This is a genomic window from Microbacterium cremeum (assembly GCF_015277855.1).
Lineage (GTDB): Bacteria > Actinomycetota > Actinomycetes > Actinomycetales > Microbacteriaceae > Microbacterium > Microbacterium cremeum.
Genome location: NZ_CP063812.1, coordinates 913778 through 1028502, shown reverse-complemented (window position 1 = coordinate 1028502; position 114725 = coordinate 913778). Strand labels below are relative to the sequence as shown.

The window sequence follows — 114725 nt, the reverse complement described above, 5'->3', positions numbered from 1 at the left end:
CAGCAGCGAGCCGTCGAGGTGGTCGATGTGCGGATCCTCGCTCCTGCGCGCGGCGACGATCTCTGCCAGCTCGCGGCGGATCACCGCGAGACTGAGCTTGCCCTCCGCGAGCTGCTCGCGCGTGCCGGCGGTCGTGACCCACTTGTCGGTGCGGGTCGGGTCGAAGATCGTGGGTCCGGGGAGGTCCTCGACGGGCGGGCACGACACCGGCGAGACGACGAGCAGCGGGGTGTCGGGGTGCCCGTCGCGGATCGTGTCGAGAAAGCCGTGCACGGCGCTGCGGAAGACTCTCAGCCGCATCATGTCGCCGTTGACGATGTTGATGCCGAGCTTCACGCTCATCACGTCCCCCGGCGTGTCGCGCAGCGTGCGCGCGGTCGACTGGTCCAGCAGCGCGTTGCCCGAGTAGGCGAGGTTGACCAGTTCGAGCCCCATGCTCTGCGCCGCGATCACCGGCCACGTGCGCGTGGTGCGCGACGCGAGATAGCCGTGGCTGATCGAGCTGCCGTGATGCACCCAGCGCCGGCGCCCTCCGTCGGCGGGCGGCGCCAGCGCGGCGTCGGCGCTCAGCCCGAGGAGCTCGACCTCGTCGGTGTACGGAAGCCACAGCTCGTAGTCGCGCTCGACACCGTCGAGGTCGAACCGGAGCGTCGCATCGCCCCCCGGGACGACGCCGTGCACGGGCTCGTCGAACGAGAAGAGGAACCGCGAGCCGTCGTCCGACTCCGCCGTCGCGACGACTTCACCCCCGGCGCTCAGGTCGTAGACCGCCGCCGGCAGCGGCGCGTCCGCCGACTCCGCGAGCTTGGTCGCGTGCACCCGCAGCACCAGTCGCGTCGCGGCGGTGCGGAAGGCCAGGCGCACCCCGGCCGACTGCGTCAGCGACGCGCGCATGAAGTCGTCGACGATCCGGCGGGCTGCTTCCGGCGCGAACCGGCGCGGACGGATGCCTCGTGCCGTCGGCTCGATCCAGACCGCGCCGCGGACCTGCACCGCGCCGCCGGTGAGCGGGACCTCGATCACCCGATACCCTCCTCCACGCGGCCGTCCGCGTGGACATCGTAGGCGCGGCCTCGGAGGACGACGCCGCGCAACACGGCGTCGGGGTCGAGTGCGGCCAGCGCGCCGCCCGCCGTGGGATTCTCGCCGGTCGGCGCGTCGAGGCCGAAGAGCCCCTCGATCACGAACTGGACCCACGCGCCCGACGAGGAGCACGCCCAGTCGTTGATGTACGGCAGCTGAGGCGGCGCCTTGCGGGCACCGCCGTTGATGCCGGGCACCGCCTCCTCCACGAAGTGGGCCTGGCCCGTCGGCCCCTGGTTCGCCGAACGCGCGAGCCCCTCGACCCAGGCCGCCGCCACCTCGGGGGCGCCGAGCGCCGTGAGCGCGCGCCCCGCATCCGCGGGCCATGCCGGGTACGCGCCGTTCCACTGGTGGTCCGGCCGGACGCTGTAACTGGCATCGGGATCCCACGGCGACAGCGCCCGCATCCAGTTCTCGGTCTGCAGCTCGCGGACGAAGAACTCGACCATCTCGCGGCGGACGTGCTCGGGCAGGTCGCCGGCGATCGCCGTGCCGACGATGCTGAAGTCGTAGCAGTGCCTCACCGGCAGGCGCGTGCCGTCGGGCTGACCGGCGGCGAAGTGCCCGGCGCCGTCGACGTACAGCTCGAGCACCGCTGCGACGAGCTCGTCGGCCTCCGTCCGCAGTCGCGCGGCCGTGTCGTGGTCGCCGCGGCGGGAGATGATGCCGGCGACCGTGCGCAGGCACCAGATGTTGGCGGCATTGAGGCTGGCCACCTCGTGCGTATACGAGCTGACGCACTCGAGCAGGTTGTCGATCTCGCCGTAGTCGGCGAGCGCGCTCGAACGGCGAAGGCCGCGCCAGGCCTCTGCCCAGTGCACGAGGTGCTCCGCGACGGTGAGCTCTTCGCCGGTGCCGGCCGCGATCCGCTCGTCGAGGAAGCCGTCGTCGCCCGTGAAGCGCAGATAGTCGGCGACGAGACGCGTCATCGCGAAGTCGTTGACCGAGTACCATCGGCCGATCGACGAGCCGTCGACCGCCGACGTCGCGAACATCGTGTGGATGTCGCTGCTGATCCACACCCGCAGCTGCCGCTTCATCTCCTCCGGGTCGAGCATCGCGTGCACGATCGAGCTCAGGCTGTAGTCCCAGATGAAGGTGTTCGTCGCCCAGTAGTTCGGCATGAGCGTGTCGTACGTGCGCCCGAGCACGTTGCCCGGCCATTCGCGCCGGAACCAGATGACCCCGAACGCCCCCCACCAGTAGAGCCTGCGGAGCGCCTCGGAGGACGTCTCGAGCACCGGAAGCCGGCCGGCGTACTCGTCGCTGCCGCCGAACATCGCCTCGAGCCTGTGCGTCCAGAATCGCTCGGCGGATGCCACGGCCGCCGTGACGTCGCCGGTGACGCGGTCGAACACCGCCTCGGCCTCGGCCCGCGACCGCCCGATCGCGTGCACGTAGCCGACGTGCGCCGTCTCGCCCGGCAGGACCGCGAGCGTCACCGAGACATCGCCGCCGCGGCCCATCCCCCCGATGCCGACCTCGTACTCGTCGGTCGTCGGCGCCACCCCGCTCCCGCGCACGACGGCCGTCGTGTCGAGGCCCTGCACCGACCACGCGTCCGAGGCGTCGTCGGTGAACGCGATGCGGTTGCGCGCCGGGTCGAGGTGCACGGAGTTCAGCGCGTCGGGCAGCTCCGCGGCATCCCACCCCGTCGTCCGGCACGTCACGCGCGCCCCGAGGGAGAGCGAGAGCGCGACGTCCCGAGGCTCGGGCGACGATGTGCGCACGGCGATGTCGATGGCCACCGCAGTCTCTCCGGGGACGCAGACCGTCGTCGTCTCGATCTCGAGGTCGTCGATCAGCGCCCGGCGGACCACCCGGTCGGGCCGCCACTCGTGGGTGACGGGGATGCCGTACGACTCGAACAGCCGCCCGTCGACGAAGAGCGCCGCCGTCGCGGCGCCGCCCTGCGCGACCGGCGGGAAGGACACGCCCCGGATGCCGGTGAGGTCGTGACCGACGACGACGGTGCCGTGCATGTTGGTCAGGCCCGACGGCGCCACCATGTCTTCGAAGTGGTGCGTGATCGGATCGGCGGCCAGGTCGTCCACCGTGGGGATCATGGGCAGGGTCGCGCGCGTGGGCATGACGTCTCCGGATTTCAGTACTGGCCGAGGGCGAGGCCCCGGGCGAAGAAGCGCTGGGTGAACAGGAACAGGATCACCGTGGGCAGCGACACGATGATGCCGGCGGCGAGCACCGTCGGCAGCTGCGCGCCCCCGTACGTGTTCTGCATGCCGGCGAGGGTCGTCACGATCGGGCGCACCTCGTCGGACTGCGACAGCGTGAGCCCGAGGAGCAGGTCGTTCCAGATGAACGTCGCCTGCAGGATGAAGATCGCCACGAGCGCGCTCGCCGACATCGGCAGATACATGCGCGTGAAGATCCGCCACGTGTTCGCGCCGTCGATCACCGCCGCCTCGAACGTGTTGTACGAGACGCCCGTGAAGAAGTTGCGCATGACGAAGGCCGAGAACGGCACCGAGATCGCCGTGTAGATGAGGATCATGCCGATGCGCTCGTCGTACAGTCCGGTCCGCGAGTAGCCGTCGAACAGCGGCAGGATGATCATCTGCAGCGGGAAGATCGAGCCGCCGAAGAGGAACACGAACCACCAGAAGCCGTGCTTGAGGCGCAGGGCGACGATCGCGAAGCCCGCCGAGGCGCCGACGATCACGGCCACCCCCGGGGCCACGGTCGCGTAGATGAGGGTGCTCACGACGCTGTCGCCCAGCCCGGAGAGCCGGATCGCCTCCGCGAAGTTCTCGAGCAGCGCCCCTCCGTCGGGGACCCACGACTCGCGCGGATTGTAGGCGGAGGGCGCCTTGGCGGCGTTGACGATGAGGAGATAGACCGGCGCGAGCCAGACGATGCCGGCGATCGCCAGGACGATGGTGCGGATGATGCGGGAAACCATGGCGACCTCCTCAGAACTCGTGCTTCGCGGACAGCTGTCGGCGCAGGTACAGCAGCGACGCCAGGAGGGTGACGATCATGAGGAAGACCGCGATCGCCGAGCCCGAGCCGTAGTTGGCGTTGACGAACGCGTCGCGGTACATGGTGACCGCGAGCGTCTCGGACTGGCGGCCGGGCCCGCCCTTGGTCATGCCCATGACGATGTCGAAGGTCTTGAGGCTTCCCACGATGCTGAGCCCCACGACCACCGTGGTGAGCGGGGCGAGCATCGGCCACATGATGCTGCCGAACAGACGGAGGGGTCCTGCGCCGTCCAGGCGCGCGGCTTCGAGCGGCTCCTTGGGGATCGACTGCAGGCCGATGGTGAAAAGCAGCGCGTTCACGCCGACGCCCTGCCACGCGGCGGCGCAGATCATGACGAGCGTGTTCAGCGGGACGTCCAGCAGCCACCTCGGCGGGTCGGTGACGCCGAACACCGCGAGCGCCTGGTCGAGGGCTCCGTTGCTCTGCAGCACGAACGACCACACGAGGCCGACGCCGATGCCCGACACGGCGTACGGGATGAGGAAGGGCAGACGCAGCCACACGCCGCCCTTGAGATCGAACGTCAGCACCGCGAGCAGCAGCCCGAGGCCGACGGGGATGAGCAGCGTGCCGACCACCCACATCAGCGTGTTGAGGACCGAGCCGACCATGGCGGGGTCCCGCCACATGTCGATGTAGTTCGAGAACCCGACCCAGTCAGGATCACCGAGACCGTTGTACTCGGTGAAGCTGAGGTAGGTGGTCCACAGCAGCGGCAGGTACAGGAGCACGGCGACCAGGAGAACGCCCGGGGCGATGAAGCCCCGGGCGCTCCACCGGTACGTGTCCTTGCGGACAGTCGTCACGGTTCAGTTCACTCCTGCTCTGCCCAATAGGCGTCCGCGGCGTCCTGGATGGTCTGCAGGTACGGCAACGGGTCGCCGGGGTTGGCGATGAAGGCTCCGAGCTGCTCGAGCGCGACCGTCAGCACGGGCGGCGGGGCCGCTTCGAAGTAGCGCGTCACGAGCTCGTAGTCGCCGCTCGCGATCTCCTCGCCCAGCTCTGCCAGACCTTCGTCCGAGACCTCGGCCTGCGGGTTGAACGGGACGTCGCCGCGCGCGGAGTTCCACGCGCCCTGGGCCTCGGGACCCATCCACCAGCGGGCGTACTCGAGTCCGCGCTCGCGCTGCGGCGAGTTCTCGGCCGTGCACAGCGGACCGGTCTCGACGGGGACGGGCGTCTTGTCGAGGCCCGGATCGACGGCCGGGATGATGAAGGTGCCGTAGTCGACGCCCGGCTCCATTCCGACGCCCTTCAGCGAGCCGCTGAAGAACGTGCCGAAGTTGATCATCGCCATCTCGCCGTTGTTGAGCATCGTGGCAGGATCGGTCGTGCTGCCGGGGTCGGTGAACCAGCCGGCCTCCTCCTGTTCGAGCCACGTGTTCATGATCTCGACGATCCGCGGGTCGGTGTAGGACACCTCGCCGGTCTCGAGGCCCTGGTACAGCTCGGGATCGGTGCCGGCGACGAGCGTCTCGAACCACACGAAGGTGAACAGCGTCGAGGTCGTGTAGAACGGCGTGACGCCGTTGTCGCTGAAGGTGGCCGCGGCATCCATCAGTTCGTCCCACGTGGTGGGCACCTCGATGCCGTTCTCCTCGAAGATCGGGATGTTGTAGTACATCACCCAGTAGGCGATGTTGAGCGGGACGCAGTACTGCTTGTCGTCGTATGTGTAGTACTGCTTGAGGTCCTCGCTGACCCAGCCCTCTTCGATCGCCTCATCCCAGATGTCGGTCGTCTCGGCGATGAGCCCCTCGTCGACGAGCTCCTGCAGCTGCGGGCCGGTCGCCCAGGTGAACAGGCCCGGGCTCTCGTCGGTGCGGAAGGACTGCCGGATGAAGGCCTCGTACTGCGGCTGGTCGGAGTAGCTGGCGATGTCGAGGTCGATCCCGATGGCCTCCTCCGACAGCGGGTTCAGCGCCTCGAAGTCGGGCTCCCATGCGCCCTTGTTGGTGTAGAAGTCGAGCGTTCCCTCGACCTCTCCGGCCGAGGAGCCTCCGCCGCCACCCGAGCAGCTCACCAGGAGCGCGCCCGCGGCCAGGACGGAGCCGAGTGCGGCGAGTCTGCGTCCGAGTTTCATGTGAACCCCTTCGTTCTCTTGGTTGGTATCGTTACCAGGACGTGTGTCAATGTATCAGTGCTCGGTCGGAGCCGCAACGACTTCCGTACCCCGGACGCTCGCGACCACCACGCCGAGGGTGCCCTCGGCACCCGCGGCCGGGTGCAGCTCGTACGCCCCGACGGCGGCGGGCACGATGAACGTCTCGGCGTAGTGCACCTGGAACGGCGCGAACGCGCCATCGGGGCTCACCACCGTCGCCGCGGCACCCTCGACGAGGTTCAGCACGTTGACCGTGCCGCGCGTGTCGAGCCCGACAGGGCGGTCGAACCAGTGTCGCTGCACCTCGATGAACTCGAGCTCGTGCAGGCCCGTCCGTTCGATCCGGTGCCCTGGCTGGTCGTGCAGCACGTCCACGCGTCCGACGAGGTTCTCCTCGACCCACGCGGTGTCGCGCTCCCACTGGATGTTCGCGGCTCCGTGCTCCAGGTGGATCGGACGCGGGATGCCGTCGATGCCGACCCTCCCCCAGTCCCACAGCTTGAAGGTGAAGATGTACGGCGTCGCCGAGATCTCCAGCACCATCGAGTTCGCCCCCGAGCAGTGCACGGTCCCCGCCGGGATCGGGAAGTGGTCGTGCTTGCGCACCGGGAAGACGTTCACGAAGTCCTCCGCGGGGAACGGCTTCTCGCCCGTCTGGGCGACACGCAGCGCGTCGATCATCGCGTCGGGGTCGACGTCGTCCTTCGTGCCGAGGTACACGACCGCGTCGTCGTCGCAATCGAGCATGTAGTAGCTCTCGTCCTGCGTGTAGGGCATGCCGAACACCTGCTGGATGTAATCGGTGAGCGGATGCACCTGCAGCGACAGGTTGCCGCCGTCCATCGTGTCGAGGAAGTCGAAGCGGATCGGGAACTCCGCGCCGAACCGCGCATACGTCCGGTCGCCGAGCAGTCGCCGCGGCTCACGCAGCACGAGGTCCATCGCCGGCAGCTCGATGAGCGGCCCGTCCGCTCCCCGGAACAGGAGCGAGTTCTCTTCGGGCACGCAGTCGAAGCACCAGGCGTAATTGCGGCTCTGGGGCTCGAGGTCGAGCAGCTCCTGCATCCATCGCCCGCCCCACACCCCGGGGTCGAAGTACGGCACGACGCGGAAAGGACGACGGGATGCCGCCGCCAGCGCCCCTCGGAAGTCGTCGCCCGTGAGGGCCGTGGCATCGGCGAGGCCGCGGTTGGTGTCGAGCACGAAGTCGACGTCGTCGAACAGCTCGCGCTTGTGCCGGTCGGCCACGCGCCACTCCACGAAGAACGACCGCTTGTACTTGCGCAGCTGATCCTCGGAGCCGTTCTGCGCGCGCCAGTTCGGCTGCCCCTGCCGCTGACGCTGCTGGATCTCCCACCTCGCCAGGTCGGCCAGCACCAGCACGGCGTCTTCTTCGACGGCCAGCGCCGCTCCCCAGCCGATGACGAGCACGGGACCCGTGCGCGTCGAGATGTCGTGACGCATCGCGTCGAGCTTGTCGGCGTCGTAGAACTCGCCGAGGGCGAAGTGGCTCATGCGCCCGAAGACACGATCGTCGGTGAGGTTCGGCGCGATGAGCGCGTCGATCTCGGCGATCGGGAGCGCGGCGGCCTCGACGTCGACGATGCGGTGGTCCGGCAGGCGACGCGCGGCCTCGGCGCGGAGCTCGTCGAGCGCGATCCCGGGGTACGTGTCGATGGCGACGACGGGCGCCACACCGTCGGCCCCGGCGTCGCGCAGCGCCGCCCAGAACTGGTCCGCGTCGAGCACGGCGGCGCCCTCCGCGAGGCGGATCGTGGGCTGGTGGTCGTAGTTGTGCGGTGCGCGCGCACGCCGCTCCGCCCATCGGTCCACCGTCTGCTTCGTCATGCCAGCGCCTTTCTGCGTCGTTGGTATCGTTACCATAGCAGGAGGCGGCGACGGTGTGCGACCGAGACGGGGGTTACCGCACGGCGAGACCGCGCAGGACCGAGTTGGCAGGATCGTCGGCGACGACGAACCGCGGAACGTCGAGGACCCGCCAGATGTGCTCGCGCACGTACGCCCGCATCGCCGGGATCACCTCCGCAGCCGCGCGCGCCACGCCCCCGGAGATCACGATGACCTCCGGTGCGACGACGTGGGTGTAGGTCACGGCGACCACGCTCCACGCGCGGATCGCCTGGTCGCGGACCTGGACGGCGACGGGGTCCCCCGCCGCCGCACGTTCGAAGACCTCGGCGAACCCGATCGCGTCCGCAGCGTCGAGCCGCGCCCGCCAGTGCTCCGACTCCTCACCCGCGCCGGAGCCCACGACGTCGGCGATCCGGTCCGGCAGGGCCCAGCTGCCCCCGAACACTTCGGCGCAGCCGATGTTGCCGCAGTTGCAGACGGGCCCCCGCCAATCGATCGTCGTGTGGCCGGCGAGATTGCCGCCGGCCCCGCTCGGCCCGAGCAGCAGGCGCCCGTCGGCCATGACCGCGGTTCCGATGCCGGTTCCGAGGACGAGGATCGCCGCGTCGCGCGCACCGCGCGCCGCACCGGAGGCCGCCTCGCCGAGAAGCGCCGCACGGGCGTCGTTCTCGACGACCGCGCTCGCCCCGAACGCGTCGCGTGCCCACGCGGCGAGATCGACGCCCGTCATCCAGTCGTACTTGCCGTGGGCGAGCACCAGTCGCGAACGCCCGGGGTCGATCAGACCGGGCACCGCCATCGCGACGGCGTCCACCTCGGTCGCGTCGGCCCCGAGGCGCACGGCCGCCGCCATGATCGCGTCGAGATCGGCCGCACTGCCGCCGACGGGGAATTCCACGCTGCGCAGGACCTCGCCGCCGTCGGCGAGGCCCATCTTGATGTTCGTCCCGCCGAAGTCGACGCACAGGCGCGGCATCCGTCCCCTCCTCCCGCCCCGGCGTGCGGAGCGTCGATTGATATCGATACCAGATCGAGCGGTCGAGAGCGAGCCGAGCGACGTCCGCGTCAGCGCGACTCGTCGCGGATGACGTGGACGCGAACCGGCATCGTCTCGATGCGCGGCCCGGCCTCGTCGTCGCCGCGCTGCTCGTCGAAGAGCATCTCGGCCGCACGCTTGCCGAGCGTCCGCGCGTCGTGCTCGACGAGGGTGAGCGGCACCGGCGACAGCTCGGCGAGGTCGAAGCCGTCGAAGCCCACGATCGAAGGCCGTTGCGCCCCGCCGGCCGCGAGGTGCTCGGCGATCGCCGTCATGGCGCCGATCGCGTTCCGGTTGTTCGCCGCGAAGACGGCCGTCGGCGGGTCGGGCAGCGCCAGCATCGCCGTCATCGCGTCGCGGGCGGTCGCGACATCCTGCTGCTCCCGCTTGACGAGCGCCGGATCGACGACGAGGCCCGACTCGGCCATCGCCCGGGAGTAGCCGTCGAAACGACGCTGCCCGGTGAACACCGACGAGAGGTTGCCCAGGTACGCGATGCGCGTGTGTCCGGCGTCGATGAGCCGGCGGGTGCCGGACCACGCGCCGCCGTCATCGTCGAGCACGACGGCGCGGGCGTCGACGTCGGGCACCAGGCGCGACGCGAGGACGAGCGGGGTTCCTGCGAGCGCTTCGCGCCGCAGATGGGCCGATTCGCCCTCCCCGCCGCCGGCCGGCACCACGATGAGCCCCTCGACCTGACGACCGAGGAAGTCGGCGACGAGCTGGCGCTCACGCTCGGTGTCTTCGCCCGTGTTCCCGAGCAGGATCCGCCGCCCGTACCGGGCGGCCACCTCCTCGACCCCGATCGCGAACTCGCCGTAGTACGGGTTCCCGAGGTTCGTGATCGCGACACCGATGAGCCCGCTCGTCTGACGGCGGAGGCTGCGTGCGTTCTCGTTGCGCCGGTAGCCGAGCTCGGCGACCGCCTTCCAGACGAGTTCCTGCATCTCGGGCCGCACGTTGGTGCCGCCCGCGAGCGTCCGCGAGACGGTCATCGGACTCACGCCCGCCCGAGCGGCGACGTCGCGCACGGTGACCGGCGCGGCATCCGGGCTGCCGACCATTCCCATCCTTCCGACGCGTGCTCGGAGACTACCAGCGCGGCGGCGAAGGGTTGAGCGATGGCGGACGCCCGTGCAATTGTTAACGATACCAATCACGCGAAGGAGCGAGATATGCGTTCATCCATCCCTCAGCGGCGCGCAGCCGCACCCCTCGTCGTCGCCGCGGCGGTCGGCGCACTGCTCGTGGCATCCCCGGCGAATGCGAACGACGCCACCGCATCGGGCACCGGTGACTGCGAACTCGTCGACAGCACGATCACCGCGACCGCCGCCGTCGACCAGGCGCGCACGGCGGCGTTCACCGAATACGGCGACTCGGGCGCCGGGTGGACAGGGGGTGACAGCACGTACTCCCTCGAACTCGAGGACGGGAGGCAGGCCTGGTTCTTCTCCGACACCTTCCTCGGCCCGGTCGACGACGACCTCGGGCGCCCGCTGTCGACGCCGTTCCTCAACAACTCGATCGTCGTCGACGACGGCGCGGTACTGTCCACGGTCACCGGCGGGACCCCCGACGCCCCCGAGTCGATCGTGGGACCGACCCCCGAGGGCAACTGGCACTGGGTCGGCGACCCCGAGCTCACCAAGCACGGCGATGTGCAGATCCCGCTGCTGCAGTTCGAGAAGTTCGGGCCCGGCATGTGGGACTGGGGCTGGAAGAGCAACCGGCTCGCGACCCTCGACGGCTCGACCCTTGCGCTGAAGTCGATCACCGAGCTGCCGTCGAGCACCGGCGTCAACTGGGGCTCGTGGACTCTCGCCGAGGGCAACACCACGTACATCTACGGCATCGACGACATCGCGGGAGTGCGATCGGCGTTCCTCGCCCGCGTCGCCGGCGGCGACCTGTCGAAGCACTGGATGTACTGGAACGGCACCGACTGGTCGCCCCGGGAGGCCGATGCGGTGCCGGTGGCGTCGTACGTGGCGAACGAGTTCAGCGTCGCGCCGTACCGCGACGGCTACCTCATGGTGACGCAGGACACGAGCGAGGTCTTCAGCACCCGCATCGTGGCGCAGGTGTCGTGCTCGCCGATGGGTCCGTTCGAGGTCGCGGCGGAGCTCTACCGGACGCCCGAGACGGGTCTGTGGGGCTCGTACGGCAACGCGAACATCTTCACGTACAACGCGCACGAGCACCCCGAAGACCGCGACGGCGACTCGCTCCTCGTCACATACAACGTCAACAGCTTCGACAGTGACGAGCTCTACGACGACGTCTCGATCTACCGACCGCGATTCATCGACGTGCAGCTGACCGTGACGCCGTAGCGCGGGACGCGGTCGCGCGCCAGAGCGCGGCCCAGTGCTCCGGCGCGAGGTCGCGCGGCAGGCGGTGATCGGCGAGGCCCAGCTCGCCGATCACCGCTCGCGCCTGCGCGCGGGTCACGCCGCCGCTGCGCTGGACCAGCGCGGCGAGCCCGCTCCCCGTGCCGGTGAACACATCGCGCACGAAGCGCTCGTACGCCGCCCGCTCGCGCGGGTCGACGAGCGGCGCGCCGCGCCGCGTCACGCGCAGGATGCCGCCGTCGACGCTCGGCATCGGACGGAAGTGCTGTGCCGGCACGCGACTGTGCAACGCGAACTCGAACCACGGCGCGGCCTGCGCGCTCATCATGGTGCCGCCTCCGACGCCCGCACGCTTGCGCGCGACCTCCCACTGCGTGAGCAGGATCGCGTGATGCCAGCCCCGGCGCGACAGCATCCGTCGCAGGATCGGGGTGGTGAGGTGGAACGGCACATTGCCGACGACGACGGGGTGATCGAGCGGATGCTGCAGCGCATCGGCCTGCTGCACGCACACGCGGGGCAGCCTGCGCCGGAGCGCCTGCACCCGGTGCTCGTCGACGTCGATCGCGGTCAAGTCGCGGCCGAGCCGGGCGAGCGGGATCGTGAGTGCGCCGTCGCCGGCGCCGACCTCGAGGATCGGGCCGCGGGTGGCGGCGACGAGGTCGACGATCCCGCGGATCGTGGACCGGTGGATGAGGAAGTTCTGGCCGAGTTCGTGCCGGCCGCCGTGCACGGATCGGTGAGGGTGGTGGTTTCGCATGCGAGCGCTCCAGGGAACGAGGGTGTGGAGCACCCCGACGCAGGCGTCGATCGATGAAGCCGAGAACGGCAAAGACGGGACGCGCGGCCGGGGTGCGAGGACTCCCGGACGACGGCGCGGTTACGCGAAGACCAGCGAACGCGCCGTCAGGCGCGGCGGTCGCGAATGAAGAAGGCGCACGCCGTCATCGGCGCGCTGCAGATCGATCCCATCCCGCCATCGTACCCGGCCGGCCGGTGCGCCGGAGCGGATGCACGCTCGCGGGGCTTGGGTCAGCCCGCGGTGCGGGCGTGGTCGTCGAGGCCGAACGCCTGCCGCAGCACGCGTGCCCACTCGGCGTGGAAGGCGCGACTCACCCCCGCCCGCCGGAAGACCGCATCGAATCCGTGGAAGGCACCTGGCACGACGTTCAGTTCGCACGGGACCCCGGCCTCCTGCAGGCGGCGCGCGTACTCGACGTCCTCGTCGTGGAACAGGTCGAGCGTGCCGACCCCGATCCACGCCGGCGGCAGCCCGGTGAGGTCCTCCCTGCGCGCGGGGACGACGGACGACCGGATGCCGGAGGCATCGGCATCCGGTCCGAGGTATGCCGACCACGCGAAGCGGTTGCTCTCGGGCGACCACAGGCGCATGTGACGGGGGTCCACGTCGTCGCGCAGCGCGGTGCGATCATCGAGCATCGGGTACACGAGGAGCTGGAACACCGGCTGCGGGCCGCCCTCGTCGAGCAGGCGCTGAGCAAGGGCGGCCGCCAGTCCGCTGCCCGCACTCGCTCCGCCGACCGCGATCCGCTCCGGGTCGATGCCGAACTCGTCCGCGCGCGCGACGAGCTCGCGGAACCCCGCGACGAGGTCGTCGAGGGCGGCCGGCGCCGGGTGCTCCGGGGCGAGGCGGTACGAGGCCGAGAACACCGCGATCCCCAGTCCGCGGGAGAGCGCGAGGTTGCTCGCGTCATCCTGCTGCGGCGCACCGAGGATCAGGCCGCCGCCGTGGATCCACAGCAGTGCGGGGACCGGTGCGGTGCCGGCACTGCCGGGCGTCGGGCGGAACACCCGATACGGCATCGCGCCGCCCGGACCCGTGAAGGGCACCGTCGTCACATCGACGGCGGGGTCGGGTCGGATGCCGGGAGGAGAGAGGCGGAACATCCACAGCTTGCGCGGGCCGGCGCTCACGAGCGGCAGCCACCTCGCGGCCTTCAGGTCGGGGTGGAACGGCTCGGGCGGCGTGCTCCGCATCGGACGATGCTATCCGGTTTCGGTCACCCGGTTTCTCGGCGCCGGGTTCGTTCTAGTCTCGGAGACATGGCGGCTTCCACACCTCCTCCCCCGCCCGGGTGGTACGACGACGGCACCGGCAAGCAGCGCTGGTGGGACGGCACGCGATGGACCGAGGAGTTCATCGACCTGCGCGACCCCCGCACCGAGCTGCGGACGGATGCCGGACCCGCCGCCGCGGGCACGGCGGACGCCGGCTGGTACGACGACCAGCGGGGGCGGCAGCGCTGGTGGGACGGGCGGCGCTGGACGACGGCGGTGCGGTACAGCGGCGAGGAGCAGCAGCTCGCGGGAGTCGTGATCGACGGCCGCTGGATCCACTTCGGCGACCTGAGCCAGCCCGTCGGTCAGGTCTCGGCATCCGTCGACACCGGCGACGCGCTGCTGCGGCGACCGGACTTCACGCGGACCGCGGTCGAGCGGCGTCTGTTCGGCCCCGGCGGGCCGGTGACGCCGCGCGCGCTGAACCGCGCCGTCGACCGCTCGCGCCTGCACCTCGTCATCGCGGGCGCCCAGGTGTGGGTCGCGCCGGTGCCGCCGGGCGACGAGACCGAGGCGCGGCGCTTCACCGGATGGGTGAACGCGAGCGCCGAGCACTACCGGTACGGGTGAGGGCCGCTGCCGGGGCCGGCGGCTCACGCGGTCCGCGGGTGGCGGCGACGGTCAGTCCGGCAGCTCGAGCGGGAGCTCGCGATCGGCATCCCACGGCTCGGTCCAGCCGAGTCGGTCGAAGAGCCCGTCGAGAACCATGCCCGTGAAGCCCCACACCAGATGCTCGCCGGTCGCGTGATGCACCAGGAACCCGGGGCCGCGCCACTCCTGCCCGTCGCGGCGGATCACCGTCGAGCCGCGGTTCGCGGGGTCGAGGAGGTCGGCGACGGGGGCGCGGAACACCGCAGCGGACTCGGCCTCGTCGACGACGCGGACCGGTGACGGATGCCGCCACCACGCCAGGACCGGCGTCACCAGGTGATTCGAGTACAGGAGCGGGATGTTCTCGAGGCTGCCGAGGACTTCGACGCCGGCGGTGTCGAGTCCGGTCTCTTCCCGGGCCTCGCGCAGCGCCGCCGAGACGGGTCCGTCATCGCCGGGGTCGACCCGACCTCCCGGGAAGGCGACCTGCCCCGGGTGGGAGCGCAGGGTCGTGGCGCGAGCCAGGAGCAGCACGTCGAGGTCGCGTGAGACGGCACCGGACTGCGCGTCATGGTCGCTCGGCAGCGAATCCAGCGCTCCGAACAGGATGAGCACGGCCGCCGGGCGCGAGTCCGCGGGCGTCGGCAGGCCGACGAACGCCGCGAACCCGTCACGCCCCCGTGCCGCCGCGGCCGCCTCGGCGAGCGCGAGCAGCTGCGTGCGTGCGCTGAGCGCACGGCGTGTCGGCGAGGAGGGAGGCACCGGCATCCGTTCAGGTTACGCCCGCCTGCCGACACCGGGGGTCGCTGGGTGTCAGCCGGCCGGGCCCTGGTAGCCGAGGCCGGAGCTGATGCGGTCGGCGGTCTCGATCACGATGCGGCCGAGCTCGGCCTCGCGGGTCTCGAGGTCGATCGTGGTGCGCGGGCCGGAGATCGACACCGCCGCGGTGATCCTGCCGAACTGGTCGAGGATCGGCGCGGCGACGGAGGCACGGCCGAGCACGAACTCCTCGACCTCGGTCGCGTATCCGCGCCGCGAGATCAGCGCGACCTCGCGGTCGAGCGCCTCGTGCGACGTGATGGTCGCCTCGGTGAACCTCACCAGCTCGGGCATCAGCTTCGTCCGCTTCTCGCGCGAGGTGCCCACGAGCGTGGACTTGCCGATGCTCGTCGCGTGCAGCGGCACCCGCTGCCCCATGAGCGTGTGCGACTTGGGCGAGCGCGGCCCTTCGAAGTTGCAGAGATACACGAGCTCGGTGTCGCGCAGGAGCGCGATGTTCACGCCGAGGCCCAGCTGCCCGGCGAGATTCTGCGCGATCTGGCGGCCGACGCGATGCACCCGGTTCTGGTTGATCGCCACTCCGGCGAGGGTGAGCAGCTCGGACCCCAGGAAGTAGAGCGTGGTCTGCGGATCCCGCTCGACCAGACCGCCCGCCTCGAGCGTGGCCAGAAGACGGGATGCCGTCGACTGGCCGATCCCGGCGGCCCGGGCGACGTCGCCCACCCGCATCGGCTCGCCGCCTGCGAACGACTCCAGCACCGAGATCGCTTTCTCGACGCTCTGATTCGCACCCTTTTCCGCGGGCATCGTGCCTCCGTTCGCGCGACCCGTCGTTGGGCCTCTCCCAGTATGCACCACATTCTATGCACATAGTGCATAGCGCTTGCATGAAATGCGCAGGTCGTGCACTCTGTAGTCGGCACGGAACGATCGTGCCGTCGCCGCGGGTCGCTGCCGACCCCGGTTCCCGAATCCCGAAGGACGACGATGACCTCATCCAGCGTGGTGGCTCCCGACACCGCTGCTCGGCGAAAGCGCGGCGCGCCCCTCAGCGAGCGCACCTTCCTGACCTTCCTGCTGCTTCCGGGCGTCGTGCTGCTGTGCGCGATCGTGCTGTACCCGCTCATCCGGTCACTGGTCTCGGCGTTCTTCGACGAGAGCCTGCTGTACCCGGGCATGACCTTCGTCGGGCTCGACAACATCCTCGCCGTTCTCACCGACGACTTCGGCCGCCTGGTCCAGCAGACGCTCATCTTCACCGTCGGCGCGACGGTGGCGCCCTTCCTGATCGGCCTCGCGCTCGCGCTCGTGCTGAACCAGCGTTTCCCGGGCCAGCGATTCCTCCGCGGCGCGTTCCTCATCCCCTGGCTCATCCCGGGCGTCGTCGTCTCGTTCCTGTGGATGTGGATCTTCGACGCCAACTACGGCGTCCTCAACGGGATGCTGATCACTCTGGGAGCGATCGACAGCCCGGTGGCGTGGCTCTTCCAGACCGACACGGCACGAGCGGCACTGATCATCGCGAAGACGTGGAACACGTTCCCCTGGATCATGGTGATGATGCTCGCGGCGCTGCAGACCGTGCCGGGAGAGCTCCACGAGGCCGCCTCGATGGACGGCGCCGGCACCATCCGGCGGTTCTTCGCCGTCACCTGGCCGCACATCCGCGGCGTGGCGGGACTGGTCATCCTGCTGGAGTTCATCTGGAACTTCCAGCACTTCGACACCATCTTCGTGCTCACCGGCGGCGGCCCGGCCGGGACGACGAGCACGTTCGCCACCGAGGTGTACGACACCGCCTTCAAGGGCTACGACCTCGGCCACGCCGGCGCGCTCGGCATCCTCTGGATGGCGCTGCTCACGGTCCTCGTGGTGCTGTACGTCTGGCTCTCCGAGCGCGGCGAGAAGGGAGCCCGCCGATGAGCACCATCGCCCCCGCACCCCCGGTGCTCACCTCTGAGGACGCCGCACCGCCGATCACGCGCCGCCGCCGGGGCCGCATCCGCTGGGGCATGTGGATCTCGCTCGCGGTCATCGCGCTCTTCGGGTTCGCGCCGGTGTACTGGCTGCTGGTCACCTCGCTCACGCCCACGAACCTGGTGTTCACGTTCCCGCCGACGCTGTTCCCCCGCGAGATCAGCTTCGATCACTACGCCACGGTGCTCGGCAACCCACTGATCTTCGGCTACCTGCGCAACAGCGTGATCGTCTCGGTCATCACCGCGGTGCTGGCGGTCGCGGTGTCGATGTACATGGGCTACGCGTTCTCGAAGTACCGTTTCGCGGGCCGCAAGTCGCTCATGTACTTCGTGCTGTCGAGCCAGATGTTCCCCCAGGCCCTGCTGCTGGTGACCCTGTACCTGGTGTTCGCTCAGTTCGGACTGCTCAACACCTACCTCGCGCTCATCCTGTCGTTCACGACATTCACGCTGCCGCTGTGCGTGTGGATGCTGAAGGGCTTCTTCGACGCGCTGCCCGACGACCTCATCGAGGCCGCCCGGATCGACGGCGCCGGGCCATGGCGGATCTTCCACTCCATCGTGTTCCCCCTCGCCGCACCGGGCCTCGTCGCGGCCGGGCTCTTCGCCTTCGTCCGCGGCTGGAACGACTTCATCTTCGCGTTGACCCTCGCCGGCCCCGACCGGCAGACCCTTCCCCCCGGGCTCGTGAACACGTTCATCTCGGAGGCCAGCACCTCGTGGCCGGCGCTCATGGCGGCATCGCTCATCGTGTCGGTGCCGGTGTGCGTGGCCTTCATCCTCCTCCAGCGCTACCTCGTCGGCGGCATCACGGCCGGCGCGGTCAAAGGCTGACGTCCATCCCGCATCACCCTCATCCGATTCGAAGGAGAACTCATGGCAACGGAAATCTCGCGGCGCTCGATGCTGCGGTACTCGGTGCTCGGGCTCGGCGGCGCTGCCGTGCTCGGCCTGGCCGGCTGCGCCCCCGACGGCTCGTCCGGTCCGGCGGCCACGCCCGGGGGCGCCGGTACCCCGACGGACTTCGCGTTCGCGTCGTGGAGCCTGTCGGAGGAGGCGGCCAAGCCCGCCGTGCAGTCGGCGCTCGACGCCTTCGCCAAGTCCGACGGCATCGCGATCGACACCAGCACCTACCCGTACAACGAGTACCTGAACCAGCTCACCCTCCAGGTGCGGGGCGGCCAGTTCGCCGGCGCGGCTCAGCTCGACGTCGCGTGGCTGTCGGCTCTGGCCGCGCTCGGCAAGCTGACCGACCTCTCCGCCCTCGCCCAGGGGCGCGGCTACACCGACGCCGCGCTGGGCGCCGGGTCGCTCGACGGCAAGCAGCTGGGCCTGCCGTGGACCATCGGCGCGGTCGGCCTGATCGGCAACGCCGAGCTGTTCGACAAGGCCGGTGCCTCGCTGACCCCGAAGACGATCGAGGAGTTCGAGGACGGGCTTCGCGCTCTCAAGGGCATCGGCGTGATCCCCTACGCGGCCAGCACGAAGGCCGCTCAGCTCAAGGACATCGTCGTCTGGATGCAGACGTTCGGCTCGCCGATCATCGAGGACGGCGAGTCGACGATCGGGGACGAGGCATCCGTCAAAGCCGTCGAGTGGTACAAGAAGCTGTACGACGACGGACTCATCGCACCGGACGTCGACCGCGCCGCGGCCCGCACGCTCTTCGCGCAGGGTGCGACCGCGCTGTACGACGACGCCCCCGTGGGCAAGTCGTCGGTCGTCTCACAGTCACCCGACGCTTCCCTCGGCGACAAGATGACGCCCATCGCACGGCCCGTGCTGAAGTCCGGCGACACTCCGCAGCACGTGCTGTGGGGGCACCTCGTCGTCGTGGTGGACGGCGAAGGCGCCGCCACGGCCGCCGACTTCGCGCAGTGGCTCACCAGTGACCCGCAGCAGAGCGAGGCGTACTTCACCGAGCTCGGCCTGCCCCCGACGACCGAGGCGGCACTCGCCTCGGAGGCCGTCTCGCAGAACGCGTTCGTCGAGGCGTTCACCTCGACCGTCACGTCGACGGCGGCGCCCAGCCCGCTGTGGGCGTACCCGTCGTACGCGCAGATGGAGACCGCCATCGCCGAGCAGGTGCAGGCGGTCCTCATCGGCCAGTCGTCGGCATCGCAGGCGATGAAGACCGCCGGAAACGCCATCTCGGGCCTGCTCTGACCACGCTCCCCTGCCCGGCCCGGGCCGCACGTGTCCCGGGCTGGCGGCGCGACCACGCCCACCCTCCCCCCAGCCGATCCGCTCCGAAGGAATCATGCGCACTCAGAACGTCGAATCCGATATCACCGTCGTCGGCGGTGGCCTCGCCGGGGTCTGTGCCGCCATCAGTGCGGCGCGGCTCGGAAAGCGCGTCGCGCTCATCGGGAATCGGCCGGTGCTCGGCGGCAACTCGTCGTCGGAGGTGCGGGTGTGGGTCGTGGGCGCGACCGCGCACGGCGTGCAGCGCTTCGCACGTGAGAGCGGGGTGATCGGCGAGCTCTACGTCGAGAACCAGTACCGCAACCCCGAGGGCAACCCGATCATCTGGGACGAGGTCGTGCACGACGCGGTGCGCGCCGAGCCGAACATCACGGTGTTCCTGAACACCGACGTGCGCGAGGTCGACGCGGCCGACATCGCCGGCGAGCGCGTCGTGACCGCCGTGCGCGGCTGGACGATGGGCTCCGAGACGCTGACGACGTTCACGAGCCCGTACTTCGTGGACTGCACGGGCGACGGTCTCGTGGGTCACCTCGCCGGCGCGGAGTACCGCATCGGACGCGAGGCGTCCCGCGAATTCGGCGAGTCGTGGGCCCCCGAGGAGGCCGACGGCGAGCTGCTCGGCTCGACGATCCTCTTCTATACGAAGGACCTCGGCCACCCCGTCGACTTCGTGGCACCCGACTCGGCGAAGGACATCACGCAGACCCCCATCCCCACCTCCCGCATCCTGCGGTCGGGCGACAAGGGTGCGCACTACTGGTGGATCGAGTGGGGCGGCCACCTCGACACCGTGCACGAGAACGAGCTCATCCGCGACGAGCTGCGCTCGGTCATCTTCGGCATCTGGGACTACATCAAGAACTCCGGCCGCTTCGACGCGGCCACCCTCGACCTCGAGTGGGTGGGGGCGCTCCCCGGCAAGCGCGAGTACCGGCGCTTCCTCGGCGACCACGTGCTGACGCAGAACGACATCCTCGACCAGGTGGATCACCCCGACGCCGTCGCGTTCGGCGGGTGGTCGATCGATCTGCATCCCGTCGAGGGCATGTACGCCACCGAGGCCGGCGCGCACCAGCGCTATTCGAACGGCATCTACGGCATCCCGTTCCGCAGCTACTACTCGCGCAACGTGGCCAACCTGCTGCTGGCGGGCCGCGACATCTCGGCGACGCACGTCGCTTTCGGCTCGACGCGCGTTATGGCCACGTGCGGTGCCGGCGGCGAGGCGGCGGGCACGGGGGCGGCGCTCGCGCTCGACCTCGGCGTGCGTCCGCGCGAGCTCGCGACCGGCCACACCGAGGCCCTTCGGCAGACGATGCTGCGACAGGATGCCTCGGTCTTCGGCATCCGCAATTCCGATCCCGACGACCTCGCGCGCCGGGCCGTGGTCACGGCGTCGAGCACGGCTCGCACGCTCGACCCGGCGGAACTCGTGCCCGGAGCCGCGGAGGAGCCGTTCGCGCTCGAACGCGATCTCGGCATCCTGCTGCCCGTCGACCCGCGGCTCGACCACGTCGACGTGCTGCTGCACGTGGAGCGCGACACCACGCTCGGCGCGACGCTGTGGACGACGGGTCACCGTCAGAACGCGGTGCCCGTCGATCCGCGGTCACGCGTCGAGGTCGCGGTGCAGGCGGCCGCCGGACCGCAGTGGGTGCGGCTGCCGCTGTCGTGGACGCCGTCGGAGCCCGAGAGCGTGGTCGTCGTGCTCGAGGCGGCGGAGGGAGTGGCGGTCGTGCTGAGCCGGGCCCAGATCCCGGGCGTGCTGGCGCTCCCCCATCGTCCGCAGGCCGACGGCGACGCGAACGTCGCGGTCGAGGAGTCCGAGAGCGTCATCGCGTGGCCCGCGATCCCGCTTCGCGGGCGCACGCCGCGCCTGCGCGTGAGCCCCGCGACCGAGGCGTTCGGCGAGTCGAAGGCTGTCGGCGGGTACCAGCGCTACTACGGCGGGCCGAACCTGTGGATGTCGCAACCGCGGGGGACCGATTCGTCGGCGCCCGGCGAAGAGTCGCTCACGCTGGCGTGGTCCGAGCCGCAGCGGGTGCGCAGCATCCGTCTGGTCTTCGACGACGACACGGACGTCGAGCTCAACACGCTCCACCACCACCGCACGCCCGACCGCGTCTTCCCCGAGCTGCTGCGCGACTACGCGCTCGAGGTCGAGGAGAACGGTGCGTGGCGCGAGGTGGTGCGCGTGGAGGCCAACCGCCGCCGGCAGCGCGTGCACGAGACGGATGCCGCGGCCGTGACCGCGCTCCGGCTGCGGGCGCTCGCGACCAACGGCGCACCCCAAGTCCGCGTGGTGTCCATCCGCGTGTACTGACCGGCGCGGACCGCCGCGCGAGAACCGATCGAAGGAGATCCGGATGCCCCTGACAGCAGCTCGCCCGAGAACACCGATGACGAAGACCCGATGGCCGTCCTCGATCGCCGCGGGCCTGGTGCTCGCGCTCGTGGGGCTCGCCCCGCCGGCCGTCGCCGAGACCACCGGCGACACGACGTTCCGCGACGACTTCGACACGTTGTCGCGCGCGTGGGCGCAGGCCGCCGGGAGCTGGGAGGCGTCCGGCGGCACGGCACGCGTCGTGACCCCCGGGTCGACGCGCGGCTCGGTGCTGGCGCTCCTGGACTACGGGCTCGAGCCGACCAGCTCCGCGACCGCGACGTTCCGGACGGAGGGCGGCGGCGAGACGGCCTGGGCCGGCTTCACCGTCCACCGTGCGGGCCCCACCGACGACTACACGCAGTCGGGCTACACGATCCTCGTGCGAAACAACGGCGAGCTCGCCGTCATCGAAGCCGCCGGCAACGCGGCCGTCACCTATCACGCGCGCACCGCCACCGACGCACGGCCCGGCGCCAACTGGGTCACGGTGACGGCGCGGCTCGACGGGCCGCAGCTGAGCGTCACGCTCGGCGACGCCGCCGCACCTGCCCTCACCGTCGCGGACGGCACCTTCACGTCGGGCGGCTTCTCGCTCGCCGCGCACCGCGACCTGCGCATGGTCGTCGACAGCGTCGAGCTCACCGGCGTCAGCGAACGGACGGAGCCCGCACCGGCCGACTGCATCGCGTGGTCGGGCGAACCGGCGGCATCGAGCGCGCGCGGCACGGTGCTCAACGACGAGGAACGTCTGGACACCGTCGCCGAGCGCGTGCGCGACGGCGTGGAACCGCAGGTCTCGGCGTTCCCACGTCTGATCGACGACGCCGATGCCGGGCTGCAGCGTCAGCCGGCACCGCCCGAGAGGTTCTTCGTGCCGTTCTTCTACAACAACCCGACGGCGCACCGCGCCGCGCGCGACGGTCTGCAGAACGACGCGAACACCGCGTACCAGCTCGCGCTCGCCTACCGCCTCACCGGCGACACGGCGTATGGCGCCCACGCCGCCGCCTTCCTCGACGCGTGGACGGGCACGGTCGAGTGCGTCCGCACGAGTGAGGACTCGGCGCTGGCGTTCAGCTACCACTTCCCCGCATTCGTCCTCGCCGCCGAGCTGCTGCGCGGCACGGATGCCTGGCCGGCCGAGCGCGAGGCGGCGTTCGCCGGGTTCCTGCGTGAGACGGCGCTGCCGGTCGCCGACTCGATCATGCATCGCGACAACAACTGGGGCAGCTGGGCTCTCGAGCTCACGACCGCCGGGGTCGCCTACCTGGGCGACGCCGCGGGCCTGCAGGCGGCGCACGAGCGTGCCGTCGAGCTCGTCGAGCACCAGATCGACGCGAACGGCCACATGCCCGAAGAGGTCACGCGCAACAACGGCGTCGGCGACTACGGCATCTGGTACACCCACTTCTCGCTGCTGCCCCTGATGCTCGTCGCCGAGACGCTCGACCTGCACGGCTACGACCTGCATTCGTACGTCAACGCCAACGGCACCGGGCTCGGCGACGCGGTCGAGCAGGTGAGCGGCTGGGTCGCCGATCCCGAGTCCTTCCCGTATTACACGGGGGATGTCGCGAAGCTCGCGAACGTGCGCACCATCGACTACCTGCGAGCCACGGGAGTCATCGCGCACAGCATGAGCTATTTCGAGCTGGCGCAGAACCGCTACCCGTCCGAGGTGCTGGAGGGGCTGCTGGCCGACGAGGGGGCGATGACGACGATCCACTCGGCGCCCCACCTCAGCCTCACCCACGGCGGCATCGTCGAGACCGCCCATCCGGGCACGCCCGGACCGGGCGTTCCGAGCTGGGCCGGCGGCCCCGGCCGCCCCGAATGGGCGGGTGGGCCCGGCGCCCCGGCGTGGGCAGGCGGGCCCGGCGGCCCGCAATGGTCCGGTGCACCCGGTGGGCCCGGGCACGCTGTCGTGCTGCCGCGCTGACGACCCCGGAACCGTCCGCAGGGCGGACCCGGCCGGCACTCCCGCGTCACGCGGGGGTGCCGGCTTCTTCAGTCGCGGAAGTAGACCTCGGCGACGCGCGTGAGGTCCCACAGGTCGCTCACGCCCGCGAGCTCACGTGCCGAGTGCATGGACAGGATCGGGATGCCGACGTCCACCGTGCGGATGCCGAGCCGGGTCGCGGTGATCGGGCCGATCGTCGAACCGCACGGCACCGAGTTGTTCGAGACGAACTCCTGGCTGGTGACACCGGCCGCAGAGCACCAGGAGTTCCAGGCGGCGGCGCCCGCGGCATCCGTCGCGTAGCGCTGGTTCGCGTTGATCTTGAGGATCGGACCCGACCCGAGCACCGGTTGCACGACCGGATCGTGCTTCTCGGCGTAGTTCGGGTGCACCGAGTGGCCGACGTCGCTCGAGACGCACCACGACGCGGCGAGCGCGCGCAGCTGCTGCTCGCGGTCGGCCCCGAGCGAGATCCACAGCCGTTCGAGCACGTCGGAGAGGAACGGCCCGGCCGCGCCCGACCGGGTGCCCGAGCCCACCTCTTCGTGATCGAACACCGCGAGCATCGCGATGTGGTCGGTGTCGAGATCTCCGGCGGCGCGCTCGAGCGCGACCACGCCGGCGTGCACCGAGGCGAGATCGTCGAGGCGGCCGGACGCGAAGAAGACGTCGTCGAGCCCGAACGTCGCGCCGCGGGCGGCGTCGGCCGTGACGATGTCGTAGCCGCGGATGCGTGCGGCATCCACCCCCGCCTCGCGGGCGAGCTCGCCCAGGATGTCGGCGGACTCGGCCTGCCCGAGGCCCCACACCGGCTGCGTCTGCGACTGCTTGTCGAGTGCGAGGTGGTCGTTGGCCTCGCGGTCGAGGTGGATCGCCAGCTGCGGCAGTCGCAGCAGGGGTCCGGTCGAGGCGAGCACGGTCGTGCCGTCGTCGAGTGCGAGGCGCCCGGCGAGGCGCAGCTCGCGGTCGAGCCACGAGTTCAGGAGCGGGCCGCCGTAGATCTCGACACCCGCCTGCAGCCAGCCGAGGCGTCCTGTCGTCGGCTTGGGCTTGAGCTTGAAGCCGGGCGAATCGGTGTGCGCGCCGAAGATGCGCACCCCCGTCGCCGCGTCGGCGGCCGGGGGCACCACCCATGCGATCGCGGCGCCGTCGCGGACGACCACGAAGCGCCCACCCGCGGGGGCCGGCCACGACTCCGCTTCGTCGAGACGCGTGAACCCGGCCGCTTCGAGGCGCCGGGCGACCTCGGCCGCGGCGTGGAAGCTCGACGGCGATGCCTCGACGAACGCTGCGAGGTCGTCCGCGTGCGCACGCGCGACCGTGGTCGTGACATCGGCGGATGCTGCGGATACGGGCGCTTCGGGCACGGTCGAGTCTCCTCGGGCAGGGGTAGGCGGTGCTTCGATCGTAGTTCGCGGCGCTACGCGCTCCGGAGCACCTTCGCCATGGGCCTCCCCTTCGCGAGCTCGGCCCTCGTGCGCCCGTCGCCCTCCATCTTGGTGACAGCGCAACGCGCGGCGGTGGCACCCGATTCCGGGCATCGGCACGCCCGTGATCTGGCCTTTTCGCTCGACGTCCGGCACAGGTCGCATGCATGTAACGTTCAGGTAACGCACCGGAACCGTCCAGACAGGGCGGACAGACTCGGGGACTTGTGCCCGCCCGAACGGGCACAGCGCGCCGCACGACGGCGCTTCGTCGATACGGAACCCGGTCTTTCTTCATGCGTCACCAGTCGTCCTTCCTGCCTTCTCGCCGCACCCTCCGCCGGGCCGAGCGCCGCCTCCGCCGCCGCCCGGTCCTCATCGCCTCGACGCTCGCCGTCGGCCTCCTGGCTGCGGCGACCTTCACCACGGCGGCGCCGACGGCGCGGGCCGAGGCATCCGGCACCTCCGGCATCCCGCTGACGGGGTTCGCGCTCGCGTCGTACACGACGCCCGTGCCGACGGCGGCGGACCGCGCCGAGGTCGCCACGGACGCTCCGGTCACCGCTGACGACGCGCGCACGGCGGCGGATGCCGCGATCAGCGCCGCACAGACCGTCGCAGCCGACATCGCAGCGTCGGGCCTCGACATCGGGGCTCCCGTCACCACGGTCGACACGTCGGCTCTCGAAGCCGCCGTGCACCGGCTCGACCGCGCCGAGAGCCTGCCCGACGCCTACGTCGCGGACTACACCGACGCCGTGACGACCGAGACCGCCGCGGTCAGCGAGCAGGTCAACGGGCTGCGCGGCAAGCTCGACGCCGCGATCGCCCTGAAGGCGCAGCAGGAAGCCGAAGAGAAGGCCCGCCGCGAGGCCGAAGCGGCAGCGGCTGCCGCGGCTGCCGCGAAGAAGGCGAGCTCGGGGCCGGCCGCGCCGAACCCGGTGTACGCCTCGGGCGGTGCGGTGGGCGGCACGAGCCCTGCCGACGCGCAGGCGACGGCGCGCGCCATGATCGGCAACTACGGCTGGGGCGACGACCAGTTCGCATGCCTCGTGTCGCTGTGGAGCAAGGAGTCGGGCTGGCGCTATGACGCGTACAACTCCTCCAGCGGTGCGTACGGCATCCCCCAGGCGCTCCCCGGCAGCAAGATGTCGACGGCCGGCGCCGACTGGCAGACCAACCCCGCGACGCAGATCGCGTGGGGCCTGGGCTACATCTCGGGTCGCTATGGCACGCCGTGCGGGGCGTGGGGTCACTCGCAGTCGACGGGCTGGTACTGATCTTCCCGAGCGCGGTTCCCTCGGACGGACCGCGGACAGACCGCGGACGGACCGCGGACGGACCACGCTGACCGCACCGACCCAACCGCGCTGATCGCGCGCCAGGAACCGGCGTGTCCTGCGTCAGAAGGGCGCGTCGCTGTCTGACGACGGCCGGAACACCGGCACCCGTCGCTCCGGATGCACCACGTATCGTCTGCCTGCGGGGGACGCCCACTCGAGAGCGCCCCCGCCGCCGGGCACTTGTCTCACCTGCCACCCGCCGTGGTGTTTCACCCGGTGGTGGCCTCGGCAGATCGGTGCGAGGTTGTCGAGCGATGTCGTTCCGCCGTCCTCCCACGCGATCGTGTGATCGATCTCGCACCGCGACGCCGGCATGCCGCAACCCGGACCCATGCACCGGTCCGCACGCCACCTGACGATGCGTCGGAGCGACGCCGGGGGCCGGTAGTGGTCGCGGCCGACAGAGAGCACGGCCCCGGTCTCGGGGTGGGTGAGGACCCGCGTCCATCCTTCCGCGCCGCCGCACAGCTCACGCGCCCGCTCGAGCGGAATCGGCCCGATGCCTTCGACCACGGCCGGCTCCATTCCGGCGGACGCCCGCTCGACGTCGTCCTCGGCGAGCAGGGCGAGCGCCGGCACCGTGACGACCACTTCAGCACGGATGCCGCGCGCCTCAGCCGGGTGGAGGTCGGTGCGTCCTTCGATCAGAAGGTCGCACATCACGTCGGCGCGTGCCTGGTCGAGCGTGCGCGCCTCGCCGTCTTGCGCCACGATCGCCTTCGCCATGGCGGTGGCCCGGCCCTCGATGGCCCGCGCCTCGACCGCCGGAATGTAGAGGTACAGCCACGCCATCGCATCGTCGACGTGCTCGACCACCGACCGCCGCGTCGCGAGTGCTGTCTCGTGACGCTCGGCGACCGTCACCGCGCGCGCGGTGTCGATGAGCCTCCGCATCGAGCGCCGGAACGTCCCGACCTGCTGTGTCTCGGCCAGTTCGAGCGCGCGCGACAGCAGCTCGTCGCGCAACTCGGGCTCCACTTCGTCGAGGCCGCTCACGAGGATGTCGGCGTGTCGCTCGGTCATCGCGGCGCGCCCCAGGGACGCCAGGACAACTGGATAGCGGTGCACCAGCGCCTCGGCCCGGCGGATCAGCTCTCCGGCCGCGTGCTCGGTGATCCGCAACGCGGCTGCCAGCTCGAGCCGGACCCCTCGCTCGATCACGTCGGTCAGCTCACGGCCATGCCGTACGGCATCCTCCAGCGCCTGCCGCCGCATCGCATCGACGCGCGCCAGCCGCTGCGCCGCGAAGATCGACATCATGTCGGCCACCTCGACCACGAGGTCCAGCGCATCGGGCACCGGGATCTCGGGAACGGGATCTATCGACATGGGTCCAGAGTACGGCGGGTCTCCGACATTCATTCGAAGCTGCTCTCCGCTCAGGAGGGACCATGTCGAACGTTTCATCGACGCACAGCCGGCCCAGCACTGCTCCGCGTGATCGAGCTCGCGGGCACCGGTCCGGAAGGCGATGGTCCCGGCGGGTAGCCCTCCCACCGGGACCATCTCGCGATCACGGGAGTCTGTACGGCGACCCGACCGCCGATGCTCTACCGCTTCGCGTGTTGTGTTTCTTCCTGCCCTTTCAGAGTACGAAGCGTCACGGATTCCTGCTGACCCTTGACTTTTGGCGACTGCAAATGCTACCTCGATGACCTCGACCCGAGAGCGCCACCAGCGAGCGCATCTCGCCGATCAGCGAATGGTCAGCACAACGGTGGCGTGGGGCTCGAGACGCAACACCCCTCCGCTCCACTCGATCGGCTCGATGCCCGACGTCCCGACGTGCACCTGCTCACCGGCACCCGCTGCGCTGATGCTCGACAGGTCGACGTCGATGAACTCGTCCCACTTGTTGATCAGGAGTAGGGACTTCTCGGCATCGCGTCCGATGATCGCTTGCGCGTGCACTCGCATGTCGGGAAATCCCGGGTCGCCCGCGGAGGTCGCGACCAGCGAATCTCCTCGCGCGAAGTGACTCAGCAGGAGTTGCGTCACGTGATAGCGGGCGTTGGGCTCGCCAGTCTCCCAGTCGATCAGCGACGTACCGGGGATCATGCCGGGGTAGTCCATGAACTCCGCGACGCCGAAGAGATCGATCCCGAGCGGGAGCAGGCGAGCCCAGAGGTAAGCGTGCAAGGACCCGCTGAGGGTCCAGTAGAAATCCGGGATCTGCGGCGCTGGGTTCATGACGTCGGCCGGGTAGGTGCCGATCTCGTTGAGGAAGGTCTTCGCGTCAGGAGCGAGCCGCTGAGCGATCGAGCGGATGTATGCGACGTTCTCGACGAAGGCATCCGCCTGCGCGAAGAATGTGCTGCGCCACGTGAGCGGGTCTGCGTTGCCCTCGGTGCCGAACGGGTTGACGATCTCGGGCGAGGCGTAGAAGTGGTACGAGAAGGCGTCCACCCCGACACCGGGCTTGTGATTCGCCGCGTCGAGGAAGTGCCAGAAGTACTCCGGATCGTGGTGCACGTGACTGAGCGATAGTCCCACGAACTTCATGTCCGGATCGAGCGGCTGCAGGCGCTCCACGACCGCGTCGTACAGCCGTGTGTACACCTCGGGCGACATGCGACGATTGAGGTCGGGCTCGCAGAGCACCTCCCAGTATGCGAAGCGATAGTCGTGTCCCGACTCGTGCCACTGTCCGATCTCGTCGGTGAACCCGCCGGCGATGTACCAGCTGGCGACGCGGAAGAAGTAGTCGGCGACCTCCGCGAGCGACTCGTCACGGAAGTCCGCTCCCTGCTCGTACTCCCAGTGGATCTCATCGACGTCGTGTGACAGATGCACCTGATCCGCGTTCGTGAACATCCAGTGTGGGATGGTGGCGAAGTTCGCAACGATAGGCCGACCCTCCGCGGCCGCGACGAAGTCCTCCACGAACGGATCAAGCTTCGAGAAGTCCCACGAGGTCGTCCCTTCGGTCGGGGCCTCGAGTGCGGGGACCGAGAGGACCGGGTGCGAGAACCAGGGCAAGAACCTCGCATAGTCGACCTTCAAGTCGCGCAGCGCCGAGAACGCACGGTCGTGAATCGGCGACTCTCGTCGCAGCGGAGGCGCCGCCCAGAGATGCGTCGTCAAGGTGGTGCGGTTGGTGCCCGCCACTTCGCCCCAATCCACGCTGATGGGAACGGCGCGAACGTGGCTCGCGGGGGCGAGCAAAGACTGGTCCTGACCCATGAGCTATCTCTCCTTGCATAGGTGGATGTGTACGTACGTATTGTACATACGTACAGTACAAACGTATGAACATCCGGTAGACTCCCAGCATGGGACAGCGAGAAGACCTTCTCGAGGGCGCCAAGCAGTGCCTTGCGCGGCTCGGCTACGCCCACACGACAGCTCGCGACATCGTTGCGGTCACCGGGGCGAACCTTGCCTCGATCGGCTATCACTTCGGTTCGAAGGACGCCCTCCTGAACGCCGCGGTCATCGAAACCTTCGAGGAGTGGGGCGATGCGATCGCCCGTGCCGTCACGACTGACCTCCACGGCGGCCCCAGAGCGCGCCTGGAGCGATTCCTGGACGGACTTCTCACGGCGGCGCCCGAGCATCGCCACGTGCTCGTGGCGAGTGTGCAGGCCTACGCGCAAGCCGAGTTCTCCCCCGGCGTGCGAGAGCAGCTGGTGAGGATCTACGCGGACAGTCGCCGTGATCTGACAGCGCTCGTCCTCGCAGTAGACCCCGATGAGGTGTCACAAGATGACGCGCGCACCATCGGGTCGCTGGCACTCGCGATCATCAACGGCGTCATGCTCCAATGGATGCTGGAGCCTTCGTCGACGCCGTCATCTGAGGAGCTCGCACGCGCGATCCGAGCGCTCGCGGACTGATTGGCCGGGCAGGCGGATCTTCTCTTCGGCCTCGCTGCGCGGCTCAGGCGTCAGTCGCGCTCGTCGGCGGCGCGGTGGGGATGGTTCAGGCTCGCGGATCCTCGAGATTCGCCATTGCGTCCACGAGGGTCGAGTGGATGTATTCGAGCTCCGGGCTGGAGAACGACTCCCACACTCGTCGGCGCCGGAGTCGTCGGACGCGTCATCCTCTCCGCCCCGAGCCGAGCCGAGCCGATGCGGTCATATCCGGTCCGCAGAGCCGGAGAACTGCTGCACGCCGAGCACACCGAGCAGACGGATCCTCTCCTCGGCCTCGCTGCGAGGCTCGGGCGTCAGCACCAGAAGCGCCTGCGACCGGTCGTCGGTGAAGAGCACCTGGCAGTCGACCTCGATCGCGCCGACCTCGGGGTGGATCAGCACCTTGTGGTCGGCGAAGCGCTGCGCGACCTCCTGCCGCTCCCACAGCTCGCGGAACTCGCCACTGCGTCGAGTGAGCTCGGCGACCAGCTCGCCCGCCTGCGATGACGCCCCCATCGACCCGTATGCGGCGCGCAGCCCCGCGACCAGGGCGCGACTGTGGCGGGGGTGGTCGCTCTCGGGATAGTGGAGACGCTCGGTCTCGGGCCGCACGAACCAGCGCCACGGCTCGAAGCGGTCCCACCCGCTCGCGCCGACGTGGTCGCCCAGTAGGGCGACGGCGAGCGCGTTCTGCACGAGGGTCTCGCCGAGCGCCGAGATGACGAGGGCCGGCGTGTCGGAGAGCCGGTCGAACACGCGCTGCAGCGGCGGCGCCACGTGCCCGGTCGGGCCGAGGCGGTCGGGGACGGCGTGACCGGCCATGCGGTACAGGTAGTCGCGCTCGTCGGCCGTGAGGCGCAGGGCGCGCGCGAGCGACGCGAGAATCTGCGTGCTGGGCTGGGGCCCGCGCTGCTGCTCGAGTCGTGTGTAGTAGTCGGTCGACATCAGGGCGAGCTGCGCGACCTCCTCGCGCCGCAGCCCGGGTGCGCGGCGGCGCACGCCGGCGCTCAGCCCCACGTCGGCGGGCTGCAGCCTCTCGCGGCGGCTGCGGAGGAAGTCGGCGAGGGCTTCGCGATCCATGGGTCCATCATGCGCGCGCCGAGCCGAGGCATCCAGGGACTCCCGCTCCCCCGACACACGCTCTCTGCCACGCCCGTCGGAGGGCGCGAACACTCGAGACATGCGAATCAGCGGAAACACCATCTTCATCCCCGGCGCGACGAGCGGCATCGGCCTGGCCCTCGCCGAGCGTCTGCACGAGGCCGGCAACACCGTCATCGTCGGCGGGCGGCGCCGTGAGCTGCTCGACGACATCGCGGCGCGGCATCCGGGAATCGGCACCGTCGAGATCGACACGACGGATGCCGCGTCCATCGCCGCGGCCGCGTCACGGGTCATCGCCGGGCACCCGCAGTTGAACGTGCTCGTGACGATGGCGGGCATCATGCGCCTCGAAGACTGGACCACGCCCGAGGGGTTCGTCGAGACCGCCGAGGCGACCGTGACGACGAACCTGCTCGGACCGATCCGCCTCGTCGGCGCGTTCATCGAGCACCTGCGCGCGCAGCCGGACGCGACGATCATGACCGTGTCGTCGGGTCTTGCGTTCGCGCCGCTGCGCGCGACACCGACCTACAATGCCACGAAGGCCGCGATCCACATGCTGAGCGAGTCGATCCGGCTGCAGCTGGCCGCGACGCCGGTGCGCGTCATGGAGCTCGAGCCGCCGTCGGTGGCGACCGACCTCCTGGCGGGGCAGCGCGAGAGCGCGTTCGCGATGCCGCTGGACGACTTCGCCGACGAGGTCATGCGGATCCTGCGCGACGAGCCCGACGCGACCGAGGTGCAGGTCGAGCGCGTGAAGTTCCTGCGGTACGGCGAAGCGCGCGGCGACTACGCGAGCGTCGTCGAGACGCTCAACAGCCACGACCCGCACGCCGCGGCCGCACGCGCGACGGCGTAGCCTCAGATCGGTCGTCGAGCGCCCTTCAGTGCGGCGATTCGCGCCTACTCAGGAACCGCTCCCCGAAAGACGGAAGGACACATCATGACGGATGCCGAGACCCCCGCCCTGATCCAGCGATTCGTTGATGCCATCAACACGGCCGACACTGACGCCTTCGTCGACACGTTCACCGACGACGGCTTCGTCGACGACTGGGGCCGCGTGCTGCGCGGCCGCGCGGGCGTGCGCAGTTGGGCCGGCTCGGATGCGATCGGCGCGGGTGCGCGGATGACCCTGCTCTCGGCATCCGTCGACGGAGGCACCGTGCGCATCCACTTCGACTGGCGCAGCAGCGTCTTCAACGGCGAGTCGGATGCGATCGTCGAGCTCGACGGCGACCGCATCAAGGGCTTCACGATTCCCCCGGTGCACTGAACGGCAACCGGAATGGCATGATCTGGCTCGTGGTTGCTGATGATGCCGGACGCGCCACTGACGTGAGGGAGTTCTCGTGCCGCAGCAAGACTTCGATGCCATCTCGGATGCCGACCTCAGGGCGGCGGGAAGCGTCAAGTGGACGATGTTCCCCGACACGATCGGCGCGTTCGTCGCCGAGATGGACTTCGGCCTCGCTCCCGCGGTGAGCGACGCCCTGAAAGAGACGCTCGACCGCGGCCTGACCGGGTACCTGCCCTCGCACGTCGCGCGAGACATGTCGGAGGCGACAGCCGCCTGGTACGCCGACCACTACGGGTGGGCGGTGCCCGCCGACCGCGTGCACCCCGTACCCGACGTGATCGCCGCGTTCGAGCTTGCGATCGACAAGTTCACGGCGCCCGGCAGCGCCGTGATCGTGCCGACGCCCGCCTACATGCCGTTCCTGTTCGTGCCGCAGATGCACGGCCGCGAGGTGATCGAGGTTCCGAGCATCGAGGTCGACGGTCGCATGACCATGGATCTCGAGGCGATCGGTCGCGCCTTCGACGACGGAGCCGGTCTCGTCGTGCTGTGCAACCCGCACAACCCGCTCGGCACCGTGTTCCGCCGCGACGAGCTCGTCGCCCTCTCGGAGGTCGTCGCCGCGAAGGGCGGACGCGTGTTCTCGGACGAGATCCACGCGCCGATCGTGTACCGGCCGGCGCAGCACACTCCGTATGCGTCGGTGTCGGAGGCGGCCGCCTCGCACACGATCACGGCGGCATCCGCGTCGAAGGCGTGGAATCTCGCGGGCCTGAAGTGCGCCCAGGTGATCCTCTCGAACGAGGCCGATGCCGAGGCGTGGGAGTCCTTCGGGATGTGGGCCGGCCACGGCACCTCGACGCTCGGCGTCATCGCGAACACTGCCGCCTACTCGGCCGGTTCCGGCTGGCTCGATGACGTCGTGGAGTACCTCGACGGCAACCGCCGCCTCCTCGCCGACCTCGTGAGCGAGCAGCTGCCCCGCGCCCGCATGATCCTCCCCGAGGGGACGTACATCGCGCTCATCGACGTCCGCGACTACGGGCTGGAGGGGGATCTCGGCGAATGGTTCCGCGAGAACGCCGGCGTCGCCGTGACGGACGGCGCCGCCTGCGGTGAGGCGGCGATCGGGCACGCACGCTTCGTGTTCGCTCTCCCCCGCCCGCTGCTGCAGGAGGCCGTGCTGCGGATGGCCCGGGCGCTGGACGCGCACGTCCAGTCCGTCGAACCCGCCGCGTAGCCCCCTTCGTCGGCACCCCGCCGTACCCTCGACCCATGCGCTGCGTCGCGTTTCTGCGGAACGTCAACCAGGGTCAGCGCGGTCACCCCTCGACCGCCGACATCCTGGGTGGCTTCGCAGACGCCGGATGCCCCGACGCGGTGCCCTTCCAGAGCAACGGCACGATCGTCTTCGACTCCGACGATCCCGGGGCCGTGGTCGAGACGGTGCTGGTGTCGATCGCCGCGCGCTCCGGGCTCGAGCGCGACGCGTTCTGGATCGCGTTCGACGACCTCGTCACGGTCGTCGATCGGCACGGGGCCGTGCCGGACCCGCATCAGCACGAGTTCACGCTCCACGGCGGCGGCACGATCGATCCGCCCGACCCCGAGGTGGTGCGAGAGGCCGCCGTGCGCCGCTGCGAGGTTATCGACGCCGGACCGGGCTGGGCTCTGACCCGCAACCGGAACCCCGGCGAGGGCAACGCGACGCCCGTCATCGAACGGCTCACCGGCGGGCGGGCATCGTCCCGCGGCCTGCCGACGCTCGTGCGCCTTGTCGACCGCTTCGCCCGCTGAGCTCACCCCGGTCGCTGAGCCTGTCGACGCGCCGCGTGCCGACCGTCGCGATATGAATGATGTGCACCGAGGAGGCCCATGTCGATCTACGCCGCCCCACCCGCTCGTCCGGTCGTGAGCGTCGAGGAGGTGCGCGGCGTGCTCGAGCAGCACTGGGGCGCCCTGCGCATCGTCACCGAGCTCGGCAGCCAGCAGGACCGGAACTTCCTCGTCGAGGACGGCGACGGCCGGTACGTCTTCAAGCTCGCGAACAGCGCCACGACCACGGCCGAGCTCGAGGCACAGCACCTCGCGCTGCAGCGGCTCGCGGCTGCCGGGCTGCGGGTTCCGGCGCCCGTCCCGGCCCGCGACGGGCGCGAGGTGGCGCCCCTCACGATCCGCGGCGAGCAGTTGCCCGCCCGGCTCCTGACCTTCGTCGAGGGCACTCCCCTGCTCGCCCACGATGACCTCGGGCCCGAGCAGGCGCGCTGGCTGGGCGACACGGCCGGTCGCGTGGCTCGCGCGCTCGAGCATTTCGAGCACCCCGGCACCGACCGACTCTCGCAATGGGATGTGCGGACCGGGCTCGACGTCGTGGCCGCGCTCGCGGCATCCGTTCCCTCCCCTGTCCGTCGCGCACAGATCCTCGAGGCCGCCGAATGGATCGCCGCTCGGCTCGAGCCGCTGCGCGACGGGCTCGTCACGCAGGTGATCCACGCCGACATCACCGACGACAACGTCGTGCACGACGACGCTTCGGGCCTGGGCATCATCGACTTCGGCGATCTCATGCGCAGCTGGCGCATCGGCGAGCTCGTGCCCATGGCGGCCAGCTGCTACATGCGCGACGAGCCCGACGCCCTTCTCTTCGAGACCGTCGCCGCGTTCGCCGAGCACGTCGAGTCGACGGATGCCGAGCTCGCCGCACTCTGGCCTCTCACGGTGCTGCGGGCGGCCGTGCTGGTCGTCAGCGGTGAGCATCAGGTGATGGTCGACGGCGACAACGACTACGCCGATCTCCGGCGTACCGCGGAGTGGCGCGCGTTCGCGCAGGCGGTGGAACGCGACCCGGATGAGATGGACGTGCTCGTGCGCGCCGCCGCGCGCGGCGGCTTCGCGCCGCGCGAGCTGCCTGCCGGTCGGTTGATCGATGGACCCGTGGAGGTCGTCGACCTCTCTGTGCTGAGCGACGAGTACGACGCCGGCAGCTGGCTCGAGTCCGGTGCCGAAACGCGGATCCTGCTCCGCCGCGCGGCACCGGGTCGGCCCGCCGTCACCTGCTGGGGCGAGTACCGGCTGACCCGCACGCACCCCCGCGCGCCGCGCGGGGCGGCGGCGACCTTCGCCGTCGGCGTCGACGTCGCGGTCGCGGTCGACACCCCGCTCACGGCTCCTTTCGACGGCACACTCGCTGCGAGGCCCGGAGGATTCGTCCTCATGGGCGGCGGCTGGTCGCTGTGGGTGGGGGGAGAAGGGAGCGCGGTCGCCGTTGACGTCCCGGGCGCACTCCGGATCGCAGAACCGCGTTCGGTCCGCCGAGGCGAGCGTCTCGCGCTGGTTCGGGCCGGCACGGCGGCGACCGTGCAGCTCACCGCGGGTGACGGCATCCGTCCCCCGCACTGCGTGCGCCCGCTGCTCGCGGCGCACTGGCGGCGCGTGGCCCCTGACCCGTCGCCGCTCTTCGGCACCGACATCACCGCGCCCGAGGTCTCACCCGCGCAGACGCTGCAGCGCCGCGATGCCGCCTTTGCGTCGGCGCAGGAGCATTACTACGGGCAGCCGCCGCAGATCGAGCGCGGGTGGCGCGAGTTCCTGATCGACACCGAGGCGCAGACCTATGTCGACGTGGTCAACAACGTCACGATCGCCGGTCACGCCCACCCCGGTGTGGTCGCCGCGGCCTCGCGCCAGTGGTCGCTGCTCAACACGAACTCGCGCTTCCACTACGCCGCCGTCGCCGAGCTGTCCGAGCGCCTCGCGGCGCTCGCGCCGGAGGGACTCGACCGCGTGTTCTTGGTGAACAGCGGCAGCGAGGCGGTGGATCTCGCGCTGCGGCTGGCGTTCACCGCGACCGGTCGCTCGCGCATGCTCGCCGCGCGCGAGGCGTACCACGGGTGGACGCTGGGCGCCGACTCGGTGTCGACGTCACTCGGCGACAACCCGCGCGCGCTCACGACACGTCCGTCGTGGGTCGAGCTGATCGACGCCCCGAATCCCGTGCGCGGAACGCATCGCGGCCCCGACGCGGCGGCGGCATACCTCGCCGACCTCGACCGGCTGCTCGACGACCTCGAAGCCGAGGGCCGCGCCGAGCTCGCCGGCGTGATCATCGAGCCGATCTTCGGCAACGGCGGCGGCGTACTGCTGCCACAGGGGTACCTCGCCGGCGTGTACGAGCGCGTGCGTGCGCTCGGCGGCATCTGCATCTCTGACGAGGTGCAGGTCGGCTATGGCCGCCTCGGCGAGTTCTTCTGGGGATTCGAGCAGCAGGATGCCGTGCCCGACGTGATCGCCGTGGCCAAGGCGATGGGCAACGGGCAGCCCTTGGGCGCCGTCATCACGACCGCCGCGATCGCTGAGGCCTTCGAACAGGAGGGCAGCTTCTTCTCGTCCGCGGGCGGGAGCCCGGTGAGCTCGCGGGTCGGTCTCGCGGTGCTCGACGCGCTCGAGACCGAAGGCCTGCAGGCCAACGCCCGCGAGGTGGGCACGGAGTTCGCCGAAGCGCTGCGCGGCCTCGCTGAGCGGCATCCCGCCATCGGCGCCGTTCACGGCATGGGCCTCTATCTCGGAGTGGAGCTCGTGGCCGGCGCCGCCTTCACGCCGGATGCTGCCCTCGCCGGGCGCGTGTGCGACCTGCTGCTCGCGGAGGGATGCATCGTCCAGCCGACGGGCGACCACAAGAACGTGCTCAAGATCAAGCCGCCGCTGTGCATCGCGCGCGAGTCGGTGGAGTACGTAGTGGGCGCCCTCGACCGCTGCCTCTCGCGCGCCACCGCCTGAACGTACGCCGCAGGCCCGCCGAGGCGTACATCCAGGGCAACTGGACTGCGGGGACCGTCGCGTCCCGGGTCGCTGAGTCCGGCAGCGACGGTCACCGCGAGCAGTCACGCGAGGCCGAGTGCCGCAGGAGCGATCCACACGGTCGTCTCCGGCGCGACGGACCCGGCCGGGGTCTTGCCGCTGGCGAGCACGACGTCGCCGTCATCGAGCGCGTACGGCGCGGCGCCGAAGTTCGTCACCACCTGCCACCCGTTGGGGCGCGTGAACCGCAGCACGTCATCGCGTCCGGTCGGCAACCATTCCAGCCCCTCGGCCGTCTGCAGCATGTGCCGCAGTCGCAGGGCCTTGCGGTAGAGGTTGAGAGACGACGACGGGTCGGCCTCCTGGACGTCGACGGCGTGACGCGCGAACCACGCCGGCTGCGGCAGGTGCGCGCCGTCCTCGCCGAAGCCGAACGACCGCCCGTGGGCATGCCAGGGCAAGGGCACACGGCATCCGTCCCGCCCGATCTCGGCACCCGCCGTGCGGAAGAACGTCGGGTCTTGTCGATCGGATGCCGGAATATCGTGCACCTCGTGCAGCCCGAGCTCCTCGCCTTGATAGAGATAGGTCGACCCCGGGAGGCCCAGGATGAACAGCGTCGCGGCCATCGCCCGTCGTGCACCCTTGTCGCGGTCGAGTTCCGGTTCCGTGCCGTGCGACACCAGCCAGGCGTTGCCGGGACGCTCGTCGTCATGACGCCAGCCGTCACGGCCGGCGGCGTTCGGCAGGCCGTACCGCGTCGCGTGCCGGACGACGTCGTGGTTCGACAGCACCCACGTGCTCGACGATCCCGACTGCGCTGCGAGCGCCAGGTTGTCCGAGATGACGCGGCGGAACTGGTCGGCGTCGAAGTCTGCGACGAGCAGATCGAAGTTGAACGCCTGGCCGAGGCTTTCAGGCCGCGAGTAGAGGTGGATGCGGGCGGGGTGCACCCACGCCTCCGCCACCGCGGTGCGCGGCGGATCGTACGAGTCGAACACGGTGCGCCACTCGGCGTAGATGTCGTGCACGTCGTCGCGGTCGATCAGCGGGTGGTTGCCGTCCTGCGGGATGAGCGCCAGCTGGTCGCGCGAGGGAAGCGGCTCGGTGAGGTCCTTCGTGAGCATGTGCGCGACGTCGATGCGGAAGCCGTCGACACCCCGGTCCGACCAGAACCGCAGCGTCGTGAGGAAGTCCTCGTGAACGTCGGGGTGGTCCCAGTTGAGATCGGGTTGCTCCTTGGCGAAGTTGTGGAGATACCACTGACCGTCCTCGACGCGCTCCCACGCCGATCCGCCGAAGACCGAGAGCCAGTCCGTAGGCGGCTCTGCGCCGTCCGGGCCGTTGCCCTCGCGAAAGATGTAGCGCTCGCGGGCCGCGGATCCCCGGCCGGCGGCGAGTGCCTCCTGGAACCACGCGTGCTGATCGGAGGTGTGGTTCGGCACGATATCCACGACGATCTTGATGCCACGGGCATGCAGCGCGGCGAGCATCGCGTCGAAGTCGTCGAGCGTGCCCAGGCGCGGGTCGACGTTGCGGTAGTCGGCGACGTCGTAGCCGCCGTCGGCGAGCTCGGACGGATAGAACGGGCTCAGCCATACCGCGTCGACGCCGAGTTCGCCGAGGTAGTCGACGCGCGAAGTGATGCCGCGGATGTCACCCAGGCCGTCGCCGTTCGAGTCGACGAAGCTGCGGGGATAGATCTGGTAGACCACGGCCTGACGCCACCACGGTGCGAGGCCGGCGTCGAGTGCGTGGTCGAGGGTGAGTTCGAGATCTGCTGTCACAGCTGAGAGATCCTTTCGGGGGTGGTGACGGACGGGGTGCAGGAGGGCGACGGACGGGCCTCAGCCCTTGACGGCGCCCTGGGTGACGCCCTCCATGACCCAGCGCTGCGTGAACAGGTAGGCGATGATGGCGGGCGCCATGGCCATGAGGTAAGAGGCGAACGAGACGTTGTAGTTGTTGCTGAACTGCGTCTGGAACAGGTTCTGCCGCACCGGGAGCGTCTGCAGCGCCGGGTCGGAGATGATCAGCGACGGCATCATGAAGTCGTTCCAGGCGTACAGGAACGCGAAGATGCCGACCGTGGCGCTCATCGGAGCGAGGAGCGGGAAGATCATGTGCCAGAACGTCTGCCACGTGGAGGCGCCGTCGATGCGTGCGCTCTCCTCGAGCTCGAGCGGGATCGAGCGCAGGAATGCCGTGAACAGGAGCACGCTGAAGCTCAGCTGGAACATGGTCGCCAGCACGACGACTCCCACCGGGTTGTCGAGCCCGACTCGGCCGGTGAGCTGGATCTGCGGCAGCGCCACCACCGGGAACGGGATGAACATCGCGGCGAGCAGGTAGAAGAACGAGTACCGGAACAGCCGCCGGTCCCAATTGCGAACGATCGCGTAGGACGCGAACGCGGCGAGGACGATCGTCGCGATGACGGTGCCGGCGGTCACGAGCAACGAGATCGCCGCGCCCACCGGGAACTTCGTGAGGGTCCACGCCTCCACGAAGCCTTCGACGCTGAACGGCGCGGGAAGCGAGAAGGCGTTGCCGTCGACGGCCTGCCCGGTCGTCTTGAACGCCATGGAGATCGTCACGTAGAGGGGCAGCAGCACGGTGACGGCGCACAGGATGAGCACGATCGTGCCCGACACGTTCACACGCTCGGTGAGCTTGGGGCGCTTGTCCGGCGAGACGCGCTGCAGGCCGACGGAGACATCCGCCTGTTCGAAGGCGAGGGCGGGCTGACTGGTGGTCATGAGAGCTGGTTCCTTCCACGCGTGAGCGAGAGCTGGAGGAGGGAAATGACGACAGCGACGATGAAGAAGATGGTGGCGTTCGCCATCTGGTAGGCGTAGTCGCCGCCGTTGAATCCCGCGATGATCGTCATGGCGATGCTGCGGGTCGCCGTTCCGGGGCCGCCGTTGGTGAGGCCGACGATGATGTCGTAGGCGTTGAGGAAGCCCTTGAATCCGAGGATGACGTTGATCACGACGTACCCGGCGACCAGAGGCACGGTGATCCGGAACAGTTGCTGCGTCTTGGACGCGCCGTCGAGGTCGGCGGCCTCGTAGACATCGCCCGGCACCGAGAGGAGTCCAGCGATGTAGATGAGGAGAGTGCCGGGGATCGCCTGCCAGGCCGTGACGATCACGATCGCCACCCAGGCCAGGTCGGGGTTGGCCAGGAGGCTGGTCGCCAGCCACGGGATGCCGAGCGCACCGCCGGCCGCCGGGAGGGAGTTCGAGAACAGGAAGTTGAAGACGTAGGCGATGATGATGCCCGAGATCACCATGGGGATCACGAAGATCGTGCGCAAGCCCGTCTTGAGCCGGATGCGGGAGGTCAGTCCGACCGCCAGCAGGAACGCCACCACGTTGACGACGATCACGGTGGCGACCGCGAAGCCGAACGTGAACAGGTAGCTCTGCAGGATGGCCGGGTCGCTGAGGAGCGCGATGTAGTTCGTCAGGCCGACGAAGTTCCAGTCGCCGATGCCGATCGAGTCGGTGAAGCTGAAGAAGATGCCGATGACCCCGGGCACTGTGATCGCCAGCGTGAACAGCACGAGGCTGGGGAGCAGGAAGAGGTAGTAGATCGGCTCCACCCGGCGGCTGCTGCGCCTGGTCGTCGGATCGCCCTGGGTGACGATCGTCGTGGTCGTGCTCATTGCGCGGACTCCTTCGTCTCACTGGAGGGCGCAGGCTGACGGAACGCCAGACGCGCCCAGTCCTGATCCATCGTGCGCAGCACGGATGCCGGATCCGCCCCGAACACCATCGCCTGCGTGTAGTTGAAGACCGGGATCGTCTTGGGCACCAGTACGGAGGGACCCTGATAGACCTGACCGTCGTCGTAGTAGTCCTGCATGCCCTCGATCCGCGGGTCGTCGGGGGGTGCGGCATCCGTCGTCGGCGTGAATCCGAGCTGCGAGGCGTTGTAGGCCTCGATGCGCTCGGGTTCGTAGAGGTACTCGAGGAAGTCTCGCGCGGCGTCCTTGTGGCGTGACGCCTCGGGGATCATGGCCGCGAGGTCCATGTTGACGCGGACGGCAAGATCGCCCGGATCGTCGGTCACCGGCAGCGGGAACGTGCCGAGCTCGAGATCGGGCGCGGTCTTCGCGATCTCGCTGAATGCCCACGGCCCTTGCAGGTACATCGCGGCCTCGCCGTTCGCGAAGGCCAGGTTGCCGTCGCCGTATCCCCGGCTCGCGGCGTCGGCGTTGACGTACGTGCCGGTGAGCTGCAGCATCCTGTCCACCGGCTCGGCGAAGTCCTTCTGGAACGAGGCATCCGATTCGGGGCCGACCTGCGCCCCCTCGGCGGCGAGGCGATCGAAGAAGTCGACGACGTCGAGCGAGCCGCCGACGGAATAGTCGTACCAGCCCTGCCCGATCGTCCAGTCGTCCTTGAAGGTGGCGTAGAACGGAGTGACGCCCGCGGCCTGCAACGTCTCGCACACCTCGAGCAGCTCGCTCCACGTCTGCGGCACGTCCACGCCGTTCTCGGCGAAGATCTCCTTGTTGTAGATCACGGACGCCGCCATCACCGAGTACGGCAGCGCGCTGGTGCGGCCCTCGCATGCGCCGTACTGATCCATCAGCGGCTGCAGGTCGGCGCGAATGCGGGCGGCGGCATCCGTTCCGGACAGATCGCTCAGTGCGCACCGCTGCACGAATCGGGCGACCTCGTAGTTGTAGTTGGCGAGCATGAGGTCGGGCGGATTGCCGCGGACGAAGCTCGCCGACACCACGTCGACGCCCGAGGTGTCCATCTCGACGCGGACATCGTCCTGCGACGCGTTGTACTCGGCGACGACCTCGTTCATGAACTCGAGCGCCTCCCGCTTGCTGAAGGTGAACCGGATCGTCTCACGTCCGTCCGCCGAGCAACCGGCGAGCAGCGCGCCGCCGAGCGCGATCACCGCCCCTGCTGCCGCGACGCGTCGCGTCCGTCTTCCTCTTCCCGACATCCTCGTCCTCCGTCTCGCATCGTCGCGATGGAATAGCCAATGGATAAATCTACTCGCTAAATCAATCTATGCAGGGCAGTATTGCAGGGCGGGACAGAGAGGGTCAAGACCTGTGACGACATTGATTCCGACAGCGGCACCGCGGCCGGCGAGCCTCGATGCCGTGCTCGCCTACGCCTGGGATGCTGCCGACTTCACCGCCACCGACGCGATGGAGGCGACCGGCCTGACGCGAACGACCGCGATCGACGCGATGGATGCCCTCGTCGAGCTCGGCCTGCTGCGCGAGCTCCCCAACGCACGTGAGGCGGGCTCGTATCGCAAGGGCCGGCCCGCCCGTCGATTCGAACTGCGCGACGACGCCGCAGTCCTGGTGGGCGTCGACGCCGGCCACGTTCATGTCACGGTCGTCGTCACCGACCTTCGTTCACGGCCGCTCGCAACTCAGCGGCGGACTCTCGAACTCGACCGGGACGACGGGGCGACACGACGCGCGCTGATCCTCGCAGCCATCGACGATGCCCTCGGCACCGCTCACAAGGACCGCGCCGACGTCCTCGCCGTGTGCATCGGGGTGCCGGCTCCCGTGAACTCCCTCGGGCGTTCGCCGCGGCATCCCACGGGTTTCTGGGCGCGGATGAACCCGGATCTGATCGATGCCCTCGCATGGGCGCCGCTCGTGCGCGTCGACAACGACGCCTCGCTCGCCGCCGTGGCCGAAGGGACGATCGGCGCAGCCGCGGGATGCCGCGACTACATCGCGCTGCTCGCAGGGGCACGGCTCGGGGCCGGGGTCGTCGTCGATGGCAACGTGCTCCGTGGCGCCCACGGGGGCGTGGGCGAGATGGTGGCGTTCGACCACGTGGAAGGCGTGGGTTCGGCGGACGGCCTCGGCACGCGCGCAGCGGCGTGGGCCCTTGCCGCGGTGGCCGGCGGCGAACTGTCGCCCGGTGGCGCGCTCGCGGCTGTCCCACCGACAGAACTCGACGGCCGCGCCGTGCTGGAACTCGCCGCGCACGGTGACGCGGACGCCCGCGCGGTCGTGGAGCGGGTCGGCGGCGTGCTCGCGCGGATCGTGAGCGTGCTCGGAAGCATGTTCGATCCCGAGCGGGTCGTGGTCTCGGGCGCGATCTCGGCAGGTGTCGACGAGGTCGTGGCCGCCGCCCGGCGCTCATTGCCGACCGACCTGGATCTGCCCGCACCGGAGCTGGTCATCTCACGCCTCGGCGCCGACGTCGTGGTGACGGGCGCCATCGCTGCGGCGAGCGTCATGGCGCGCGACCGAGCCCTCGACTTCCGGACGGCGGCGGCGCGCGGCTGATGCGTGCCGGCGGCCACCCTCCGGCTGTCACGCCGGACCCGCAAGAAGTTCTCGACCCTCATGTCGATTTCCTCCGCGCCCGTTCGACGCGATAGTGAGAGGGACGAACGGTCACTCCGAGGAACTGGAACAAGGAGCGGGAAATGAAGCACATGCTGATCATGCGGGCCACCGAGCAGGCCGTCGAGGACTACGAGAACATGGACTTCGAGGCCATCATCAACGCGATGGGCGCCTACAACGAGTCGATGATCAAGGCCGGCGTCCTGGTCGCCGGCGAGGGCCTGGCGCAGGAGCCCGGCTATGTCGTGGACTTCGCCGGCGAGGCACCGATCGTGAGCGACGGTCCGTACGGCGAGGTGCACGAGCTGTTCAACGGCTTCTGGATCATCCAGACCGGCACGGCCGAGGAGGCCCTCGAATGGGCCAAGCGCGCACCGCTCACGCCCGGCAACAAGCTCGAGGTGCGCCGCGTGACCGACGAGACGGACTTCGCCGGCTTCGAGGGCAACGAGTACCTCGAGAAGGAGAAGGGCTGGCGGGCCGAGCTCGGCACCGAGTGATCCCGCGACCGAGAACGAACCGAGCATGAACGACACCCGGCGCACGGTCGAGGCCGTCTGGCGCATCGAAGGACTTCGGATCGTGGCATCCGTCGCCAAGATGACCGGCGACCTCGGCCTCGCCGAGGATGTCGCCCAGGAGGCGCTGCTCGAAGCCCTCGGCTCCTGGCCGAGGGACGGCATCCCGTCGAATCCCGGCGCGTGGCTGACCGCCGTCGCGAAGCGTCGTGCAATCGACGCGTGGCGCCGGCGCGAGCGCCTCGACGAGCGGTACGCGGCGATCGCGCACACGCTGGACGAGGCGACCGACGACCAGTGGCAGCCGATCGACGACGACGTGATGCGCCTCATCTTCACGGCATGCCACCCCGCGCTGTCGCGCGAATCGCAGGTGGCGCTGACACTGCGGGTGGTGGCGGGCCTGTCGACGGAAGAGATCGCCCGGATGCTGCTGACCACGGTCCCGACTGTGCAGGCGCGCATCACCCGGGCCAAGAAGTCGCTGGCGGCCGCGCGCGTGCCGTTCGAGACACCCGATCCGTCGGAGTGGAAGGCGCGCCTGTCGGCCGTGCTGGGCGTGGTCTACCTCGTGTTAACCGAAGGCTATGCCGCCACCTCCGGCGACCGCTGGGTGCGCCCCGACCTCGCCGACGAGGCGCTGCGGCTCGGCCGCATCGTGGCGGGCCTGCTGCCGCGTGAACCCGAGCCGCTCGCGCTGGTGGCGCTGATGGAGTTCCAGCGGTCACGGTTCGCGGCGCGCGAGTCGCGCACCGGCGAGCCCGTGCTGCTCGCCGACCAGGACCGCTCCCGCTGGGATCGCGGGCAGATCCTGCGCGGCGTGGAAGTCCTGAAGAAGGCGGATGCCTTGGCCGCCGCCCGCGGGATCGGCCGGGGTTCGTACGCACTGCAGGCCGCGATCGCGCAGTGCCATGCGACCGCGCCGAGCGTCGAGGAGACCGACTGGCCCCGCATCGTGCTGCACTACGAGGTGCTCGGGCGGATCGCCCCGAGCCCGATCGTCGAGCTCAATCGCGCGGTGGCGGTGTCGATGGCCTCCGGCCCCGCCGACGCGCTGCCGATCGTCGACCGCCTCGAGGCGTCGGGAGCGCTGCGCGGTTCGCACCTGGTGCCGAGCGTGCGGGGTGAGCTTTTGGCACAGCTCGGTCGCGCCGACGAGGCGCGGTCGGAGCTGCTGACTGCGGCCGGCCTGACGGCGAACGTCGCGCAGCAGAAGGTGCTGCGCGACAAGGCCGAGAAGCTCCGGTGAGGTCTCAGGCCGCGTCCTCCTCCGCCCGTCCACCCTCGAGCGCCGGGAATCACCGGTCCTGCGGCATCCGCCCGCTACGCGAACTCACGCCGCAGGACGCGCCCCAGCGCCTGAAGGGTCGCGTGATAGCGGTGATCTGCCGGGTGTGCGTAGCCGAGGAGCAGGCCCGGAGGGTGACTGCCGGGCGTGTGGGAGCTCGCGGCCAGCTCCTCCAGGGCGAGACCTTCGCTCGCGGCCGAAGCGACGATGTCTTGCTCGGACGGGCCGGCGGGCGGGAGGAGCAGCGGCGCCTGGCCGCCCGCGCGCACGCCGACCAGCCTCATCCCGGGAAAGCTCTCCGTCAGAGTGGACACGAGCGCCGACAGCTGCTGGTAGCGACGCCGGTACGCGACGCGAATCGCGCGGACGCGCTGGTCGTACGCGTGATGGGAGATCACGTGGGCGAGACCGAGTTGCGTGGTGATGTCGACGTTGTGCAGCAGGTGGCGCTGGGTCTGTCCGACTGTGTCGACGAGCGCCTCGGGGACGACGAGCCACCCGACACGGACGGCGGGGCTCAGGGCCTTCGACGCGGTGCCTGCGAAGATCACGCGGTCGGGGGCATCCGCCTGCAGGGCAGGCACTGGTCGTCGGTCGTGACGAAGCTCGCCGTCGTAGTCGTCCTCGATGATCAGGGCGTCGTTGCCGCGCGCCCACGCGACGAGGCTCCGGCGCCGTGCGGGACTCATCGTGACTCCCGTCGGGTACTGGTGCGCCGGGGTCACCAGCACGGCGGCGACGTCGAGGCCCTGCGGGTCAGCTCCTTCCTGATCCACGGGAAGCGGCACGATCGGGAGGCCCGAACGAGCGAGCGCATCGCGATGGAACCAGAACCCGGGGTCCTCCGTCGCGATCGTGCGGCCGGGGTGCGTCTGTCGGAGGACGGCTGCGAGAAGCGAGAGCGCCTGCGTGATCCCTGCCGTGATCACGATGGTCTCTGGGCTCGCGCGGATGCCACGGACCCGGCCGAGGTAGGCGGCGAGGGCGGTGCGAAGCTCGATGGTCCCCGCCGGGTCGCCGTAGCCGAACGCGGTCGGAGGGGCGTCGCGCAGGGCGGATCCCTGGTGCCGAAGCCATTCCTCCACGGGGAACGAGCCGATCGGGGTCGTTCCTGGGCGCAAGTCGTAGCGCCACGGGGTTCCGCTCGGTGTCGCCTCAGCCACGGTGTTCGAACGGTCGGGCCGGAAGCCGACGACGGTCGCCGAGCCCTGGCGGGCATGCAGATAGCCGTCTGAGATCAGTTGGTCGTAGGCCGCCGTCACGGTGCCACGGGACCAGCCCAGGTCGTCGGCGAGCGACCGGGACGATGGCAGTCGCGTGCCGTAGGCGAGCCGACCGCTCTCGATCGCCTGGCGCAGGCCGTCTTCGAGGCTCGCCCGTCGCCGGCTCCGTTGCGTCGCGACGAGCAGGTCCAGTCCCGAAGTGGTCCAAAACTCCGCCATCGGATTGGACCTTACTCGTTTCGACGACGGGTTCCTACGCTGAGACCGTTCACGCTCGAACGTCCGATTGAAGACCGAATGTGAGGGAAGACTCATGGCAGAGCTGATGATCGACATGATCACGTCACTCGACGGGTATGCGGCGGCCGAGGGGTGGCCAGGCTGGTGGGGGCTGGAAGGCCCGGAGTACTTCGCGTGGCTCGAGGAGGACGGCAAGATCGAGCGCACGTTGCTCATGGGCGCGACCACCTACCGACTCATGTACGGCTTCTCGGCGTCCACCGAGGGCGTCGATGAGCTGAACGCCGCCTCGAAGGTCGTGTTCTCGTCGACCCTCGACGAACCGCTGGAGTGGGAGAACACGACGCTGGTGCGCGGGGACGCCGTCGAGGCGGTTCGCGCGATGAAGGCAGAGAGCGACGTGAGGCTGTCGACGCTCGGGAGCCTCTCGCTCTGCCGGTCGTTGCTGACCGCGGGGCTGGTCGACAGGTACCGGGTCGTCGTGTTCCCCGTCGTCACCGGTGTCACAGGTCGCGAGCACGTCTACGACGGCTGGCCCGACGTCGCCCTCGACCTCATCGAGTCCCGCACGTTCGACGGGCGCAGTCAGCTGCTCGACTACCGACCGCGGCTGCTCGACGGCCCCCTCAGCAGCGGCAGCGCGTGACGAAAGTCCTCATCATCGCCGTCCGCGACCTGAATGCGCAGCCGAGAGGCGCAGCCGAGAGGCGGACGATCGCCTTCTTCACCTAGCTGTTGTCACCGGAGACGTCGATCAGCACCTTGCCCACCGCACCTTGCTCGACCGCGTCGTGGGCCGCTGCCGTCTGTTCGAGAGGGAACCACGTCAGCGGCAGCCCGGCCGCGTCTCCGACGGGGAGCGCGCCGTCGCGCAGCGCGGCCGTGATGTCGTCGGCAGCGGCCGAGAGCGCGGCATCCCCCACTGTGTACATGAGCAGTCCTTGGATCCGGACGTTCTTCGCGAAGGTCGGCCACACCGGGATCGCGGCCTCCGCGCCACCATCGGTGGCGTAGTACGCGATCGAACCGTGGTTGGCGACGACCTGCGCGTCGAGGGCGGCGTTCTGGGCGATCGACACCTCGACGATGTGGTCGACGCCCTCGGGCGCGAGCGCGGCGATCTGCTCGGCGGCGTCGCCGTCGCGGTAGTTCACGGCGTGGTGGGCGCCCGCCGCACGCGCGAGGGCGGCCTTCTCGCCGCTCGAGACGGTCGTGATCACGGTCGCACCGGCCCACCCCGCCAGCTGGATGGCGGCGTGCCCGACGGCACCCGCTCCTCCGGCGACCAGCACGACGCGTCCGTCGAGCGATCCCGGCGACAGCCGTGCAGGCCCGAACTCGTGCACCGTGAGAGCCCGGTGCGCCGTCATCGCGGGCACGCCGAGGCTCGCGGCGACGTCGAAGCCGATCCTGTCGGGCAGTTTCACGGCCCGCTCCGCCGGGACGACCGTGTACTCCTGCGCGGTGCCGGTGGGGCGCTGATGCTGCGCCAGGTAGAGCCACACGCGATCGCCGACAGCCAGCTCCGCCACACCCTCGCCGACCGCGTCGACCACGCCTGCACCGTCCTGATTCGGCACGATCTCGCCGAACTCCGGCATCGCTCCGCTGCCGGCGCGCGCCTTCCAGTCCGTCGGGTTGACGCCCGAGACGGTGACCTTCACCCGGACCTCGCCCGGCCCGGGAGGGGACGGCTCACGCTCCTCGAGCGAGAGGACGGACGAACTGCCGGTGCGGGAGTAGACGATCGAGCGCATGCCAGGGCCAACGCGTCGGTCGCGGCGGGCATTTCCGCGACGCGCGGGGTTCTCTCGGCGAGTTGTCCAAACGTCCTAGAATTTCTGTTCGAATGTCGGAAGCACTTGGCATCATAGAGATATGAACATCCTCACCGACATGCGGGAGCGGCTCGACCGTCTCTCGGAGTGTGAGGAGCTGGATGTCAACGCGGTGGAGCTGCTGCCGAGTGCGCTGCAGCTGAGCGATGCCTCTCTCATGGCCCTGCTGGCCGATGTCGCCGCGATCGCGAACGACGCGGAGCGACTGCAGACCGTGCTGGCCGGCGTCGCGGCGCAGCGGTCGCAGCGCGATCGCGGACACTCGGGACTCGCCGCCGTGCAGGGGCACGCGACGCCGGCATCGCTCATCCAGGCGATCACCGGCGGCACGAAGGCCGAGGCGAATCGGCACGTCCGCGTGGGAACCGCTCTGCTGGAAGACGCCGGGATGACGACGGATGCCGCACCCTCCGCGACCGAAGACGACGGGCCCGATGCCGGTGGCGGCGACGGAGGAGTCGCGACCGTCGCGCCGGCGTCGTGGCACGCGCCGCTGAGGGCGGCGCTGCTCGACGGACGGATCACCTCGGCGCAGCACGACGCGATCCGTCGGGGGCTCGGCGAGCCGCGTGTCGAGGGAACGACCGACCCGGCCGGGGCTGCGGTTCGCGAGGCGTGGTCGCTCGCCGCGGAGGGACTCATCGCCGAGTCATCGACGATGCCCGCCGAGGAGCTTCAGAAGCGAGCGCGGACGGTGCGCGATCTGCTCGACCCCGTCGGAGCCGAAGAGCGATACGCGCGCCGCTTCGAGAACCGCTCCTTCCGGATGTGGGTCGACGCCGACGGTCAGCACCGCGCCAGCATCGCGCTCGACGACGAGATGGGCCTGTGGGTGCAGGCGATGCTCGACGCAGCCCTCCGGCCGCGCCGCGGCGGACCGCGCTTCGTCACCGAACAGGAGCGTCAGCAGGCCGACGAGCTGATCGCCGACCCTCGCACCAACGACCAGCTCGCGTACGACCTGTTCGCCGACGTGCTCCGCGCCGGAGCTCTCGCCGACGCGGCCGAGGTCTTCGGCGCCCGGCAACCGGGTGTGCGCATGGTCGTCATCAAAGACGCCGGCGGCCCTCGCGACGCGTTCGGCCGCCTCGTCGCGACCGGCCACGCCGAGGACGGCGGCGCGCCGCTCCCGTGTTCGGTCGTCGACCGCAACAGCTGCGCGAACGGGTCCCTCGACGTGATCGTCGATGCGTACGGCAATCCGCTCGATCTGGGCCGCGAGGCTCGCCTGTACTCGTCACGCCAACGTCTCACGCTCGCCATTCGCGACGGCGGATGCCTCTGGCCCGGCTGCAACCGACCACCCTCGTACTGCGAGGCCCACCATTGCGACCACTACGCCGAACACGACGGCCGCACCGACATCGACCGCGGCGTGCTGCTCTGCAGATTCCACCACATGCTGCTCCACAACCGCGGCTGGCGGATCACCCGTGACGGCACGAGTCCATTCGTCCTCCACCCGCCACCCGGGGATGGCGCGCCCATCGTCCTCGAGTCCAAGTCGACCTGGAAGTGGGCGTGGGATCCCCCACCGCCTCCCGAACGTTCGACATGGCGCGCGGCCTGAGCGAGGCGCGCCGCTGCGCGCGCGTGTTCCCGATCTCGGGCGCCAACGATGGTGCGGGCTGTGGTGCGGCCAAGCGGTCGCTATGGCACGAGTCCCAGCGCTTCGGCTTCACGTGGACTATCGCGCCGGGCCTGCACTCGTCTCGCCGCCCAGGACACGCAACCGTGGCGAACAGAGCTCCACGATGTCGGAGCCACACGCCAGCATCGCTTCGACAGCCACGAGTGAAGGAGCACGGAATGGATTGGGTCGCCACGCTCGGCGCAGCGGCAATTACCGCAATCGGCACGTACGCCGGGGTACGCATCCAGCACGCGGGACCGCGCGAGCTCCGCCACGCACAGCAGCTCTCCGCTGAGATCGAGCGGATGGATGCCGCCTCACCAGTCGCGTCCTTCGCCACCGCCGCTCGAGACGACCTGGTGGTCAGCTGGGCCGTCCGAACCGCGGTCACGCCGTGGTCCGCGGCTCGAGCGCTGACGTTCTTGCTCCTCGGCGCCTCGATCGCGCTGTCGCTCATCGCCTTGGTGCCGACGCTTCTCGGCGTCATCGCCACGCTCCGAGAACAACCGGCACCAGCGGCGACGATGATGTCTCTGGCTATGACGGGGGTCGCGGCTGTGCTCCTGACTGCCGCGACAGTTCCGGCGCGGAGCTACAACCACAAGCTCCGGAGGCTTCGCCAACGGTTCCGGACGGAATGGGATCTCCCGCAGGAGCTGCAGCTGCGTACCTTCGCGCAGCCCATTCCCGGCCGCGCGCCCGCCCCGGCCGGACGCCGAGGCCAGCCTGACGATCACGTCGATCTACGGCGTGGGGCTTGAAGGGCCCGTTCGCATCCGTTCCTCCAACGGCGGCATGACATTGCCACGGGAATGGCATCGCACCATGGGGAACGCGCAAGTGAGCCTCAGCCTGACGGCGACATCGGTTCTCCCGACTCCGAGGCGCTGTCGCGGCAACCGCTGACGGTATCTCGGCCGCGTGACGAGGCGAGCCGTCGCCGTGGTGCCGATCACATCGAACACCCGGACCGTCCACGAGATCCAGGTGGTCCGGGGCGCCGCCGCGTCGGCCCGCCGCGCGACTCGAATGTGCGGGGCGAGCAGGTGCGGACGATCTCGGTTACACGGACCAGAGCCATCGCCGCCTGACTCGGCGCCGAGCACATGGTGGAGGTCGACGAATCCCTTCGGCTGCGCGTGGTGGCGCCGCCACGCGGTTCCTCCGCGCGGGAATCCGAGACCTCCCGCTGTCACGCCGTGGCATCCGCCTTCATCTCGGGGCACGCTCCGCCGGGCTCGGTGGCCAGCTCGAAGTGCCAGCGCTCGTTCGCGTAGGTCTGGCAGATGCCGTAGCGCGAGCCGTGCTCGATGAGCCACAGCTGCGCGTCGAGCGACCCGATGTCGACGGCGTCGCCCGTCACGTGCGGCGACTTCTCGGGCGTCGCCACGTACCGGCGCGCGACCTCCTCGCTCCCGTACCGCCCGATCGCGTCGTCGAACAGCCAGCGCTGGTAGGCCTCGTTGCGCCAGCCGCTCGTCACCGGGAAGAACGGGATGCCGTCGGCCGCGGCATCCGTCTGGGCCTCACGCAGCGCGTCTCGCAGTGCCGGATCCATGCGCGCGATCGCCGGGACATCCTCGTCGTCGGGTGTGACGACCGTGCCTTCGGAGATGAGGCCGTCCTCTGCGGTAGGGAGGAACGGCTGGTCGCCCGAGGGGGCGAGCCCCGAGCCCTGACCGTCGGGCTCCGCGCCCGTCGTCGCAGCGCCCGCCGGCGGCGGGGCCGGAAGCGCGAACGCCGCGAAGTTGGCCTGCACGGCGAAGACGGCGACGAGGGCGAGCAACGCGGCGATGCCGGCGGCGACGGCGAGCGCCACGAGCCGGCGCGTGCGCCCCTGCGCCGGGGTGACGGTGGTGGGAGAGAAGACGGAGTGCTGCATGCTCTCGATCTCACGCGGGCGCGTGTTGCGAGGGCGTACGGGAATCCGCATAGGTCGGCGATAGGTGCGGGCGTTTCGTCTCGTCGCCGGCGCTCCTCGCTCAACGACCGGAGGGAGCAGTCCGGCCGCGCTCAACGACCGGGGAGCCCCTCGCCCAGCGGCCGGAAGAGCAGTCCGGCCTCGCCCAGCGACTGGGGAGCATATGCCGGCGATATGTCGCCGCGCCTAGGCTGGGCGCATGCGCGTGCTGATCGTCGAGGACGAGCTCTACCTCGCCGAGGCCATCCGCGACGGGCTGCGCCTGGAGGCGATCGCGGCCGACATCGCCGGCGACGGCGACACCGCACTCGAGCAGCTCGCGGTCAACTCCTACGACGTCGTCGTGCTCGACCGCGACATCCCAGGACCCAACGGTGACGAGATCGCACGGCACCTCGCGGCCGAGCCGGAGAGTCCGCGCGTGCTCATGCTGACCGCGGCGGACCGCCTCGACGACAAGGCGAGCGGATTCGAGAGCGGCGCCGACGACTACCTCACCAAGCCCTTCGCCCTGCGCGAGCTCGTGCTGCGGCTGCGGGCCCTGGGTCGGCGGCCGTCCGCGGGCACTCCCCCGGTCGTCGAGGTCGCAGGCGTCCGGCTCGACCGCTTCCGGCGCGAGGTCTACCGCGACGGGCGCTACGTCGCGCTCACCCGCAAGCAGTTCGCGGTGCTCGACGTGCTGATGACGGCGGGCGGCGGGGTGGTCAGCGCCGAAGACCTGCTCGAACGCGCGTGGGACGAGAACGCCGACCCGTTCACCAACGCCGTCCGCATCACCATCTCGACGCTGCGCAAGCGCCTCGGCGAACCGTGGGTCATCGAGACCGTTCCCGGGGTCGGATACCGGATGTCGGCATGACCTCGCGCGCGCCCGAACGCCCGGCCGGGCTGTCGGTGCGGATCAAGCTCGCCGTCAGCTACGCCGGATTCCTCGTGGTCGCCGGCATCGCACTGTTCGTCGTCGGCTTTCTGCTGCTGCGTTTCGTGCCGACCGGCGCGCTCTTCGTCGAGGGCGGCGGGTGGGCGCCGAACCGCAACGATCTCATCGAGGTCTTCGTGCGGTACGCGTGGTGGGCGATGGCCGGTCTCGTCGTATTCGGGCTCGTCGGGGGGTGGCTGCTCGCCGGTGTCATGCTCCGCCCCCTCGGCCGCATCACCGAGGTCGCCCGCCGCGCCCGGGATGGGCAGCTCTCGCAGCGCGTCGCCCTGCCCGGGCCCCGCGACGAGCTCACCGACCTCTCCGACACGCTCGACGCCATGCTCGACCGCGTCCAGCGCACGATCGACGAGGAGCGCCGCTTCGCCGCGAACGCCTCGCATGAGCTGCGCACGCCGCACGCGATCATCCGCACGATGGTCGAGGTCGCGCAGGCCGATCCCGCCGGACGCGACATCGACGTCCTGCTCCAGCGCATCGGCACGACGAACGAACGTGCCATCGCGACGACCGAGGCGCTGCTCTCCCTCGCCCGCGCCGGGCGCGGCACCGAGCTCGAACGGGTCCCGGTCGACCTCGCCTCTCTCGTCGGCGATGCGGTCGACGAGGAGCGGGCGGATGCCGAGGCCCGCGGCATCCGTTTCGAAACCGCCCTCTCGCCCGCAGTCGTGAACGGCAATCGCGCGTTGCTCGCTCAGCTGGCGACCAACCTCGTGCACAACGCGGTGGTGCACAACGTCGATGGCGGCTGGGTGCAGGCGTCGGTGACGACGCCTCCCGCCGAGCTGGTGATCTCGAACGGCGGCCCCCAGATCGATCCGATGATGGTCGCGACGCTCACCGAGCCCTTCGTGCGCGCGGCCGGGCGCACGCGTCCCGCCGACGGCGGCGCGGGCCTGGGCCTCGCGATCGTCGCCTCGATCGTGCGTGCCCACGGCGGTGCGCTCGACGTCACCGCGCTGCGCGAGGGCGGGCTGCAGGTGCGGGTGACGCTGCCGGGCGAGTTCTCGCGCGTCACCCTCGGACGCTGACCCGCTCGGCTGGGGCCGCGGCCCGCTGCCCGGCCCGGCGCACCACGGCCACGAGCGCGCGCGGAAGCGTGACCAGCAGCACGCCGATCGCGGCGCCGACCGTGTTCCACAGCACGTCCGCCGGATCGGGAACGCGCCCCGGGATCGAGTCCTGCACGAACTCGACCGTCGCCGACAACGCGAACCCGGCGAAGATCGCGACAGGCCACCGGCGCCGGCTCAGCAGCAGTGCGACGGTCGCGCCGAGCGGAACGAACAGCAGCGTGTTGAGCGAGCGCTCGGTGAGTCCGCCGGGGATCCACAGCACGAGCGGCTCGGCGAGCGCCGTCATGGCCTGCACGAACAGCCGCCGCACGGGCGCGGCGATCCACGGCGGCGCGAGGGTCAGCCCGACGACGACGGCGAGCACGATCGCGGCGGCGAAGACACGGATGCCGCTGCCGCGCGGGGTCGAGAGGTCGGTCATGGGTCGCCCTTCCGCCGGCCCTCGGGTGAGCCGGCACGCCCCAGTCCACGTCGGCCGATGTTGCGCGAGCGTATGCGACCGCCGGCCGTTCGGCGCGGGGTCGGTCCCTCGGCACGGTCTCGATCCCTCGGCGCGGGGTCGGTCCCTCGGCGCGGGGTCGGTCCCTCGGCACGGTGTCGGTCCCTCGGCGCGGGGTCGCGGCATCCGTCACCGTCGTCCCGTGCGAAAACACCAGTCCGCAACGACGACACGCCGATGACGGATGCCGCACCCCGGCGTGTCGCGTCACCGACCGGTGTTTTCGCATCGGCCTCAGCCTCGGCACCGGTCTCGGGCTCGGCCTCGGGCGAGGGGCCGCGAGCGACGAGCACGAGGGCCCCGCGGCGGGCCGGGACGGATCGGCGACCGCGCCGGGTTCAGCCGGCCGGGTCGGCGGCCGGGTCGGCGGGCGGGAGGAGCGGCCGCAGGCGTTCGCTCAGCACGCTCGTGAGGTCGGCGCTGATCTCGGCGGTCAGGTGATGCGAGTCGCGATACACCAGCGTGTTGCCGATGATCGGGGGGCACCACTCCTCATCGCACAGGTACTCGTTGAGGTCGATGAGCGGGATGCCGCGGTCCGCTGTCGCCGACACCTGGGCCTCGCGCGCAGCACCCTCGAGAGCAACGTCGCGCGGCTGCCCGCACGCCTCGGCCTGCGACAGGTTCGCCGACAGGCACGGCGCCGGATCCTCGCGCATGTCGGGGGTGTCCGCGAGCACCGCCACCGGCACGTCCACCGCGTCGAGGGTGCGGCCGAGCGCGGCGTCCCACATGTCGGGCGAGTCCTCGACGTCGGGGGCGAGCTCCGCGTCTGAGAAGCTCGCGAGCAGCACGAGCACCGGCTGCGACTCGTCGACCCGCTCGATCACGGCGTCGCGCCACTGCGGGCACTGCGGGTACGGGCTCCCCTGGCGCAGCGTCTCGATGTCGGCGGCCGGGCATGAGCTCTTGGTGTGCACCTCGACGGCGTACCCGGCCGAGGTCGCGAAGGCCTCGACTGCGGGGAACCAGTGCGCCGCGTGCGAGTCGCCGAAGAGCACGATGCGCGGGGCCTCGGGGTCGCCGTAGACGCAGCCGTCGGCATCCGTCACGCCCGTGCCGCGGTTGCAGCCGTCGTCGTAGATCTCGGGAAGGCTCCCACGCGCCTCGCGCAGCTCGGGAGCGAGGTTCGCCGGCACGAAGCCGGTGCCGCGCGGTGATTCGGTGACGACGGTCTCGGGTGCCGCGCGCTCGACGTTGAGCTCCCGCGTGTCGGCCAGGGCGAACGCCCCGGTCGCCACCGCCAGGCACGCGACCGAGCCCGCGGCCGCCCCGGTGAGGGTGAAACGCGCCCGCGCCCGCGTGAGCACCGGCGCCTTGCGCACGGGGTCTTCGACGTATCGGTACAGCAGCCACGCCACCGGCACGCACGCGACCGCGACGAGCAGCGTCGCCCACAACGGCAGGCGCCCCGGCATCCCGGCCTCCGGCAGCACGAGCGCCGGCCAGTGCACGAGGTACAGCGAGTACGAGATCAGCCCGAGGAACGTCATCGCGCGCAGCGAGAGCATCCGGGTGGGGCCGCCGCGGGTCTCCCCCGCAGCGATCACGGCGGCCGTGCCCAGCACCGGAAGCGCGGCGGCCGCGCCGGGGAAGAGCGTCTCGGACGAGAAGAAGACGACGGATGCCGCGACCGCCGCGATCCCGGCCCACCCCAGCATCGGGGCGAGGCGCTCCGGTATCGCGCGCGCCCGGTGCTGCAGCACCACCGCGACGAGGCCGCCGACGCCCAGCTCCCACGCACGCGACGGCAGCGAGAAGAAGGCCCACGGCTGCGACTGGAACGTCAGCCACACGCACAGCGCGAACGAGGTCGCCACCACCGTCGCCAGGACGACGACCACGGCGCGCCGCGTGCGCGCCAGCGCCCACGCGAGGGCGAGCAGCGCCGGCCAGAGCAGGTAGAACTGCTCCTCGACGCCGAGCGACCAGTAGTGCTGGAACAGCGACGGGGTCGAGGCCTCGGCGAGATAGTCCGCGTCGGCCGCGGCGAAGAAGTAGTTCGGCACGTACAGCGCGGTCGCGACGGCGCCCGCCCACACGTCGCGCATGAGCAGCGGCGGGTACCAGATGAGCGCGGCGATCACTGAGAGCACCAGCACCGCGAACGCGGCGGGAAGGATGCGGCGGGCTCGACGCGCGTAGAACTCGCCGAACCGCAGTCTTCCGTGGCGCTCGAGCTGATCGAGCAGGTGTGTCGTGATGAGGAAGCCCGAGATCACGAAGAAGACGTCGACGCCGACATACCCGCCCGGGAGGAACGGCAGTCCCGCATGGTAGAGCAGCACCGCGCCGACTGCGATCGCACGCAGCCCCTGGATGTCGGCACGAAAGCCCGTCGTCCGGTCGGCTTGCGCGCGGGCTCGGTCTACCACGGACGGAAGTCTAGGAGGCCACGGTGAACTGCGGCATGCCCTTGACTCCGGCGGCAGAACCACCCTGTTTTGCGGCGGGCGCGAGTGGATCCGCGCTGCGATCAGGCCTCCCGGACCGCGACGACGACCTTGCCGAGCGCCCGGCCTTCGCCATGCCACGCCAGGGCTTCAGGGACCTCGTCGAGCGCGAACACGCGGTCGATCCGCACCTCGATCTCTCCGCTCGCACATCGCTGCGCGACCTGCTCGAACTGCCTCGGGCCCTGGCGCACGAAGAGCACGCCGAGGCGCGCACCGGTCAGCAGACCGAGCAGCGGGCCGACCGTCGTCATCCGCAGCAGCGCCCGCGCGGTGCCGCCCACCACGACGCACCTCCCGCCTCGGGCGAGCGCACGCCGGTACGCGAAGATCGAGCGATGCGCCACGAGGTCGACGATGAGGTCGTACCGGCCGGTGCGGGTGAAGTCATCGCTCCGGTAGTCGATGGCCTCCTCGGCTCCGAGCGTCCGGAGGTAGTCGAGCTTGCGTTCGTTGTCGACCGCCGTGACGTGCACGCCCTCCGCCACGGCGAGCTGGATGGCGAGCGAGCCCGAGCCTCCGCCCGCGCCGTTGATCAGCATCCGTGATCCCGGCGCGGCGAGTGCGACCGCCTGCGCGGCGATCGCGCCCGCCTGGGGAAGGGCGGATGCCTCGACGAACGACAGCCGCGCAGGCTTCGGCGCCAGCGCCGACTCGGGCATGACGGCGAACTCCGCGAAGCCCCCGTTGCCGTGCGACAGGTTGTCGCCGAACACGGCGTCGCCCGCACCGAACCGCGTCGCACCGTCGCCGACCGCGGCGACCCGGCCGGCGATGTCGGACCCGAGGATGGTGTGGCGCGGGCGGCGCATACCGCCGACGCGGGCGTACGCGGGAGTGCCGCGGAGGTTCTCCCAGTCCGACAGGTTGATCGACGTCGCCACGACCTCGACGAGCACCTCACCCGGCCCCGGCACCGGCGTCGGCACCTCGCGCATCTCGAGCACGTCGGTCCCGCCGTACTCCTCGTACACCACAGCTCGCACGGCATCACCCTACGCAAGCCCCGGTTCGCTCGGGCGAGGCCCCGAGGCGCCCCCGGCTAGAGTCGAAGGGTCGCGCCGCGTGCCGCGGCATCCTTCCCTTCCACCGCCGGACCACCGGCGTGCAACGGCGCGCACCCACGACGACCGCACTGAGGAGCATGGTGACCACTGCAGACACCGCCGGCCGCTACCGCATCGAGCCCACCGTGCTGCAGGCCCTGCGATCGCCGCGCCTGCTCACCCGCGAGGTGCTCGCAGGACTCGTCGTCGCCATCGCGCTCATCCCCGAGGCGATCGCGTTCTCGATCATCGCCGGCGTCGACCCGCGCGTCGGGCTGTTCTCGTCGTTCGTGATGGCCGTCGTCATCGCGTTCACGGGCGGCCGCCCCGCCATGATCACCGCGGCGACCGGCGCGGTCGCCCTCGTCATCGCGCCCGTCGCTCGCGAGTACGGACTCGACTACTTCATCGCGACCGTGCTGCTGGCCGGCGTCATCCAGATCGTGCTCGCGGTGCTCGGCGTGGCGAAGCTCATGCGCTTCATCCCGCGCTCGGTGATGGTGGGGTTCGTGAACGCGCTGGCGATCCTCATCTTCGCCTCGCAGGTGCCGCAGCTGATCGGCGTGCCGTGGGCGGTGTACCCCCTGGTGGCCGTGGGGCTGGCGATCCTCTTCCTGTGGCCGAAGCTGACCCGCGCGGTGCCCGCGCCCCTCATCGCGATCGTGCTGCTCACCGGCGCGGTCGTCGTGTTCGGAATCTCGGTGCCGACCGTGGGCGACCAGGGTGAGCTGCCGCGCAGCCTGCCGGAGCTGTTCATCCCGAACGTCCCCTTCACGTGGGAGACGCTGCAGATCATCGCGCCGTTCGCGCTCGCGGTCGCCGTCGTCGGGCTGCTCGAGTCGCTCATGACCGCGAAGCTGGTCGACGACATCACCGACACCCATTCCCGCAAGACCCGCGAGGCGTGGGGGCAGGGCGTTGCGAACATCGCCTCGGGACTTTTCGGGGGCATGGGCGGCTGCGCGATGATCGGCCAGACGATGATCAACGTCAAAGCGTCCGGCGCCCGCACGCGCATCTCGACATTCCTCGCCGGGGTGTTCCTGCTGATCCTCGTCGTCGTGCTGGGCGACATCGTCGCGATCATCCCGATGGCGGCGCTCGTGGCCGTCATGATCCTGGTCTCGGTGGCGACGTTCGACTGGCACAGCATCCGTCCGTCGACATTGAAGCGGATGCCCTTGAGCGAGACCGTCGTGATGCTCATCACCGTCGCCGCCACCGTGTGGACCCACAACCTGGCCATCGGCGTGACCCTCGGCGTGCTCGCGGCGATGGTGCTGTTCGCTCGGCGGGTCGCGCACTTCACCACCGTCACCCGCACGGTCGACGGCGAGGTCGCGCGCTACCGCGTCGACGGCGAGCTGTTCTTCGCGTCGAGCAACGACCTCACAACCCAGTTCGAGTATGCGGCCGACCCCTCACGCGTTGTCATCGACCTCTCGCGCACGCACGTGTGGGATGCCTCGACGGTCGCCGCGCTCGACGCGATCGTCACGAAGTACGAGCAGCGCGGCACGAGCGTCGAGCTCGAGGGCATGACCGACGCCGCCGCCGAGTTCCACGGGCGGCTGAGCGGCGGGCTCGGCTCGGCCGGCTAGGACGTCAGTCCGGTTCACGAACTCAAAGCGCGCTCACAGGTTCGCGGGACCAAATGGGACGAGGCATCCGTTCTCTTGTATGACGCCGCAGCCAGCGACGTCGCCCGAGGAGGAACCACGTGAATCCCACCGACTACCGCAAGACCCCCGAGGCGCTCAGCCGCCTCACCGACGCGCAGTACCGCGTCACCCAGGAGGACGGCACCGAGCCCGCCTTCCGCAACGAGTACTGGAACACTCACGACCCCGGCATCTATGTCGACGTCGTCTCGGGGCAGCCCCTGTTCTCGTCAGCCGACAAGTACGACAGCGGCACCGGATGGCCGAGCTTCACCAAGCCCATCGATCCGGCTGCCGTGACGACGAAGAAGGACTGGAAGCTGATCCTCCCGCGCACCGAGGTGCGGTCATCGGGCGCCGACAGCCATCTGGGCCATGTCTTCCCCGACGGGCCACGGGATGCCGGAGGCCTGAGATACTGCATGAATTCGGCCGCGCTGCGCTTCGTGCCCGCCGCCTCGCTCGAGGCCGAGGGCTACGGCGAGTACCGGCACCGTTTCGACGAGCTCAACGACCGCGACGACACCCAGAACCAGGAGCACACCTCATGACCAGCGGACCCTTCGACACGGGTGAGATCACCCGCACCCCCGGCACCGAGACGGCCGTCCTCGCCGGCGGCTGCTTCTGGGGCATGGAAGACCTCATCCGCCGTCAGCCCGGCGTCCTGTCGACGCGCGTGGGCTACACCGGCGGCGAGAACGCCCACGCGACCTACCGCAAGCACCCGGGTCACGCCGAGGCGGTCGAGATCGTGTTCGACCCGACCCAGACGTCGTACCGCGACATCCTGGCGTTCTTCTTCCAGATCCACGACCCGTCGACCCTGAACCGGCAGGGCAACGACATCGGCTCCAGCTACCGCTCCGCGATCTTCCCGCTCACCCCCGAGCAGGAGCAGGTCGCACGCGACACCATCGCCGACGTCGACGCGTCGGGCCTGTGGCCGGGCGAGGCCGTCACCACGATCGAGCCCGCGGGTCCGTTCTGGGAGGCCGAGCCCGAGCATCAGGACTACCTGATCAAGTATCCCAACGGCTACACCTGCCACTTCCCGCGTGCGGGATGGGTGCTGCCCAAGCGCGCCGACGCCACCGCGTAGGAGCGAACGGCACGGATGCCGCGACCCCGCCGGGTCGCGGCATCCGTCGTCTCATCCCCGCGCCCCGCGAGCCAGCTCGTGGAAGACGTCGAACGCCTCGTTGCGCACGCGCTCGAGGCCCTGGTCACCGCCGCGGCGGAGGTCGACGAGACCGAACTCCATGAACCAGTCGTCGGGCGTCGTCTGATCGAACCGGTACAGCCAGTCGACCATGGTGAAGAACGGGAACCAGGTGTACCCGACGATGTCTCGCCCCTCCGCACGCATCGCCCCCAGTTCGGCCGCGGAGTCGCGCAGCCACGCGATCTTCTCCGCCGGAGTGCCGACCAGCGACGTCTCGGTGACGATGATGGGCGCGTCGTACCGGTCGGCATAGGCCTCCAGCAGGGCGCGCAGACCGCGGGTACCCGCGTCCACCGGCGTCCACACGCCGTCGTCGACCTGCCCCGTCGAGAAGTGGGGGTAGTAGTTCACGCCGACGACGTCAGGGGTGACGGCGTTCTCACGGAACCACTCCAGGTCCGCGTCGGTCACGCCGTGCTCCTCGAGGTACGGCCGGATCGGCGACTCCCCGCCGACACGGCCCGTGATGAGGTCGAGGGCGACGAACCGCCGTTCCTCGAGAAGGTCGCGCGGCAGCGGAGACGTGTCGCCGTCGAACAGGAATCCGGCGTCCACGTGCACGAAGGTCGCGCCGGGATGCACGGCCGCGATCTCCTGCTGCGTGCGCACCATGCCGCGTGCGAGCTGCAGCACCATCTTGACGAAGCCGTCCTGCCCGGTGAGGTAGGGAGGCCACGAGCCGTTCTGTCCGCACCACTCGGCATTCACGACGGGCTCGTTCAGCGGCGTGTAGTCCGTCCACACGTCCCGGTACCGCTCCGCCACGGCACGGCCGTACGAGGCGACGCGCTCGGGGTACGACGCGTTCAGGAACGAGTTCTCCAGCCACAACGGCGTGCCGTAGTGCATGAGGTCGACGACGCAGCGGATGCCGAGCTCGCGCATTCTCGCGGCGACCTGGTCGGTCCACGACCAGTCGAACTCGCCCGGTCGCGGCTCGACCAGGTACCACGGCACACCCCACCGCAGGAACTCCGCGCCGCTCTCGGCGACCAGTTCGAGGTCCTCGCGCCATCTCGCGTAGTGCTGGGTCAGCTCGTACTCGTCGAGCTTGCGATGCCCGGGCTTCTCCTGCGGGATGAAGGTGTCTTCGATGCCGACGCCGTAGAGGAGGCGGTCGTCACGGTACCAGGGGGTGTCGCTCACGCGGCATCCTTTCTCGTTCGGTGGAGGTTCACAGGCGTGCGGGTGGTCACTTCAGGCCGGTCGTCGCGATGCCCGCGACGAAGCTGCGCTGGATCAGCAGGAAGAAGATCACGACGGGCAGCAGCGCCAGCAGCGATCCCGCCATCAGCAGCCCGTACTCGACGACGTGCTGTCCCATGAACAGCGCGAGACCGGCGGGCAGCGTCGACGACTCGACCGACGACGACATGACGAGGGGCCACAGCAGGTCGTTCCAGTTGTACTGGAAGTGGAACAGGCCCAGCGTCAGCAGCGCCGGCCGCGCGAGCGGCATGATGATGCCCCAGTAGATCCGCCACTCCGACGCGCCGTCGACGCGCGCGGCCTCCTCGAGGTCCTTCGGGAGCGAGAGGAAGAACTGCGTCAGGAAGAAGATGCCGAACGCGTTCGTCATGCGCGGGATGATCATGCCGGGCAGCGTGTTCGTCAGCCCCATGCCGTTGAGCATGTCGTACAGCGGGATGAGCGTCACCTGGAACGGCAGCATCAGGAGCAGCAGGATGCCGACGAACACGAATCCGCGACCGCGGAACGGGATGCGGGCCAGCGCATAAGCCGCCATCGAGTCGAACAGCAGCGAGATGAGCGTCACGCCGCCGGCGAAGATGATCGTGTTGACGTACAGCTGCGCGAACGGGATGCGCTCCCACACGGCCACGAAGTGATCGAGGGTGAGTTCGCGCGGCCACAGCGTCGGCGGGTACGTCACGATGTCGGCTTCGGGCTTGAACGCGGTGAAGACCATCCAGATGATCGGCAGCAGCATCAGGAGACCCACGAGGATCGACGTGATCGCGAGCAGCCACGTGGCTGCGCGCGACGTGCTCGATCCGCGACGACGCGTGATCGTCGGGTCGGCGATCGCGGTCTCCGAGGTCGGAAGCGTGGTCACGGCCATCAGTAGGTCACCTGCTTACGGCGGAGATATCCGAACTGGATCATGGACAGGACGAAGACGAAGATGAGCAGCACGAACGAGATCGCCGATGCGTATCCGAAGCGCAGCTCCTGGAATCCTTCGCGGTAGATCAGCATCACGAGCGTCTCGGTGCGGAAGAACGGCCCTCCGCGCGTCATCACGTAGATCTGATCGAATGCCTGCAGGGTCGCGATCAGAGCGAGCACCGAGACGAGAAGCGTCTGGTTCGAAAGCAGCGGGAGGGTGATCCTCCGGAATCGCTGCCACGCGCCGGCACCGTCGAGCCGCGCGGCCTCATACATGTCCACCGGGATCGACTGGAGTCCGGCGAGGTAGATCACCATGTAGAACCCGACGTTCTTCCAGACGCCGACGATCATGACAGCCGCCATCGCGTACCGCGGATCGCTGAGCCAGCCCTGCTCGGGCACGATGCCGATGAAGCCCAGCCAGTACGACAGCAGGCCGATGTTCGGGTCGAGCAGGAACGCCCACGCGATCGCGATGATGCCGAGCGAGACGATGAACGGGAGGAAGATCGCGGTGCGGGAGAACGCCCGGCCCGCGAACCGCTGGTTGAGCATGACCGCGAACACGAGCGCGAGGATCACCGTGACGGGCGTCACCACGAGCGCGTACACGATCGTGTTGCCGAAGGCGTTCCAGAAGGCGCCGTCCTGCAGCAGCTCGATGTAGTTGTCGAGGCCGATCCACTCGGCCGCGCGGATGAGGTTGTACTCGGTGAACGAGAGGTACACCGCCTGCGCCATCGGGTACAGCGTGAACGCCGCGAGGATGATGATCGCAGGGGAGAGGAACAGCCACGCGGTGCGGGCGCGGCGGCCCTCGGCGCTGATGCGCCTCCGGCGCGGTTCGGGTGCCCGCTCGGCGGGCGGCGCCGGCGGGGCGACGGTCGTCGTCATGGGGAGCCTTCCGGAGGCGGGCGGCATCGCCGCCGCCCGCCTCTTCGTGGGGTTTACTTGTCGAGTTCGGCCTGCACCTGTGCAGAGGCGTCCGTGAAGATCTCCTGCACGGTGCCCTCGCCGTTCAGCGCTCGCTGCACCGAGGGATTGAAGATCGTCTCGATGATCGGGCCGCCGGCCGCGATGCCCGGCAGCAGCACGCGGGAGCTCTCGGCGACGTCCGGTGCGCCGAAGATCGCCGGGTAGGGGCTCTCGGTGATCTGGTCGGCGACGTCCGGCCGCGTGGGCGGGAAGCCCGATCCGTTGGCCCACGTGATCTGCCCCTCGGGCGAGTTCCAGTACGCGAAGAACTCGTACGCGGCCTGCTTCACTTCGTCGCTCGCGTTGGACGGGATGCCCATCGACACGACGTCCGCCAGGATGGCGTCACTCGAGGGGCCCGCGAACGGCTTGGCCAGACCGAAGTCGATCCCCGACTCCTCGAACCCCGTCGTCATCCAGGGGCCGACGATCTCGATCGCCGCCTTGCCGGTCTGGAACAGCTTGTCGGCGTCCGCGCCGGAGAGCCCGACGGGGCTCGCCTGCTGGTTGCGGACCAGATCGATCCAGAATTCGAGAGCCTCGAGCGACTCGGGGCTGTCGAGTTCCGAGGTCGTGCCATCGTCCGAGACGATCGCGCCGTCCGTGCCCCACAGCAGGGACGGGAAGATCGGCACCGTCTCGTGGTCTGCCAACGCGATCGCGTACTGCTCCGGCTTGCCGTCCCCGTTCTCGTCGACGGTCAGCTGGGGCACGATCGCGGCGAACTCGTCCCACGTGGTCGGCGGGGCCTCGGGATCGAGGCCCGCGGCCGTGAACAGCGCCTTGTTGTAGTACATCATCATGGGCGCGTAGTTCACCGGGACGCCGTAGTTGGCACCGTCGTAGATCGACGCCTCGACGGCCGCCGGAGTGATGGCATCCGTCTCATTCGCGGCATCCTCGTAGAAGTCGTCGACGGGCATGAACAGCCCTTCGTCCGCGAACTGCGGGATGCGCGACGCCGACATCGCGATGATGTCGGGGCCGCTGTTGCTCGCGACCGAGGTGAGCACCTTCTGGTACAAGGTGTCCCACGGCATGATGTTCGCCTTCACCTCGATCTCGTCCTGCGAGGCGTTGAAGTCGTCGATCACCTGCTCGAGTGCTGGGCCGTCGGGCCCGGTGAAGCCGTTCCAGAAGTCCAGAACGATCTTTCCGTCGGACGTGTTCTCATCGCCGCCGCCGGAACCCTGCCCGGCGCACCCGCTCAGGGCGAGGGCGAATGCTGACACTGCTGCGGTCGCGACGGCGACCCGTCGTGACCGGCCGCGCGAGATGCCGTGCTGTGTGTTCATCGGTCAATTTCCCCTTCGAGTACCGTTCAACGTTGAACGAACGGATCGAGAACTGTTATACATGACCGGTAATCGTTGAACAAGACTCGATGCTGTGCCAATGTGATCGACGCGACGACGCAGAAGGGATGGGGGACGGATGCCTCGCACAACACTCAAGGACGTCGCCGCACACGTCGGCGTGTCGGCCAAGACCGTTTCCAACGTCGTCAACGGCACGGGATGGGTCACCGAGGATCTCGCCGCCCGGGTCCGCGCGGCGCTCGTCGAACTCGGCTATCGCCCGAACACGGCGGCGCGCCAGTTGCGAAGCGGCCGCAGCGGCATGATCGCGCTCGCCCTGCCGGAACTCAGCCAGCCGTACTTCGCGGAACTGGCCGCGGAGCTGGTCCGGGCGGCGCAGGAGCGCTCCATCACGGTGCTCGTCAATCAGACCGACGGGCGCGCCGAATCCGAGCGACGGATCAGTGACGGCCTCGACGCCCCCGCGGTCGACGGGCTCATCCTGAGCCCGCTGGCGCTGGGAGCGAAGGATCTCGAGGGCCGGCTCGACACGACGCCGCTGGTGCTGCTGGGCGAGCACATCGGCGCGAGCACGTTCCCTCACGTGACGGTCGACAACACCGCTGCGGCGAAGGCGGCCACCGAGCACCTCCTCTCGCTCGGACGCCGCAGGATCGCGGCGATCGGCGTCCAGGACTCCGGTCCGAACGAGACGTCCGAGCTGCGCCTCGCCGGCTACCGCGAGGCGCTGCACGAGGCGGGAATCGACGTCGACGAACGGCTGATCCTGCCGGTGGACGAGTTCCACCGTGCCGATGGTGCGGCGGCCGCCCGGGCGATCCTCGACTCCGGGCTCGAACCCGACGGGGTGTTCGCGTTCAACGACCTCCTCGCCCTCGGCGCGCTCCACGTCTTCGTCACGGCAGGCGTCTCGGTTCCCGACGACCTCGCGATCATCGGCTTCGACGACATCGAGGAGTCGCGATACAGCACTCCGGCGCTGACGTCGGTGTCACCGGACACCGCTGCGCTCGCGCGCACGGCCATCGACCTGCTGTTCGAATCGCCCGGCAAGCCGGGCATCCACACCGTCGGGTTCACCATCGCGCACCGCGCGAGCACGAAAGGACCGATCGAATGACCGACTCCGCCGGACTGGATGCGACCGCGCTCGACGGATCGTACCCACGCCCGCAACTCGTGCGCCCCTCGTGGTGCGACCTGTCGGGCGAATGGGACTTCGCGCGCGACGACGATCTCACCGCGCGTGTCGGCGACGTCCGGTTCGACCGCACCATCATCGTTCCGTTCCCGCCCGAGTCGCCGGCATCCGGCATCCACGAGACGGGTTTCACACCGTGCGTGTGGTACCGCCGCCGAGTCGGCAGGCGGGAGCTCCTCGCCGCCGGACTCGGAGAAGAGGCGTCCCGGGTGCTCCTCCACTTCGGCGCTGTCGACCACACCGCGACCGTGTGGGTGAACGAGCGCCTCGTGGCCACCCACACCGGCGGGCAGTCGCCGTTCACGGCCGACATCACCGATGCCGTCGACGTCGACGGCGACAACGTCATCGTGGTGCGCGCCGTCGATCTGCCGGCGGACGTGTCGGTGCTGCGGGGCAAGCAGGACTGGCTCGAGGAGCCGCACTCGATCTGGTATCACCGCACGACGGGCATCTGGCAGCCCGTGTGGCTCGAGTGCGTCCCGGCCACCTCGATCGGCGCGATCTCGCTGCGCTCCGACCTCCCCAATGCGAGCATCGACGTCGAGGTGCAGCTCGCCGGTCCCACTCCGCCTGCCGACGCGTGGGTGCGGGTCGCCGTCTCGCACGAAGGGCAGACGATCGCGGAAGGCCGGGTGCGCACGCTCGGCCGCGACACGGCGAGCGTGCGGCTCGTCATCCCGCACCAGCTCAACGGCCAGCAGTACGAAGAGCTGCTGTGGACACCCGGCCGTCCGACCCTCCTGCCGGCATCGGTCGCACTCGAGACGGCGGACGGATCCGAGATCGACCGCGTCTCGAGCTACGTCGGGCTTCGCAGCGTCGCCGTGTCGCGCGACGCCTTCCTGCTCAACGACCGGCCCACGACGGTTCGTGCGGTGCTCGCCCAGAACTACTGGCCCGAGACCCACCTCGCCGCGACCGCGGATGCGCTGCGGCGCGAGGTGGAGCTCATCCTCGAACTGGGCTTCAACACCGCACGCGTGCATCAGAAGGCCGAAGACCCTCGATTCCTGTACTGGGCCGACCGGCTCGGGCTCATGGTGTGGGCCGAGACCGCGAGCGCCTACTCGTTCGACGAACGGGCGATGACGAGCCTCGTCGAAGAGTGGACCGCGATCGTCGCGCGCGACCAGTCCCACCCGTCGATCGTCGTGTGGGTGCCGCTCAACGAGAGCTGGGGCGTACAGCACATCTCGCACGACCCTCGCCAGCAGGCGTTCAGCCGTTCGATCGCCGACCTCACGCGGGCGCTCGACGGCACCCGGCCGGTCATCTCGAACGACGGCTGGGAGCACGCGGCGTCCGACATCCTGACCATCCACGACTACGAGTCCGACCCCGCCGTCCTCGCCGCGCGGTACGGCGACGACGAGCGGCTCCGCCGGATGACCGAGGGGTTCGGGCCTGCCGGCCGCCGCCTGTCGCTCGCCGACGGAGCGGGCGAGCTCCCGGTCATGGTCACGGAGTTCGGCGGTGTGAGCCTGCGTACCGGGAACGACGCCGACTGGGGATACTCGACCGCCAACGACCCTGCCGCCTTCGAGCGCAGCGTGACGGCGATCGTCCGGGCGATCGCGACCGCCGCGCCGCTCGCCGGATTCTGCTACACGCAACTCACCGACACCGGGCAGGAGACGAACGGACTCCTCGCCGCGAGCCGGACGCCCAAAATCCCCGTCGAGCGCATCCGCGCTGCCGTGCTCGGGCGGGAGTGAACGCCCGCTACTCCCCCACCGGCTCCACGGGTTGACGGAGGATCGTCCGCAGACGCTCGGGCGCGGACCGCCGCGGGTCGGTCAGGTAGATCTCGTGATGACGGCCGGTCATGCGCAGTCCCGCGTCGGGGAGGAACCGGTGGTGCATCTCCTCGAGCACAGGCGCCTCGTCGTCGTACGAGCCGACGTGCAGGGTCTGGACGCACCGGCCCTCGGCGAGCTCCTCGAACCGGAGCGCCGCGACGGCGGGCGATCCCCCCTTCTCGCTCACGGCCTCCCGCGCCCGCTCGACATGCGAGGGCTCGATCCAGTCGGGGACGAGGCTCATCATCGTCCAGCTCCACCGCGACTTGTCGCGCTGCGTCGTGAACGACGCCATGTCGTCCGACCACCACAGCCCCTCGAGCGGCATCACCACGTAGTCCCGGCCGAGGTCGACCTTGCTGAGGAACTTCAGCTTGTACGCGACGCCGAAGATCGCCGAGACCGCGTCTCGGTAGAGCTCTGACGTGTTGGGGTCGCCGTGACCGTCGACCATCAGATACCGCAGCGGCGGCACCTCGACGATCTCGAACGATCCGCGCGGCGCGGTGTAGGCGGCGATCTGCTTCTTCAGGTCGACTTTCATTGCTCGGTCTCCACGATCTGCGACTCGTCGGGGTGCCCGCCGGCGCGGTTGTCCAGGCGGGCGTGCTACAGTGACGATGCCCCATCGGGCTTTTCGTCGACCTCCTGCCTCAACGAGGATACGCAGAGCTTCCGACACCACCGCCACCTGCGGTCACACCATCCACTTCCCCGCGCCGCACACGACATCGCCTGCAGCGCATCCTCATAAGGCACTCTTGATTCTCTCTTCCGCCGCCGCACCTCGGCAGGCGCTCGGCTGGCGACAGGCCGACGACGACGTGTTCGTCGCGACCCTCGCCGGCGAGTACGCCGGATTCGTCGCGGTCACGTCCCACGGCTTCGAGGCGCACAGCGCCCACGGCGCCCACCTCGGCGACTACGCCACCCGCGACCTCGCATCGACCGCGGTGGCGGCATCCGTCGCCTCGCTCGCCCCCGCACCCGCGCACCACATGCGCCTCACACGTCCGCTCCGCACACTTCGGAGCGGCACCCACGGCCGTTCACACGGCCCACGAAGAAAAAGGAAAGACACGATGGCCACTGGCACCGTGAAATGGTTCAACTCCGAGAAGGGCTACGGCTTCATCGCCCCCGATGACGGCACCGCCGACCTCTTCGCGCACTTCAGCGCGATCTCGGGCGACGGGTTCAAGGAGCTCCGCGAGGACCAGAAGGTCGAGTTCGACACCGAGCGCGGCCCCAAGGGTCTGCAGGCGGCGAACATCCGCCCCCTCTGATCTCCCACAGTCAGCCGGGGGTGCCGAAAGGCGCCCCCGGCTGACTGATGTCTGGGAGTCCGGTCGTATACCGCCTGCGTCATACCGGTGCGCGTAGCCTGGCAGAAGCGATGGGCAACCGCCTCTGGCTCAACGGCCACAGCGGTCACGATCGAAACCGGGTGCTCCCATCTCTGCCACCGCCCTCGAGTCGCGTCTCGGTCCCATTCGACAGACCTACGCCGGCACCGACGAGTTCCCGCCCCTCACCCGCGCCTACACCGACATCGCCCAGGTCGTGCGCGAGACCGGCCTCATGCGCCGCGCGCCGTGGTTCTACGGCATGGTCGCCACAGCCATCGCCCTCGGCTTCGGCGGGGCCATCACGGGCTTCATCCTGCTGGGCGACTCCTGGTTCCAGCTCCTCATCGCAGCGGCGCTGGGCATCCTCTTCACGCAGGTCGCGTTCCTGGCGCACGAGGCCGGGCACCGGCAGATCCTCTCGTCCGGCCCCGCGAACGACCGGCTCGCCCGCATCCTCGCCGGCGGCATCGTCGGCATCAGCTTCTCGTGGTGGACCACCAAGCACACGCGCCACCACGGCAACCCCAACCGCGTCGGCAAGGATCCCGACATCGAGGTCGACACGGTCTCATTCCTCGAGACGGATGCCGCGGAGGCACGTGGTCTGCGACGGTTCATCACGCGCCGCCAGGGGTGGCTGTTCTTCCCGCTCCTGACTCTCGAGGGCGTGAACCTGCACTTCCTCGCGATCCGCCACCTCTTCGGACCCGACGGGGCGAAGGACCGCTACACCGAGCTGGGCCTGCTGGCGCTGCGGTTCGCCGTGGTGTGGACCCCGGTGTTCGTGTTCCTGCCGCTCGGCATGGCGTTCGCGTTCCTCGCCGTCCAGCTCGCGGTCTTCGGCGTGTACATGGGAGCCTCGTTCGCCCCCAACCACAAGGGCATGCCGGTGATCGCCAAGGACGCGAAGCTCGACTTCTTCAGCAAGCAGGTGCGCACCTCGCGCAACGTCTCGGGCGGCTGGTGGGCGACGAGCCTCATGGGCGGCCTCAACTACCAGATCGAGCACCACCTCTTCCCGAGCATGGCGCGCCCTCAGCTCGCGAAGGCACGCGCCATCGTCATCGACCACTGCCGCGCGCTCGGCGTCCCGTACACCGAGACGACGCTGCTGCAGTCCTACGGCATCGTGATCGCCTACCTCAACCGCGTCGGCCTCGCTGCCCGCGACCCGTTCGACTGCCCCACCGGCGCGACGCTGCGCAGGGCGTGACCCGACCGGCGGTGTGACCGCCGCGGCACCGTCCGATCAGGGCTACTCCGCACTCTCGGCGGTGCGGGACTGGCCGCCCGACGACGACTCCGACTTGCGCCCGCCCGCCTCGAGCACGTCGCCGGCGGGGAGCTCCTGGTGGCCGCCGAACTGCAGTCGCATCGCCGAGAGCACCTGGTTGGCGAACTGGTCCTCGCCGCGCGAGGCGAATCGCTCGAACAGGGATGCCGCCAGCACCGGCGCCGGGACGCCCGTGTCGACCGCGGCCTTGACCGTCCAGCGACCTTCGCCCGAGTCCGAGACGCGGCCGGCGAGCCCGTCCAGCGTGGGGTTCTGGTGCAGAGCCGCCGCGGTCAGGTCGAGGAGCCACGACGAGATCACGGATCCGCGCCGCCACAGCTCGGCGACCTTCGGGGTGTCGATCGTGAACTGGTAGAACTCCGGCTCCTCGAGCGGCGCGACCTCGGCCGAGTGCTCGGCCTCCACGACGCCCGCATCGGCGTGCTCGAGGATGTTGAGCCCCTCGGCGAGCGCGGCCATCACGCCGTACTCGATGCCGTTGTGGACCATCTTGACGAAGTGCCCGGCGCCGGACGGGCCGCAGTGCAGGTATCCGAGCTCCTCGGGCGCGAGATCGCCCGAGCGTCCCGGGGTGCGTGACGCCTCGCCGCTCCCGGGGGAGATGGTCGTGAGGATCGGCTCGAGGCGCCGGAACGCCTCGTCGGGTCCGCCGACCATGAGGCAGTACCCGCGCTCGAGCCCGAACACGCCGCCGCTCGTGCCGACGTCGACGTAGTGGATGCCGGTGCCCGCGAGCGCCGCGGCACGCCGCACGTCGTCTCGGTAGTTCGAGTTGCCGCCGTCGATGATGATGTCGCCCGGCTGGAGCAGCGGCGTCAGCTCGTCCACGACGGTGCCGGTGAGGCCCGCCGGGATCATCAGCCAGATCGCCCGCGGAGCCTCGAGCTTCGAGACGAGGTCGGCCAGGCTGCCGGCGCCGACCGCGCCTTCCGCGGCGAGGGCCGACACGGCATCCGCGTTCACGTCGAAGACGACGCATTCGTGGTCGTCCCGCATCAGGCGCCGGACGATGTTGCCGCCCATCCGGCCGAGGCCCACCATTCCCAGCTGCATCCTCGCTCCTTCGTTCGTCGGCGATCCTAAGAATTGATGATCGTGCTGAACGCCAGCACGATGATGAGCGCGTTCAGGAAGAAGCTCATCGTCGTGTGCCACACCACCGTCCACCGCATGCGCGTCGTCATCACCTGCACATCCGACACCGAGAACGTCGTGGCATTCGTGAACGAGAAGTACACGAAGTCCGCGAGGCGCGGACTCTCGGTGCCGGGGAACCGCAGCGGCGGGACGCTCGAGCGACGGTAGCGGCGGTCGTAGATGCGCGCGAAGCCCCAGTGGAACAGCGCCCACGACAGCAGCATCGCGGCGATCGCCACCGGCTCGACCCACCCCGCCCACTCGGGGTCGTGCCGCAGCAGCAGCATCGTCGTGGCGGCGACCACCCCCACGATGCTCGTGACGAAGGTCGCGATCGTCGTGACCGCGGCCACCGCGGGACTCCGGTCGAGGTCGTCCATCCGCGTCGGCGGGCGGCCGGCCGGCCGGCGCACCGCGATGCTCATGGCGATCACCGACGCGATCCAGTACACCGCGGCGACCACGCACCACAGCGCGAGGAGGGCGACCATCAGCGTGCCGTCGTCTTCTTCGTCGTCCTCGACGAAGATGAGGGACAGCCCCAGCCAGATCATCGCGAGCTGCACGAGCAGATCCGCGATCCGCACGATGACCGCTCCGACCACGTGCACCCCCTCGAGAGTTCGTCCGTCGATTGCCACCGTATCGGGTGCCGCCCGGTTCGCGGGCCGCGGCGGATGCGGCATCCCCCGCGATCGCGGGATCAGCTGCGCGGACCCCGGCGCCCGCCCAGGCCGGCGAACAGCGCGTGCAGCAGCGGAATCACCGACAGCGCCATGAGCACGGTGCCGAACATCGGCTCGTCGGGCCGGAGCACGGCACCGGCGACGAGCAGTCCCGCGAAGAGGACGGCCGACACCACGCGCCGGCCGAGCCGCTCGAGCACCCGCAGGCGCGCATCGACGCGCGGCGCCTCGACCGACACGCGCCCCTCCTCAATGCGCGTGGCCAGGTCGTCGAGCCGGCGCGGCAGCCGCGCGAGCACGCCGGCGGTCGACACCGCCTCGCGCGCGACGGCCTGCGTCAGGTTGCCGCGCTCGTCGCGGAGGAGCTGACCGGCATACGGCTCGACCGCGTTCCAGATGTTGAACTGGGGGTCCAGCGAACTGCACATGCCGGAGGTCAGCGAGATCGCCCGCACGATGAGCAGGAAGTTCTCGGGCAGCTGGAACGGCAGCGAGCGCACGACGTCGCCGAACTCCACCGCGAAGTCGCGGAACTCGCGCGGGTCGACCTGCTGCAGCTCGGCGAATCCCATGCCGCCGAATCGCGCGAACAGCGCGGTCATCGCCCGCTCGAGCTCTGCGGTGTCGGCGGAGGGCAGCAGCATCCCGACATCGCGGATGCTGTCGATCATCTGGCTGCTGTTGCGCGAGGCGACCGCGATGATCAGGCGCTGCAGCCCGTGACGCAGGCCGTCGGGGACCTCGCCCATCATCCCGAAGTCGACGAACGTCAGCCGCCACGCGCGCCCGCTGCCGTCCGGCTCGATCGGCGTGACGAAGATGTTCCCCGGGTGCGGGTCGGCGTGGAAGAACCCGTCGACGAAGAGCTGGTCGAACATGACGTTCGCGAACTCCTTCGCGACGGCCGCCGGGTCGATGCCGGCCGCGCGCAGCCCGTCGACGTCGTTGATCTTGATCGCGGTCACGTCGGCGAGCGTGAGGACGCGCCGGGTCGTCCGCTCCCAGGCGATGTCGGGCGCGGCGACGCGCGCATCGCCCTCGAAACCGGCCGCGAACCGTTCGGCGTTCTGCGCCTCGTGGAGGTAGTCGATCTCCTCCCTGCTGGTGTGCGCGAACTCCTCGATGAGCTCGGGCAGGTCGACGTGGTCGCGCACGACCCTGACGCGGCTGAGCCAGCCGGCGACGCGCCGGAGCGCCGCGAGGTCGGTGTCGACGATCGCGTCGATGCCGGGGCGCTGCACCTTGACGACGACGTCCGCGAACCCGGTGTCCGCCGCGTCGGCGGGCGTGAGCCGGGCGCGGTGCGCCTGGCCGAGGGATGCCGCAGCCACCGGCACCTCGTCGACCCATTCGTACGCGCGCTCGAGGGAGACGCCGAGCTCGGCCTCGGCGAGGGCGCGGATCGCCGGGAAGTCCACCGGCGGCACCTCGTCCTGCAGCCCTTCGAGCTCCTTCGTGATCTCGGGCGGCAGCACGTCGAGCCGAGACGACATGAACTGGCCGACCTTGATCATGAGTCCGCCCAGGCTCACGGCCAGCCCGTGGAAGTGGCGGGCGATGTTGCGCAGTCGCCGCGCGCGTCCGCGTGCGGCGAGCCGGCCGAGTCCCACGTGCGGCAGGACGAGCTCGTACCACCATGCCTGCACCATGTACCGCGCGGCGAATCGCAGGATGCGGCGATACCGGGCGCGCGAACCGGTGGCGTCGGCCATCGGATTCCCCCTTGACGGCGTGCTCGCGGCGCCGACGTTCGACGGCATCCGGACGGTCAGTCCTGGGCGAGGATGGAGTAGAGCCTACGCCGGGCCTCGTCGAGCACTTCGACCGCTTGAGCCACCTGCTCGGGCGTGCCGGTGCGGCCGACCTGCGCCGCGGCCTGGGCGAGCTTCATGCCGGCCTTGGGCAGCGCGGTGCCGCGCCCGGTGTCGCGGGCGCCGAAGGACTCCCACGGCGTCGATCGCTCGGTGCTCGCCTCGGCTTCGGCGCGACCCGCCTCGGTGAGCGAGTAGGTCTTCTTGCCGCCGGACTCCTCCGCCGTGATCAGCCCTTCGTCGGCGAGCATCTGCAGCGTGGGGTAGACCGAGCCCGGGCTGGGCTTCCACGCGCCGTCGCTGCGGGCTTCGATCTCCTGGATGATCTGGTACCCGTGCATGGGCTTCTCAGCGAGGATCGCGAGCACGGCGGCGCGCACGTCACCGCGTCCGACGCGGGGCGAGAAGCGCTGCTCGAACACGTCGCGCAGCTGGTCCATCGCGTCCCACAGCCCGCCCGGGAACCCGGGACCCTGTCCACGGTGCTTCGGACCGAAGCCCTCCCCCATGAATGAACCGCTCATGACGACCTCCTGACGATCGTTGCCGATATGCCGACGATACATAGCGATATATCGTTCGGCAAGGGCGACGCCGCGATACCCCGCCCACCCCGGCCGGGTCAAGGGGGTGGGCGCAGCGGATCCGCTGCGGTGACATGGAGGACATGACCCAGATCATCGAGAGCATCGACGTCGACGTCCCGGTGACGACGGCGTACAACCAGTGGACCCAGTTCGAGAGCTTCCCCAGCTTCCTCGACGAGGTCGAGTCGATCACGCAGCTCGACGACACGCACACGCACTGGAAGGTGCGGGTGGGCATGTTCACGCGCGAGTTCGACGCCGAGATCACCGAGCAGCACCCCGACGAGCGGGTGGCGTGGCGCAGCATCGGAGGCGACACCGCGCACGCGGGCGTGGTGACGTTCCACAAGCTCAGCGACACCAGCTCGCGGGTCACGGTGCAGATCGACTGGGAGCCGAGCGACGCGCTCGAGCATCTCGGGTCGCTGGTCGGCGCCGGCGGTCATGCCGTGAAGAAGGACCTCCAGAACTTCAAGGAGTTCATCGAGCGCAGCGGTCGCGAGACCGGTGCGTGGCGCGGCGACGTCGAGCGCTGAGGCCGCCGCGCCGGGCCCGCCCGTCAGCCGGCGCGCCGCGCCTCGCGGGCGGCCTCCCACTCCCGGGCGACGCGGCCGGCCGCGACGTGCTGCTCGGGCGTGACGACGATCACGAGCCGGTGGTCGTGATCGCTGTACTGGACGCTGATGCCGACGCCCGCGTCCGCCATCGCCCGCGCGAGGGTGCCGAGCTGACCGGGGATCTCCTGGTCGAGGCGCAGAGTCACCACCTCGCGCACGATCACCGGCCCGATGCCGCGCGCCTCGAGGGCGGCGCGGGCGCGGTCGGCATCGTCGACGAGGTAGTGCGCGACTCCGACGCCCCGATGGGTGAACACGCCGCCGCCCTCGAGGCTCACGCCGGCAGCGCCGAGCGTCTCGCCGAACTCGGCGAGCGCACCGGCCCGGTCCGGCAGCAGCACTTCGATGTCGTGCAGGCGACCGCCGCTCACGCTTCCACCACCGTCACCACGAGGCGGATCGTCGAACGCAGGGAGTTCGCGATGAAGCAGCCCTCGTGAGCGCGTTCCGCCGCTGCCACCACGGCTGCCCGGTCGACCCCCGGAGCCACGACGATCTCGGGCCGCAACGTGATGTGCGAGATGCTCGCGGGCCGTGCCGCGGCATCCATCACCCCGTCCGCCCGGTCCGAGTAGCCGCGCACGTCGAGGCCCTGCCGTGCCGCTTCGCCGAGGAACGACAGCAGCTGACACGAGCTCACGGCCATGACGAGCAGCTGCTCGGGGTTGGCACGCTCCGCGTCGCCGCGGAACGCCGCGTCGGCGCTCAGCGCCAGCTCCGCGGCGGCCGGCGGTGCCGCGGCGGTGTGCGCGCGCGAGTAGGCGCGGTAGCCGTCTCCCGTGGAACCCTCCCAGGCGAGGGTCGTCGTATACGTGTGGATCGTCATGCCGGTCAGAGTACGACGCAGACAGTTCGGCCCGCGCCGAAGCGTTGTCGCGTACCGTGGCCCCATGGCACGCGATCTGTCGATGGTGGGACATGCGCTCGCGGCACCCGTGCGCTCCGCCTTCCTCGGCATGCTGATGGACGGCTCCACCCGGCCCGCGAGCGAGCTGGCCGCAGCGGCGGGCGTGAGCGCATCGACCGCCAGCGAGCACCTCGGCATGCTGCTCGACGTCGGGCTCGTCACGTGCGTGCCGCGGGGGCGGCAGCGGTTCTACGCGATCGCCGACGAGGCGGTCGCGGCGGCCCTCGAACAGCTCGGCCACCTGTGCCCGCCGGCCCCGAGCGCGACGTACCGGCAGAGCGCCGCCGCGCGCGATCTGGTGCACGCCCGCCTGTGCTACGACCACCTCGCCGGGCGGCTCGGCATCGCCGTGACCGAGGCGATGGTCGCGGCGGGATGGATGGATGCCGCGCTCGCGGCGCCGACCTCGCTCGGCGAGACGCGGCTCGCGGAGCTCGGCATCGACGTCGCCGCACTGCGGTCGGGCCGCCGCCAGCTCGCGCGGCCGTGCCCGGACTGGACCGAACGGCGCCCACACCTGGCCGGTGCGCTGGGCGCGGCGATCGCGACGCGCTTTCTCGAGGCCGGATGGGTCGTCCGGCGCCCGCAGGACCGTGGCCTTCGCATCACGGATGCCGGCGCCGCCGCGCTGCGTGACGACTGGCATGCCGGAATCGAGCCCCCGCCCCGCTGACGATCTCCGTCTGAAGGCGGATTCACCGTGAGGGCCGCCGACCTACGATGAGAGCGTGGACGTCGAGGGCGTGATCGGAGCGGTGCTGGCGTGGGGGTTCCTCACGATGCTCGTCGCGCTGCCGATCTCGTTCCTGTGGATGGCGTGGGACACCCGCCGCCGGCGTGGGCGCGGCGAGAGCGTCGCACACTCGTCGGGCGGACTGCTCGGCATCGACATCCTCTACCAGCCGACGGCCGAAGAAGCCCGCGCCGTGTGGGAGGCCGAGCAGATCACGCCGGCCCCCGCACCCACGCCGGGCGACGGCCCGGGCGTGATCGACGGCAATCGCATCGTGATCGAGACCGGCCTGCGCAAGACCGTGCGCTGACCGTCCGCGCTCCCGCGGGAGTCAGCGCCGCGGCCGGCGCCGGCGCCGCAGGAGCGCGGCGACGATCCGCCAGCCCACCAGCAGCACCAGCAGCGTGACGGTCGCGACCACGATGAACGCGAACGCCGTGCCCTCACCGGTCGCCGCGCGCAGCAGCATCCCGCCCGCCACCGTCACGGCCCACACGCCGAGCCCCGTCCTCACCGGCGCGGCGGGCGCTCGCCACGCGAGCGTGACGAGCCAGCCGGCGGCGAGGCCCACGAGGAACGGCCACGCCGTCACCAGGATCCCCGACAGCTCCTCGCCGTGGCTCGCGCGTCCGATCGCGGCGAACACCAGCACGAGGAACACGTCGATCGCGAGCGCGACGGCGATCCGGACGTTCGTGTCGGGCCGGCGGCGCGCCGGGCTCATCGGTTCGCTCCCGCCGTCGGTACGAGATCGGGCGTCAGCGCCTCGCGCTCGTCGAAGACGAAGCACTCGCCCCGCCAGTGGGCGCCGCCGACCTGCTCGAAGTACCCGAGGATGCCGCCGTCCAGTTGGTACGCGTCCACCCCGACCTCGCGCAGGTGGATCGCGGCCTTCTCGCAGCGGATGCCACCGGTGCAGTAGCTCACGACGGTCTTGCCCCGCAGGCTCGCCGCGGCGGCGGCCGCGGCATCCGGGAACTGCGTGAACCGCTCGAGGCGCAGATCCCTGGCGCCCTCGAACGCGCCGTAGCCCACTTCGAAAGCGTTGCGCGTGTCGAGGAGCACGACCTCGCGGCCCGCGTCGTCACGGCCCGCGTCGAGCCAGCGACGCAGCGTCTCGGGGGCGACGGCGGGAGCGCGGCCCGCGTCGGGCCGGATCGTGGGGTGATCCATGCGGATGATCTCGCGCTTGACCTTCACCAGGAGGCGCCCGAACGGCTGGGCGGTCGACCAGCTCTCCTTCGTGGTCAGCGGCGCGAACCGGGGGTCGTCGCGCAGTGTCGCCACGAAGTCCCGCACGGCCTGCGCCTCGCCCGCGAGGAACATGTTGATGCCTTCCTCGGCGAGCAGGATCGTGCCCTTGATCCCCGCCGCGTGCGCCCGGTCGCGCAGCACAGGGCGGAGGTCATGGGCATCGGCGAGGCGCGTGAACAGGTACGCCGAGATGTTGAGAACGGATGCCACGCCCCTCAGCCTACGGACGCCCGGGCACGCCGCCGACCCGGCCCCGTCCGCTACTGCGCCCCACCGCGAGGGTCAAGGGGGTGTCCGGCGGTGCCGCGCGCGCGGAGGCTGGTCGTGCCGGTATGCGCCGGCGCTGCGGAAGGAGCAGCCATGACCGATCCCACCATGCCCGAGCCGGCACCCGGCCAGATGCCGCCGGGACCGGGCCAGCCCGGCCCGCAGGCCCCGGGCGAGATGCCGCCCGGCGACCCGGGCGCGCCGTCACCCGAGCGCCCGGGAGGCCCGGACGAGCCGATGGCGCCGTATCCCGACGAGCCGCTCGCACCGCATCCCGAGGAGCCGACATTCCCGCAACCGCCCGAGACGCCGTTGCCCTGACGCCGCGGCCGCGCTCCGCGGGTGGCGCGGCGGGGGCGATACCACGACCGCCGTCACACCGGCGGCGCCCCGGCCGCCGGCACCGCCGCCTCGATGTCGCGGCCCGCGGCGAGCAGCAGCTCGTCGCCGAGCAACGGCCCGATGAGCTGCACCCCCGTCGGCATCCCGTCCGCGCCCTGCCCCGCCGGAAGGGCGAGGGCCGGAAGCCCCAGGAAGTTGGCCGCGACCGTCAGGCGCAGGTCCCGCCATGCCCGGTCGGCCGGGGCGGCGCCGCCGAGGTCGTAGTCCGGCTCGCGCATGCGCGAGACCGAGACCGGCCCGAGCACCAGCGGCAATCGACCTGCAGTCGCCGCCACGCAGCCGCGATCACGGCGCGGCGCGCCCAGGCCGCGGCGTACTCGCCGGCCGACGCGTACGGCTGCGCGGCCGCCGTGCTGTCGCGCAGGAACGCCGTCGCCGACCGGCCGAGCGGCCGGCCGAGCTCGACGGGGTCGAGCGAGAGCAGCATGTCGGTGCACGACAGCCGGCGCCACAGCACGGCCGCGTCCTCGAGCATCGGCGCGTCGAGCTCGACCACGTCCCAGCCCGAGCGGCTCAGCGCAGCGGCAGCCCGGTCGATGCCGGCGGCGACGTCGGGATCCACGCCGTCGCCGACGGGGTCGCGCACGACGCCGACCCGGCGCGGCGCGTCCGCGAGGCGCCCCGCACCGGAGGCGCCGAGCGAGACCGGGTCGTCGGCATCCCACCCCTGCAACACCTCGAGGGCGACCGAGAGATCGTCGACGCTCCGTGCGAGCGGGCCGTTCACCGAGAACTGCTGCAGGGTGAGGGCGACAGGATGCCGCTGCACGGCCGCCCGCGGCACCCTGCCGTGCGACGGGCGCAGGCCGCACACACCCACGGCGTAGGCAGGGAGGCGGAGCGAGCCTCCGAAGTCGTTGCCGAGACCCAGCGCGCTCATCCCGGTCGCCACCGAGACCGCGTCGCCGCCGCTGGATCCGCCGGCGCTGCGAGCCGGGTCCCACGGGTTCAGGGTGCGTCCGAACAGATCGTTGTCGGTGTCCCAGCGCATGCCGAAGTCGGGCATGTTGCCGCGGCCCACGGGGATCGCCCCGGCTGCGCGGATGCGGCGCACCACGGTCGCGTCCCGTGCGGGGATCGCGTCGGCGAGCCCCGCCCAGCCGTTCGTCGTGGCAGACCACGTGAGATCGATGTTCTCCTTCACCGACACCGGGACGCCCGCGAGCGGGCCCGGATCGCGTCCGGCCGCGAGCGCTGCGTCCACCGCCGCCGCCTCGCGCCTGGCGCGTTCGGCGAACACGACGGTGAGGGCGTTCAGGCGGGGGTTCAGCCGCCCGATGCGCTCGAGGTGCGCCTCGGTCACGGCGACCGCCGTGATCTCGCGGCGGCGGACGGCGGTGGCGATGCCGACGGCGGTCGACGCTTCGGGCGAGGGGGTCATGGCGATCCCATCCCACCACGCGCGCCTTCGCCGCCGCATCCTCCGGCACCGCCGCCGGCGCTAGCACGACCGCCGCGGGAGGGCAATCCCCCGGCGAGGATCAGGCCTGCTCGCTAGCGTCTACTCGAACCCATCGAAGGAGCGGGAGTGGCCACCACGACGGCGAAGAAGACCAGTTCGCGAAGCAGTTCCACCTCGGCCGGCGCGGCCGGCGGCAAGCGGCGCGCCGCACGCGGCGGCACAGGTGCCGAACTCACCGCCGAGCAGAACGCGGAGAAGGGATTCACGGCGTCCGAGACACTCAGTGAGAACCTTCAGAAGGTGCTGATCGATCTCATCGAACTGTCGCTGCAGGGCAAGCAGGCGCACTGGAACGTCGTGGGCCGCAACTTCCGCGACACCCATCTGCAGCTCGACGAGATCATCGAGGCCGCGCGCGAGTTCGCCGACACGGTCGCCGAGCGCATGCGCTCGCTGCACGCCCTCCCGGACGGCCGCAGCGATGTCGTCGCCGACACGACGACCCTGCCGGAGTTCCCGCGGGGCGAGATCGCGACGACGGAAGTGGTCGACCTCATGACCGCACGACTGGACGCCGTCGCCGGCACGTGCCGAAAGGTGCACGACGCCGTCGACGAAGAAGACCCCACGAGCGCTGACATCCTGCACGCCGTCCTCGAACGGATGGAGCAGCTCTCGTGGATGGTGAGCGCGGAGAACCGTACCCCCAAGCGGTGATCCCAGGCGCCCTGACGCTGCCCGCCCCTTCCTCCCCGGACCGGCGGGCAGCGCCGCGTTCGGGTAGTGCCTGTTCGTCGCGGCCAAGGGGCCGGCGCGTGGCCCGAGGCTGGAGCACGAGGTGGTTGCCGGCAGCGGGAAGTGAGCGCTAACATCGCGGGAGCCCCCACCTCGGCCGTACCGAAGCGGCCCCCGAAGGAAGCGCAATGAAGCAGCCCCTCGTCCGGCGCACGCTCGCCGCACTCACCGCGATCGCCCTGGGCCTGGGCGGAGCCGTCGCCACCGCGCAGCCCGCCACCGCCGCCGCGCAGCTGGTCGCCCACTACCCCCTCGACGAGATCGCGGGCACCGTCGCGGTCGACGCCTCGGGTTCCGGACGCGACGGCGCCTACATCGGCTCGCCCGCGCTCACGGGATCAGAGGGCGTACGTCTCGACGGCACCGACGATCACGTCGACCTCCCCGACGACCTCCTTGCGGGACTGACCTCGATCACGGTCAGCGCCGAAGTGCTGGTGCGCAGCGCTCAGGGCACGCCGTACTTCATCTACGGCTTCGGCAACACCGACGCATCGGGCGTCGGCAACGGCTACCTGTACTCGACCGGCAACGCCTACAAGACCTCGATCGCCACCGGCAACTGGACCACCGAGCAGACAGCGAACAGCGGCGCGAACCTCGAGCGCGACGTGTGGAAGACGATCACATACACGCTCGACGACGCCACGGACACGGCGCGCGTCTACCTCGACGGCGTCCAGGTCGGCGAGAACACGAACGTGACGATCACGCCGGGAGCGATCGGCGGCGGGGCGACCACCGCGAACTACCTGGGCCGATCGGTGTACAACGCAGACAAGCGTCTCGCGGGGAGCCTGCGGAATGTGCGGATCTACGACAGCGCGCTGAGCGCCGCCGAGGTCACCGCTCTCGTCCCCGGGGACGACGCCCGCGTGCAGCGCGACGCCGCAGCCCTCGCGCTCGGCGACCTGTCGGCCGTGTCGTCTGACCTGACGCTCCCCTCGAAGGGTGCGAACGGATCGGCCATCACGTGGGCCTCCAGCGACGACACGGTCGTCTCGGGCACGGGAGCGGTGACGCGCCCCGCCGCGGGCGCCGACCCCGTCTCGGTCACCCTGACGGCCACCCTCACGCGGGGCTCGGCATCCGAGACCCGCTCGTTCCCCGCGACGGTGCTGCCGCTGCCGGGTTCCGCCGCGCTAGCCCAGCAGGACCTCGACGCGATCGCGATCCCGAACCCCGACGACATCCGCGGCAACATCACCCTCCCCGCCGAGGGGAGCGTCAACCTCAGCGACATCGCGTGGACGGCCTCACCCGAGGGCGTCATCACGACCGCCGCCCACGACGGGAAGGCGCCGGGCGTCGTGACGCGCGGGACGGCGGACACCGCCGTCACCCTGACCGCCACCGTGCCCGGCACGACCGCGACACGCGACATCGCGGTGACGGTGAAGGCGGCCCCCGCCGATCTCGACCGCGACTACACCGCGGGCTACCTGTGGACCCACTTCGCTGCCCACGGCGGCTACGAGAAGATCTTCTTCGGCCACAGCGACGACGGGCTCCACTGGTCGAAGCTCAACGAGAACGAGCCGATTCTCGCCAACCTCGGCGGCGACCTCGGCGTCCGCGACCCCCACCTGGTCCGCGCCCCCGAGGGCGACAAGTACTGGATCATCGGCACCGACCTGCACGCCGAGGGCGGCGGCGCCGGCGGCTCCGGCTGGGACCAGCTGAACGCCAGCCAGAACATCGTGGTGTGGGAGTCCACCGACCTCGTGACCTGGAGCGACCAACGCATCGTGTTCGCAGGGTTCGACCAGGCCGGCTGCGTGTGGGCCCCCGAGGCGATCTACAACGAAGCCACCGGCGAGTACTACGTGTACTGGGCCGCCCGCGACCGGACCGACAACGGCACCGAGGACTGGGCGCTGCGGATGTACCTCACCAAGACCCGCGACTTCGTGACCTTCACCGAGCCCGAGATCTGGACCTCGCTCAATGACAAGGGCGACGGTCAGGCCGGCCAGAACATCATCGACTCGACCATCGCGAAGGAGGGCGACACCTACTACCGGTTCTCGACGTCGGACTGGCACACCGTCGTCGACACGGCACCGAGCCTCGACGGGCCGTGGACGCGCGTGATCGGCCGGGGCGAGGCATCCGCCCACGGTCTTCGCGCCTCGATGGAGGGCCTCACCGTGTACGAGCTGCCGGACGGCAGGTGGGCGGCCATGGGCGACCAGAGCGGCTACTACGCCCACACCGCCGACACCCTCGCGAGCCTGCAGTTCACCCAGCTGAGCGTCGGCACGGGCGCGAACCAGTACTCGTTCGACCAGCGCTTCCGTCACGGCTCGGTGCTGCGCCTGTCGGCCGCCGAGGAGGAGCGCCTGCTCGCCGCGTACGGCGACACCGGCGAAGAGCCGGAAGAGCCTGAAGAGCCGCAGCAGGCGCCGATCGCCGAGTACACGTTCGACGACGGCACGCTCGCCGACTCGGCGGGCGACGCCGACCTCACCGCGAGCGGCACCGCGGCGGTGGCGACCGACGCGGTGCAGGGCAAGGCGCTGCGCCTGGACGGCTCGGCGAACGGGTTCGCCTCGTTCCCGGCCGGCTTCTTCGACGGCCGAAGCAGGATGACGGTCTCGATGGACGTGAAGTCCGAGAGGACCAGCGGCAACTTCTTCACGTTCGCCTTCGGCACCGACACGAACAAGTACTACTTCCTGCGACTGCGCGGCGGCGACGTGCGCAGCGCCATCACGCAGACCTCGTGGCAGAACGAGGCGGCGGTCACCGGCAGCGTCGCGCCAGGAGAGTGGCACCGCGTCGACGTGGTCTTCGACGGCAGCACGATGACGGTGTACTCCGACGGCGTGAAGCTCGACGAGAACGCCGCGCTCACCGCGACCGTGGCCGACCTCGGGTCGAACCTCGCCGGGTACCTCGGCAAGTCGTTCTACTCGGCCGACGGGTACTTCCAGGGCTGGTTCGACAACGTGCGCGTGTACAACCGGGCGCTGTCGGCGACCGAGGTGCTCGAGAACGCGGGCGCGACCGACCAGCTCATCGACGTGTCGCTGACGGATGCCTCGGCCTTGAAGATGGCGCCGATCGTCACCGGCTCGGCGCACTCCGTCGTGTTCCCGGTCGTCAAGGGCACCGACCTGACCCAGCTGGCGCCGACGTTCCAGGCTGCCGACGGCGTCAGCGTGTCGCCCGCCTCCGGCACGACGGTCGATCTCACCGAGCCTGTGACGTACACGCTCACGGCCCGCGACGGCACGACGACGACCTGGACGATGGAGGCCCGGCCGGTGAAGAGCCCGGTGCTGCCCGGGCTCTACGCCGATCCGAACATCGCGGTCTTCGGCGACACGTACTACATCTACGCCACCACCGACGGATACGCAGGCTGGGGCGGCAAGGACTTCTACGTCTGGAGCTCGAAGAACCTCGTGGACTGGGAGCGCTCGGCCGAGCCGTTCCTGACCCTCGACGGGGTGAACGGAGATGTGCCGTGGGCGACCGGCAACGCGTGGGCGCCCACCATCATCGAGCGGGACGGGAAGTACTACTTCTACTTCAGCGGCCACAACGCCGCCCTCAACCGCAAGACGATCGGCGTCGCGGTGGGCGAGACGCCCGTCGGGCCCTTCGTCGCCCAGCCGAACGCCATGATCCTCAACAACGAGGAGGTCACCTCCGGTCAGGCGATCGATCCGGCGGCGTTCCACGATCCGGTCTCGGGGAAGTGGTACCTCGGCTGGGGCAACGGCGGCAACGGCGCGGTGCTGGCGGAGCTGAATGACGACATGATCTCGCTCAGAGCGGGGACGTTCCAGCGGATCAGCGGCCTCACGAACTTCCGCGAGGGCGTGTTCTTCAACTACCGCGAGGGTCTGTACCACCTCACCTACGCGATCGACGACACCGGGTCGGAGAACTACCGTGTCGGCTACGCGACGGCGACGAGCATGAACGGGCCGTGGACCTACCGGGGCGTCATCCTGCAGAAGGACCTGTCGCTCGGCATCAAGGGCCCCGGCCACAGCTCGATCGTCAACGTGCCCGGCACCGACGACTGGTACATCGCGTACCACCGCTTCGCGATCCCCGGCGGCGACGGCACGCACCGCGAGACGACGATCGATCGGCTCGAGTTCGGCGCCGACGGGCTGATCAAGCCGGTCGTGCCGACGCTCGAGAGTGTGGCTGCGCACGAGATCGTGCTGCCGCAGACCGGTCCCGACATCGACGTGGCGGTGACGACGCGCTGCGTCGCGGGCAAGGTCACGCTCGTCGTGAGGACGTCGAACACCGACGACGTGGCGGTGGCGCTGGACGTGCAGACGCCGTACGGATCCAAGACGGTGGCGGTGCTGCAGCCCGGTCACGCCTCGTCGCACGCGTTCGCGACGCGCCTGGCGGGCATCGAAGGCGGCACGGTCGCCGTGACCGCGACCGCCACGATCGACGGGCAGCCCGTGACGTCGGAGACGCAGGCGCCCTACGCCGCGCACGCGTGCGGCTGACGCCCGTCCCTCCCGCGATCGGACGGCCGTGCTCCCCGGGGCGCGGCCGTCCGATCGTGGTGGCGCCCCCGCGGATCGGTTCATGCGGATCGCACGACGCGCGGGCCGTCCCCGGACCGCTAAGGTCTGGGCCATGGCATCACACAAGCAGCAGCGCCCAGAACCCGAGATGCACGGCGGAGTCCTCAGCGGCAACGGCAGCCCGGGACTGTGGGGAGCCCTCATCGGGCTCATCGTGTTCGCGTTCGTCGCCGTCCCGATCGGCGCCGCGCTGCGATTCGCGACGCATCCCGCCACACAGCAGCTGTTCGCGGGGCGCCTGTCGGACGCGACCACCGGAGGCTACGTCGCGTTCTGGTGGATCGTCGCGATCTTCCTGATCGCGCTGCCGTTCCTCGTCGGCTGGGGCGTCGCGAAGCTGTCGGGCAAGACCCTCGCGATCATCGCGGTGATCGTCGGCGTGTTCTTCGTCGTGACGATCGTGCTCGGACACCTCTACGTGTTCTGATCCACCACGGCCGTGCCGACCAGCACCCGCTCGGCGCGTGAGTACACGTTGAGCGAGGTGCCGCGCACGAATCCCGCGAGGGTGAGGCCGGATGCCGCGGCCAGCTCGACCGCGAGCGACGACGGCGCCGACACCGCCGACAGGATCGGGATGCCGGCCATCACGGCCTTCTGCACCAGCTCGAAGCTGGCTCGCCCCGACACCTGGAGCACGGTGCCGGTCAGCGGCAGCCGGTCTTCGAGCAGTGCCCAGCCGACGACCTTGTCGACGGCGTTGTGCCGCCCGACGTCCTCGCGCAGCACCAGCAGCTCACCGGTCGCCGCGTCGAACACGGCCGCCGCGTGCAGGCCGCCGGTCTTCTCGAACACCGTCTGCCCGGCGCGCAGCGCGTCGGGAAGCCCCGCGAGCAGCGTCGCGTCGACGGTCGCGGCATCCGTCACCACCTCGTAGCGCGACGCCTTCTCGATCGCGTCGATCGACGCCGTGCCGCACACGCCGCACGAGCTCGTCGTGTAGAAGTTACGCGTGATGTCGGTGAGCGGCATCTCGACGCCCGGGGCGAGCGAGACGTCGAGGATGTTGTACGTGTTCTCGGTCGCGCCGATGCCGAGCAGGCTCGGTCCGACGGTCGCGTCCCCTGCCGCCGCCGTGCCGGGGCCGCCGCAGTGGATCGCGGAGCGGAACTCGCCGCCACGGGCGATCACCCCTTCCGACACGAGGAATCCGGCGGCCAGCTCGATGTCGTGTCCGGGCGTGCGCATCGTCACGGTGAGCGGCTCGCCGCCGACGCGGATCTCGAGCGGCTCCTCGACCACGAGCGTGTCGGCGCGGCGGCGGGCCGTCTGCGCCCCGCCCTCGAGCGAGATGCGGGTGACGGGACTGCGCGCGGTGATGCGTCCCATGGCTCAGCCCCCGATCGCGTTCATGCCGCGCGCCGGCTGCAGGAACGCGGGGTCGTTGATGGCGTGACCGGGGAGCTTGCCGCGGACGCAGGCCCGCAGCATCCGGTCGACGCCCGCTTCGGGCGCTTCGTCTTGCCCGTTCCTCGCTCGCTCGAGGACCGCGGGGTCCTCGGTCCGCGAGCGAGCGTGCGAGTCGAGACGCGCGGTCGCAGCGCCCTCGCGGAGCACCGGCAGCAGGTCGTACTCGGTCGTCGAGAACAGGCAGTTGCGCAGCTGCCCGTCGGCGGTGAGCCGCAGCCGGTCGCAGTCGCCGCAGAACGGGGCCGTGACCGAGGCGATGACGCCGACGGAGTGCGGGCCGTCGTCGAGCATCCAGCGGGCGGCGGGCGCTCCCCCGCGGCCCGGCACGGGGGTGAGCCGCCATCGCCGGCCGAGCGCGGCGAGGATCTCGTCCTGCGTGACCATGCGGGCGCGGTCCCACGTGTGCCCGGCGTCGAGCGGCATCTGCTCGATGAACCGCATCTGCGCGTCGTGCGCGATGGCGAACTCGACGAGGTCCACCAGCTCGTCGTCGTTGACGTCGCGCATCGCGACCGCATTGAGCTTGAGCGGGCGCAGCGGGGATGCCGAGGCCGCCGCGATCGCGGCGAGCACGTCGTCGAGCCGATCGCGGCGGGTGAGTTCGCGGAAGCGGTCGCGGCGCAGCGTGTCGAGCGAGATGTTCAGCCGCGCGAGGCCCGCGTCGATCAGCGCGGGCAGCACCTCGGGCAGACGGATGCCGTTCGTCGTCATCGCGATCTCGACGGGCCGCCCGTCGGGGCCCGAGATCGCGGCGAGCCGGCGCACGACCTCGACGATGTCGGTGCGCAGCAGCGGTTCGCCGCCGGTGAGCCGGAACGTGGTGATGCCGTCGGCTGCGGCGACCCGCGCGACGCGCTCGATCTCGTCGAGGGTGAGGATGCTGGTCTTGGCGAGCCATTCGTTGCCCTGCTCGGGCATGCAGTAGGTGCAGCGCAGCGAGCAGCGGTCGGTGAGCGAGATGCGCAGGTCGCGGTGCACACGGCCGTGGGTGTCGACGAGCGGGGCGCCGACCGCCCCGGGCGCCGCGGGTGCCGCGGGCGCCGGCATCCGTCGCCCGATCGTGACCGGGATCGCGTTCACGCGGGCGTCCCCGATCGCCGTGCCCGGTTCGCCATGTTTCGAGGGTAGCCCCGCGCCGGGCGGGCGGACGCGGAACGAGCGCTTGACTGTGTGGTCTGACCACATGATATCGTGATCGCACCACGATCCCCCGGCAACGATCGGAAGCGCATGATGGATCTGCTGGACCCCCTGCTGCTCGCCCGCTGGCAGTTCGGCCTCACGACGCTGTACCACTTCCTGTTCGTTCCACTCACGCTCGGCATGGCGCTGACGGTGGCGATCTTCCAGACGGCGTGGTTCCGCACCGGCACGGTGAAGTGGCTGCATCTCACGCGGTTCTTCGGCAAGATCTTCCTGATCAACTTCGCGATGGGCGTCGTCACCGGCATCGTGCAGGAGTTCCAGTTCGGCATGAACTGGTCGGCGTACTCGCGCTTCGTCGGCGACGTGTTCGGCGCTCCCCTCGCCTTCGAAGGGCTCATGGCGTTCTTCTTCGAGGCGACGTTCATCGGCCTGTGGATCTTCGGGTGGGACAAGCTGCCCAGGGCCCTCCACCTCGCGAGCATCTGGATCGCGACGATCGGCGCGTGGTTCTCGGCCTATTTCATCCTCGCGGCGAACGCCTTCATGCAGAATCCGGTCGGCTTCCGGATGGCCGACGACGGCTCGCGCGCCGAGATGACCGACTTCTTCGCCGTGCTGTCGAACCCCGTCGCGCTGGCGGCACTCCCCCACACGCTCTTCGCGGCGTTCATGATGACCGCCGGCGTCATCATCTCGATCTCGGCCTGGCATCTGCTGCGCGGGCAGAACGTCGAGATGATGCGCTCATCGCTGAAGTACGGCCTGTGGGGCATGATCGTCGCGTTCGGCGGTGTCGCCCTGTCGGGCGACCAGCTCAGCCTCGTCATGGTCGCGACGCAGCCGATGAAGATGGCGGCGGCCGAGGCCATGTTCGACAGCGCATGCGGGGCGGATGCCTCGTTCTCGCTGTTCACGCTCGGCACGCCCGACGGCTCGAGCGAGCTGTTCTCGATCCGCGTGCCGTATCTGCTGGCGCTCCTGTCGACCCATTCGATCGACGGATGCGTCGAAGGCATCAACGACCTCAACCTGGCGTACACGACCGAGATGTTCCCCGAGTTCGCCGACCGCGTCGACGGCAACTTCGCGCCCATCCTCTGGGTCACCTACTGGTCGTTCCGCTGGATGATCGGCCTGGGCGGGGTCGCCGCGCTCACCGCGGTGGCGGGCCTGTGGCTGACCCGGCGCAAGGCCCGGCGCGAGGTTCCCGCGTGGGCGTGGAAGCTGGCGATCTGGGCGTGGCCCGCGTCGCTGTTCGCGATCCTCGTCGGATGGATCTTCACCGAGATGGGCCGGCAGCCGTGGATCGTCTTCGGGCTGATGCTCACCGAGGACGGCGTCTCGCCCAACGTGCCGGGCTGGACGGTGCTGATCTCGCTGACGGCGTTCACCCTCATCTACGCGGCACTGGCCGTCGTGGAGTTCGGTCTCATCGTGAAGACCGCCAAGAAGGGTCCTGACCCGCTGCCGGGGCCCGACGAGCCCGATCCGCGCGACCTCGCCGTCGCCGACACCCCGACCACGATCTACTAGGAGCACCGGAGAAACGTCATGGATCTCGCCTACCTCTGGTTCTGGATCGTCGGATTCCTGTTCGTCGGCTACTTCGTGCTGGACGGCTTCGATTTCGGCGTCGGCATGTCGCTGCCGTTCCTCGGCAAGGACGACGTCAGCCGGCGTCAGGTGATCAACACCATCGGTCCCGTGTGGGATCTCAACGAGACGTGGATCATCGTCGCCGGTGCGTGCTTGTTCGCGGCCTTTCCGCACTGGTACGCGACCCTGTTCAGCGGGTTCTACCTGGCGCTGCTGGTGATCCTGCTGGCGCTCATCGCCCGCGGGGTGTCGTTCGAGTACCGGCACCAGCGCGAGGGCCTCCGGTGGAAGAAGTCCTTCGACCGCATGATCGTGATCGGCTCGGCGGTGCCCGCGTTCCTGTGGGGCGTCGCGGTCGCGAACATCGTGCAGGGCGTGCCGATCGACCAGAGCATGGAGTTCACCGGGTCGCTCCTGACGCTGCTGAACCCGTACGGCCTGCTCGGCGGCGCGACGACGCTGCTGCTGTTCTTCACCCACGGCGTGTACTTCGTGGCGCTCAAGACCGACGGGCAGGTGGCGGCCGACGCCCGCCGGCTGGCCGCGCGGGCGGGAGCGCTGACGATCCTCGTCGCCGCCTCGTTCCTCGTGTGGACGGTCGTCATGGCGTTCGGGCAGGGCCGTGAGTTCGCGGCGATCACGATGGTGCTCTCGGTCGTCGCGGCCGTGCTGCTCCTCGGCTCGTGGATCGCGAACGCACGCGGACGCGAGGGCTGGGCCTTCGGTCTGGGCGCGTTCACCATCGTGTCGGCGGTGCTCGCGGTGTGGTTCGCGCTGTTCCCGTTCGTCATGCCCTCGACGACCGACCCGGCCTACAGCCTCACGATCGAGAACGCCTCGAGCACCGACTACACGCTGACGATCATGTCGTGGGCGGCGCTCATCTTCCTGCCCCTGGTGCTCGCCTACCAGGGCTGGACGTACTGGGTCTTCCGCAAGCGCATCACCCGCTCGCACATCGAGGCGGCCGCGACGGTCGCGCACTGAGCGGATGCGTTTCGCTTCGCTTCGCCCGCGGAAGAGGGAGACGGAACGGCCCGAGCGACGGGATCGGTAGGGTCGGACACGCCATGGATGAGACGCAGGACGACGGGCCCGAGCGCATGCCGGGCAAGCCCGTCGATCCGCGGCTGCTGCGCTATGCGACCGCGTCGCGCGGCTTCTTCGTCGCGATCGGCGCGATCTCGGTCGCGCAGACGCTCGTCATCGTCGCGTTCGCATGGCTGCTGACGACCGCCGTCACCGACGCGATCGACGGGATGCCTCTCACCTCGCTTGCGCCGACCCTCGGGGCGCTCGCGGCGGTGGTCGCGCTGCGTGCCGTGCTGCTGTGGGCGCGCGATGCCGTCGCCGCGCGGGCGGCCGCACGCGTGCAGACGCAGCTGCGCGAGGGCCTGTTCGACGCGCTCGGGACTCTCGGACCCGAGTGGCTCGGCGCGCGCAACTCGGCGGGGCTGGCGGTGACGGCGGGGCGCGGGCTCGACGCGCTCGAGGCGTACTTCGGCCGGTACCTGCCCCAGCTCGTGCAGACGGTGATCGCGACGCCGATCATCGTCGCGGTGATGTGGTGGCAGGACTGGATCTCGGGGCTCACGGTGCTTCTCACCCTCCCCCTCATCCCGATCTTCATGGTGCTGATCGGTCTCGCCACGCGCACCGTCCAGCGGCGCCAGTGGACCACCCTGCAACGCCTCGCCGCGCGCTTCGCCGACACCGTGCAGGGGCTCGCCACGCTCAAGGTGTTCGGCCGTCAGCATCGGGCCGCGGCATCCATCGAGCACGTCACCGACGACTACCGGCGCGAGACGATGCGCGTGCTGCGGGTGTCGTTCCTGTCGGGGTTCGCGCTGGAGTTCCTCGCGAGCATCTCGGTCGCGATCGTCGCCGTGTCGATCGGGTTCCGCCTGATCGACGGGTCGTTGGCGCTCGCCGTCGGGCTGTTCGTGCTGCTGCTCGCCCCCGAGGCCTACCTGCCGCTCCGCCAGGTCGGCGTGCAGTTCCACGCCGCCGCGGAGGGCGTGGCCGCGACCGACGACGTCTTCGCAGTGCTCGACGCCGCCGCGGCGCTCCCCCCGGTCGCTGAGCGAGACGAAACGCCCCCACCCCGCCACGCCCTCGCACACCCCCCGGTCGTTGAGCGAGCGAGCGCCAGCGAGCGAGACGAAACGCCCCGAGCCGACCACGCCCTGGCACACCCCCCGGTCGTTGAGCGAGCGAGCGCCAGCGAGCGAGACGAAACGCCCCGAGCCGACCACGCCCTGGCACACCCCCCGGTCGTTGAGCGAGCGAGCGCCAGCGAGCGAGACGAAACGCCCCCAGCCGACGACGCCCTCGTGCTGCGGCGAGTGCGGGTGCACCGCGGCGACCGGCGCCTGCCCCCCGTCGACCTCGCCGCGCCCCCGCGCACCCTCACGCTCATCGAGGGCCCGAGCGGCGCCGGCAAATCGAGCCTGTTCGCGGCACTGCGCGGAGCCGCTGCCTTCGAGGGCACCGCGACCTGGTGCGGCGCCGACGTGCGCGGGCTCGCCCCGTCGGAGTGGCTCGCGTGGGCCGGGCAGCGGCCCGGACTCGTCGCCGGCACGATCGCGGCCAACGTGTCGCTCGGCGATGCGGACCCCGCTCCGGCCGTCGTGCGACGGGCTCTCGACCTCGCGTGCGCCGGCATGCTCGACCCGGCGCTGGAGCTCGGCGTGCAGGGCGCCGGGCTGTCGGGCGGCCAGGCGCAGCGCGTCGCCGTCGCGCGGGCGTTCTACCGGCACCTGCGCGGGCGCGCCGCCGTGATCGCACTCGACGAGCCCAGCTCGGCGCTCGACCCCGACACGGAGGCGCGCCTGTGGCGCGGCATCCGTCGCCTCGCCGACGACGGCGCGACGGTGCTGCTGGTCTCTCACCGCACGTCGGCCCGGGACGTCGCCGACGCCGTGCTCCGCCTGGATACGGCCGAGGTCCCGGCATGACCCCCGCATCCCCGCCGGGGACCGCGAAAGGTCAGGTCGCCGTACGACCGGACCACGCCGGAGCGACGGGCACCGAGGGGAGACCTCCCCTCTCGGCGAACCACGTGCTGCGGGGGGCGCTGCCGCCGGCGCGACGGCTCTGGTGGTCGCTCGCAGCCGGGTTCGCGTCGGAGGCGTCCGCCGTCGCGCTGCTCGCCGTGAGCGCGTGGCTCATCGTGCGGGCGAGCGAGCAGCCGCCCGTGCTCTACCTGTCGGCTGCCGTCGTGGGCGTGCGGTTCTTCGCCATCTCCCGGGCGGTGTTCCGCTACCTCGAACGGCTCACCGGTCACGACGCGGCCCTGCGGCAGCTCGCGGCCACGCGCGCCGACCTGGTGCGGCGCCTCGTGCCGCTCGCCCCCGACGGACTCGCGCGGACGCGCCGGGGATCCGTGCTCGGCGCGCTCGTCGACGACGTCGATGACCTGCAGAACCTGCCCCTGCGCGTGGTCCAGCCGCTGGTGTCGTCGGCGCTCGTGGCCCTCGCCGCCGTCGTGCTCGTCGCGATCGTGTGGTGGCCGGCCGCGCTCGCCCTGCTCGCGTGCCTCCTCGTCGCTGCAGCGGTCGCGGCGCTGTGGGGCTGGGCGTCGGGTGCCCGTGCCGAGCGCGACATCGCGCCGCTGCGCGGCCGCCTCGCCGACGCGATCCTCGACCATCTCGGCAGCCTCGACGTGCTCGCGGCGTTCGGCGCCGAGGCCGAGAGCCGTGCGCGCATCGCGGCCGCGGACGCCGCCCTGCGTCGCGCGGTCGTGCGTCGCGCCGGCGCGCAGGCCGGAACCACCGCGCTCGTCTCGCTGCTGGCCGGCGCGGCATCCGTCTTCGCGATCGCGGCCGCCGCTCCGGGTCTGGCTTCTGGTGCGCTCGGCGGGCCGGAGTTCGCGGTCGCCGTGCTTGTGCCGATGGCGGTGTTCGACGTGTTCGCGACTGTGCCGCTGGCCGCAGCCTCGTGGCGTCAGGTGCGCGCGTCGGCCCAGCGCATCGCCGATGCGCTCCCCGCGGAGGCGCCCCGCGAGCTCGTCCGCGAGCGGATCGCCCCGACCGGAGAAGCCCCGCCGCTCGGCGACGGCGTGCGCGTCCGGGGGGCGTCCGTCCGGTGGCCGGGTGCGACGGCCGACGCCCTGCGCGATGTCGACCTCGATGTCCTTCCGGGCGAGCGCCTGCTGGTCATCGGGCCGAGCGGAGCGGGCAAGTCCACGCTCGCGCACGCGCTCGTGCGGTTCCTCGAGACCGACGGCGGCTACGACATCGGCGGCCGCTCGGTGCACGCCCTCGCCCCCGACGACGTGCGCCTCACCGTGGGTCTGTGCGAGCAGCATCCGATGCTCTTCGACGAGGACGTGCGCCAGAACCTGCTGTTCGCCCGCGACACGGCGACGGATGCCGAGCTCGAGGCGGTGCTCGAGCGGGTCGGGCTCGGCCGATGGCTGCGGGAGCGCGGCGGGCTCGACGCGCGGGTCGGCGAGCGCGGCGCCCTCGTCTCAGGCGGACAGGCGCAGCGCATCGCCCTCGCGCGGGCGCTGCTGCGCGGCTTCCCCGTGCTCGTGCTCGACGAGCCGACGGCGGGCGTCGATCCCGCGGCATCCGATCGCCTGCTCGTCGATCTGCTGGGCGCGGTGCGCGACGACCAGGCGGTCGTGCTGATCTCGCACGTCGCCGTGCCGGACGGGCTCGTCGACCGCACCGTGCGGATCGACGACGGCCGCATCGTCGGCACCGGCCGGCGCGACGCCTCGTGACCTCGCCCGCGGCCCGCTAACGTCGGGAGCGTGGCGCTCACGATCCGGCAGGCGACGCGGGAGGATGCCGCGGCCATCACCCGCATCCGCATCGAGACGTGGCGCGCCGCCTACGCCGGGCTGATCGACGGCAAGGTGCTCGCCCAGTTCGACCCCGTCACCGAGAGCCGACGACGCGCCGAGCGGTGGGACCACATGCACGCCGACCCGCGCACGCGCGACGTGCTCGCCGAGCGCGACGGCGCCGCCGTCGGGTGGGCGGCGTTCGGCCCGTCGATCGATCGCGAGCTGCCGCGGAACGGACAGTTGTTCGCGCTGTATGCGGTCCCTTCGGAGTGGTCGCGCGGCGTCGGTCACGCGCTCATCACCGCCGTCGAGGAGCGGCTGCGCGCCTCGGGCTTCCGCCACGCGCACCTCTGGGTGCTCGAGGGCAACGATCGCGCCGCCGCCTTCTACGAGCGTCACGGCTGGCGCGAGGACGGCGCCGTGATGGTCGACGAGCGCGTCATCGGCGGCCATACGCCGTACACGCTGCACGAGCGGCGCCGCGTGCGCGACCTGTCGGCGGCCGCCGCCGACGAGCGAGACTCCACCGGCGGGCAGGACTGATCCGGCCTGCGCGTCAGAGGCGCTTGCCGAACGCCTGGGTGCCGCGCGGCGAGGGAAGGGGCGCGAACCCCACGCGCGGATAGAAGGCGATCGCGCCGGCGTTCCCGGCCGTCGCCACGAGGTGCAGACCGGGCACTCCCGCCTCGCGGAGAGCGTGTTCGAGCGTCTCGATGAGGCGGCGCCCGAGTCCCTGGCCCTGTGCCTCGGGGAGCAGGTCGATGTGCAGGTGGGCGGGATACTCGTCCCCGAACGGCTGGGGGCCGCTCCGGCGCCCGTACGCGTAGCGGACGATGCCGTCCTGCCGCGTCTCGCCCTCGGCCTCGGGACCCGGCTCTGGCCACCGCTCGGCGTGGCGCGGCCACCACTGGGTCGCGAACCAGTCCTCGAACGCCGCCGTGTCGGGGGCGCCCACGATGTACCCGACCACCCGTTCGTCGTCGGACTCGACGACGAACGCGAACTCCGGGTGCCGTGCCGCGTACGGCAGCACGAAGATCTCGGCCCACAGATCGTCGTCCCGGAGGATTCCGGTGGCGTCGGCTCCGGCATCCGCCGTCTTCAGGCAGATGTCGGCGAGGGCGGGCTCGTCCCCCGGTCGGAAGGCTCGGATGCGTGACACCGGGCGAGTCTAGTGCGGCATGCTCATGCGAACCGCACGTCGCCGGGCGAGATCCGCAGGCCCACCTCGACTCCGGGGGCGAGGCCGAGCGCCGCCGCCCGATCGGCCGCGATGTCGACGGCCACGTCGGGATCGGCGGTGCGCACCCGCACGCCAGCGGGCGTCTGCTCGAGCCGCGTGATGCGGGCGGTCCAGGCGCCGTCCCCCGACACCGCCCCCGCCGGGCCGAGGTGCACGGCAGACGGCGCGAACACGGCCGCGCGCTCCTCCGTGCCGGCCGTGCCTGCGGCTCCCGTGCCGGCCGTGCCTGCCGCGCCACCCGCGCCACCCGGATCTGCTGCGCCTTCCGCGCCATCGACCGCGAAAATGAGGCCGCCGCTGCGCCAGTGCCCGTCGCGCACCACGCCCGGAACGCGGTTGAGGCCGGCCACGGCCGCGGCGAAGCGCGTCGCCGGTGCGGCGAGCACGTCGCGCACGGGTCCGGACTGGGTAACGCGCCCGGCTTCGAGCACGACGAGCTCGCTCGCGAGGGCGACGGCGTCGACGGCATCGTGCGTCGCGACGATCGCGGTCGTGCGCGTCGCCGACAGCTGTTCGTGCACGAGGGCACGCACGTCGCCCGCCGTCTCGGCGTCGAGCGACGTCAGCGGTTCGTCCAGGAGCAGTACGTCGGGCGTCGTCGCGAGCGCCCGTGCGAGCGCGACGCGCTGCTGCTGACCGCCCGACAGCTGCGCCGGACGACGCTCGGCGAACGCGGCGAGTCCGACGCGGCGCAGCCAGTCGGCCGCGGCGGACGCGGCATCCGTCTTCGTCATCCCGTGCGCCCGCAGTCCGAATGCGACGTTCGCGAGCGCGCTGAGGTGCGGGAACAGCCGCGGATCCTGACCGAGCAGGACGATGCCGCGCCGCGCCGGCGCGACGCTCGGCCCGCCCGGAGCGCTGAGCGTGCGTCCGCCGAAGCGCACGTGCCCGCCGCCCGGGCGCAGCAGTCCCGCGAGCACCGCCAGCAGTGTCGACTTGCCCGCGCCGCTCGGCCCCATCAGGGCCAGGACGTCGCCGGCATCCGCCCGCAGCGAGGCCTCGAGGCGGAACCCCGGGCGATCGACCGCCACGCGGGCGTCGAGCCCTGCCCCGGTGCCCTCACGAGCCACCGCCGCACGCGCCGCCGAACGCGCGCTCACCGCGGCGCCTCCGCCCGCCACGCGCGCACGAGCAGCAGCACGCCGATCGCGGTGACCAGCAGCAGCAGTGACAGTGCGACGGCCGTGCCCTGCGAGACGCCGGCGCCGTTGAACGCGGTGTAGATCGCGAGCGGCATCGTCTGCGTGACCCCCGGCGCGTTGCCGGCGAACAGCGCCGTCGCCCCGAACTCGCCGATCGCGCGTGCGAAGCACAGCACGATGCCGGCGATCAGCCCGGGCGCCGCGAGCGGCAGCGTGACGCGCAGGAGGATCGTCCAGCGACCGGCGCCGAGGCCCGCGGCCGCCTGCTCGTAGCCCACGCCGGTCGCGCGCAGCGAGCCCTCGAGCGCGAGCACGAGGAACGGCAGGGCGACGAAGGTCTGCGCCAGCACCACGGCGGTCGTGGTGAAGGGGATGCGGATGCCCCATTCGGCGAGCGCGCCGCCGAGCGGGCTCGTGCGTCCGAAGAGGAACAGCATCGCCACGCCCCCGACCATCGGCGGCAGCACCAGCGGAACGGTGACGGCGGCACGCAGCACCGCGGCCGTGCGCACGCGGCTGCGGGCGATCAGGAGCGCCAGCGGAACTCCCAGCGCGATGCACGCGAGCGTCGCGACGGCGCCGGTCGCCAGTGAGAGACTGAGTGCCGACAGCGCCTCGGGCGAGGTGATGTCGCTCCACAGCGTCGCCCATTCCACGCGCGCGACGAGCGCGCCGAGCGGAAGGATCAGGAGCGCCAGCCCGACGATCGCCGGCACGGCGAGCACCCGCGGCACGAACCCCTCGCGGGCACCGGCATCGCTTCGGTCGCCGACGCGCTCCGCCGACGGCATGCTCATGGCGCCCCGAACCCCAGCTCCGTCAGGACCGCGCGCGCGTCCGGCGAGGTCACGAATGCGACGAACGCCGCGGCCGCGTCGGGGTTGGACGCCTCCTCGAGCGCCGCGATGGGGTACCGGTTCACGACGCGCTCCGAGCCGGCAGCGGCGACGGCGGCGACCGCGTCGGCGCCCCGCACGTCCGTGGCGTAGACGAGCCCCGCGTCGGCCTCGCCCGCGGCGACCTTGGTGAGCACGGCGGTCACGTTCTGCTCGAGGCTCGCGGGCGCGACCGTGACCGCGTTGTCGGCGAGGAGGGCGACGGATGCCGCACCGCACGGCACCTCGGGAGCGCAGAGGACGACGGTGAGCGCGGGGTCGGCCAGGTCCTCGATCGTCTTGACGCCGCCCGGGTTGCCGCGCGGGACGGCGATCACGAGCGTGTTGGCGGCGAAGTCGCGCGGTTCGGTCGCGAGCCCGGCGTCGACGACGCGCTCCATGGTGCTCTCGTCGGCCGACGCGAACACGTCGGCCGGTGCGCCCTCGACGAGCTGCGTGGCCAGCGTCGCCGAGCCGTCGTACGAGACCGGCAGCACGTCGACCGACGGATGCCTCTGCTCGAACCGCGTCGCCAGCTCGTCGAACGCCGCCCGCAGCGACGCGGCCGCGAAGATCCTCAGTTCGCCGGTGAGCTCGGTGGCCGCGCCGGTGCCCGGCTCTGCGGTGCCGGGTCCGGCGGTGCCGGGTTGCGTGGCCCCGGGCGCGCGGTCGGCGGCCCCGCACGCGGAGACGAGGAGCGCGGCGGCGAGCAGCACGGCGAGGACCGGCGCGGTGCGGCGAGGACGAGGCATCCGGATCGCGTGCCGGCGCAGGAGGCGTGTCGAGGTCATGCGTCAGCCCTTCGGCGCTTCGACGATGACGTGCGTCGCCTTCACGACCGCCGACGCGAGCGACCCGACCTCGAGCCCGAGGTCGTCGGCGGCTTCGGCCGACATGAGCGAGACGACGCGGTGCGGGCCGGACTGGATGTCGATCTGCGCCATGAGCCCGTCGCGCTGGATGCGGGTGACCAGCCCGACGAAGCGGTTGCGGGCGCTCGAGAGCACGTCGGAGGGATCGGCCGGCGCGGAGGCCAGCTCGACGGCGCGGGCGGCGAGGGCGGTACCGGGGATCCGCGCGGGCGACGAGTCCGTCGTGGGAAGCGCACCGGCGTCGACCCAGCGGCGGACGGTGTCGTCGCTCACGCCGAGGAGGCGCGCGGCCTCCGAGATGCGATAGCTGGGCATGACAGCACGGTATCACCGCAGATGCGGGTTGAGAGCCGCATTTTCGGCGCAGATGCGGGGTCGACGGTGCGCCGTCGATCGTCCGCGGCAGGGCAAGAGGGGTCTGCCGGCGCGGGGGCGGAGCCGAGGGAGACCGGTGGACTGCTCCTGCGGACTCGGCGTCCGTGAGACGATGCCCGGGATGGACACCGCAGCCCTCGAGGAACTGCGCGCGCTGCGAGCACGCGCGTACGGCCCGCATGCCGACATCGATCAGGATCCCCGGGCGCTGCGGCGGCTCCGCGAGCTCGAAGCCCAGACCAGCGGATCGACCACCCGCTCCTCGGCCGCCGCGGCGACAGGCGTCACCAGCACGCTGCCGGCGGGATCGCAGCCGCAGCCCGAGTCGGCGGCGCGGGCGGACGTCGCGGTGGATGCAGCTACGGCGGGGATGGCCCCGGGCACGGGGACGGAGGCGGCGCCGGCTGCGGGGACGATTGCAGTCGGCGCAGGGACGCCGGAGGGCGAGGGGGCTCCGGTCGATGGAACGCACGACGATGCCCCGCCGGCGGACTCCGCCTCGTCCGGCAGCGCGGCCGGCCGCCGTCACCGCCTTTCCCGACGGATGCGCTTGCTGTGGGGACTGTCGGCCGTGGCGTCCGCTGCCGTGGCGTCCGGGATCACGTACGCGGTGACATCGATGGCGCCCGTCTCGGTGTCGAGCGGCGCGCCGCAGATCGCCACGCTGAAGCCGTCTCCGCTGATCGAGATCCCCGTCGGCTGGCTCGGCGCAGGGCCGAGCTCTCGCGCTTTCGAGTTCTACGGCTTGACCCTGTTCGAGACCACGCACGGCTACTTCGGGGCGGGCAGCGACTGCTTCACGGCCGTTCCGACGGAACAGCTGCCCGAAGAGGACACCGATACGAACTCGTGGTCGTTCAGCGGCAACATGTACGCCGGGTGCGGTGTCGGGAACTTCCCGGCCACGGTCGAGATCCCGATCGACAGCGGGATGCCGGAGGAGCTCCGCGACCGCTTCCCGCCGGGCAGCGCCCTGCAGTTCGTGCTCGACGGTGACCGGATGGGCGTATTCCTCGACAGCCCCTAGCGCCATACCATCGTTTCTGTGTGCGAATTTCGAATGTCCAGCCTCTTCCGCTATTCGCAGATCTGTTCTATACTGGTGACATGAGCGAACCCCCGCAGCCGGCCGGCGCCGAAGAACCGGCGTCGGCGCGGGAGGGGCTCGAGGATTTCGTGCCGCCGGTGCCCGACGCAGTGGATCTGGTGGTCGAGACGGCGACGATGATGTCGGTGTTCGCGGCGCAGCGGCTGGTACGCGTGGATGCGATGCGGCGCGAGATGCTGGCCGACGCGGCCGGGCGCGGCACCGGCGTGCGGGATGTCGTGGAGCGGTCGATCCGCTTGGAGCTGGCCGCGGCGATGCGGATCACGGAGTACGCCGCGGGCCGGATGATCGCGCAGGCCGAAGCCCTCGTGAACAGGTATCCAGGGGTGCTCGACGCACTGTCGTGCGGGCGGGTCACCGAGAAGCACGCCGAGATCTACGTCGATCTCGTCGACGCCGTCGACCCGGAGCTGCGCGGCCGGGTGGTGGATGCAGGTCTGACGTTGGCCGAGGCGGAGCCGGTCGGGTCGTTCCGTCGAGCACTGAGCGACCTCATCGCCCGGGTCGAGGCGGCCACCCTGGAGCAGCGATTCGAAGCCGCGGTCACGCAGCGGCGGGTATGGGTGGATCGGGGGCCCGACGGGATGGGACTGCTCGGGCTGCACCATCCTGCGGTCGAGGTGCACGCCATCCATTCCCGGATCACCGCGATGGCCAAGGCCATCGCCGCCGCCGAGGGTGAGACGCGTACGCTCGACCAGATCCGTGCCGACCTCGTCGCCGACCTGCTCATCGACGGCACCACCTCCCACGTGCCGGCGGCAGCCTCCGGCATCCGGGCACAGGTCGTCGTCACGGTCCCCGCCCTCGCGCTCCTCGACGACGACGCCGAACTCGATGCCGATACGGCCGCGGCGATCGACGCGGATGCGGATGCCGCGACCGACGCGGATGCCCGAGCGAAGACGGATGCCGTCCCCGACACGGGCGCCACCACCACGATGGGTGCGGAGGCTGCGACCGATGCGGGTGCCACTACGCCGATCGGCGACCCGCCGGTGGTCGAGGGCGTCGGCCCGATCCCGCTCTCGATGGCACGGCGCCTGTGCGGCGGCGACGCCCGGTGGATGCGGGTGCTCACCCATCCCGAGTCGGGCATCGTCCTGTCCGTCGGCCGCGACCGATACAAACCACCCGCAGCCCTCCGGCGACTCGTGAGATGGCGCGCCGATCGGTGCATGGGTCCGGGGTGCGGCATGCCCGCGTCCCGCTGCGAGATCGACCACCAGATCCGCTGGGTCGATCGCGGCGAGACGTCCCTCGAGAACACGGCCCCGTTCTGCAAGGGCCACCACCTCGTCAAAGACAACACCGACTGGGTCGTGAGGCAGGTTCCCGGCAGCGGCGGCGCCATCCGATGGATCTCGCCCACCGGACGCAGCTATGTCGTCCAACCCGAGAGACGGGTCCCCGCCTTCACGACGACGGGTCGCGATCCCGGCGATCCTGCCCCGTTCTGAGACCGGGCAGAACCGGCGAACACCGACGGCAACGAGCCGCACCGGGGAGAACGAGCCGCACGACCGGGGCGACCGGCCGGGAGCACTCCCCCGACCGGTCGCACCGGTTGCTCAGCCGATCAGTGGACGGCGATCAGATCGTTCGCCCATCCGATCATCCGGGCTCCGAACTCGGCTTCGACGGCCTTGCCGAGCTGCCCCTCCAACTGCTCGACGATCGCCGCGAGCTGGTTGACCTCGGTGGGGTGCTTGCCCGACGCGTGGCTCTTCAGCGCCGCGTTGAGCTTGTCCCGCAGACCCTTCTCGACCTTCACGTCCGTCACGAGCGACTCCGCGACCGCCCGGGTGAGGTTGTTCGAGAGCGACTCCGTCGTCGCGAGCAGCGTGAACGCCCGCGTGGCCGTGGCCGTATTGCCGACGAAGTCGGTCGCGGTCGCCTCGACGGCGTGCGCGCCGGTGTCGAGCGTGAACATGTCGAGCACGTGACCCGAGGGCACCTCGACGCCGTCGAACTGCACCGACTGCGTCTCCACCCCGCTGAGCGAGTCCGTGATCGTGTACTGCACGCTCGCGAAGTCGTCGCTGTCGTAGCCGGTGGCAGCCGGCTCGGTGAGCTCGATGACCGGCGCGGTGCGGTCGACCCGCAGGATCTGCGTGCCGCTCACGGTCTCGCATTCGCTCGACGCCCGCCAGTCGATCACCCACGGGATGGTCTCGGCGGCGTCTGCGGGCAGGGCGAACTCGGCGACCGGCCCGTCCACGGTCGTCCAGCCCTGCGGTTGCGAGCCGTGCGGGTACACGGTGTAGCTGGTCGACAGCGACTCGGGCGTGAAGGACTCGTCGGCCGCGGTGAGCGTGAACGTGTGATCCACGCCGACCCACTGCACGCCCGCCACCACCGCGGCGTCGCCGCTGATCTCGAGGGCGGCGCCCAGCGAACCGTCGATCCAGGCGGGCGCCGTCGGCGCGTCGCCGTGGTCGGGGAAGTTCATCCCCGGCCGGTACCACGCGCCGTTCTCCCAGTCGCGGAACACATCGCGGAAGGCCGACCGCGCCACGCACGACTCCCACAGCGGCATCTGCCCGGTGCCGGCGTAGTGGGGCTCCTCGTCCGAGTGGTGCCCGGGGTCGGGCGATTCGAACACCGGCTTGCGATCGGCACGCCACGCGTGGTCGGAGTCGATCGAACGCAGCCACGGCTTGCCGTCGAGACCATCGATCATGACGTTCGCGGGGCGGTCCGCCGAGTCGGCGTACAGGGCCGTCGACACGTGCGGCAGCAGGCCGGCACTGCGATGGTCCGCGATCACCTGGTTGAGCCCGTTCGCGTCGAGCAGGAGCAGCTTCGACATCTGCACGGCGTCGTACGCCGGTTCGAAGTCCTCCAGCGTCCACTCCGCGCTGTCCTTCAGACGCGACGACGCGACGACGGTGCCGTCCGGCAGCTCGATCTGGTCGCCCACGAGCGGGTCGACGAGTCCCATGACGGCGTCCAAGTACTCCCGGTCCCCCTCTTCGAAGAGGTCGACGTGCACGGGCGCGTCCGAGAAGGGCACGTCGATGTCGGCCGAGCCGACCTCCATCCAGTACGTCGGGTGCTTCAGGAAGCTCGCCAGCTGCTCCACGTCGAAGCCGAGGGCCTCGGAGGTGAGATCGAGCAGCAGCTGCTTGGCGTCGGCGAGCAGCGGATCGAGGATGTCGATGTCGGGCATGATCTCCTGCATCAGGTCCTGCAGCCACAGGAAGACGTCGCCGCCCTCCTCGACGACCTCGCCCACGAAGTCGGGCGCACCCAGCATCGACAGCAGGTACTCGTTCACGAAGCCGGGCTTGTCGGTCTCGTTCAGCCCACCCAGCGTGTACCCCGCGACCTGCAGGATCCCGATGCCGTCCTCGCACTTGGCACGATCCGTGTCGAGCACCTCGTCGGTCTCGCCCTCCTCGGCATCCCCATCGCACAAGAAGTTCTGCGCGTCGCGGTAGGTTCCGGCGTCGAACAGCGTGCGCGAGAGCGCCTCGCCGAGCTCGGGCCAGTGCCGCAGGCCCCGGTCGATGTCGGCGATCCACGCATTCAGATAGGCGATCGCGGGCGGGTTGACGAACGCGTCGTCCGCCCCGTCGATCGGATCCCATGCGCACGGCGAGTCGATGCACTGCATCACGGGGATCGACGTCTGCACGATGCCACGCACGGTGCTGGCCTGGACGGGCAGGTCGATGTCGATGCAGTCCTCGGTCTCGAACAGGCACTCCGTCTGTGCGAGATCCGCCTGGAGCTTCGCGCGCTCGATCTCGAGCTCGGCCTTCAGATCGATGAAGTAGTCGATGAGCGGGCCGCGATTCGGCTCGGGCTCGTCGCCGACCGTGTACGGCTTGCCGGGGCATCCGTCATCGGCCGTTCCGTCGCCGTCGTCGTCGATGCCGTCACCGCACGTGCCGACCGGCAGCGGGTTCGCGGGGTTCACGAGAGTGTCGTAGATCCAGCCGGTCGGTGCCGAGTACGCGAACGCGGGCGTGGCGTCGTCGCTGTACTCGGGACCGGTCTCGTCGGTCTCACCCGGCACCTGGCTGCGCAGCGGGTTGCCGTCGAAGCCGGGGGTCGCGTCGCCGACGTATCCCTCGGCGATCACGTGCCGCAGCGCGATCTCGGCGGCGGTCGGGTCGTCGCCGACCTCGAGGATGTCGCCCACGCCGGGGAAGACGCCCTGCGCCACCTGGTTGATGAGCGTGTGGGCCCACATGTCGCCGGCGGCATGGGTCAGGAATCCGTGGGCGAAGGCCAGGATCTGCTCCTTCTCGGCCACGGAGCGGTTCGCGTCGTCCTGCGCGTCCCACGCGGAGGTGAGCACATGCTCGAGCCACTCGCCGGTCTCTTCGGGGTGGATCACGGCCTGCCCATAGGCGAGGTCGGGAAATCCGTCAGGGCCGATGACGCCGGCGTTGTACGCGGCGGGCTGGTTGCGCAGCGCGGTCACGATGTCGGCGCGCACGGCGTACTCGGTGCCTGCGATGGTCACGTTGCCGTCGGCGACGACGTCGTCGTACGCGTTCTCGGCGGTGACGTTGTGGGTGTACGGCTTGAAGGCGGCGGCAGGAAGCGCCGTGGCGACGAGCGCAGTCGCGGTGAGCGACGCCGCCGCGGTGAAGCCGACGGCGAGCCGTGCAACGCTGCGGCGCCGGCCGATGGTGCCAGACATGGGTTTCCTCTCGAACAGAGTCGGTCGAACGGGGTTGATGTGCACGAGCGTGGCGCGAGGCGACCGCCCGCCGGATGGGGGACGCATGCTCAGATCGCGCCGGTCGATTACTCAGTCGCTACTCAGACCCGCACCCGGTTCCCCCCGGCGTAGCCTGAGGACATGGCGTTTCCTCCACTCGTCGAGCCCGTCGCGCGACTGAGCGACGCCGAACAGACCCGCACCGCCCGGCACCGGGTGCTGGCGGGATTCGGCGACGACGCGCAGCGGCGACTGGCCGCCGCTCACGTCGCGGTCGTCGGTGCCGGCGGACTCGGCTCGCCGGCGGTGCTCGCCCTCGCCGCCGCCGGCGTCGGCACCATCACGGTCATCGACGACGACCTGGTCGAGGCGTCCAATCTCCAGCGCCAGGTGATGCACCGCGTCACCGACGTGGGCGCGCGCAAGGTCGACTCGGCCGTACGCGTCGCCGCCGACCTCTCCCCCACCACCGTGGTGCGCCCGCTCGCCGCGCGGCTCACGCCCGAATCGGCGCGCGAGCTGCTCGACGGCGCCCACGTCGTCATCGACGGCTCCGACACGTTCGAGACGCGCGAGGCCGTCGCCGCGGAGTGCGAGCGGCTCGGCGTTCCGCTCGTGTGGGGCGTGGTGCAGGAGTTCCACGCGCAGGCCACCGTGTTCTGGTCGGCGCCTCCCGCCGGTGTCACGCCCGTGCGCCTCGCTGACCTGTACCCGACGGATGCCGAGCGCGACGTCCCGACCTGCGCCCAGGTCGGCGTGCTCGGTGCCCTGTGCCTCCAGGTCGGCGCGCTGCTGGCGACCGAGGCGATCAAGCTCCTCACGGGCACCGGCGATCCGCTGCTCGGTCGCGTCGTGGTGATCGACGCGCTCCGCGGCCGCACCAGCGAGGTGCCGCTGAGGCCCGCCTCCGCCCGGCGCGCGTCCGCCCCGGTCGCCGGCGCGGTGCCCCGCATCCGTCAGCTGAACCCCCAGGAGACCGCCGACGCGCAGCGCGCGGGCGCCGTCGTGCTCGACGTCCGCGAGCCGTTCGAGACCGCGCAGGGCGTCGTCCCCGACTCGGTGCTGATCCCGCTCGCCGACGTGCTCGCCGAACCCGGACGCGCCGGACGCGGACCGGTGGTCGTCGTCTGCCAGGTCGGGATGCGCGCGCAGCGCGCGGCCGCGGCCCTGCGTGCCGCGGGAGTCGAGGCATCCGTCCTCGCCGGCGGGATCGAGGCATGGCAGCGCGCCGGCGCACCCGTGACGGTGCCCGCGTGAGCGGCCTGCGCACGGTCGAGCGGCACCTCGACGACGTCCTCGCCGCCGCCGCTCCGCTCGAGGCCGAGCGCGTCGCCCTCGACGCCGCGCACGGCAGCACGCTGCGCGAGCCGGTCCTCGCCGCGGTCGACCTCCCCGGCTTCGACAACTCCGCCATGGACGGCTTCGCCGTGCGCTTCGCCGACGTCGCGGCCGCCTCGCCCGACGCGCCCGTGACGCTCCACGTGATCGCCGACCTGCCCGCGGGCACCGCCGACGACCCGGCGCTGGGGTCCGGGCAGGCGGCCCGCATCATGACGGGGGCACCGGTGCCGACCACCGCCGACGCCATCGTGCCGTTCGAAGACACCGCCGGCGGCCTCGCGGACTCGCTGGGCGCCATCGCCGTGCAGCGCGCACCCCGCGCTGTCGGAGCCCACATCCGCCGCGCCGGCGAGGATGCGGGAACGGGCGACGAAGTGCTCGCGGCGGGGACTCCGCTCGGCCCGCTGCAGCTCGCCGCGGTCGCCGCCGCCGGAGTCGCGGAGGTCGTCGTGTCGCGTCGGCCCCGCGTGGCCGTGATCTCGACCGGCAGCGAGCTCACAGAACCCGGCGCACCGCTGCGGCGAGGCCGGATCCCCGAGTCGAACAGCCGCGCCCTCAGTGCCCTCGCCACCGAAGCAGGCGCCGTCGTCGTGCGACGCACCAGCGTGTCGGACGAAGGCGGTGAGCTCGACCGCGTCCTCGCAGAGGTGACCGACGCGGCCTCGCCCGAGCGCGCCGACGTCGTGATCTTCTCGGGAGGCGTGAGCGCCGGCGCCTACGAGGTCGTCAAGACGACCCTCGCCGGCACCATGGAGTTCTCGAAGGTCGCGATGCAGCCCGGCAAGCCGCAGGGCTTCGGCCGTCTCCCCGGGGGAACGCTCCTGTTCGGCCTTCCCGGCAACCCGGTGAGCGCGGCGGTGTCGTTCGAGGTGTTCGTGCGCCCGGCGCTGCTGCGCATGCAGGGCCGCGGCGACCTTCGGCGCCCCGTCATCGCGGTGCCCGCAGCCGCCGGGTGGCGCACGCCGCCGGGCCGTCGTCAGTACCTGCCGGTGACCATCGACCGCGCCGACCCACGACGGTGGAGCGCGCGGCCCGCGACTTCCGGCGGGTCGCATCTGGCCGGCGGCCTCGGCCGCGCCGAGGCGTACGCGGTCGTGCCCGCAGAGGTCGACGCCGTCGCGGCGGGCGACATCGTCGATGTCATGCTGATCTCATGACCACCGAGAAGCCGCAGACGTTCACCCACCTCGACGAGGCGGGCAACGCGCGCATGGTCGACGTCACGCTCAAGCAGCCCACCGTGCGCTCGGCGACCGCACGCGGATTCGTCCGCTGCGCGCCCGACGTCGTCGCGGCGCTGCGCGACGGCACCGTGCCCAAGGGCGACGTGCTCGCCGTCGCCCGTGTCGCGGGCATCCAGGCCGCCAAGCGCACGCCCGAACTGCTCCCGCTCGCGCACGTCATCGGCGTCCACGGCGCCGCACTCGACCTCGCCGTCGAGGACGCCGGCGTCGCCATCGAGGCGACGGTACGCACCGCCGACCGCACCGGCGTCGAGATGGAGGCGCTCACCGCCGTCTCGGTCGCGGCCCTCGCGATCGTCGACATGGTGAAGGGCCTCGACAAGGCCACCTCGATCGAGGACGTCCGCATCGTCGCGAAGACCGGCGGCAAGAGCGGCGACTGGGCTCGCCCGGGCGAGGCATGACGCCCGGACCCCGGCCTGCAGCGGGGGCAGACGATGCCTCCGATCGCAACGGTGGCTCCGCGCCCGGAGGTGGTGACGTCCCCGGCGGGATCGGCGCGATCCTGCTCGCCGGCGGCCGAGCCAGCCGCGTCGACGGCGCAGCCAAGCCGCTGTTCGAGGTCGGCGGCCGCACGCTCCTCTCGGCCGCCGTGACGGCGGCGACGGATGCCGGAGCCCGCCCCCTCACCGTCGTGGCACCGATCCTCGACCCGGCGTTGCCGATCACCTGGGTGCGGGAGGACCCGCCGTTCGGCGGCCCGGCGGCGGCGATCGTCGCCGCCCTCGCGTCGTGGCCGGAGGACGCCGACCCCGAGTGGACGCTCGTGCTGGCCTGCGATCTCCCCTCCGCCGGCGCGGCGGTGCGCCGGCTCCTGGCCGACATCGTGCTCCTCCCCACCGACACCGACGGCATCTGCCTCGGCGACGCATCGAGCAGGCCCCAATGGCTGACCGGCGCGTACCGCACGCGCGCGCTGCGAGCCGCGGCATCCGCCCTCCCGGGTCGCGGGCACGGCGCATCGGTGCGCGCGCTCGTCGACGACCTCGCCGTCGCGGTCGTCACCGCCGACGACGCACTGACCCGCGACGTCGACACGTGGCAGGATCTGGAAGAGGCCCGCACACGAGCGCGCGCCGCCCCCACCGCACCGGAGGAATCATGAGCGAGCAGAGCCGCACCCTTCCGCCCGAGGCACTCGACGCGTGGGCCGAGGCCCTGCGTGAGAGGCTGGGCCTCGCCGAGGCCGACGTGCCGGTCGCCGCGGTGCTCGACCTCGCGCGCGACGTCGCGAACGGGGTCGCCCGTCCCGCCGCGCCGCTGGGCGCGTTCGCCGCAGGACTGGCCGCCGGCCGTGCCGGTGCCGACCCGGCAGAGGTGCGCGCAGCGCTCGCAGCGGTCACCGAACTGGCCGAGGGGTGGGATTCGTAGTGGCCGTCGTCCGCTACTTCGCCGCCGCGCAGGAGGCGACCGGCCTCGACACCGAGCGCCGCGCCGAGGCCACCCTCGGCGAGCTGCGCCGCGCCGTCACGGCCGCCTATCCGGGGCTCGCGGCGGCATCCTCCCCCGCTGCGCCGTGCTCGTCGACGGCTCCCGCGCCGACGACGACACCCCGCTGGCGTCCGACGACCTCGTCGACGTCCTGCCGCCCTTCGCCGGCGGCTGAGCCCCGGGGCCCGGCGCCGGATCGATGCCCCGGCGCCCGGGCGGACCTAGCCGCCGAGGCCGAGCCAGGAGGCGGTGCCATCGGACTCGACCTGCTTCTTCCACACCGGGAGATCGGTCTTGATCGTCTCGATGAGGGTGCGGCACACCTCGAACGCCTCGGCACGGTGCGCGGACGCGACCGCGATGACGACCGCCGCGTCGCCCACCTCGAGCGTGCCCACCCGGTGCGAGACGGCCACCAGCGCCCCGGTCGATCCCACGGCGGCCGCCGCCAGCCGCGCGAGCGCGGCCTCGGCGTCGGGGTGCGCGGAGTACTCCAGCGCCACGACGGCGGTCGCGGCATCCGGGTCGTGATCGCGAACGCGCCCCACGAACGTCGTGACCGCGCCCATGCGGGGGTCGTCGATCGCGCGCAGGTGCGCGTCGAGGTCGAGCGGCTCGGCACTGATCGCCGCGACGCGCACGTCGCCCCGCGAGTCATCCATCAGTGATCACCGCCGCCGAGCTGGTCGAGCACGTGACGGGCCACCGAGAGCACCACCGGCATCCCCGACGCGACCCCCGAGGGAGAACCCGGCAGGTTCACGATGAGCGCGCCGTGCGGATCGACGACGCCGGCGATCCCCCGCGTGAGCAGGCTCGCGGGCTTCTCGGCGGCGCCCCGGCGGCGCAGGTCCTCGGCGATGCCGGGGACCTCGCGCGTGACGACGCGCGAGGTGCCCTCGGGCGTCTGATCGCGCGGACCGACGCCGGTGCCGCCGCTCGTGATGATGAGCTTGGCGCCCGCGACCACCTCGACCGTCAGCGCGCGCTCGACGTTGTCGGCGCCGTCCGACACGACCACCGCGTCGGCGCAGTCGAAGCCGGCCTCGCGCAGTGCGGCGACCGCAAGGGGTCCGCTCGCATCTTCGCGCTCGCCGGCGGCGGAGCGGTCCGAGACGGTGATGACGGCGGCTCGGGTCATGCCCCCAGCCTATGCACGCGGACTCTCACCCGCGCGCGGGCTCCGGCACCCGTCGCTCGAGCCGCACGATGACGGACTTCGAGGTCGGCGTGCCGCTGACGTCGGCGACCGAGTCGAGGGGAACGAGCACGTTCGTCTCGGGATAGTACGCCGCGGCGTTGCCGCGCGGGGTGCGGTAGGCGACGACGCGGAACTCCTCGGCCCGGCGCTCCTCGAGCGTGCCGTCGGGACGACGCCACTCCGACACCAGGTCGACGATCTCGTCCTCGGCGAAGCCCAGCGCCACGATGTCCTTCGGGTTGACCAGCACGACGCGCCGCCCGCCGTGGATGCCCCGGTAGCGATCGTCCTTGCCGTAGATCGTGGTGTTGTACTGGTCGTGCGAGCGGAGGGTCTGCAGCAGCAGCCGACCGCGCGGGATGCGCGGGTACTCCAGCGGGTTCACGGTGAACCGCGCCCTGCCGTCGGGCGTCGCGAACCGCCGCGCGTCGCGAGGCCCGTTCGGCAGGTGCAGCGTGCGACCCCTGTCGATGCGCTCCTCGTAGTCGTCGAAGCCCGGCACCACCTGCTCGATATGCGCCCGGATGAGCGCATAGTCCGTCTCGAGCGCCGCCCACTCCGCCTGGGGGGCATTCCGGGGTTCGGTCGTCGAGGATCCCCCGAAGAGCAGGGCGCACAGCCGTGCGACGATCGCCACCTCGCTCAGCAGGTCGTCGGACGGCGGCGCCAGGCGCCCGCGCGAGGCGTGCACGGCGCCCATGGAGTCCTCGACCGTGACCTTCTGCTCGCGGCCGCCGCGCCTATCGCGGTCGGTGCGGCCGAGCGTCGGCAGGATGATCGCGCGCCTTCCGGTCACCACGTGCGAGCGGTTGAGCTTCGTCGACACCTGCACCGTCAGGCCGACGCGGCCCATCGCCGCCTCGACCACGCGCGTGTCGGGGGTCGCCGACACGAAGTTGCCGCCCATGCCCATGAAGAACCGCACGCGGCCGTCGCGCATCGCCCGGATCGCCTGGACCGTGTCGAACCCGTGCTCGCGCGGGGCGGCGAACGCGAACTCGGCGTCGAGCGCGTCGAGGAACGCGGCCGACGGCTTCTCGTAGATGCCGACCGTGCGGTCGCCCTGCACGTTCGAGTGCCCGCGCACCGGGCACACCCCGGCGCCCCGGCGCCCGATGTTGCCCTGCAGCAGCAGCACGTTCACGATCTCGCGCAGCGTCGGCACCGAGTGCTTGTGCTGGGTGAGCCCCATCGCCCAGCACACGATCGTCGCCTTCGACTGCCGCACCAGCTCGCCGACGCGGCGCAGCGTCTTCTCGGGAAGCCCGGTGGCGGCGACGAGCTCGCGCCACGAGGCATCCGTCATCGCCCGACGGTACGCGTCGAAGCCGCTCGTGTGCGCCGCGATGAACTCGTGGTCGAGCACCGCCGCACCGCTCCCCGAGCCCTCCGGCGCGCCGGCGCCCTCGCCCAGCGCGAGCGCATCCGCCTCGAGCAGGTGCTTGCCGATCGCCTGGAACAGGGCCTGATCGCCGCCGAGGCGGATCTGCACGAACTCGTCGGCGAGCTTGGTGCCTCCGAACGCGACGCCGCGCACCGTCTGCGGGTTCTCGAACCGCATCAGCCCGGCCTCGGGCAGTGGGTTGACGGCGATGATCGTGGCGCCGCGCTGCTTGGCCTTCTCGAGCGCCGACAGCATGCGCGGGTGGTTCGTGCCGGGGTTCTGACCGGCCACGATCAGCAGGTCGGCGTCGTGGATGTCGTCGATCGACACCGTGCCCTTGCCGATGCCGATGGTCTCGTTCAGCGCCGAGCCCGACGACTCGTGGCACATGTTCGAGCAGTCGGGCAGGTTGTTCGTGCCGAGCCCGCGCACGAGCAGCTGATACAGGAACGCCGCCTCGTTCGACGTGCGACCCGACGTGTAGAACACCGCCTCGTCCGGATCGTCGAGCGCACCCAGCTCGTCGGCGATCACGCGCAGCGCGTCGTCCCACGAGATCGGCCGGTAGTGGGACGCCCCCTCGTCGAGCATCATCGGATGCGTCAGCCGCCCCTGCTGGCCCAGCCACCAGTCGTCGTGCGCGCGGAGGTCGTCGATCGAGTGCGCGGCGAAGAACTCGGGCCCGACGCGGCGCAGCGTCGCCTCCTCGGCGACAGCCTTCGCGCCGTTCTCGCAGAACTCCGCGACGTGGCGGCGCTCCTCTTCGGGCCACGCGCAGCCGGGGCAGTCGAAGCCGTCCTTCTGGTTGACCCGCATCAGCGTCTGCACCGAGCGGGCCACGCCCATCTGCTCGTTCGCGATCTGCAGCGCGTGCAGCACCGCGGGCACGCCTACCGCGACCTTCTTCGGTCGCGTGACGTGCACCCGGGTCTCGTCGATGTCGGCAGTGGGGGGCTTCGTCGCCATGCTTCCAGGCTATTCCCGCCCGGCCTCGCCGGGGCCGGCGGTTCCCATTCGACGGGAGTTCAGCAGAGATCGACGGATGCCGGGGGCCGCGGCCGAGGCCGGGTCACCACCCGCTCCACCACGCACGCACGGTCCCCCGCAGCTGCTCGCTCGTCACCGCACCGTGATCGGGAGACGACACCGACGCGCGGGAGTCGGCCGACGCCGCGCGGTTGTCGCCCATGACCCAGACCGCGCCGCGGGGCACCGTCACCCGGAACGGGATGTCGCCGCCGGGGCGCGAGCCTGCGGCATACTCCTCGTCGACCGCCTCGCCGTTGACGACGAGGCGGCCGCTCCCGGTCTCGCAGCACACCACGACGTCGCCGGCGATGCCGACGACGCGCTTGACGAGGAGGGCGCCGACCTCGCCCGACCAGCCCTGACGGTCGCTCAGCAGCACGATGTCCCCGCGTGCCGGAGGCGTCCACCGGTCGAACACGACGAGGTCGCCGCTGCGCAGCGTCGGGGTCATCGAGTCGTTGCGCACGGTCGCCACCCCGAACGCCGCGAGGATCAGACCCGCCGCGACCAGGGGCGCGAGCACGGCCGCAGCCGACCGCAGCGCCCGGCGACGCGGGGCCGCGATCACGGCGCCTCCGCGAGGAGGGCCGTCATCGCGGAGATCTCCCGCTCCTGTTCGACGAGCACGTGCTTGCCCGACGTGCGCACGAAGGCGTTGGACCCGTACCGCACCGCGCGCTCCCCCATCTCGAGCGCGCCCTCGTGGTGCACGATCATGAGCTCGAGGAACATGCGGTCCGCGGCCTCGCCCTCGGCCGCCGCGAGCGCCGCGAGCTGCGCCGGGGTGGCCATGCCCTTCATCTCGGCGTGCCCGTGGTCGCCGCATCCCGTCACGACTGCCGCCGGGCCGGCGTGCGCGCCGCCGGCGTGCCCGGCACCGGTCCCCTCGGCCGGCATCGCGCGCCGCCACGCGTCCTGCCAGGCCCGCATCGTCCCGATCTCGGCGGTCTGGTCGGCGACGATGAACTCGGCCAGCGCCCGCGTCCGCTCGCGCACGCCGGCCGCATCGAGCACGAGCCGGCTGAGCTCGAGCGCCTGCTCGTGATGCGGGATCATGCCCTCGATGTAGCAGTGGTCCTCGAGGGTCGGGAAGACGGCGGTCGCGGCATCCGTCGCCCGCTGCGCCGCCGCCTGCGGAGCCGACGCGACCGACGTGGTCGCACCGAGCGTCACGACGGCCGCCGCAGCGAGCCCTGTCGTCGCGGCGAGCACGACGCCGAGGGCGGCGATCCGGTTGCGCATGCGGGAGTCCCTTCTGGTGAGCGGATGCCGCGGGGCGGCGCGTCGGTTCGCGCCGCCCCGCGGCGGGGTTCAGGCGTGCGCCCTGGCTGCCTGCTGACGCCGCTGGTACCACGCGGTGCCCGCGAGACCGGCACCGGCGACCAGCAGCACGAGGCCCGACAGCAGCCACCGGTTCGCGTCGGTGCCCGTCGTCGCCAGCGC

General features: G+C 70.9%; 103 protein-coding genes and 1 pseudogene (2 of these 104 running past the window's edge). 49 read left to right on the top strand and 55 right to left on the bottom strand.

Going from position 1 to position 114725, the window contains the following annotated elements:
* The 8 genes from IM778_RS04375 to IM778_RS04340 form a co-directional block, all read right to left on the bottom strand.
* Positions 1–1023: the 5' portion of an SGNH/GDSL hydrolase family protein gene (locus tag IM778_RS04375; protein WP_194410858.1), read on the bottom strand. Its footprint begins 126 nt before the window's first position; 1023 of the gene's 1149 nt are visible here — the first part of the coding sequence; its start codon is at positions 1021–1023; its stop codon lies off the left edge, out of view.
* Positions 1020–3173 (bottom strand): glucosidase family protein, encoded by a 2154-nt coding sequence (locus IM778_RS04370; RefSeq protein WP_228484747.1) that lies wholly within the window; start codon positions 3171–3173, stop codon positions 1020–1022. Before IM778_RS04370 ends, IM778_RS04375 begins: the two co-directional genes overlap by 4 nt.
* A gap of 14 nt (positions 3174–3187) precedes the next feature.
* Positions 3188–4003 carry a carbohydrate ABC transporter permease gene (locus IM778_RS04365; RefSeq protein ID WP_194410857.1) on the bottom strand — a complete coding sequence of 272 codons (816 nt, stop codon included), beginning with the start codon at positions 4001–4003 and terminating at the stop codon, positions 3188–3190.
* Positions 4004–4013: 10 nt separating this feature from the next.
* Positions 4014–4892 carry a carbohydrate ABC transporter permease gene (locus tag IM778_RS04360; RefSeq protein ID WP_194410856.1) on the bottom strand — a complete coding sequence of 293 codons (879 nt, stop codon included), beginning with the start codon at positions 4890–4892 and terminating at the stop codon, positions 4014–4016.
* Between the two features lie 8 nt (positions 4893–4900).
* Positions 4901–6169, bottom strand: a complete 1269-nt coding sequence (locus tag IM778_RS04355; protein ID WP_194410855.1) for an ABC transporter substrate-binding protein — start codon at positions 6167–6169, stop codon at positions 4901–4903.
* Positions 6170–6223: 54 nt separating this feature from the next.
* Entirely contained in the window at positions 6224–8038 is a 1815-nt protein-coding gene (locus IM778_RS04350; RefSeq protein ID WP_194410854.1) for a class I mannose-6-phosphate isomerase, read from the bottom strand.
* 73 nt (positions 8039–8111) lie between these two features.
* Complete coding sequence (locus tag IM778_RS04345; protein WP_194410853.1) at positions 8112–9038, bottom strand: ROK family protein; 927 nt, start codon at positions 9036–9038, stop codon at positions 8112–8114.
* A gap of 89 nt (positions 9039–9127) precedes the next feature.
* The gene (locus tag IM778_RS04340) at positions 9128–10162 is read right to left on the bottom strand and encodes a LacI family DNA-binding transcriptional regulator (protein ID WP_194410852.1); all 1035 of its coding nucleotides are present in this window, start codon (positions 10160–10162) and stop codon (positions 9128–9130) included.
* Between the two features lie 111 nt (positions 10163–10273).
* Here IM778_RS04340 and IM778_RS04335 point away from each other — a divergent pair, with 111 nt between their 5' ends.
* Complete coding sequence (locus tag IM778_RS04335) at positions 10274–11434, top strand: DUF4185 domain-containing protein (protein WP_194410851.1); 1161 nt, start codon at positions 10274–10276, stop codon at positions 11432–11434.
* On the opposite strand, the gene erm is transcribed toward IM778_RS04335, so the two are convergent.
* Complete coding sequence (erm, locus tag IM778_RS04330) at positions 11403–12212, bottom strand: 23S ribosomal RNA methyltransferase Erm (RefSeq protein ID WP_194410850.1); 810 nt, start codon at positions 12210–12212, stop codon at positions 11403–11405. The two genes, IM778_RS04335 and erm, sit on opposite strands and share 32 nt — an antisense overlap.
* A 272-nt stretch (positions 12213–12484) precedes the next feature.
* Positions 12485–13450 (bottom strand): alpha/beta hydrolase, encoded by a 966-nt coding sequence (locus tag IM778_RS04325; RefSeq protein WP_194410849.1) that lies wholly within the window; start codon positions 13448–13450, stop codon positions 12485–12487.
* Positions 13451–13516: 66 nt separating this feature from the next.
* On the opposite strand from IM778_RS04325, the gene IM778_RS04320 reads away from it, so the two are divergent.
* Positions 13517–14101, top strand: a complete 585-nt coding sequence (locus IM778_RS04320; protein ID WP_194410848.1) for a DUF2510 domain-containing protein — start codon at positions 13517–13519, stop codon at positions 14099–14101.
* A 51-nt stretch (positions 14102–14152) separates the two neighbouring features.
* Here the strand turns inward: IM778_RS04320 and IM778_RS04315 are convergent, their stop codons facing one another.
* A complete protein-coding gene (locus tag IM778_RS04315) occupies positions 14153–14890 on the bottom strand; it encodes an NUDIX hydrolase (protein WP_194410847.1) in 738 nt (245 codons plus the stop codon).
* Between the two features lie 45 nt (positions 14891–14935).
* Positions 14936–15709, bottom strand: coding sequence for an IclR family transcriptional regulator (locus IM778_RS04310; RefSeq protein ID WP_194410846.1), 774 nt, complete (start codon positions 15707–15709; stop codon positions 14936–14938).
* A gap of 180 nt (positions 15710–15889) precedes the next feature.
* Between IM778_RS04310 and IM778_RS04305 the strand changes: the two genes are divergently transcribed.
* The 5 genes from IM778_RS04305 (at position 15890) to IM778_RS04285 (ending at position 23414) form a co-directional block, all read left to right on the top strand.
* Positions 15890–16825 (top strand): carbohydrate ABC transporter permease, encoded by a 936-nt coding sequence (locus IM778_RS04305; protein WP_194410845.1) that lies wholly within the window; start codon positions 15890–15892, stop codon positions 16823–16825.
* The gene (locus IM778_RS04300; RefSeq protein WP_194410844.1) at positions 16822–17715 is read left to right on the top strand and encodes a carbohydrate ABC transporter permease; all 894 of its coding nucleotides are present in this window, start codon (positions 16822–16824) and stop codon (positions 17713–17715) included. The genes IM778_RS04305 and IM778_RS04300 overlap by 4 nt, the downstream gene beginning before the upstream one ends.
* A 42-nt stretch (positions 17716–17757) precedes the next feature.
* Entirely contained in the window at positions 17758–19047 is a 1290-nt protein-coding gene (locus tag IM778_RS04295) for an ABC transporter substrate-binding protein (RefSeq protein ID WP_194410843.1), read from the top strand.
* 94 nt (positions 19048–19141) lie between these two features.
* Positions 19142–21412, top strand: coding sequence for an FAD-dependent oxidoreductase (locus IM778_RS04290; RefSeq protein ID WP_194410842.1), 2271 nt, complete (start codon positions 19142–19144; stop codon positions 21410–21412).
* Between the two features lie 76 nt (positions 21413–21488).
* Positions 21489–23414 carry an alginate lyase family protein gene (locus tag IM778_RS04285; protein ID WP_194410841.1) on the top strand — a complete coding sequence of 642 codons (1926 nt, stop codon included), beginning with the start codon at positions 21489–21491 and terminating at the stop codon, positions 23412–23414.
* Between the two features lie 68 nt (positions 23415–23482).
* Here IM778_RS04285 and IM778_RS04280 read toward each other — a convergent pair whose 3' ends face one another.
* On the bottom strand, positions 23483–24802 hold the full coding sequence (locus IM778_RS04280; RefSeq protein ID WP_194410840.1) for a M18 family aminopeptidase: 1320 nt from the start codon (positions 24800–24802) through the stop codon (positions 23483–23485).
* 356 nt (positions 24803–25158) lie between these two features.
* On the opposite strand from IM778_RS04280, the gene IM778_RS04275 reads away from it, so the two are divergent.
* Complete coding sequence (locus IM778_RS04275; RefSeq protein WP_194410839.1) at positions 25159–26142, top strand: aggregation-promoting factor C-terminal-like domain-containing protein; 984 nt, start codon at positions 25159–25161, stop codon at positions 26140–26142.
* Between the two features lie 123 nt (positions 26143–26265).
* Here IM778_RS04275 and IM778_RS04270 read toward each other — a convergent pair whose 3' ends face one another.
* Positions 26266–27534: an HNH endonuclease signature motif containing protein gene (locus tag IM778_RS04270; RefSeq protein ID WP_228484746.1), complete on the bottom strand. Its 1269-nt coding sequence runs from the start codon at positions 27532–27534 to the stop codon at positions 26266–26268.
* Between the two features lie 366 nt (positions 27535–27900).
* Positions 27901–29388 (bottom strand): hypothetical protein, encoded by a 1488-nt coding sequence (locus IM778_RS04265; protein ID WP_194410838.1) that lies wholly within the window; start codon positions 29386–29388, stop codon positions 27901–27903.
* Positions 29389–29477: 89 nt separating this feature from the next.
* Here IM778_RS04265 and IM778_RS04260 point away from each other — a divergent pair, with 89 nt between their 5' ends.
* A complete protein-coding gene (locus IM778_RS04260; RefSeq protein ID WP_194410837.1) occupies positions 29478–30041 on the top strand; it encodes a TetR/AcrR family transcriptional regulator in 564 nt (187 codons plus the stop codon).
* A gap of 240 nt (positions 30042–30281) precedes the next feature.
* Here IM778_RS04260 and IM778_RS04255 read toward each other — a convergent pair whose 3' ends face one another.
* The gene (locus tag IM778_RS04255) at positions 30282–31139 is read right to left on the bottom strand and encodes a helix-turn-helix transcriptional regulator (protein WP_194410836.1); all 858 of its coding nucleotides are present in this window, start codon (positions 31137–31139) and stop codon (positions 30282–30284) included.
* A 100-nt stretch (positions 31140–31239) separates the two neighbouring features.
* Here IM778_RS04255 and IM778_RS04250 point away from each other — a divergent pair, with 100 nt between their 5' ends.
* From IM778_RS04250 to IM778_RS04230, 5 genes are all read left to right on the top strand, one after another.
* On the top strand, positions 31240–32022 hold the full coding sequence (locus IM778_RS04250; RefSeq protein WP_194410835.1) for an SDR family oxidoreductase: 783 nt from the start codon (positions 31240–31242) through the stop codon (positions 32020–32022).
* Between the two features lie 84 nt (positions 32023–32106).
* Positions 32107–32439: a nuclear transport factor 2 family protein gene (locus IM778_RS04245; RefSeq protein WP_194410834.1), complete on the top strand. Its 333-nt coding sequence runs from the start codon at positions 32107–32109 to the stop codon at positions 32437–32439.
* 76 nt (positions 32440–32515) lie between these two features.
* Positions 32516–33703: a MalY/PatB family protein gene (locus IM778_RS04240; protein WP_228484745.1), complete on the top strand. Its 1188-nt coding sequence runs from the start codon at positions 32516–32518 to the stop codon at positions 33701–33703.
* Positions 33704–33738: 35 nt separating this feature from the next.
* Positions 33739–34260, top strand: coding sequence for a DUF1697 domain-containing protein (locus IM778_RS04235; RefSeq protein WP_194410833.1), 522 nt, complete (start codon positions 33739–33741; stop codon positions 34258–34260).
* A 78-nt stretch (positions 34261–34338) separates the two neighbouring features.
* Positions 34339–37239 carry an aminotransferase gene (locus IM778_RS04230; RefSeq protein WP_194410832.1) on the top strand — a complete coding sequence of 967 codons (2901 nt, stop codon included), beginning with the start codon at positions 34339–34341 and terminating at the stop codon, positions 37237–37239.
* Between the two features lie 104 nt (positions 37240–37343).
* Here IM778_RS04230 and IM778_RS04225 read toward each other — a convergent pair whose 3' ends face one another.
* Genes IM778_RS04225 through IM778_RS04210 form a run of 4 tightly spaced genes read right to left on the bottom strand, consistent with a single transcriptional unit; the run spans position 37344 to position 42231 of the window.
* Positions 37344–39047, bottom strand: coding sequence for a glycoside hydrolase family 13 protein (locus IM778_RS04225; protein WP_194410831.1), 1704 nt, complete (start codon positions 39045–39047; stop codon positions 37344–37346).
* Positions 39048–39107: 60 nt separating this feature from the next.
* Positions 39108–40019: a carbohydrate ABC transporter permease gene (locus IM778_RS04220; RefSeq protein WP_228484744.1), complete on the bottom strand. Its 912-nt coding sequence runs from the start codon at positions 40017–40019 to the stop codon at positions 39108–39110.
* A complete protein-coding gene (locus IM778_RS04215) occupies positions 40016–40930 on the bottom strand; it encodes a carbohydrate ABC transporter permease (RefSeq protein ID WP_194410830.1) in 915 nt (304 codons plus the stop codon). Before IM778_RS04215 ends, IM778_RS04220 begins: the two co-directional genes overlap by 4 nt.
* On the bottom strand, positions 40927–42231 hold the full coding sequence (locus IM778_RS04210) for an ABC transporter substrate-binding protein (RefSeq protein WP_194410829.1): 1305 nt from the start codon (positions 42229–42231) through the stop codon (positions 40927–40929). The genes IM778_RS04215 and IM778_RS04210 overlap by 4 nt, the downstream gene beginning before the upstream one ends.
* 112 nt (positions 42232–42343) lie before the next feature.
* Here IM778_RS04210 and IM778_RS04205 point away from each other — a divergent pair, with 112 nt between their 5' ends.
* From IM778_RS04205 to IM778_RS04195, 3 genes are all read left to right on the top strand, one after another.
* Positions 42344–43552, top strand: a complete 1209-nt coding sequence (locus IM778_RS04205; RefSeq protein WP_194410828.1) for an ROK family protein — start codon at positions 42344–42346, stop codon at positions 43550–43552.
* A 143-nt stretch (positions 43553–43695) separates the two neighbouring features.
* The gene (locus IM778_RS04200; RefSeq protein WP_194410827.1) at positions 43696–44115 is read left to right on the top strand and encodes a YciI family protein; all 420 of its coding nucleotides are present in this window, start codon (positions 43696–43698) and stop codon (positions 44113–44115) included.
* 25 nt (positions 44116–44140) lie between these two features.
* Complete coding sequence (locus IM778_RS04195; RefSeq protein WP_194410826.1) at positions 44141–45382, top strand: RNA polymerase sigma factor; 1242 nt, start codon at positions 44141–44143, stop codon at positions 45380–45382.
* Positions 45383–45456: 74 nt separating this feature from the next.
* On the opposite strand, the gene pdxR is transcribed toward IM778_RS04195, so the two are convergent.
* Positions 45457–46863 (bottom strand): MocR-like pyridoxine biosynthesis transcription factor PdxR, encoded by a 1407-nt coding sequence (gene pdxR / locus IM778_RS04190; RefSeq protein ID WP_194410825.1) that lies wholly within the window; start codon positions 46861–46863, stop codon positions 45457–45459.
* A gap of 94 nt (positions 46864–46957) precedes the next feature.
* Between pdxR and IM778_RS04185 the strand changes: the two genes are divergently transcribed.
* Positions 46958–47530 carry a dihydrofolate reductase family protein gene (locus IM778_RS04185; RefSeq protein ID WP_194410824.1) on the top strand — a complete coding sequence of 191 codons (573 nt, stop codon included), beginning with the start codon at positions 46958–46960 and terminating at the stop codon, positions 47528–47530.
* 82 nt (positions 47531–47612) lie between these two features.
* Here the strand turns inward: IM778_RS04185 and IM778_RS04180 are convergent, their stop codons facing one another.
* Positions 47613–48641 carry an NADPH:quinone reductase gene (locus tag IM778_RS04180; RefSeq protein ID WP_194410823.1) on the bottom strand — a complete coding sequence of 343 codons (1029 nt, stop codon included), beginning with the start codon at positions 48639–48641 and terminating at the stop codon, positions 47613–47615.
* A 121-nt stretch (positions 48642–48762) separates the two neighbouring features.
* Here IM778_RS04180 and IM778_RS04175 point away from each other — a divergent pair, with 121 nt between their 5' ends.
* On the top strand, positions 48763–50292 hold the full coding sequence (locus tag IM778_RS04175; protein ID WP_194410822.1) for an HNH endonuclease signature motif containing protein: 1530 nt from the start codon (positions 48763–48765) through the stop codon (positions 50290–50292).
* 239 nt (positions 50293–50531) lie between these two features.
* The gene (locus IM778_RS04170; RefSeq protein WP_194410821.1) at positions 50532–51116 is read left to right on the top strand and encodes a hypothetical protein; all 585 of its coding nucleotides are present in this window, start codon (positions 50532–50534) and stop codon (positions 51114–51116) included.
* Between the two features lie 431 nt (positions 51117–51547).
* On the opposite strand, the gene IM778_RS04165 is transcribed toward IM778_RS04170, so the two are convergent.
* Entirely contained in the window at positions 51548–52237 is a 690-nt protein-coding gene (locus IM778_RS04165) for a M15 family metallopeptidase (RefSeq protein WP_194410820.1), read from the bottom strand.
* Between the two features lie 238 nt (positions 52238–52475).
* On the opposite strand from IM778_RS04165, the gene IM778_RS04160 reads away from it, so the two are divergent.
* Together IM778_RS04160 and IM778_RS04155 are read left to right on the top strand one after the other, a co-directional pair.
* The gene (locus IM778_RS04160) at positions 52476–53135 is read left to right on the top strand and encodes a response regulator transcription factor (RefSeq protein ID WP_194410819.1); all 660 of its coding nucleotides are present in this window, start codon (positions 52476–52478) and stop codon (positions 53133–53135) included.
* On the top strand, positions 53132–54244 hold the full coding sequence (locus IM778_RS04155) for a sensor histidine kinase (protein ID WP_194410818.1): 1113 nt from the start codon (positions 53132–53134) through the stop codon (positions 54242–54244). Before IM778_RS04160 ends, IM778_RS04155 begins: the two co-directional genes overlap by 4 nt.
* On the opposite strand, the gene IM778_RS04150 is transcribed toward IM778_RS04155, so the two are convergent.
* From IM778_RS04150 to IM778_RS04140, 3 genes are all read right to left on the bottom strand, one after another.
* A complete protein-coding gene (locus IM778_RS04150) occupies positions 54228–54710 on the bottom strand; it encodes a VanZ family protein (protein ID WP_194410817.1) in 483 nt (160 codons plus the stop codon). The genes IM778_RS04155 and IM778_RS04150 overlap by 17 nt on opposite strands.
* A gap of 416 nt (positions 54711–55126) precedes the next feature.
* Positions 55127–57163 carry an acyltransferase family protein gene (locus tag IM778_RS04145; protein ID WP_194410816.1) on the bottom strand — a complete coding sequence of 679 codons (2037 nt, stop codon included), beginning with the start codon at positions 57161–57163 and terminating at the stop codon, positions 55127–55129.
* Positions 57164–57264: 101 nt separating this feature from the next.
* The gene (locus IM778_RS04140; RefSeq protein WP_194410815.1) at positions 57265–58227 is read right to left on the bottom strand and encodes an NAD(P)-dependent alcohol dehydrogenase; all 963 of its coding nucleotides are present in this window, start codon (positions 58225–58227) and stop codon (positions 57265–57267) included.
* Positions 58228–58385: 158 nt separating this feature from the next.
* On the opposite strand from IM778_RS04140, the gene IM778_RS04135 reads away from it, so the two are divergent.
* The 3 genes from IM778_RS04135 to msrA all read left to right on the top strand — a co-directional run bounded on the left by IM778_RS04135 (position 58386) and on the right by msrA (position 61050).
* Complete coding sequence (locus IM778_RS04135) at positions 58386–59888, top strand: SulP family inorganic anion transporter (protein WP_194410814.1); 1503 nt, start codon at positions 58386–58388, stop codon at positions 59886–59888.
* Between the two features lie 119 nt (positions 59889–60007).
* Positions 60008–60499, top strand: coding sequence for a peptide-methionine (R)-S-oxide reductase MsrB (msrB, locus tag IM778_RS04130; RefSeq protein ID WP_194410813.1), 492 nt, complete (start codon positions 60008–60010; stop codon positions 60497–60499).
* Entirely contained in the window at positions 60496–61050 is a 555-nt protein-coding gene (gene msrA / locus IM778_RS04125; protein WP_194410812.1) for a peptide-methionine (S)-S-oxide reductase MsrA, read from the top strand. The genes msrB and msrA overlap by 4 nt, the downstream gene beginning before the upstream one ends.
* A 51-nt stretch (positions 61051–61101) precedes the next feature.
* Here msrA and IM778_RS04120 read toward each other — a convergent pair whose 3' ends face one another.
* Genes IM778_RS04120 through IM778_RS04105 form a run of 4 tightly spaced genes read right to left on the bottom strand, consistent with a single transcriptional unit; the run spans position 61102 to position 65576 of the window.
* Positions 61102–62319 carry a family 1 glycosylhydrolase gene (locus IM778_RS04120; RefSeq protein WP_194410811.1) on the bottom strand — a complete coding sequence of 406 codons (1218 nt, stop codon included), beginning with the start codon at positions 62317–62319 and terminating at the stop codon, positions 61102–61104.
* Positions 62320–62365: 46 nt separating this feature from the next.
* Entirely contained in the window at positions 62366–63256 is an 891-nt protein-coding gene (locus IM778_RS04115; RefSeq protein WP_194410810.1) for a carbohydrate ABC transporter permease, read from the bottom strand.
* On the bottom strand, positions 63256–64200 hold the full coding sequence (locus IM778_RS04110) for a carbohydrate ABC transporter permease (protein WP_228484743.1): 945 nt from the start codon (positions 64198–64200) through the stop codon (positions 63256–63258). The genes IM778_RS04115 and IM778_RS04110 overlap by 1 nt, the downstream gene beginning before the upstream one ends.
* 53 nt (positions 64201–64253) lie before the next feature.
* Positions 64254–65576, bottom strand: coding sequence for an ABC transporter substrate-binding protein (locus IM778_RS04105; protein WP_194410808.1), 1323 nt, complete (start codon positions 65574–65576; stop codon positions 64254–64256).
* Positions 65577–65715: 139 nt separating this feature from the next.
* On the opposite strand from IM778_RS04105, the gene IM778_RS04100 reads away from it, so the two are divergent.
* Both IM778_RS04100 and IM778_RS04095 read left to right on the top strand, forming a co-directional pair.
* Entirely contained in the window at positions 65716–66720 is a 1005-nt protein-coding gene (locus tag IM778_RS04100) for a LacI family DNA-binding transcriptional regulator (protein ID WP_194410807.1), read from the top strand.
* Positions 66717–68519: a glycoside hydrolase family 2 protein gene (locus tag IM778_RS04095; protein WP_194410806.1), complete on the top strand. Its 1803-nt coding sequence runs from the start codon at positions 66717–66719 to the stop codon at positions 68517–68519. The genes IM778_RS04100 and IM778_RS04095 overlap by 4 nt, the downstream gene beginning before the upstream one ends.
* A 7-nt stretch (positions 68520–68526) precedes the next feature.
* Here IM778_RS04095 and IM778_RS04090 read toward each other — a convergent pair whose 3' ends face one another.
* A complete protein-coding gene (locus tag IM778_RS04090; protein ID WP_194410805.1) occupies positions 68527–69147 on the bottom strand; it encodes a GyrI-like domain-containing protein in 621 nt (206 codons plus the stop codon).
* 538 nt (positions 69148–69685) lie between these two features.
* Between IM778_RS04090 and IM778_RS04085 the strand changes: the two genes are divergently transcribed.
* Positions 69686–69889: a cold-shock protein gene (locus IM778_RS04085; RefSeq protein ID WP_127818853.1), complete on the top strand. Its 204-nt coding sequence runs from the start codon at positions 69686–69688 to the stop codon at positions 69887–69889.
* A gap of 277 nt (positions 69890–70166) precedes the next feature.
* Positions 70167–71165: a fatty acid desaturase family protein gene (locus tag IM778_RS04080; protein WP_420488843.1), complete on the top strand. Its 999-nt coding sequence runs from the start codon at positions 70167–70169 to the stop codon at positions 71163–71165.
* Positions 71166–71207: 42 nt separating this feature from the next.
* Here IM778_RS04080 and gnd read toward each other — a convergent pair whose 3' ends face one another.
* From gnd to IM778_RS04060, 4 genes are all read right to left on the bottom strand, one after another.
* A complete protein-coding gene (gnd, locus tag IM778_RS04075) occupies positions 71208–72299 on the bottom strand; it encodes a phosphogluconate dehydrogenase (NAD(+)-dependent, decarboxylating) (RefSeq protein WP_194410804.1) in 1092 nt (363 codons plus the stop codon).
* Positions 72300–72325: 26 nt separating this feature from the next.
* Positions 72326–72994, bottom strand: coding sequence for a DUF1345 domain-containing protein (locus IM778_RS04070; RefSeq protein WP_228484742.1), 669 nt, complete (start codon positions 72992–72994; stop codon positions 72326–72328).
* 92 nt (positions 72995–73086) lie between these two features.
* Complete coding sequence (locus IM778_RS04065) at positions 73087–74781, bottom strand: ABC1 kinase family protein (RefSeq protein ID WP_194410803.1); 1695 nt, start codon at positions 74779–74781, stop codon at positions 73087–73089.
* Positions 74782–74837: 56 nt separating this feature from the next.
* On the bottom strand, positions 74838–75404 hold the full coding sequence (locus IM778_RS04060; RefSeq protein WP_194410802.1) for a PadR family transcriptional regulator: 567 nt from the start codon (positions 75402–75404) through the stop codon (positions 74838–74840).
* 143 nt (positions 75405–75547) lie between these two features.
* Here IM778_RS04060 and IM778_RS04055 point away from each other — a divergent pair, with 143 nt between their 5' ends.
* Entirely contained in the window at positions 75548–76003 is a 456-nt protein-coding gene (locus IM778_RS04055) for an SRPBCC family protein (RefSeq protein ID WP_194410801.1), read from the top strand.
* Between the two features lie 23 nt (positions 76004–76026).
* Here IM778_RS04055 and IM778_RS04050 read toward each other — a convergent pair whose 3' ends face one another.
* Positions 76027–76455: an ACT domain-containing protein gene (locus IM778_RS04050; protein ID WP_228484741.1), complete on the bottom strand. Its 429-nt coding sequence runs from the start codon at positions 76453–76455 to the stop codon at positions 76027–76029.
* Positions 76452–76910 (bottom strand): OsmC family protein, encoded by a 459-nt coding sequence (locus IM778_RS04045; protein WP_194410800.1) that lies wholly within the window; start codon positions 76908–76910, stop codon positions 76452–76454. The genes IM778_RS04050 and IM778_RS04045 overlap by 4 nt, the downstream gene beginning before the upstream one ends.
* Positions 76911–76974: 64 nt before the next feature.
* On the opposite strand from IM778_RS04045, the gene IM778_RS04040 reads away from it, so the two are divergent.
* Together IM778_RS04040 and IM778_RS04035 are read left to right on the top strand one after the other, a co-directional pair.
* Positions 76975–77664, top strand: coding sequence for an ArsR/SmtB family transcription factor (locus IM778_RS04040; protein ID WP_194410799.1), 690 nt, complete (start codon positions 76975–76977; stop codon positions 77662–77664).
* Between the two features lie 55 nt (positions 77665–77719).
* On the top strand, positions 77720–78034 hold the full coding sequence (locus tag IM778_RS04035) for a hypothetical protein (protein ID WP_194410798.1): 315 nt from the start codon (positions 77720–77722) through the stop codon (positions 78032–78034).
* A 21-nt stretch (positions 78035–78055) separates the two neighbouring features.
* Here the strand turns inward: IM778_RS04035 and IM778_RS04030 are convergent, their stop codons facing one another.
* Both IM778_RS04030 and IM778_RS04025 read right to left on the bottom strand, forming a co-directional pair.
* Positions 78056–78448 (bottom strand): DUF3054 domain-containing protein, encoded by a 393-nt coding sequence (locus tag IM778_RS04030; RefSeq protein ID WP_194410797.1) that lies wholly within the window; start codon positions 78446–78448, stop codon positions 78056–78058.
* Entirely contained in the window at positions 78445–79188 is a 744-nt protein-coding gene (locus IM778_RS04025; protein ID WP_194410796.1) for a sulfurtransferase, read from the bottom strand. Before IM778_RS04025 ends, IM778_RS04030 begins: the two co-directional genes overlap by 4 nt.
* A gap of 150 nt (positions 79189–79338) precedes the next feature.
* Here IM778_RS04025 and IM778_RS04020 point away from each other — a divergent pair, with 150 nt between their 5' ends.
* Positions 79339–79566: a hypothetical protein gene (locus tag IM778_RS04020; RefSeq protein ID WP_194410795.1), complete on the top strand. Its 228-nt coding sequence runs from the start codon at positions 79339–79341 to the stop codon at positions 79564–79566.
* Between the two features lie 53 nt (positions 79567–79619).
* On the opposite strand, the gene IM778_RS17715 is transcribed toward IM778_RS04020, so the two are convergent.
* The gene (locus tag IM778_RS17715; protein ID WP_228484740.1) at positions 79620–79865 is read right to left on the bottom strand and encodes an amidase family protein; all 246 of its coding nucleotides are present in this window, start codon (positions 79863–79865) and stop codon (positions 79620–79622) included.
* Positions 79796–81028 (bottom strand): amidase, encoded by a 1233-nt coding sequence (locus IM778_RS04015; RefSeq protein WP_228484739.1) that lies wholly within the window; start codon positions 81026–81028, stop codon positions 79796–79798. Before IM778_RS04015 ends, IM778_RS17715 begins: the two co-directional genes overlap by 70 nt.
* A 147-nt stretch (positions 81029–81175) precedes the next feature.
* Here IM778_RS04015 and IM778_RS04010 point away from each other — a divergent pair, with 147 nt between their 5' ends.
* The 3 genes from IM778_RS04010 (at position 81176) to IM778_RS04000 (ending at position 86839) form a co-directional block, all read left to right on the top strand.
* On the top strand, positions 81176–81766 hold the full coding sequence (locus tag IM778_RS04010; RefSeq protein WP_194410794.1) for a Dps family protein: 591 nt from the start codon (positions 81176–81178) through the stop codon (positions 81764–81766).
* Between the two features lie 206 nt (positions 81767–81972).
* Positions 81973–86331, top strand: a complete 4359-nt coding sequence (locus IM778_RS04005) for a family 43 glycosylhydrolase (protein WP_194410793.1) — start codon at positions 81973–81975, stop codon at positions 86329–86331.
* A 133-nt stretch (positions 86332–86464) separates the two neighbouring features.
* Positions 86465–86839, top strand: a complete 375-nt coding sequence (locus IM778_RS04000) for a hypothetical protein (RefSeq protein ID WP_194410792.1) — start codon at positions 86465–86467, stop codon at positions 86837–86839.
* Here IM778_RS04000 and fdhD read toward each other — a convergent pair.
* A complete protein-coding gene (gene fdhD, locus IM778_RS03995) occupies positions 86827–87741 on the bottom strand; it encodes a formate dehydrogenase accessory sulfurtransferase FdhD (protein WP_194410791.1) in 915 nt (304 codons plus the stop codon). The two genes, IM778_RS04000 and fdhD, sit on opposite strands and share 13 nt — an antisense overlap.
* A gap of 3 nt (positions 87742–87744) precedes the next feature.
* A complete protein-coding gene (gene moaA / locus IM778_RS03990; protein ID WP_194411716.1) occupies positions 87745–88869 on the bottom strand; it encodes a GTP 3',8-cyclase MoaA in 1125 nt (374 codons plus the stop codon).
* A 186-nt stretch (positions 88870–89055) separates the two neighbouring features.
* Between moaA and IM778_RS03985 the strand changes: the two genes are divergently transcribed.
* From IM778_RS03985 to IM778_RS03965, 5 genes are all read left to right on the top strand, one after another.
* Positions 89056–90501, top strand: a complete 1446-nt coding sequence (locus IM778_RS03985) for a cytochrome ubiquinol oxidase subunit I (RefSeq protein ID WP_194411715.1) — start codon at positions 89056–89058, stop codon at positions 90499–90501.
* Positions 90502–90519: 18 nt separating this feature from the next.
* Positions 90520–91551, top strand: a complete 1032-nt coding sequence (gene cydB, locus IM778_RS03980) for a cytochrome d ubiquinol oxidase subunit II (RefSeq protein WP_194410790.1) — start codon at positions 90520–90522, stop codon at positions 91549–91551.
* An 83-nt stretch (positions 91552–91634) separates the two neighbouring features.
* Positions 91635–93521 (top strand): ABC transporter ATP-binding protein/permease, encoded by a 1887-nt coding sequence (locus IM778_RS17710; RefSeq protein WP_228484738.1) that lies wholly within the window; start codon positions 91635–91637, stop codon positions 93519–93521.
* Positions 93518–95293 (top strand): thiol reductant ABC exporter subunit CydC, encoded by a 1776-nt coding sequence (cydC, locus tag IM778_RS03970; protein WP_194410789.1) that lies wholly within the window; start codon positions 93518–93520, stop codon positions 95291–95293. The genes IM778_RS17710 and cydC overlap by 4 nt, the downstream gene beginning before the upstream one ends.
* 30 nt (positions 95294–95323) lie before the next feature.
* Positions 95324–95902, top strand: a complete 579-nt coding sequence (locus IM778_RS03965; RefSeq protein WP_194410788.1) for a GNAT family N-acetyltransferase — start codon at positions 95324–95326, stop codon at positions 95900–95902.
* A gap of 13 nt (positions 95903–95915) precedes the next feature.
* Here IM778_RS03965 and IM778_RS03960 read toward each other — a convergent pair whose 3' ends face one another.
* From IM778_RS03960 to IM778_RS03940, 5 genes are read right to left on the bottom strand one after another with little or no spacing between them, the layout of a single operon-like run.
* Entirely contained in the window at positions 95916–96521 is a 606-nt protein-coding gene (locus IM778_RS03960) for a GNAT family N-acetyltransferase (protein ID WP_194410787.1), read from the bottom strand.
* 23 nt (positions 96522–96544) lie between these two features.
* Positions 96545–97702: a sulfate/molybdate ABC transporter ATP-binding protein gene (locus IM778_RS03955; protein WP_228484737.1), complete on the bottom strand. Its 1158-nt coding sequence runs from the start codon at positions 97700–97702 to the stop codon at positions 96545–96547.
* Complete coding sequence (locus IM778_RS03950) at positions 97699–98541, bottom strand: ABC transporter permease (RefSeq protein WP_194410786.1); 843 nt, start codon at positions 98539–98541, stop codon at positions 97699–97701. The genes IM778_RS03955 and IM778_RS03950 overlap by 4 nt, the downstream gene beginning before the upstream one ends.
* Positions 98538–99410 carry a molybdate ABC transporter substrate-binding protein gene (gene modA, locus IM778_RS03945; protein WP_228484736.1) on the bottom strand — a complete coding sequence of 291 codons (873 nt, stop codon included), beginning with the start codon at positions 99408–99410 and terminating at the stop codon, positions 98538–98540. Before modA ends, IM778_RS03950 begins: the two co-directional genes overlap by 4 nt.
* Before the next feature lie 3 nt (positions 99411–99413).
* On the bottom strand, positions 99414–99806 hold the full coding sequence (locus IM778_RS03940; RefSeq protein WP_194410785.1) for a TOBE domain-containing protein: 393 nt from the start codon (positions 99804–99806) through the stop codon (positions 99414–99416).
* Between the two features lie 181 nt (positions 99807–99987).
* On the opposite strand from IM778_RS03940, the gene IM778_RS03935 reads away from it, so the two are divergent.
* Together IM778_RS03935 and IM778_RS03930 are read left to right on the top strand one after the other, a co-directional pair.
* A complete protein-coding gene (locus IM778_RS03935) occupies positions 99988–100893 on the top strand; it encodes a hypothetical protein (RefSeq protein WP_194410784.1) in 906 nt (301 codons plus the stop codon).
* An 80-nt stretch (positions 100894–100973) separates the two neighbouring features.
* Entirely contained in the window at positions 100974–102434 is a 1461-nt protein-coding gene (locus IM778_RS03930) for an HNH endonuclease signature motif containing protein (protein WP_194410783.1), read from the top strand.
* Positions 102435–102553: 119 nt separating this feature from the next.
* Here the strand turns inward: IM778_RS03930 and IM778_RS03925 are convergent, their stop codons facing one another.
* Positions 102554–105631, bottom strand: coding sequence for a hypothetical protein (locus tag IM778_RS03925; protein ID WP_194410782.1), 3078 nt, complete (start codon positions 105629–105631; stop codon positions 102554–102556).
* 162 nt (positions 105632–105793) lie between these two features.
* On the opposite strand from IM778_RS03925, the gene IM778_RS03920 reads away from it, so the two are divergent.
* The 6 genes and pseudogenes from IM778_RS03920 to IM778_RS03895 all read left to right on the top strand — a co-directional run bounded on the left by IM778_RS03920 (position 105794) and on the right by IM778_RS03895 (position 109843).
* Positions 105794–106909: a ThiF family adenylyltransferase gene (locus IM778_RS03920; protein ID WP_194410781.1), complete on the top strand. Its 1116-nt coding sequence runs from the start codon at positions 105794–105796 to the stop codon at positions 106907–106909.
* The gene (locus IM778_RS03915) at positions 106906–108150 is read left to right on the top strand and encodes a molybdopterin molybdotransferase MoeA (RefSeq protein WP_228484735.1); all 1245 of its coding nucleotides are present in this window, start codon (positions 106906–106908) and stop codon (positions 108148–108150) included. Before IM778_RS03920 ends, IM778_RS03915 begins: the two co-directional genes overlap by 4 nt.
* Positions 108147–108641 (top strand): cyclic pyranopterin monophosphate synthase MoaC, encoded by a 495-nt coding sequence (gene moaC, locus IM778_RS03910; protein ID WP_194410779.1) that lies wholly within the window; start codon positions 108147–108149, stop codon positions 108639–108641. Before IM778_RS03915 ends, moaC begins: the two co-directional genes overlap by 4 nt.
* The gene (gene mobA, locus IM778_RS03905; protein ID WP_194410778.1) at positions 108638–109342 is read left to right on the top strand and encodes a molybdenum cofactor guanylyltransferase; all 705 of its coding nucleotides are present in this window, start codon (positions 108638–108640) and stop codon (positions 109340–109342) included. Before moaC ends, mobA begins: the two co-directional genes overlap by 4 nt.
* Positions 109339–109608: a DUF6457 domain-containing protein gene (locus tag IM778_RS03900; RefSeq protein ID WP_194410777.1), complete on the top strand. Its 270-nt coding sequence runs from the start codon at positions 109339–109341 to the stop codon at positions 109606–109608. The genes mobA and IM778_RS03900 overlap by 4 nt, the downstream gene beginning before the upstream one ends.
* Positions 109608–109843 (top strand): annotated as a pseudogene (locus IM778_RS03895) (MoaD/ThiS family protein). Before IM778_RS03900 ends, IM778_RS03895 begins: the two are co-directional and overlap by 1 nt.
* A 46-nt stretch (positions 109844–109889) precedes the next feature.
* On the opposite strand, the gene IM778_RS03890 reads toward IM778_RS03895, so the two are convergent.
* The 6 genes from IM778_RS03890 to IM778_RS03865 all read right to left on the bottom strand — a co-directional run.
* Positions 109890–110330, bottom strand: coding sequence for a molybdenum cofactor biosynthesis protein MoaE (locus tag IM778_RS03890; protein ID WP_194410776.1), 441 nt, complete (start codon positions 110328–110330; stop codon positions 109890–109892).
* A complete protein-coding gene (locus IM778_RS03885; protein ID WP_194410775.1) occupies positions 110330–110809 on the bottom strand; it encodes a MogA/MoaB family molybdenum cofactor biosynthesis protein in 480 nt (159 codons plus the stop codon). Before IM778_RS03885 ends, IM778_RS03890 begins: the two co-directional genes overlap by 1 nt.
* A gap of 25 nt (positions 110810–110834) precedes the next feature.
* Positions 110835–113219 (bottom strand): FdhF/YdeP family oxidoreductase, encoded by a 2385-nt coding sequence (locus IM778_RS03880; protein ID WP_194410774.1) that lies wholly within the window; start codon positions 113217–113219, stop codon positions 110835–110837.
* A gap of 103 nt (positions 113220–113322) precedes the next feature.
* Positions 113323–113850 carry a signal peptidase I gene (gene lepB, locus IM778_RS03875; RefSeq protein ID WP_194410773.1) on the bottom strand — a complete coding sequence of 176 codons (528 nt, stop codon included), beginning with the start codon at positions 113848–113850 and terminating at the stop codon, positions 113323–113325.
* Positions 113847–114524 (bottom strand): DUF305 domain-containing protein, encoded by a 678-nt coding sequence (locus tag IM778_RS03870; RefSeq protein WP_194410772.1) that lies wholly within the window; start codon positions 114522–114524, stop codon positions 113847–113849. The genes lepB and IM778_RS03870 overlap by 4 nt, the downstream gene beginning before the upstream one ends.
* Before the next feature lie 69 nt (positions 114525–114593).
* Positions 114594–114725: the final stretch of a copper amine oxidase gene (locus IM778_RS03865; protein WP_194410771.1), read on the bottom strand. Its footprint extends 1713 nt past the window's final position; the window shows 132 of its 1845 coding nt (coding positions 1714–1845); its start codon lies beyond the right edge, outside the window; the stop codon is at positions 114594–114596.

Coding starts and splice junctions, on each gene's coding strand:
- IM778_RS04370 (WP_228484747.1), bottom strand. CDS start 3,173: ATGCCCACGCGCGCGACCCTGCCCATGATCCCCACGGTGGACGACCTG.
- IM778_RS04365 (WP_194410857.1), bottom strand. CDS start 4,003: ATGGTTTCCCGCATCATCCGCACCATCGTCCTGGCGATCGCCGGCATC.
- IM778_RS04355 (WP_194410855.1), bottom strand. CDS start 6,169: ATGAAACTCGGACGCAGACTCGCCGCACTCGGCTCCGTCCTGGCCGCG.
- IM778_RS04350 (WP_194410854.1), bottom strand. CDS start 8,038: ATGACGAAGCAGACGGTGGACCGATGGGCGGAGCGGCGTGCGCGCGCA.
- IM778_RS04345 (WP_194410853.1), bottom strand. CDS start 9,038: ATGCCGCGCCTGTGCGTCGACTTCGGCGGGACGAACATCAAGATGGGC.
- IM778_RS04340 (WP_194410852.1), bottom strand. CDS start 10,162: ATGGTCGGCAGCCCGGATGCCGCGCCGGTCACCGTGCGCGACGTCGCC.
- IM778_RS04335 (WP_194410851.1), top strand. CDS start 10,274: ATGCGTTCATCCATCCCTCAGCGGCGCGCAGCCGCACCCCTCGTCGTC.
- erm (WP_194410850.1), bottom strand. CDS start 12,212: ATGCGAAACCACCACCCTCACCGATCCGTGCACGGCGGCCGGCACGAA.
- IM778_RS04325 (WP_194410849.1), bottom strand. CDS start 13,450: ATGCGGAGCACGCCGCCCGAGCCGTTCCACCCCGACCTGAAGGCCGCG.
- IM778_RS04320 (WP_194410848.1), top strand. CDS start 13,517: ATGGCGGCTTCCACACCTCCTCCCCCGCCCGGGTGGTACGACGACGGC.
- IM778_RS04315 (WP_194410847.1), bottom strand. CDS start 14,890: ATGCCGGTGCCTCCCTCCTCGCCGACACGCCGTGCGCTCAGCGCACGC.
- IM778_RS04310 (WP_194410846.1), bottom strand. CDS start 15,709: ATGCCCGCGGAAAAGGGTGCGAATCAGAGCGTCGAGAAAGCGATCTCG.
- IM778_RS04305 (WP_194410845.1), top strand. CDS start 15,890: ATGACCTCATCCAGCGTGGTGGCTCCCGACACCGCTGCTCGGCGAAAG.
- IM778_RS04300 (WP_194410844.1), top strand. CDS start 16,822: ATGAGCACCATCGCCCCCGCACCCCCGGTGCTCACCTCTGAGGACGCC.
- IM778_RS04295 (WP_194410843.1), top strand. CDS start 17,758: ATGGCAACGGAAATCTCGCGGCGCTCGATGCTGCGGTACTCGGTGCTC.
- IM778_RS04290 (WP_194410842.1), top strand. CDS start 19,142: ATGCGCACTCAGAACGTCGAATCCGATATCACCGTCGTCGGCGGTGGC.
- IM778_RS04285 (WP_194410841.1), top strand. CDS start 21,489: ATGACGAAGACCCGATGGCCGTCCTCGATCGCCGCGGGCCTGGTGCTC.
- IM778_RS04275 (WP_194410839.1), top strand. CDS start 25,159: ATGCGTCACCAGTCGTCCTTCCTGCCTTCTCGCCGCACCCTCCGCCGG.
- IM778_RS04270 (WP_228484746.1), bottom strand. CDS start 27,534: ATGTCGATAGATCCCGTTCCCGAGATCCCGGTGCCCGATGCGCTGGAC.
- IM778_RS04265 (WP_194410838.1), bottom strand. CDS start 29,388: ATGGGTCAGGACCAGTCTTTGCTCGCCCCCGCGAGCCACGTTCGCGCC.
- IM778_RS04260 (WP_194410837.1), top strand. CDS start 29,478: ATGGGACAGCGAGAAGACCTTCTCGAGGGCGCCAAGCAGTGCCTTGCG.
- IM778_RS04255 (WP_194410836.1), bottom strand. CDS start 31,139: ATGGATCGCGAAGCCCTCGCCGACTTCCTCCGCAGCCGCCGCGAGAGG.
- IM778_RS04250 (WP_194410835.1), top strand. CDS start 31,240: ATGCGAATCAGCGGAAACACCATCTTCATCCCCGGCGCGACGAGCGGC.
- IM778_RS04245 (WP_194410834.1), top strand. CDS start 32,107: ATGACGGATGCCGAGACCCCCGCCCTGATCCAGCGATTCGTTGATGCC.
- IM778_RS04235 (WP_194410833.1), top strand. CDS start 33,739: ATGCGCTGCGTCGCGTTTCTGCGGAACGTCAACCAGGGTCAGCGCGGT.
- IM778_RS04230 (WP_194410832.1), top strand. CDS start 34,339: ATGTCGATCTACGCCGCCCCACCCGCTCGTCCGGTCGTGAGCGTCGAG.
- IM778_RS04220 (WP_228484744.1), bottom strand. CDS start 40,019: ATGACCACCAGTCAGCCCGCCCTCGCCTTCGAACAGGCGGATGTCTCC.
- IM778_RS04215 (WP_194410830.1), bottom strand. CDS start 40,930: ATGAGCACGACCACGACGATCGTCACCCAGGGCGATCCGACGACCAGG.
- IM778_RS04210 (WP_194410829.1), bottom strand. CDS start 42,231: ATGTCGGGAAGAGGAAGACGGACGCGACGCGTCGCGGCAGCAGGGGCG.
- IM778_RS04200 (WP_194410827.1), top strand. CDS start 43,696: ATGAAGCACATGCTGATCATGCGGGCCACCGAGCAGGCCGTCGAGGAC.
- IM778_RS04195 (WP_194410826.1), top strand. CDS start 44,141: ATGAACGACACCCGGCGCACGGTCGAGGCCGTCTGGCGCATCGAAGGA.
- pdxR (WP_194410825.1), bottom strand. CDS start 46,863: ATGGCGGAGTTTTGGACCACTTCGGGACTGGACCTGCTCGTCGCGACG.
- IM778_RS04185 (WP_194410824.1), top strand. CDS start 46,958: ATGGCAGAGCTGATGATCGACATGATCACGTCACTCGACGGGTATGCG.
- IM778_RS04180 (WP_194410823.1), bottom strand. CDS start 48,641: ATGCGCTCGATCGTCTACTCCCGCACCGGCAGTTCGTCCGTCCTCTCG.
- IM778_RS04175 (WP_194410822.1), top strand. CDS start 48,763: ATGAACATCCTCACCGACATGCGGGAGCGGCTCGACCGTCTCTCGGAG.
- IM778_RS04170 (WP_194410821.1), top strand. CDS start 50,532: ATGGATTGGGTCGCCACGCTCGGCGCAGCGGCAATTACCGCAATCGGC.
- IM778_RS04165 (WP_194410820.1), bottom strand. CDS start 52,237: ATGCAGCACTCCGTCTTCTCTCCCACCACCGTCACCCCGGCGCAGGGG.
- IM778_RS04160 (WP_194410819.1), top strand. CDS start 52,476: ATGCGCGTGCTGATCGTCGAGGACGAGCTCTACCTCGCCGAGGCCATC.
- IM778_RS04155 (WP_194410818.1), top strand. CDS start 53,132: ATGACCTCGCGCGCGCCCGAACGCCCGGCCGGGCTGTCGGTGCGGATC.
- IM778_RS04150 (WP_194410817.1), bottom strand. CDS start 54,710: ATGACCGACCTCTCGACCCCGCGCGGCAGCGGCATCCGTGTCTTCGCC.
- IM778_RS04135 (WP_194410814.1), top strand. CDS start 58,386: ATGGTGACCACTGCAGACACCGCCGGCCGCTACCGCATCGAGCCCACC.
- msrA (WP_194410812.1), top strand. CDS start 60,496: ATGACCAGCGGACCCTTCGACACGGGTGAGATCACCCGCACCCCCGGC.
- IM778_RS04115 (WP_194410810.1), bottom strand. CDS start 63,256: ATGGCCGTGACCACGCTTCCGACCTCGGAGACCGCGATCGCCGACCCG.
- IM778_RS04110 (WP_228484743.1), bottom strand. CDS start 64,200: ATGACGACGACCGTCGCCCCGCCGGCGCCGCCCGCCGAGCGGGCACCC.
- IM778_RS04105 (WP_194410808.1), bottom strand. CDS start 65,576: ATGAACACACAGCACGGCATCTCGCGCGGCCGGTCACGACGGGTCGCC.
- IM778_RS04100 (WP_194410807.1), top strand. CDS start 65,716: ATGCCTCGCACAACACTCAAGGACGTCGCCGCACACGTCGGCGTGTCG.
- IM778_RS04095 (WP_194410806.1), top strand. CDS start 66,717: ATGACCGACTCCGCCGGACTGGATGCGACCGCGCTCGACGGATCGTAC.
- IM778_RS04090 (WP_194410805.1), bottom strand. CDS start 69,147: ATGAAAGTCGACCTGAAGAAGCAGATCGCCGCCTACACCGCGCCGCGC.
- IM778_RS04085 (WP_127818853.1), top strand. CDS start 69,686: ATGGCCACTGGCACCGTGAAATGGTTCAACTCCGAGAAGGGCTACGGC.
- gnd (WP_194410804.1), bottom strand. CDS start 72,299: ATGCAGCTGGGAATGGTGGGCCTCGGCCGGATGGGCGGCAACATCGTC.
- IM778_RS04065 (WP_194410803.1), bottom strand. CDS start 74,781: ATGGCCGACGCCACCGGTTCGCGCGCCCGGTATCGCCGCATCCTGCGA.
- IM778_RS04060 (WP_194410802.1), bottom strand. CDS start 75,404: ATGAGCGGTTCATTCATGGGGGAGGGCTTCGGTCCGAAGCACCGTGGA.
- IM778_RS04055 (WP_194410801.1), top strand. CDS start 75,548: ATGACCCAGATCATCGAGAGCATCGACGTCGACGTCCCGGTGACGACG.
- IM778_RS04045 (WP_194410800.1), bottom strand. CDS start 76,910: ATGACGATCCACACGTATACGACGACCCTCGCCTGGGAGGGTTCCACG.
- IM778_RS04040 (WP_194410799.1), top strand. CDS start 76,975: ATGGCACGCGATCTGTCGATGGTGGGACATGCGCTCGCGGCACCCGTG.
- IM778_RS04030 (WP_194410797.1), bottom strand. CDS start 78,448: ATGAGCCCGGCGCGCCGCCGGCCCGACACGAACGTCCGGATCGCCGTC.
- IM778_RS04020 (WP_194410795.1), top strand. CDS start 79,339: ATGACCGATCCCACCATGCCCGAGCCGGCACCCGGCCAGATGCCGCCG.
- IM778_RS17715 (WP_228484740.1), bottom strand. CDS start 79,865: ATGCGCGAGCCGGACTACGACCTCGGCGGCGCCGCCCCGGCCGACCGG.
- IM778_RS04015 (WP_228484739.1), bottom strand. CDS start 81,028: ATGACCCCCTCGCCCGAAGCGTCGACCGCCGTCGGCATCGCCACCGCC.
- IM778_RS04005 (WP_194410793.1), top strand. CDS start 81,973: ATGAAGCAGCCCCTCGTCCGGCGCACGCTCGCCGCACTCACCGCGATC.
- IM778_RS04000 (WP_194410792.1), top strand. CDS start 86,465: ATGGCATCACACAAGCAGCAGCGCCCAGAACCCGAGATGCACGGCGGA.
- fdhD (WP_194410791.1), bottom strand. CDS start 87,741: ATGGGACGCATCACCGCGCGCAGTCCCGTCACCCGCATCTCGCTCGAG.
- moaA (WP_194411716.1), bottom strand. CDS start 88,869: ATGCCGGCGCCCGCGGCACCCGCGGCGCCCGGGGCGGTCGGCGCCCCG.
- IM778_RS03985 (WP_194411715.1), top strand. CDS start 89,056: ATGGATCTGCTGGACCCCCTGCTGCTCGCCCGCTGGCAGTTCGGCCTC.
- cydB (WP_194410790.1), top strand. CDS start 90,520: ATGGATCTCGCCTACCTCTGGTTCTGGATCGTCGGATTCCTGTTCGTC.
- IM778_RS17710 (WP_228484738.1), top strand. CDS start 91,635: ATGGATGAGACGCAGGACGACGGGCCCGAGCGCATGCCGGGCAAGCCC.
- cydC (WP_194410789.1), top strand. CDS start 93,518: ATGACCCCCGCATCCCCGCCGGGGACCGCGAAAGGTCAGGTCGCCGTA.
- IM778_RS03950 (WP_194410786.1), bottom strand. CDS start 98,541: ATGAGCATGCCGTCGGCGGAGCGCGTCGGCGACCGAAGCGATGCCGGT.
- modA (WP_228484736.1), bottom strand. CDS start 99,410: ATGACCTCGACACGCCTCCTGCGCCGGCACGCGATCCGGATGCCTCGT.
- IM778_RS03940 (WP_194410785.1), bottom strand. CDS start 99,806: ATGCCCAGCTATCGCATCTCGGAGGCCGCGCGCCTCCTCGGCGTGAGC.
- IM778_RS03935 (WP_194410784.1), top strand. CDS start 99,988: ATGGACACCGCAGCCCTCGAGGAACTGCGCGCGCTGCGAGCACGCGCG.
- IM778_RS03930 (WP_194410783.1), top strand. CDS start 100,974: ATGAGCGAACCCCCGCAGCCGGCCGGCGCCGAAGAACCGGCGTCGGCG.
- IM778_RS03925 (WP_194410782.1), bottom strand. CDS start 105,631: ATGTCTGGCACCATCGGCCGGCGCCGCAGCGTTGCACGGCTCGCCGTC.
- IM778_RS03920 (WP_194410781.1), top strand. CDS start 105,794: ATGGCGTTTCCTCCACTCGTCGAGCCCGTCGCGCGACTGAGCGACGCC.
- moaC (WP_194410779.1), top strand. CDS start 108,147: ATGACCACCGAGAAGCCGCAGACGTTCACCCACCTCGACGAGGCGGGC.
- mobA (WP_194410778.1), top strand. CDS start 108,638: ATGACGCCCGGACCCCGGCCTGCAGCGGGGGCAGACGATGCCTCCGAT.
- IM778_RS03900 (WP_194410777.1), top strand. CDS start 109,339: ATGAGCGAGCAGAGCCGCACCCTTCCGCCCGAGGCACTCGACGCGTGG.
- IM778_RS03890 (WP_194410776.1), bottom strand. CDS start 110,330: ATGGATGACTCGCGGGGCGACGTGCGCGTCGCGGCGATCAGTGCCGAG.
- IM778_RS03885 (WP_194410775.1), bottom strand. CDS start 110,809: ATGACCCGAGCCGCCGTCATCACCGTCTCGGACCGCTCCGCCGCCGGC.
- IM778_RS03880 (WP_194410774.1), bottom strand. CDS start 113,219: ATGGCGACGAAGCCCCCCACTGCCGACATCGACGAGACCCGGGTGCAC.
- IM778_RS03870 (WP_194410772.1), bottom strand. CDS start 114,524: ATGCGCAACCGGATCGCCGCCCTCGGCGTCGTGCTCGCCGCGACGACA.